The 115,343-nt window shown below is 50.1% G+C and carries 106 protein-coding genes, 1 tRNA gene and 1 pseudogene; 55 read left to right on the top strand and 53 right to left on the bottom strand.

Going from position 1 to position 115,343, the window contains the following annotated elements:
* Positions 1-35 precede the first annotated feature (35 nt).
* Positions 36-1,442: a M20/M25/M40 family metallo-hydrolase gene (locus BUB30_RS27015; RefSeq protein WP_084138428.1), complete on the top strand. Its 1,407-nt coding sequence runs from the start codon at positions 36-38 to the stop codon at positions 1,440-1,442.
* A gap of 210 nt (positions 1,443-1,652) precedes the next feature.
* Positions 1,653-2,072 carry a VOC family protein gene (locus tag BUB30_RS27010; RefSeq protein WP_073140822.1) on the top strand — a complete coding sequence of 140 codons (420 nt, stop codon included), beginning with the start codon at positions 1,653-1,655 and terminating at the stop codon, positions 2,070-2,072.
* A 6-nt stretch (positions 2,073-2,078) separates the two neighbouring features.
* Here the strand turns inward: BUB30_RS27010 and BUB30_RS27005 are convergent, their stop codons facing one another.
* Positions 2,079-2,933: a helix-turn-helix domain-containing protein gene (locus tag BUB30_RS27005; protein WP_073140820.1), complete on the bottom strand. Its 855-nt coding sequence runs from the start codon at positions 2,931-2,933 to the stop codon at positions 2,079-2,081.
* A 277-nt stretch (positions 2,934-3,210) separates the two neighbouring features.
* Here BUB30_RS27005 and BUB30_RS27000 point away from each other — a divergent pair, with 277 nt between their 5' ends.
* A complete protein-coding gene (locus BUB30_RS27000) occupies positions 3,211-5,748 on the top strand; it encodes a family 20 glycosylhydrolase (protein WP_073140819.1) in 2,538 nt (845 codons plus the stop codon).
* Between the two features lie 2 nt (positions 5,749-5,750).
* Here BUB30_RS27000 and BUB30_RS26995 read toward each other — a convergent pair whose 3' ends face one another.
* Together BUB30_RS26995 and BUB30_RS26990 are read right to left on the bottom strand one after the other, a co-directional pair.
* Positions 5,751-6,065 carry a hypothetical protein gene (locus BUB30_RS26995; protein WP_073140817.1) on the bottom strand — a complete coding sequence of 105 codons (315 nt, stop codon included), beginning with the start codon at positions 6,063-6,065 and terminating at the stop codon, positions 5,751-5,753.
* A complete protein-coding gene (locus BUB30_RS26990; RefSeq protein ID WP_073140815.1) occupies positions 6,047-6,277 on the bottom strand; it encodes a hypothetical protein in 231 nt (76 codons plus the stop codon). The genes BUB30_RS26995 and BUB30_RS26990 overlap by 19 nt, the downstream gene beginning before the upstream one ends.
* A 347-nt stretch (positions 6,278-6,624) precedes the next feature.
* On the opposite strand from BUB30_RS26990, the gene BUB30_RS26985 reads away from it, so the two are divergent.
* The gene (locus BUB30_RS26985; RefSeq protein WP_073140813.1) at positions 6,625-7,842 is read left to right on the top strand and encodes a hypothetical protein; all 1,218 of its coding nucleotides are present in this window, start codon (positions 6,625-6,627) and stop codon (positions 7,840-7,842) included.
* Between the two features lie 124 nt (positions 7,843-7,966).
* Here BUB30_RS26985 and BUB30_RS26980 read toward each other — a convergent pair whose 3' ends face one another.
* Complete coding sequence (locus BUB30_RS26980) at positions 7,967-8,875, bottom strand: PAS domain-containing protein (RefSeq protein WP_073140811.1); 909 nt, start codon at positions 8,873-8,875, stop codon at positions 7,967-7,969.
* Positions 8,876-9,359: 484 nt separating this feature from the next.
* On the opposite strand from BUB30_RS26980, the gene BUB30_RS26975 reads away from it, so the two are divergent.
* From BUB30_RS26975 to BUB30_RS26965, 3 genes are all read left to right on the top strand, one after another.
* Positions 9,360-10,163, top strand: a complete 804-nt coding sequence (locus BUB30_RS26975; RefSeq protein WP_073140809.1) for a DUF1223 domain-containing protein — start codon at positions 9,360-9,362, stop codon at positions 10,161-10,163.
* 175 nt (positions 10,164-10,338) lie between these two features.
* Complete coding sequence (locus BUB30_RS26970) at positions 10,339-11,358, top strand: sensor histidine kinase (RefSeq protein WP_073140808.1); 1,020 nt, start codon at positions 10,339-10,341, stop codon at positions 11,356-11,358.
* Positions 11,339-12,100, top strand: a complete 762-nt coding sequence (locus tag BUB30_RS26965; RefSeq protein WP_073140806.1) for a LytR/AlgR family response regulator transcription factor — start codon at positions 11,339-11,341, stop codon at positions 12,098-12,100. The genes BUB30_RS26970 and BUB30_RS26965 overlap by 20 nt, the downstream gene beginning before the upstream one ends.
* 198 nt (positions 12,101-12,298) lie before the next feature.
* On the opposite strand, the gene BUB30_RS26960 is transcribed toward BUB30_RS26965, so the two are convergent.
* Positions 12,299-12,748, bottom strand: coding sequence for an organic hydroperoxide resistance protein (locus BUB30_RS26960; protein WP_245804183.1), 450 nt, complete (start codon positions 12,746-12,748; stop codon positions 12,299-12,301).
* A gap of 216 nt (positions 12,749-12,964) precedes the next feature.
* Between BUB30_RS26960 and BUB30_RS26955 the strand changes: the two genes are divergently transcribed.
* Entirely contained in the window at positions 12,965-13,948 is a 984-nt protein-coding gene (locus BUB30_RS26955) for a Gfo/Idh/MocA family protein (protein WP_073140804.1), read from the top strand.
* Positions 13,949-13,963: 15 nt separating this feature from the next.
* Here the strand turns inward: BUB30_RS26955 and BUB30_RS26950 are convergent, their stop codons facing one another.
* On the bottom strand, positions 13,964-16,348 hold the full coding sequence (locus BUB30_RS26950; protein WP_073140802.1) for an ABC transporter permease: 2,385 nt from the start codon (positions 16,346-16,348) through the stop codon (positions 13,964-13,966).
* 330 nt (positions 16,349-16,678) lie between these two features.
* The gene (locus tag BUB30_RS35515) at positions 16,679-17,326 is read right to left on the bottom strand and encodes a nickel-binding protein (protein ID WP_221408810.1); all 648 of its coding nucleotides are present in this window, start codon (positions 17,324-17,326) and stop codon (positions 16,679-16,681) included.
* Between the two features lie 377 nt (positions 17,327-17,703).
* Between BUB30_RS35515 and BUB30_RS26935 the strand changes: the two genes are divergently transcribed.
* From BUB30_RS26935 to BUB30_RS26925, 3 genes are all read left to right on the top strand, one after another.
* Positions 17,704-20,490 (top strand): tetratricopeptide repeat protein, encoded by a 2,787-nt coding sequence (locus BUB30_RS26935; protein WP_073140800.1) that lies wholly within the window; start codon positions 17,704-17,706, stop codon positions 20,488-20,490.
* 192 nt (positions 20,491-20,682) lie between these two features.
* Entirely contained in the window at positions 20,683-22,254 is a 1,572-nt protein-coding gene (locus tag BUB30_RS26930; protein WP_073140798.1) for a hypothetical protein, read from the top strand.
* Complete coding sequence (locus tag BUB30_RS26925) at positions 22,247-23,527, top strand: acetyltransferase domain-containing protein (RefSeq protein WP_084138426.1); 1,281 nt, start codon at positions 22,247-22,249, stop codon at positions 23,525-23,527. The genes BUB30_RS26930 and BUB30_RS26925 overlap by 8 nt, the downstream gene beginning before the upstream one ends.
* Positions 23,528-23,539: 12 nt before the next feature.
* On the opposite strand, the gene BUB30_RS26920 is transcribed toward BUB30_RS26925, so the two are convergent.
* The 6 genes from BUB30_RS26920 to BUB30_RS26895 all read right to left on the bottom strand — a co-directional run bounded on the left by BUB30_RS26920 (position 23,540) and on the right by BUB30_RS26895 (position 31,867).
* Positions 23,540-25,945 carry a TonB-dependent receptor gene (locus BUB30_RS26920; protein ID WP_073140796.1) on the bottom strand — a complete coding sequence of 802 codons (2,406 nt, stop codon included), beginning with the start codon at positions 25,943-25,945 and terminating at the stop codon, positions 23,540-23,542.
* Positions 25,946-25,992: 47 nt separating this feature from the next.
* Positions 25,993-26,646, bottom strand: a complete 654-nt coding sequence (locus BUB30_RS26915) for a hypothetical protein (protein ID WP_143165099.1) — start codon at positions 26,644-26,646, stop codon at positions 25,993-25,995.
* Between the two features lie 1,153 nt (positions 26,647-27,799).
* Positions 27,800-29,359, bottom strand: coding sequence for a GMC oxidoreductase (locus tag BUB30_RS26910; RefSeq protein ID WP_073140792.1), 1,560 nt, complete (start codon positions 29,357-29,359; stop codon positions 27,800-27,802).
* 7 nt (positions 29,360-29,366) lie between these two features.
* Complete coding sequence (locus BUB30_RS34940) at positions 29,367-29,750, bottom strand: hypothetical protein (RefSeq protein WP_143165098.1); 384 nt, start codon at positions 29,748-29,750, stop codon at positions 29,367-29,369.
* A gap of 696 nt (positions 29,751-30,446) precedes the next feature.
* A tRNA-Ser gene (locus tag BUB30_RS26900) sits at positions 30,447-30,536 on the bottom strand.
* A gap of 95 nt (positions 30,537-30,631) precedes the next feature.
* The gene (locus BUB30_RS26895; protein ID WP_073140787.1) at positions 30,632-31,867 is read right to left on the bottom strand and encodes an ABC transporter permease; all 1,236 of its coding nucleotides are present in this window, start codon (positions 31,865-31,867) and stop codon (positions 30,632-30,634) included.
* 161 nt (positions 31,868-32,028) lie between these two features.
* Here BUB30_RS26895 and BUB30_RS26890 point away from each other — a divergent pair, with 161 nt between their 5' ends.
* Positions 32,029-33,288 carry an asparagine synthetase B gene (locus tag BUB30_RS26890; RefSeq protein ID WP_073140785.1) on the top strand — a complete coding sequence of 420 codons (1,260 nt, stop codon included), beginning with the start codon at positions 32,029-32,031 and terminating at the stop codon, positions 33,286-33,288.
* Positions 33,289-33,648: 360 nt separating this feature from the next.
* Here the strand turns inward: BUB30_RS26890 and miaE are convergent, their stop codons facing one another.
* The 3 genes from miaE to lpxK form a co-directional block, all read right to left on the bottom strand.
* Positions 33,649-34,251 carry a MiaE family protein gene (gene miaE / locus BUB30_RS26885; protein ID WP_178377211.1) on the bottom strand — a complete coding sequence of 201 codons (603 nt, stop codon included), beginning with the start codon at positions 34,249-34,251 and terminating at the stop codon, positions 33,649-33,651.
* A 159-nt stretch (positions 34,252-34,410) separates the two neighbouring features.
* Complete coding sequence (locus BUB30_RS26880; RefSeq protein ID WP_073140784.1) at positions 34,411-36,381, bottom strand: putative porin; 1,971 nt, start codon at positions 36,379-36,381, stop codon at positions 34,411-34,413.
* Positions 36,374-37,408 carry a tetraacyldisaccharide 4'-kinase gene (lpxK, locus tag BUB30_RS26875; protein WP_073140782.1) on the bottom strand — a complete coding sequence of 345 codons (1,035 nt, stop codon included), beginning with the start codon at positions 37,406-37,408 and terminating at the stop codon, positions 36,374-36,376. The genes BUB30_RS26880 and lpxK overlap by 8 nt, the downstream gene beginning before the upstream one ends.
* 99 nt (positions 37,409-37,507) lie before the next feature.
* On the opposite strand from lpxK, the gene BUB30_RS26870 reads away from it, so the two are divergent.
* From BUB30_RS26870 to BUB30_RS26860, 3 genes are read left to right on the top strand one after another with little or no spacing between them, the layout of a single operon-like run.
* Positions 37,508-38,614, top strand: a complete 1,107-nt coding sequence (locus BUB30_RS26870) for a Nif3-like dinuclear metal center hexameric protein (RefSeq protein WP_073141215.1) — start codon at positions 37,508-37,510, stop codon at positions 38,612-38,614.
* Positions 38,615-38,617: 3 nt separating this feature from the next.
* Positions 38,618-39,421 carry a zinc ribbon domain-containing protein gene (locus BUB30_RS26865; protein ID WP_073140780.1) on the top strand — a complete coding sequence of 268 codons (804 nt, stop codon included), beginning with the start codon at positions 38,618-38,620 and terminating at the stop codon, positions 39,419-39,421.
* 4 nt (positions 39,422-39,425) lie between these two features.
* Positions 39,426-40,928 carry a tetratricopeptide repeat protein gene (locus BUB30_RS26860; protein ID WP_143165097.1) on the top strand — a complete coding sequence of 501 codons (1,503 nt, stop codon included), beginning with the start codon at positions 39,426-39,428 and terminating at the stop codon, positions 40,926-40,928.
* Here BUB30_RS26860 and BUB30_RS26855 read toward each other — a convergent pair.
* Positions 40,916-41,530 (bottom strand): histidine phosphatase family protein, encoded by a 615-nt coding sequence (locus BUB30_RS26855; RefSeq protein ID WP_073141212.1) that lies wholly within the window; start codon positions 41,528-41,530, stop codon positions 40,916-40,918. The two genes, BUB30_RS26860 and BUB30_RS26855, sit on opposite strands and share 13 nt — an antisense overlap.
* Positions 41,531-41,588: 58 nt before the next feature.
* Here BUB30_RS26855 and BUB30_RS26850 point away from each other — a divergent pair, with 58 nt between their 5' ends.
* The 13 genes from BUB30_RS26850 (at position 41,589) to BUB30_RS26790 (ending at position 54,132) form a co-directional block, all read left to right on the top strand.
* Entirely contained in the window at positions 41,589-42,017 is a 429-nt protein-coding gene (locus BUB30_RS26850; RefSeq protein WP_073140776.1) for a hotdog fold thioesterase, read from the top strand.
* A gap of 17 nt (positions 42,018-42,034) precedes the next feature.
* Positions 42,035-43,243: a chorismate-binding protein gene (locus BUB30_RS26845; protein WP_073140775.1), complete on the top strand. Its 1,209-nt coding sequence runs from the start codon at positions 42,035-42,037 to the stop codon at positions 43,241-43,243.
* Positions 43,240-44,976 (top strand): 2-succinyl-5-enolpyruvyl-6-hydroxy-3-cyclohexene-1-carboxylic-acid synthase, encoded by a 1,737-nt coding sequence (menD, locus tag BUB30_RS26840; RefSeq protein ID WP_073140773.1) that lies wholly within the window; start codon positions 43,240-43,242, stop codon positions 44,974-44,976. The genes BUB30_RS26845 and menD overlap by 4 nt, the downstream gene beginning before the upstream one ends.
* A complete protein-coding gene (menB, locus tag BUB30_RS26835) occupies positions 44,966-45,790 on the top strand; it encodes a 1,4-dihydroxy-2-naphthoyl-CoA synthase (protein WP_073140771.1) in 825 nt (274 codons plus the stop codon). The genes menD and menB overlap by 11 nt, the downstream gene beginning before the upstream one ends.
* A 35-nt stretch (positions 45,791-45,825) precedes the next feature.
* Positions 45,826-46,194: a TerB family tellurite resistance protein gene (locus BUB30_RS26830; RefSeq protein WP_073140770.1), complete on the top strand. Its 369-nt coding sequence runs from the start codon at positions 45,826-45,828 to the stop codon at positions 46,192-46,194.
* Positions 46,195-46,214: 20 nt separating this feature from the next.
* Positions 46,215-47,306 (top strand): AMP-binding protein, encoded by a 1,092-nt coding sequence (locus BUB30_RS26825; protein ID WP_084138423.1) that lies wholly within the window; start codon positions 46,215-46,217, stop codon positions 47,304-47,306.
* Between the two features lie 45 nt (positions 47,307-47,351).
* Positions 47,352-47,861, top strand: a complete 510-nt coding sequence (locus tag BUB30_RS26820; protein WP_245804182.1) for a GNAT family N-acetyltransferase — start codon at positions 47,352-47,354, stop codon at positions 47,859-47,861.
* Positions 47,862-47,961: 100 nt separating this feature from the next.
* On the top strand, positions 47,962-48,933 hold the full coding sequence (locus tag BUB30_RS26815) for a vWA domain-containing protein (protein ID WP_073140768.1): 972 nt from the start codon (positions 47,962-47,964) through the stop codon (positions 48,931-48,933).
* Positions 48,930-49,580, top strand: coding sequence for a tetratricopeptide repeat protein (locus BUB30_RS26810; RefSeq protein WP_073140766.1), 651 nt, complete (start codon positions 48,930-48,932; stop codon positions 49,578-49,580). The genes BUB30_RS26815 and BUB30_RS26810 overlap by 4 nt, the downstream gene beginning before the upstream one ends.
* Positions 49,577-50,212 (top strand): hypothetical protein, encoded by a 636-nt coding sequence (locus tag BUB30_RS26805; RefSeq protein WP_073140764.1) that lies wholly within the window; start codon positions 49,577-49,579, stop codon positions 50,210-50,212. Before BUB30_RS26810 ends, BUB30_RS26805 begins: the two co-directional genes overlap by 4 nt.
* A 77-nt stretch (positions 50,213-50,289) precedes the next feature.
* Positions 50,290-51,468, top strand: coding sequence for an acetyl-CoA C-acyltransferase (locus tag BUB30_RS26800; RefSeq protein ID WP_073140762.1), 1,179 nt, complete (start codon positions 50,290-50,292; stop codon positions 51,466-51,468).
* Positions 51,469-51,531: 63 nt separating this feature from the next.
* A complete protein-coding gene (locus BUB30_RS26795) occupies positions 51,532-52,845 on the top strand; it encodes a toxin-antitoxin system YwqK family antitoxin (RefSeq protein ID WP_073140761.1) in 1,314 nt (437 codons plus the stop codon).
* Between the two features lie 228 nt (positions 52,846-53,073).
* Positions 53,074-54,132: a hypothetical protein gene (locus BUB30_RS26790; RefSeq protein ID WP_073140759.1), complete on the top strand. Its 1,059-nt coding sequence runs from the start codon at positions 53,074-53,076 to the stop codon at positions 54,130-54,132.
* 800 nt (positions 54,133-54,932) lie between these two features.
* Here BUB30_RS26790 and BUB30_RS26780 read toward each other — a convergent pair.
* From BUB30_RS26780 to BUB30_RS26750, 7 genes and pseudogenes are all read right to left on the bottom strand, one after another.
* Entirely contained in the window at positions 54,933-55,112 is a 180-nt protein-coding gene (locus BUB30_RS26780; protein WP_073140756.1) for a hypothetical protein, read from the bottom strand.
* A gap of 29 nt (positions 55,113-55,141) precedes the next feature.
* Positions 55,142-55,590, bottom strand: a pseudogene (locus tag BUB30_RS36015) (DUF6934 family protein).
* A gap of 106 nt (positions 55,591-55,696) precedes the next feature.
* Positions 55,697-58,207, bottom strand: a complete 2,511-nt coding sequence (gene priA, locus BUB30_RS26770) for a replication restart helicase PriA (protein ID WP_073140752.1) — start codon at positions 58,205-58,207, stop codon at positions 55,697-55,699.
* 144 nt (positions 58,208-58,351) lie between these two features.
* Positions 58,352-59,131, bottom strand: coding sequence for a queuosine precursor transporter (locus BUB30_RS26765; RefSeq protein ID WP_073140751.1), 780 nt, complete (start codon positions 59,129-59,131; stop codon positions 58,352-58,354).
* Between the two features lie 18 nt (positions 59,132-59,149).
* A complete protein-coding gene (locus tag BUB30_RS26760) occupies positions 59,150-60,067 on the bottom strand; it encodes a ribonuclease Z (protein ID WP_073140748.1) in 918 nt (305 codons plus the stop codon).
* Positions 60,068-60,146: 79 nt separating this feature from the next.
* Positions 60,147-60,527, bottom strand: coding sequence for an STAS domain-containing protein (locus BUB30_RS26755; protein ID WP_073140746.1), 381 nt, complete (start codon positions 60,525-60,527; stop codon positions 60,147-60,149).
* A gap of 3 nt (positions 60,528-60,530) precedes the next feature.
* Positions 60,531-61,493, bottom strand: a complete 963-nt coding sequence (locus BUB30_RS26750) for a phosphoribosylaminoimidazolesuccinocarboxamide synthase (protein WP_073140744.1) — start codon at positions 61,491-61,493, stop codon at positions 60,531-60,533.
* A 563-nt stretch (positions 61,494-62,056) separates the two neighbouring features.
* On the opposite strand from BUB30_RS26750, the gene BUB30_RS26740 reads away from it, so the two are divergent.
* Both BUB30_RS26740 and BUB30_RS26735 read left to right on the top strand, forming a co-directional pair.
* Positions 62,057-63,874, top strand: a complete 1,818-nt coding sequence (locus BUB30_RS26740) for an AIPR family protein (RefSeq protein ID WP_073140740.1) — start codon at positions 62,057-62,059, stop codon at positions 63,872-63,874.
* A 35-nt stretch (positions 63,875-63,909) separates the two neighbouring features.
* The gene (locus BUB30_RS26735; protein ID WP_143165096.1) at positions 63,910-64,704 is read left to right on the top strand and encodes a hypothetical protein; all 795 of its coding nucleotides are present in this window, start codon (positions 63,910-63,912) and stop codon (positions 64,702-64,704) included.
* Positions 64,705-64,776: 72 nt separating this feature from the next.
* On the opposite strand, the gene BUB30_RS26730 is transcribed toward BUB30_RS26735, so the two are convergent.
* From BUB30_RS26730 to BUB30_RS35505, 4 genes are all read right to left on the bottom strand, one after another.
* A complete protein-coding gene (locus tag BUB30_RS26730) occupies positions 64,777-65,163 on the bottom strand; it encodes a hypothetical protein (protein ID WP_073140735.1) in 387 nt (128 codons plus the stop codon).
* 190 nt (positions 65,164-65,353) lie between these two features.
* Positions 65,354-65,689 carry a DUF1493 family protein gene (locus tag BUB30_RS26725; RefSeq protein WP_073140732.1) on the bottom strand — a complete coding sequence of 112 codons (336 nt, stop codon included), beginning with the start codon at positions 65,687-65,689 and terminating at the stop codon, positions 65,354-65,356.
* Positions 65,689-65,943 (bottom strand): hypothetical protein, encoded by a 255-nt coding sequence (locus BUB30_RS35510; RefSeq protein WP_221408809.1) that lies wholly within the window; start codon positions 65,941-65,943, stop codon positions 65,689-65,691. Before BUB30_RS35510 ends, BUB30_RS26725 begins: the two co-directional genes overlap by 1 nt.
* Before the next feature lie 16 nt (positions 65,944-65,959).
* A complete protein-coding gene (locus BUB30_RS35505) occupies positions 65,960-66,115 on the bottom strand; it encodes a helix-turn-helix domain-containing protein (protein ID WP_221408808.1) in 156 nt (51 codons plus the stop codon).
* 140 nt (positions 66,116-66,255) lie between these two features.
* Here BUB30_RS35505 and BUB30_RS34935 point away from each other — a divergent pair, with 140 nt between their 5' ends.
* Positions 66,256-66,576, top strand: a complete 321-nt coding sequence (locus tag BUB30_RS34935) for a hypothetical protein (protein ID WP_073140729.1) — start codon at positions 66,256-66,258, stop codon at positions 66,574-66,576.
* A gap of 107 nt (positions 66,577-66,683) precedes the next feature.
* The gene (locus BUB30_RS26710; RefSeq protein WP_073140727.1) at positions 66,684-66,962 is read left to right on the top strand and encodes a hypothetical protein; all 279 of its coding nucleotides are present in this window, start codon (positions 66,684-66,686) and stop codon (positions 66,960-66,962) included.
* Positions 66,963-66,967: 5 nt separating this feature from the next.
* Here the strand turns inward: BUB30_RS26710 and BUB30_RS26705 are convergent, their stop codons facing one another.
* Genes BUB30_RS26705 through BUB30_RS26695 form a run of 3 tightly spaced genes read right to left on the bottom strand, consistent with a single transcriptional unit; the run spans position 66,968 to position 68,616 of the window.
* A complete protein-coding gene (locus tag BUB30_RS26705; protein ID WP_073140724.1) occupies positions 66,968-67,246 on the bottom strand; it encodes a hypothetical protein in 279 nt (92 codons plus the stop codon).
* Between the two features lie 5 nt (positions 67,247-67,251).
* Positions 67,252-68,178: a zeta toxin family protein gene (locus tag BUB30_RS26700; RefSeq protein WP_073140721.1), complete on the bottom strand. Its 927-nt coding sequence runs from the start codon at positions 68,176-68,178 to the stop codon at positions 67,252-67,254.
* A gap of 51 nt (positions 68,179-68,229) precedes the next feature.
* On the bottom strand, positions 68,230-68,616 hold the full coding sequence (locus BUB30_RS26695) for a hypothetical protein (protein WP_073140718.1): 387 nt from the start codon (positions 68,614-68,616) through the stop codon (positions 68,230-68,232).
* Between the two features lie 264 nt (positions 68,617-68,880).
* Between BUB30_RS26695 and BUB30_RS26685 the strand changes: the two genes are divergently transcribed.
* The 4 genes from BUB30_RS26685 (at position 68,881) to BUB30_RS26670 (ending at position 73,728) form a co-directional block, all read left to right on the top strand.
* A complete protein-coding gene (locus BUB30_RS26685; protein ID WP_073140712.1) occupies positions 68,881-69,576 on the top strand; it encodes a DNA-binding domain-containing protein in 696 nt (231 codons plus the stop codon).
* Positions 69,577-69,932: 356 nt separating this feature from the next.
* Entirely contained in the window at positions 69,933-70,430 is a 498-nt protein-coding gene (locus BUB30_RS26680; RefSeq protein ID WP_073140709.1) for a hypothetical protein, read from the top strand.
* A gap of 26 nt (positions 70,431-70,456) precedes the next feature.
* Positions 70,457-71,143 (top strand): tetratricopeptide repeat protein, encoded by a 687-nt coding sequence (locus tag BUB30_RS26675; protein WP_143165095.1) that lies wholly within the window; start codon positions 70,457-70,459, stop codon positions 71,141-71,143.
* 185 nt (positions 71,144-71,328) lie between these two features.
* Entirely contained in the window at positions 71,329-73,728 is a 2,400-nt protein-coding gene (locus BUB30_RS26670) for an ABC transporter permease (protein WP_073140704.1), read from the top strand.
* Positions 73,729-74,170: 442 nt separating this feature from the next.
* Here BUB30_RS26670 and BUB30_RS26665 read toward each other — a convergent pair whose 3' ends face one another.
* Together BUB30_RS26665 and BUB30_RS26660 are read right to left on the bottom strand one after the other, a co-directional pair.
* Positions 74,171-74,557 (bottom strand): hypothetical protein, encoded by a 387-nt coding sequence (locus BUB30_RS26665; RefSeq protein WP_073140701.1) that lies wholly within the window; start codon positions 74,555-74,557, stop codon positions 74,171-74,173.
* Positions 74,558-74,911: 354 nt separating this feature from the next.
* Positions 74,912-75,700 carry an alpha/beta hydrolase gene (locus tag BUB30_RS26660; protein ID WP_073140698.1) on the bottom strand — a complete coding sequence of 263 codons (789 nt, stop codon included), beginning with the start codon at positions 75,698-75,700 and terminating at the stop codon, positions 74,912-74,914.
* A 331-nt stretch (positions 75,701-76,031) separates the two neighbouring features.
* Here BUB30_RS26660 and BUB30_RS35325 point away from each other — a divergent pair, with 331 nt between their 5' ends.
* The 5 genes from BUB30_RS35325 (at position 76,032) to BUB30_RS26635 (ending at position 79,203) form a co-directional block, all read left to right on the top strand.
* A complete protein-coding gene (locus BUB30_RS35325) occupies positions 76,032-76,427 on the top strand; it encodes a DUF5763 domain-containing protein (protein ID WP_178377210.1) in 396 nt (131 codons plus the stop codon).
* Between the two features lie 109 nt (positions 76,428-76,536).
* Positions 76,537-77,118 carry a Crp/Fnr family transcriptional regulator gene (locus BUB30_RS26650; protein WP_073140694.1) on the top strand — a complete coding sequence of 194 codons (582 nt, stop codon included), beginning with the start codon at positions 76,537-76,539 and terminating at the stop codon, positions 77,116-77,118.
* A gap of 81 nt (positions 77,119-77,199) precedes the next feature.
* Complete coding sequence (locus tag BUB30_RS26645; RefSeq protein ID WP_073140692.1) at positions 77,200-77,574, top strand: DoxX family protein; 375 nt, start codon at positions 77,200-77,202, stop codon at positions 77,572-77,574.
* A gap of 13 nt (positions 77,575-77,587) precedes the next feature.
* Entirely contained in the window at positions 77,588-78,382 is a 795-nt protein-coding gene (locus BUB30_RS26640; RefSeq protein WP_221408807.1) for a class I SAM-dependent methyltransferase, read from the top strand.
* Positions 78,379-79,203, top strand: a complete 825-nt coding sequence (locus BUB30_RS26635; RefSeq protein ID WP_073140690.1) for an aspartate/glutamate racemase family protein — start codon at positions 78,379-78,381, stop codon at positions 79,201-79,203. Before BUB30_RS26640 ends, BUB30_RS26635 begins: the two co-directional genes overlap by 4 nt.
* Before the next feature lie 85 nt (positions 79,204-79,288).
* Here BUB30_RS26635 and BUB30_RS26630 read toward each other — a convergent pair whose 3' ends face one another.
* Both BUB30_RS26630 and BUB30_RS26625 read right to left on the bottom strand, forming a co-directional pair.
* Positions 79,289-80,890, bottom strand: a complete 1,602-nt coding sequence (locus BUB30_RS26630; protein ID WP_073140688.1) for a SusD/RagB family nutrient-binding outer membrane lipoprotein — start codon at positions 80,888-80,890, stop codon at positions 79,289-79,291.
* A 28-nt stretch (positions 80,891-80,918) separates the two neighbouring features.
* Positions 80,919-84,236, bottom strand: coding sequence for a SusC/RagA family TonB-linked outer membrane protein (locus BUB30_RS26625; RefSeq protein WP_073140685.1), 3,318 nt, complete (start codon positions 84,234-84,236; stop codon positions 80,919-80,921).
* A 234-nt stretch (positions 84,237-84,470) separates the two neighbouring features.
* Between BUB30_RS26625 and BUB30_RS26620 the strand changes: the two genes are divergently transcribed.
* Both BUB30_RS26620 and BUB30_RS26615 read left to right on the top strand, forming a co-directional pair.
* Complete coding sequence (locus BUB30_RS26620) at positions 84,471-85,535, top strand: substrate-binding domain-containing protein (RefSeq protein WP_073140682.1); 1,065 nt, start codon at positions 84,471-84,473, stop codon at positions 85,533-85,535.
* Positions 85,536-85,614: 79 nt separating this feature from the next.
* Entirely contained in the window at positions 85,615-85,956 is a 342-nt protein-coding gene (locus BUB30_RS26615) for a DUF488 domain-containing protein (RefSeq protein ID WP_221408806.1), read from the top strand.
* Positions 85,957-86,012: 56 nt separating this feature from the next.
* Here the strand turns inward: BUB30_RS26615 and BUB30_RS26610 are convergent, their stop codons facing one another.
* Entirely contained in the window at positions 86,013-86,423 is a 411-nt protein-coding gene (locus BUB30_RS26610; protein ID WP_073140679.1) for an SMI1/KNR4 family protein, read from the bottom strand.
* Positions 86,424-86,604: 181 nt separating this feature from the next.
* Between BUB30_RS26610 and BUB30_RS26605 the strand changes: the two genes are divergently transcribed.
* Positions 86,605-87,009, top strand: a complete 405-nt coding sequence (locus BUB30_RS26605) for a helix-turn-helix domain-containing protein (protein WP_073140676.1) — start codon at positions 86,605-86,607, stop codon at positions 87,007-87,009.
* A 376-nt stretch (positions 87,010-87,385) separates the two neighbouring features.
* A complete protein-coding gene (locus tag BUB30_RS26600) occupies positions 87,386-88,174 on the top strand; it encodes a cyclase family protein (RefSeq protein WP_084138419.1) in 789 nt (262 codons plus the stop codon).
* Positions 88,175-88,217: 43 nt separating this feature from the next.
* Here BUB30_RS26600 and BUB30_RS26595 read toward each other — a convergent pair whose 3' ends face one another.
* From BUB30_RS26595 to BUB30_RS34925, 5 genes are all read right to left on the bottom strand, one after another.
* Positions 88,218-89,321, bottom strand: coding sequence for a sialidase family protein (locus tag BUB30_RS26595; RefSeq protein ID WP_221408805.1), 1,104 nt, complete (start codon positions 89,319-89,321; stop codon positions 88,218-88,220).
* 86 nt (positions 89,322-89,407) lie between these two features.
* Positions 89,408-89,992, bottom strand: a complete 585-nt coding sequence (locus BUB30_RS26590; RefSeq protein WP_084138418.1) for a TlpA family protein disulfide reductase — start codon at positions 89,990-89,992, stop codon at positions 89,408-89,410.
* 91 nt (positions 89,993-90,083) lie between these two features.
* Positions 90,084-90,374 (bottom strand): heavy metal-binding domain-containing protein, encoded by a 291-nt coding sequence (locus BUB30_RS35320; protein WP_073140665.1) that lies wholly within the window; start codon positions 90,372-90,374, stop codon positions 90,084-90,086.
* 38 nt (positions 90,375-90,412) lie between these two features.
* Entirely contained in the window at positions 90,413-91,057 is a 645-nt protein-coding gene (locus BUB30_RS26580; protein ID WP_073140662.1) for a DUF2231 domain-containing protein, read from the bottom strand.
* A gap of 142 nt (positions 91,058-91,199) precedes the next feature.
* On the bottom strand, positions 91,200-91,610 hold the full coding sequence (locus BUB30_RS34925) for a hypothetical protein (protein WP_143165094.1): 411 nt from the start codon (positions 91,608-91,610) through the stop codon (positions 91,200-91,202).
* 165 nt (positions 91,611-91,775) lie between these two features.
* On the opposite strand from BUB30_RS34925, the gene BUB30_RS26575 reads away from it, so the two are divergent.
* Genes BUB30_RS26575 through BUB30_RS26565 form a run of 3 tightly spaced genes read left to right on the top strand, consistent with a single transcriptional unit; the run spans position 91,776 to position 93,416 of the window.
* Positions 91,776-92,117, top strand: a complete 342-nt coding sequence (locus tag BUB30_RS26575) for an ArsR/SmtB family transcription factor (RefSeq protein ID WP_073140660.1) — start codon at positions 91,776-91,778, stop codon at positions 92,115-92,117.
* Complete coding sequence (locus BUB30_RS26570; RefSeq protein WP_073140657.1) at positions 92,098-92,571, top strand: SRPBCC family protein; 474 nt, start codon at positions 92,098-92,100, stop codon at positions 92,569-92,571. Before BUB30_RS26575 ends, BUB30_RS26570 begins: the two co-directional genes overlap by 20 nt.
* A gap of 5 nt (positions 92,572-92,576) precedes the next feature.
* Positions 92,577-93,416, top strand: a complete 840-nt coding sequence (locus BUB30_RS26565; RefSeq protein ID WP_073140654.1) for an alpha/beta fold hydrolase — start codon at positions 92,577-92,579, stop codon at positions 93,414-93,416.
* Between the two features lie 97 nt (positions 93,417-93,513).
* On the opposite strand, the gene BUB30_RS26560 is transcribed toward BUB30_RS26565, so the two are convergent.
* The gene (locus BUB30_RS26560) at positions 93,514-93,729 is read right to left on the bottom strand and encodes a hypothetical protein (RefSeq protein ID WP_073140651.1); all 216 of its coding nucleotides are present in this window, start codon (positions 93,727-93,729) and stop codon (positions 93,514-93,516) included.
* A 664-nt stretch (positions 93,730-94,393) separates the two neighbouring features.
* Here BUB30_RS26560 and BUB30_RS35315 point away from each other — a divergent pair.
* From BUB30_RS35315 to BUB30_RS26550, 3 genes are read left to right on the top strand one after another with little or no spacing between them, the layout of a single operon-like run.
* Entirely contained in the window at positions 94,394-94,570 is a 177-nt protein-coding gene (locus BUB30_RS35315) for a hypothetical protein (RefSeq protein WP_178377209.1), read from the top strand.
* Between the two features lie 58 nt (positions 94,571-94,628).
* Positions 94,629-97,958: a SusC/RagA family TonB-linked outer membrane protein gene (locus BUB30_RS26555; RefSeq protein ID WP_084138417.1), complete on the top strand. Its 3,330-nt coding sequence runs from the start codon at positions 94,629-94,631 to the stop codon at positions 97,956-97,958.
* 39 nt (positions 97,959-97,997) lie between these two features.
* On the top strand, positions 97,998-99,725 hold the full coding sequence (locus tag BUB30_RS26550) for a RagB/SusD family nutrient uptake outer membrane protein (protein WP_073140649.1): 1,728 nt from the start codon (positions 97,998-98,000) through the stop codon (positions 99,723-99,725).
* An 81-nt stretch (positions 99,726-99,806) separates the two neighbouring features.
* Here the strand turns inward: BUB30_RS26550 and BUB30_RS35700 are convergent, their stop codons facing one another.
* The 6 genes from BUB30_RS35700 to BUB30_RS26525 all read right to left on the bottom strand — a co-directional run bounded on the left by BUB30_RS35700 (position 99,807) and on the right by BUB30_RS26525 (position 104,677).
* Entirely contained in the window at positions 99,807-101,084 is a 1,278-nt protein-coding gene (locus BUB30_RS35700; RefSeq protein WP_245804181.1) for a xanthine dehydrogenase family protein molybdopterin-binding subunit, read from the bottom strand.
* Positions 101,020-101,985 carry a molybdopterin cofactor-binding domain-containing protein gene (locus tag BUB30_RS35695; protein WP_245804180.1) on the bottom strand — a complete coding sequence of 322 codons (966 nt, stop codon included), beginning with the start codon at positions 101,983-101,985 and terminating at the stop codon, positions 101,020-101,022. Before BUB30_RS35695 ends, BUB30_RS35700 begins: the two co-directional genes overlap by 65 nt.
* A 14-nt stretch (positions 101,986-101,999) precedes the next feature.
* The gene (locus BUB30_RS26540) at positions 102,000-102,464 is read right to left on the bottom strand and encodes a (2Fe-2S)-binding protein (RefSeq protein WP_073140646.1); all 465 of its coding nucleotides are present in this window, start codon (positions 102,462-102,464) and stop codon (positions 102,000-102,002) included.
* Between the two features lie 125 nt (positions 102,465-102,589).
* Positions 102,590-103,621: a helix-turn-helix domain-containing protein gene (locus tag BUB30_RS26535; RefSeq protein WP_084138416.1), complete on the bottom strand. Its 1,032-nt coding sequence runs from the start codon at positions 103,619-103,621 to the stop codon at positions 102,590-102,592.
* Positions 103,622-103,769: 148 nt separating this feature from the next.
* Positions 103,770-104,093, bottom strand: coding sequence for a hypothetical protein (locus tag BUB30_RS26530; protein WP_073140640.1), 324 nt, complete (start codon positions 104,091-104,093; stop codon positions 103,770-103,772).
* A complete protein-coding gene (locus BUB30_RS26525) occupies positions 104,090-104,677 on the bottom strand; it encodes an RNA polymerase sigma factor (protein WP_073140637.1) in 588 nt (195 codons plus the stop codon). Before BUB30_RS26525 ends, BUB30_RS26530 begins: the two co-directional genes overlap by 4 nt.
* Before the next feature lie 107 nt (positions 104,678-104,784).
* Between BUB30_RS26525 and BUB30_RS26520 the strand changes: the two genes are divergently transcribed.
* Positions 104,785-105,132, top strand: coding sequence for a DUF6249 domain-containing protein (locus tag BUB30_RS26520; RefSeq protein ID WP_073140634.1), 348 nt, complete (start codon positions 104,785-104,787; stop codon positions 105,130-105,132).
* 80 nt (positions 105,133-105,212) lie between these two features.
* Positions 105,213-106,856, top strand: a complete 1,644-nt coding sequence (locus BUB30_RS26515) for a serine hydrolase (protein ID WP_073140632.1) — start codon at positions 105,213-105,215, stop codon at positions 106,854-106,856.
* A 51-nt stretch (positions 106,857-106,907) separates the two neighbouring features.
* Here BUB30_RS26515 and BUB30_RS26510 read toward each other — a convergent pair whose 3' ends face one another.
* From BUB30_RS26510 to BUB30_RS26495, 4 genes are all read right to left on the bottom strand, one after another.
* Entirely contained in the window at positions 106,908-108,194 is a 1,287-nt protein-coding gene (locus BUB30_RS26510) for a sensor histidine kinase (protein WP_073141202.1), read from the bottom strand.
* A gap of 13 nt (positions 108,195-108,207) precedes the next feature.
* A complete protein-coding gene (locus tag BUB30_RS26505) occupies positions 108,208-108,537 on the bottom strand; it encodes a circadian clock KaiB family protein (protein ID WP_073140629.1) in 330 nt (109 codons plus the stop codon).
* A 92-nt stretch (positions 108,538-108,629) separates the two neighbouring features.
* Positions 108,630-110,135, bottom strand: coding sequence for a circadian clock protein KaiC (kaiC, locus tag BUB30_RS26500; protein WP_073140626.1), 1,506 nt, complete (start codon positions 110,133-110,135; stop codon positions 108,630-108,632).
* A gap of 33 nt (positions 110,136-110,168) precedes the next feature.
* Positions 110,169-110,642, bottom strand: a complete 474-nt coding sequence (locus tag BUB30_RS26495) for a response regulator (protein WP_073140624.1) — start codon at positions 110,640-110,642, stop codon at positions 110,169-110,171.
* Between the two features lie 392 nt (positions 110,643-111,034).
* Between BUB30_RS26495 and BUB30_RS26490 the strand changes: the two genes are divergently transcribed.
* Positions 111,035-111,655, top strand: coding sequence for a DUF4136 domain-containing protein (locus BUB30_RS26490; RefSeq protein ID WP_073140621.1), 621 nt, complete (start codon positions 111,035-111,037; stop codon positions 111,653-111,655).
* Positions 111,656-111,823: 168 nt separating this feature from the next.
* On the opposite strand, the gene BUB30_RS26485 is transcribed toward BUB30_RS26490, so the two are convergent.
* The gene (locus BUB30_RS26485; RefSeq protein ID WP_073140618.1) at positions 111,824-112,084 is read right to left on the bottom strand and encodes a helix-turn-helix domain-containing protein; all 261 of its coding nucleotides are present in this window, start codon (positions 112,082-112,084) and stop codon (positions 111,824-111,826) included.
* A 715-nt stretch (positions 112,085-112,799) separates the two neighbouring features.
* On the opposite strand from BUB30_RS26485, the gene BUB30_RS26480 reads away from it, so the two are divergent.
* Entirely contained in the window at positions 112,800-115,310 is a 2,511-nt protein-coding gene (locus BUB30_RS26480; RefSeq protein WP_073140615.1) for a TonB-dependent receptor plug domain-containing protein, read from the top strand.
* Positions 115,311-115,343 lie beyond the last annotated feature (33 nt).

The raw sequence follows: 115,343 nt of genomic DNA, 5'->3' as shown, positions 1-115,343 counted from the left end.
ACTATTTTAGGGGAGTTAACCATTAACCTAAATCTATGCGGCATCTAACCCTCTGCACAGGCCTATGCGTATGCCTGATGCTCCTCGCCACCGGCGCCTCAGCCCAACCCGACCAGAAGCTCACACACGACATCTTCAAAGAGCTGATCGAGATCAACACCACCCACTCCGTGGGCAACACCACCCAAGCGGCCGAAGCCATGGCAGCGCGTCTGAGAGCGGCAGGCTTCACCGACAAAGACATTTTTATCGGCGGGCCCACCGACCGCAAAGGCAACCTGGTCGCCACCCTGCGGGGAAGCGGAAAACGCAAGCCCCTGTTGCTCCTCGCCCACCTCGACGTGGTCGAAGCCTTGCGCGAGGACTGGACCACCGACCCGTTCAAATTTGAAGAGATCGACGGGTTCTATTATGCCCGCGGCGCCAGCGACGACAAAGCCATGGCCGCCATCTTTGTGGCCAACCTGGTGCGCATGAAGAAAGAACACTTCACACCCGACCGCGACATCATCGTAGCCCTTACAGCCGATGAAGAAGGCGGGGAGAACAATGGCGTGAAATGGCTCCTTGAAAATCACAAAGCCCTCATCGACGCCGAGTATGCCCTCAACGAAGGAGGCCGCGGTCAGGAGAAAGACGGCAAGAAAATTCTGAACCAGGTGCAACTCAGCGAAAAAGTATTTCAAAGCTTTGTGCTGGAAGCACACAACCGCGGCGGCCACAGCTCGCAGCCGCGCAAAGACAACGCCATCTACCAACTGGCGCACGCACTCGACAACCTGGCCAAATTCGATTTCCCCATGAACCTGAACGAAGGCACGCGCGTATACTTCGAACGTTCCTCGAAAATAGAGACCGGCCCCCTGGCCGACGACATGAAAGGCATCCTGAAAACACCCTTCGATCCGGAAGCGCTGAAACGCCTCTCGGCATTCCCCAACTACAACGCCCTGCTGCGCACCACGTGTGTGGCTACCCGCATCCAGGGCGGCCATGCCGACAACGCCCTGCCTCAAACCGCCACGGCCACCGTGAACTGCCGCATGCTGCCGGGTGAAGATCCCGAGAAAGTAAAAGCCACCCTGGTCAGCGTTTTCGATGACAACGAGATCACCGTCACGGCCAAGAACGCGGCCAACATGAGTCCACCGTCGCCGTTGAACCCCGAGCTGTTCGGGCCCATCGAGCGCGTCACACAAAAGATGTGGCCGGGTGTGCCCGTGGTACCGACCATGTCGACCGGGGCCACCGATGGTGCGTATCTGCGAAATGGCGGCATTCCAACCTATGGTGTCTGCGGCATCTTTGCCGACATCAATGATGTGCGCGCGCATGGGAAAGACGAACGCGTTGGAGTGAAGGCTTTTTATGAAGGGCAGGAGTTTTTGTACCAGGTGGTGAAGGAACTGGCGAGTAAAACGAGTGTGAAGCGGGTGAATTGAATTCGGGAGTCAGGAGCCAGGAGTCAGTAGTAAGTAGTAAGTAGTCGGAAGCTGGGAGCCAGTAGCCAGGGGGCGTAGGCATTCATTGGTTATGTAGTGAGTCGTTGAATGTTCAGCTGACGGTAGCGTTTTCATTCCGGTAGCACAACGCGATGGGCACGCGATCGAAAGGCCTGTCTGTCGCGTTGTGAAAATCGTTATTTTCAGGGGATGAATCAGAAAAGCATTATCCTTCAAGGGATGGCGCCCTTGTTCCAGGTTTTCGACATGGCCACTTCTGTGAAATTCTATACGGAAGTCATCGGCTTTGAGGTGATCAGCACGTCTGCACCACAGGGTGAGCATTTTGATTGGGTCTTGCTGCGACGCAACGGGATTGAACTGATGCTGAACACGGCATATGAACAAGATCAACGACCGCCTTCTCCGGATCCCGTGCGCATCGCGGCGCATGAAGATATTTCCTTGTATTTCGGTTGCCCGGATGTAGATGCCCTGTATGCTTTTCTACTGACAAAAAACATCGCAGCACAAAAGCCTTTCATTACCGGCTACGGTTGGAAAGCGCTCCACTTGAAAGATCCGGATGGATACCTCCTCTGTTTTCATTGGCCGGTGAAAGAAGAATAGACACGATCAAGCCAATCCCCGATAGGTCTTGCGGAATTCACCAGGCGAGCAGTGTTTGTATTTTTTAAACTGCCGGTGAAAAAACGGCAGGCTCTCGAACCCCGTGGCAAACGCCACCTGCACTACCGGCAAGTCGGAGCCAATGAGCAATTGACACGCCATGCGGATGCGATACTCATTGAGAAAATAGAAGAACGGTTTGCCCATGATCTTGCTGAAGAAACGCGAGAACGACTCCTCCGTCATGTGCACGCGGGTGGCCATTTCCTTGAGGGTGATCTTTTCCGCGTAGTGCTTCCCCACATGGTCCTGCACGGTGTTGAGACGGTCGTGATCGATGGTCTTGATGTCGTAGCTGAATCCGTCGGCGCTCAGCACATGATACTTTGTCGTGACGGCCATCTCTTCCAATGTTGTGAGCAAAGCCAACAGCCTTTGCAGCGGCGAGCGCTGCAGGGCGTGGAGTAGCTTTTCTTTGAAGGGCTGCGCAAAGCTCCGCTGAAAACACAAACCGTTTTCCGCCAGGCGCAACAACTTGTGGATGGACTTGAACTCCTGCTTCTCCATCCAGCGATCGCCCAGCAGGTCGTTGCCCCAATGGAACACGATGGCCCCTGCGCAGGGCTGCGGTCCGTTGTTCTTCCAGCAATGGGGAAGGTTGGGTCCGAGCAACACCAGGTCGTCTTCTTCAAAATTTTCAAAGCTGTTGCCTACATAACGAACGCCCCGACTCGCGGTGATATAGGTGAGCTCATACTCGGGATGATAATGCCAGGGCGTGTCGAAGGCGTCTTTTTCATAGGCATAGGCCTTGAAGGAGCTGGTCTCTGGGGGAATGATTTTTTCGTAGAGGGCTTTCATGGGTAACCTATTTTGTGTGATCAATTTACAGAAAAGCAATAATGCTTTATAATGATGACAAATTAGGGTATAAAGTAGTCAAAATAGGGAAAGTATGGGGGAAGAGGATTGGGTTATTTGGTAGTGAGAATTCAGGAGCCGGGGAGTCAGAAGCCAGGAACCAGAATCCAGGAGCCAGAATCCGGTGGTGCGAGTGAGGGGGAAAGGTTCGTGTGAAGGGGAGTTGGGTTAGGTGTGAATTTGTTTCAGGTCGTTTGAATAAACAAAATCATGTCATATGAATAAGAAAATGTTTTTAGTAACGGTATGGCTCGCGGTGTTTGGCGGGAGTGTTTGGCGTGTGAGCGCGCAGGCGGAGCAGGTTGGCGCTCCCGTGCAGGTCGTGTGGGAGTTGGTGAAGAATACTTCGGCAGATGCGCCTCGCTTTCAGGCCAGGCTGGTCGTTAAGAATACGTCGGAGAACGTGTTGCCGGGTTCGGGGTGGCGTTTGTATTTTAATCTGCGGTATCATGGGCACGATCTGAGATCGTTGAGTCCGGGTGCTGAGATCCGGCAGGTGAGTGGAGAGTTTTTCTATGTGGCGCCTTCATCCTCGTTTAAGCCGGTCGCGCGAGGGGAATCGTTCACGGTGGACTTTTCCGGGAAAGCGCCCGTCGCCAATTATCAGGATGTGCCGTCCGGTTTCTTTTTGACCTGGGATGCCGATTCGGCGCGGGCCATCGTCGTGCCTAACCCCACCGTGGGCCGCCGCGACAATTTGCCGGCTGCCGACTATCGCACTGCCTATGATCAAAATAAAATGGTTCGCGATATTCCCCTGGCCGAACTCCCCGCCATCTTCCCCACACCGGCCGCCTATGTGGCAAAGGGCGGAACGCTTACGTTGACGCACGACGTGCACATCACGGCCGATCCAGTCTTCCAATCCGAAGCTGATTTTCTCCAGGAAGAAATGAGGGCGTTGTTCAACACGCCCTCCCCTTCCCAGGCATCGGCCCAGACGAAAACCATCTCGTTCAAAAAAGAAGCGCTTCCCGCCGAAGCCTACCGCCTCAGCATTACGCCGCAAGGCATCACCATCGCCGCAAGCGACGGAGCCGGGGCATTCTATGGCATGCGCTCATTGCAATCACTGTTTCCAACGGACATCGCCCCTGCCAACGCTAAGAGCCTGACACTGCCTTGTGCTGAGATAAAAGATCAACCGCGTTTTCCAATTCGCGCGTTTATGCTGGACGTGGCGCGCAACTTCCAATCGAAAGAGCAAGTGCTGCGCATACTGGACGTGATGTCGTTGTATAAACTGAACGTGTTTCATTTTCACTTCAGCGATGATGAAGGCTGGCGCCTCGAAATTCCGGGGTTGCCCGAGCTCACGGAAACCGGTTCCGTGCGCGGCTATCCGTTTCAGAACAATCAGCGACTGCATCCCTCCTATGGCTCAGGGTCCACACCCGGCACACCGCAAGGCAGTGGACATTATTCGCGCAAAGATTTCCTGGAGATCTTGCAGTACGCCACCCTCCGGCATATCCAGGTGATCCCCGAGATCGAATCTCCCGGCCACGCGCGCGCAGCCATTCACTCTATGGACGCGCGTTATCAGAAATACATGCAGGAGAACAATCGCGCCGAGGCCGAGCGTTATTTGCTTCGCGACGTCAACGACAGGTCGGTTTACCGCAGCAATCAATATTTCAACGACAACGTGATGAACGTAGCCCTGCCCTCGACCTATGCGTTCATCGACAAAGTGGTGACCGAAATACAGCGCATGTATGAGGAGGTCAATGCACCCTTGACCATGATCCACATGGCCGGCGACGAAGTGCCCGCCGGTTCATGGGAGAAGTCGCCCGCCGTGGCGGCCTACATGAAACAAAATCCTTCCCTGAAAACTTCCACCGACTTGTGGCGCCACTATTTTGTGCGCATGAAAGAAATATTGACCGCCCACCACCTCATGCTCTACGGATGGGAGGAACTGGTGACGGGCGTACAAAAAAGGGATGACTCGCGCGAAGTGCTGGACATACCCGACTTCAAAAATGGTAACGTGCTGATCGACGCCTGGTGGAATGCCGGTGGCCACGAAGCCATGCCCTACCAGATCGCCAACAAAGGCTATGACGTCGTGCTCGCCTGTGTGGACCACTTCTACTTCGACATGGCACATGCCCCTTCCTTCGAAGAGCCCGGCGATGCCTGGGTGGGATTTATCGACCTGCAAAAAACCTATTCGTTCATCCCGTTCGATTATTACCGGAACACCGCCACCAGTCTCGCCGGGGCGCCATTGCCAAAAGATTATTTCAATGGAAAAGAAAAACTGAACGCTGCGGGGAAACAACACATCAAAGGTCTGCAAGGCGCGCTGTGGGCAGAGAACCTGGCCCGGCAAGAACTGGTCGAATACATGCTCCTCCCCCGCCTGCTGGCGCTCGCCGAACGCGCCTGGGCTCCCGAGGCCGATTGGGAACGTGAACCGGACCCTGCAAAATCGCTGGCGCTATACAAAACTCAATGGTCGGTGTTCATGAATGTGCTGGGCAAAAAAGAACTACCCAAGCTCGATGTTTACCAAGGCGGCTATGCCTATCACATTCCGTACCCCGGCGCAACCGTTGAAAAGGGAAGTATCGCCCTGAACCTGGAAGTACCGGGCTTTGACATTCGCTACACGACCGATGGATCGGAGCCCACGATGAACAGCCTTCGCTATGAAACGCCCATCAAAACAAAAGGCGCAGTCAAAGCAAAGGCCTTCAATCAAAAAGGGCGCAGCAGTGTTACCGTAGTGATCGCGAATCCGTAAGCTTATTCCGCTACCGCATTTTGCCGGGCCCTGATCATGTACTCGGCGATGAGCTGGTTGTAGGCGCGCTTGCCGGGCTCCAGTGTTTTTTTGTATTGGGCAGCCCGCGCCACATCCGACAGAAATTCTTTGGCGTAGGCCTGTGCCGCGGCAAAAAGTGAGCGTTGCTTTTTTTGCTTTGGGGTCCACTCCACGTTGCTCATGTCGGGGAACTTGCGGATGAAAACGTCATCGCCCTGGATGCGGATGATAAATGATTTTCCAGGGGTGCCCTGGGATTGCAGATCTTTTAACAACTCTAAAGATAAGCGTGGCATAAGGTATTGAGATTAAGTGAAACATAGTTTCGGAAGGAAGCATTTTCCAGCGCCATGAAGGCGATGCGAAAAGCAGTGGGCAGCATGTTGAAGTATGCTGCATAGTCGATACGCGGCACGTCGCAGGCCATGGCCTCCAGCGAGACGAGGGCCAGGAAAAGGCCCAGACGGTACGTAGCGTTTGAGTTTTGAAAGATGGATAAGAGGGTCATGCCAGGGCCCTTTACAACTCGCATGCCGGACGAAAAAGCCGAATGGAGCTTGCCTGAGAGGTTTTATTTTAGACCACCGACGATATTTCGTTGCCTACGACGAAATATCGTCGGCTCAGCTATATTTCTGGCTCAGAAAGCCCGGCCGCGGCCCGATCGTTTCATGGCCGGTTGGTGTCCCTGGATTTCATCAGATTTCCCGGGTGATGGGTATTGAGAATGGCATCAAGGTTGAAAATTTTAATTAACTTCCTGGCAGGATGCTTCCACCATGTTTTCTAAATCAAAAAAATTAGCGGGAGCATCTTAGTCCCCTCGGGCAACTATCCACAACCCTCGTTATATCTATGTTCACCCGGAAACTCATCCTCGTCGCCACACTGTGTTCAATTGTTTTTGCCTGTTCTAAAAAAGACGATCCTGCCCCGGAGCCAGCGGCCGAAGTCATTCTTTCCATCGAAGTGGGCACGCAATGGGCAAACTTGTATTGGGTCTATGCCACCGACGACCATGGAGAGGTGCTTGACATCAAACGCTGTGCCCAGGGGTTGACGGAGCTCAAGGCAACCACGGCATTAAGCAAAATAAACGTGACGCTTTGCCTCAAAGGAGATTCGGACACACAATTTACATTCACCACGTATATGGGCGTTCCGGTAAAAACGAAAATAGCATTACAGGATGACCTCATCCCCACGCCGGGCAATGACTTGGGGGCTGCCACCTTTTCGATTGGCAACTACACCGAATCAGGCGATCCCCTCATTAATCTCTCGTTCTCCACACCGAAGCGAAGTATCTCCGTGGACAAGCCTATCGAGGAGTCGTTCGAAAACAATTCGCTTGTGGTGGATTATACCCTGCGGGAAAATCCTGCAAAGATGCTAATCACCGGAAAGCGGGCAGGGACACCGGTCTACTTTTTAAAGACCGGCATTAAACCGCACGATAAACTGGATCTTGACTACGAGACCGATTTCAAACCCATGGATAAAATTGTTACGATGGATTACTTCGGCTACAACGATGCTGAAGTCCTGGGCTTTATAAACGGCGAGAACTACTCCTATTTTCTAAGCTCCGCCCACACCGATTCTCCAAGTTTTGGATATGTGGACGGGTTTGACCGATACCAGACCACCGTTTCCAACTACAACACGGCGAACAACAACATCACGGCATATCTTAAAGTAGGAACTCCAGCATCCGCCATTACTTTCCCTACCCACAATCTTAAAGTCACCAATCCAGGAAGAGCCACTTTTGATTTCACGCTACTGCCCTCCTACACCTATGCCCGGGCCGAGTGGATATATTCCGTGGGTTCCGATCTCATTATCATGACCACCTACGGAGATGCGTCCACAAAACTGAGATGCTTTGATTTTCCAGCCAAGCTCACGGAGATGTATCAATTTCTTGACAAGCTCGACAGATCAAAAATACTGTACCGTAATATGGGGGTCTACCAGCACCTCGATGGCTTTACCTACCTGGATTTCCTGGGAGAGAAGTTACGCGGCGAAAAACCGGCCACAACCGAGTTATTTACTTTTGTCCAATGAACAATCTTTGCCAGGCTTGCACCAAGTACCTGGTCCCTACGGAGATTACGACACCTGAAAGGGATGTCCCTTGGGATTTTTCCATCACAGCTTATACGCGCACTTAACAAGTACTTGCGCAACGTCAATAGTTCAGCGCTGGTTTGTGTTCCTCGAGTTCATCAAATTCCTTGGCGATGGCATTCAGAATGGCGTCAACGCTGTGTACTTCATTTTCCATCTTCTCAAAGAACCAGGGGTAGCTGATGTCGGTTTCCATTTTGGAAAGCTGGATGAGTCCCAGCAACCGGGCAACGGGTCCGCGAACCTGGTGCGCGTTTGAGAAGGCATACCTGAGGAGCCTTTCGTTGTACTTTATCAAAGCGATCTCCAGGTTTTTCTTTTCGGTGATGTTGATGTGCGTTCCCAGCGTCATCGCGCTGAGGCTGCCGTCGGGATTGCGCAGCGTCTGTCCACGAGAGAGAACCCATATCCAGGTGCCGTTTTTATGTCGAAGCCGGAACGTGCTTTCGTACATGCTGCCGGAGCCGCCGGCGATGTAGTCGAAAAAGGATTGGAGGGCGCGCTCCCGGTCGTCCGGATGGAGGTGGTCCACCCAAATGTCGCGGATGTCCAACCGGTCCTTTTTCAAAATGGATTCCTCGTCATATCCCAGCATGGTAAAGTACTCGGGGCTGCACCATTGGTATTTTGTGTCGGCGTGATATTCCCAGGCACCGGCATTGGATGATGCAATGATCGAGCGGTAGCGTTCCTCGCTGTCACTTACAATCTTCTCGGTCCGGTCGCGTTGTTTTTTGACTTGCAGGGTGATCAAGATCAGTGCCCCGCATCCCAGGCAACCCGCGGAAAACGCTATGACCGAGACATACCGTGGAAATATTGCGGCAGCCGATGCGCTACCGCCAGAGCCCTGGCCCCCCACAAACAACAGGCACAAGGCCGCGAGGATCAACGCGATGCAAAAAAAGAAGAGCATCCTTGACTTCCGGCGGGTGTCCTTCTTGGGTAGGGTATATTCTTTAGGCAACATACAAGCATGAATAGGTTCGGTGTGCGAAGATAAGGGTTGCTTTTGAGCAGTCCTTTAAAAAAAATATTTCATCCCGGGCGAGGATCGGAATTTTAGTCCCGCGAGATACAACTTTGCCATTGTCAAGCGGTTGCATTTTTGCTCGTGCATCACCCGCAAACCACTCCTTTCAAACATTTATTTGAATGAACGCTATGGCGTGCCAAGCGGCCTTTATAATCCCGGCAATGGCTCCGTATTTCCACGGACGCATGGCGTTTCGCCCCGTTTGAAAAGAGCATAGATGAAATTTCTCTATGCCACAAGTCGCGTTGGCTGCGGCCACCCCACGGTCCCTTTTGGCAACTTCACGGACGAGTTTGGACAGCCGGAGATTTTGTTGACGAAAGTAAACTTCGCGCGGAAGTACTTTTGACCCAGCATTGACCGTGAGTTTTATTTCATTGGTCAGGCAACAGCTATAGAAATTTAAAATTTACGAGGTATGAACACAATCAAAGTAGTGGCACTCACCATCGGTTTGTTGGGTGTGTTGGCCGCCGTAGCAGCGGCAGTGAAAAGTTCGCAGGTTGAAAACAGCAAGAAAAAATTACAGGCCGGTGAAAACCCTGGCGGCTTTGCGGTAGTTGAGCTCTTTACCTCCGAAGGTTGCTCCAGTTGCCCGCCGGCAGATGAACTGGTCGAACGCATTCGAAAAAGTAACCCGGATGGCGTTTACATTTTGGCTTTCCATGTTGACTATTGGGACCACCAAGGCTGGAAAGACTCGTTCGGTGATCCGGAGTTCACCGCACGGCAACGGCAATACGCCGAATGGCTGGGCCTCCAGGGTTTGTATACGCCACAAGTTGTAGTCAATGGCGCGACCGAATACGTTGGCTCTCACAGCGGCCCCATCCTGGGAGCCATTGCGGAAGGGTTGGAACAAGCATCCACAAAAACACTGGCCCTGGAAGGCACGGTAGAAGGCGATAAAGTCAACATCCGCTATCAAGGCGATGGCGACGAAAAAAATTCAGAGCTGGTGCTGACCCTCGTGGAGCAATCGGCACAAAGCCATGTCAGGGCCGGTGAGAATTCGGGCAGACGTTTATCGCACGTGCAGATCGTGCGCCGGATGCTTCACGTTCCCCTGGGTGGGGATCGTAAAAAAGAGATCGCCATGAACCTTCCCGGTGACTTTACGGAAAAGGGTTGGGAGGTCATCGGCTTTGTCCAACGCAAAACGGATGGACGCATTACGGCGGTGGACCGGTTTGATTTTCAATCGGCGCTTCCCGGAAAATAAGGTAAATGCCAAAGGCAATGAAGACCGGGATTGCCTATTCCGGGATCGATATGGTCCACTTCGCGGATTACCGGTGTAGGATCATCACCCGTCCATCCTAGTTTAGCGCGGGAGGGGCGGGTGATGTCGTGCTGTGGAAGGAACTAAAAGATCATTTAAAGCCTATATTTGGAGCATGCGTAAAAAAACTTTTGAGATTTCTGGCAAGACCATTTGGCTCAGCTCTCTTTTCCTGGGCGTACTGATCTCGGTTCCAAAAATTGCCGAACATCACTTCAATCCCTACGAAGCGCTGGTCAACTCCCTGCTCACATTTTTGTTTTCACTCTTCGTCTGGTATTATAACATCATGACGCTCCCCGCCTATTCTTCGCGGGATGTTGCGAGTGGCTTTTCGTTTGTCCGTCTCTTCAAGAGCCTGGCGCTGGGAATTGCCGTGATGCTGTTTCTGGCCTGGTTTCAACAATTGCTTTTATCGCACCTGGATTTTGGGCCCACGATGTTGATGGTCGAGATCCGGGGCATCCTGATCAATCTCACGTTCTATATGTTTCTCCACCTGCTGTACCAGAGCTATCACAACCAGCAGGTCAGCATCGAACTGGAGCGTACGAAAACAGATAACCTTGGCGCGCAATACGAGTTGCTCAAACAACAAGTCAATCCGCACTTCCTGTTCAACAGTTTGAATACCTTGAAATACATGGTCGAGAGTCATGACGAGCATGCGGTCGATTTCATTCTAAAGCTTTCGGACTTTTACCGGTTCACCTTGGAAAACCGGAAACAGGATCTGATCAGGCTTTCGGAGGAACTGGAAATTTTGAATGCCTACGTGTTCCTGCTGAAGGCGCGTTTTGAGGATGGCATCGATCTTTCGATCCGTGTTGAGCCGGAACAATATCCAACGCTCATCCCACCCTTCACCCTCCAACTCCTGGTCGAGAATTGCATCAAGCACAACACCGTGTCGTTGGATCGTCCCTTGCAGATCAGCTTGTCGTCGGAGGGGGATTTTATTGTCGTCGAAAATGGTCTTCAACCCAAGCGGACACCGGAACCGTCTATGGGATTGGGCCTTGAAAATATCAACCAACGCTATGTCCATCTTCTGAATAAAGAAATTGAGATCCATCGCAACGAACATTCTTTCCAAGTAAAACTGCCCCTCATCCATGAATATCCTCATCATTGAAGACGAGCTCAAGGCCTCAAAGTCGTTGGCAGACCTGATCACCACCTTGAGACCTGCCTATAAGATCATTGCCCAATTGCAAAGCATCGAGCGCGCGGTAGCCTATTTCTCCGAAAACAAAGAGCCAGACCTGGTATTCCTGGATATTGAATTGGCCGATGGATTGTCGTTCGAGATTTTTAAGACGGTCAAGCTTCATTGTCCCATTATCTTTTGTACGGCCTACGGGCAATATGCGATGGACGCCATCAAGGCTAACGGGATCGACTATGTGCTCAAACCTTTTTCGAGACAGGATATTCAGACGGCGTTGGAGAAGGTGGAGAGTTTTAAAAACTTTTTCCAGCAGGAGGCTGTGCCGGATTGGAATGCACTGATGAGCAAGATTGGGGTGGACGACGGGAAGAAAAGTTTCCTGGTCTTCCGGAACAATAAGTACACCAGCGTTCAAACGGATGCGATCGCGTTTTTTTATATTAAGGAAGATGCGACGACGATCATGACGTTTCAGCAGCAGGAATATTCCATAGCGCAGTCGTTGGATCAGTTGGCGGCGGTATTGTCGGCGAAACAGTTTTTTAGGGTGAACCGGCAGTATTTGATCAACTTCGCGGCGGTGAAGGAGGTGGAGCATTATTTTGCGCGGAAGTTGTTTGTGCGGCTGGTCATACCCACTCCGGAGAAGTTGTTGATTGGGAAGGAGAAGACGAGTGCGTTCTTGGGGTGGTTGGAGGATCGGTAGTGTGAAGGTATGTGGGCGCGGGTGTGGTTTGAACCGCCTCACCTTCGCTAAAGCTTCGACCAGCAAAGAAAGTCGCCAAGGGCGCCCTCCCTCGCTGAAGCTTCAGTGGGTGGGCTACGTCAGCGCAAAGTTTGTTCTAAAAAAACAATAGCCTACTCGATTGCTGCGGGTAGGCTATTGTTTTGTTCGTGGTTTATATTAGATCAAGGTGATGACCACGTCGATGTTGCCGCGGGTGGCTTTGGAGTAGGGGCAAGTTTGGTGGGCGGCGTCTACCAGGGCTTGCGCGGTTTCTTTGTCCAGGCCGGGGAGGCTCACATTGAGGCGGGCTTGGAGGAAGTAGGCGCCGTCGGTTTGGCAGAGGTCTATTTCGGCATCGATGGCGGTGTCGGCGGGGAGGGCGATCTTCATCTTGCGGGCGGCGATGCCCATGGCGCCTTCGAAGCAGGCGGACCAGCCAGCGGCAAAGAGTTGTTCGGGGTTGGTGCCGGTGCCGGCCGTGCCGGGGGTGGAAAGTTTAATATCGAGGTGGCCATCCGAGCTGCGGGACACGCCCTTTTCTCTTCCGCCGGTGGTGTGGGTCTTGCCCGTGTACAATACTTTTTCGACTTGTTTCATGTTGCTTTGAGATTTGATTGTCTGTTCCATAACCTTATTTTTTGACGTTTTCTGAATTGTTTCTCAAAGAAACGGCCCGCGCCACCCAGGGTATACTCTTTATCCGCCAAGTGGACAAAGTCGATCGTGAACCCGGCACTCCAGGAGTTTGAAAATTCTTCGCCACCTATCCCCGTATAATAATCCCCGACATTTTCTACCGGTTTATTAGCGCCGGATTATTACCTTGAATGAAAACTTAATGGTATGGCAAATAACCAAATCGCCTGGGGCATTATCGGTTGTGGCGACGTGTGTGAGATCAAAAGCGGACCGGCCTTTAACAAAGTCGATCGCTCAACACTGGTAGCCGTGATGCGTCGGGATGTAGCCAAAGCAGAAGACTTTGCGCGCCGTCATCATGTTCCCAGATTTTACGGAGATGCCGGCGAACTGATCAACGACAAAGCCGTGAACGCCATTTATGTGGCCACCCCTCCTTCTACACATGAGTACTACACTGAAGAAGCGCTTAAAGCCGGCAAGCCCGTCTACGTAGAAAAACCGGTAACAGTCAACGCTGCCACATGCGAACGAATGATCGCCCTGGCAAAGAAATACAACAACAAAGTTTCCGTCGCGCACTACCGTCGTGAGCTTCCGCTTTTTAAGACCGTGAAATCACTGTTGGAAAAAGGAACCATCGGAAACATCCGTCTGGTCAGGATCAGCGTGCTCCAGCAACCCAATCACAAATACACCAACGCCGAACACGCCTGGCGCCTCGATCCGGACCTGGCAGGCGGCGGCTTGTTTCATGATCTCTCCCCGCATCAGCTCGACATCCTGTGCTGGCTTTTTGGAGAACCAAAATTTTCCACCGGCCGGTCCCTCAATCAATCCCGGTCCTATAATGCTCCCGACATCACGTCCGTTGAGTTGGGCTTTGAAAAAAATATTCTGATGCAGGGTGTATGGGCTTTCAACGTTGCCGAAAACTCCAGGGAGGACGTGTGCGAGATCATCGGCGACCAGGGCAAGCTTCGATTTTCGTTTTTTATGAATTCTGATCTCCAGGTAATCACTGCCGCGGGCACGCAGGTTATGCCGATGGAATTTCCGGTGAACATCCAGTTGCCTATGATTGAAGCGGTCACTAAATATTTCAGAGGTGACGGACCCAATCCCTGCTCGCTGGAGGATGCGCTGGTTTCCATGCGCATCATGGACAAGACACTTCAGACCTCGTAGCGTTTCGTCCCCGGGTCATTCCGTCCTCAAAGATTCTACGGGATTCTTTGTGGCCACTTTCATGGCGTGATAACTTATGGTTAAGAAAGCCATCAATAGTGACGCGATTCCAGCGATCGTAAATACCCCCCAGCCAATTTGAATGTGATAGGCAAAGCCCTCCAGCCATTCGCTCATGAGGTAATACGCCAGTGGGAATGCGACAACCATCGAAAGCATGATCATGCCGATGGACTCACCCGACATAAGCTTCAGAATACTCATCACGGATGCACCCATGATTTTTCTGATGCCGATCTCCTTGGTCCTGGATTCTGCAAAGAAAATGGTGAGTCCGAAAAGTCCCAGACAAGCAATGCCAATCGCCAACACGGTGAAAATCGAGAACAGACTTCGAAAACGCTCATCGTTCATATGAAGTCTTGCGACATACTCATCCTGAAAATTATAAAGGAAAGGCTTCCCGGGGTTAAAGCGGTTCCAAACCTTCTCAATTTCTTTTATCGTGGTATGGAGACTAGCGGCATTGACCCTGATAAAAAAATTGCTTCCGTTCCCTGCTTCCAGGATAAATCCGAAGGGAGCGATGGCTTGGTGGAGATCGGTGAAGTGAAAATCTTTTGCGATCCCAACCACGGTGACGTCATGCGTTTTTCCGGCTTCATCGTCCCACGCGAGCTTCTGTCCAATCCAGGGCGTTGGCAACCCCAGTTGTCGCGCGGCCTCTTCATTGATGATGATGGCGGTGGTGTCGGAAATAAAATCGCGCGAGAAATTCCGGCCGTCTTTAAGCGCAATGTTCATGGTCGGGATAAAATCATGATCGATGCGAATGAAATTCAATGAGATCTGCGCTTTGGTGGGAGCATATCCCAGACCATTGGTGGCATTGGTGGACCCGAGGAGACCATCGGCGCGGGCAATGCGATTGACACCTGCAATCTGACGGACGGCATCGTCCCATGAACCCGTCTCGGTACTGGGGCCGCCGATGCCGGCGCGGACATTGGGCACAATCACGATGTTTTCCCTGTCAAATCCCATGTCCTTCTGTTTCATGAAGTCGAGCTGGCCGGTGACGATCAACGTCCCGACAATGAGCACCGACGATATGGAGAATTGAAAAACGACAAGGCCCTTCCGCAGCGTCCGGCCTTTGTGCCCATCGCTGAAATTGCTCCTGAGAATTCTTAACGGCTGAAATCCCGAAAGATAAATGGCCGGATAAAAGCCGGCACTAAACGCCAACAGCAAACCAAAGGGGAGACACCAGCGGATCATTTGACTGCGGAGCAAAAGGCCCGAGAGATCGACTCCGATCACCGAAGTCAACGACGGAAGGATCACCGAGGTGATGGCAAAGCAAACCACGAGCGCGATCGAAACCGTGAGCAATGATTCCGCCAGGAATTGGCGGATCAGTTGAATCCGCACGGCACCAATCGACTTCCGTATGCCCACTTCCTTCGCACGTTTGGATGCCTGCGCCGTCGTCAGGTTGATGTAGTTTATGCAGGCGATCATCAATATGAACACGGCGATGAGCACCAATATCCGGAGATAGGCTATATTTCCATTGGGCAACAATTCCCATTTCAGATTTGATCTCAGGTGAATATCCGCGAGCGGCTGAACATGATACTGATCGAGCGTATTGGGCAAATGTGTTTTCACGATTTCGTTCACTTCGCGGGGAAGCGATAAAGGATCCGCCCCCGGTCTTAGCCTGACATACGTGTAAAAATCCGACCGTTGCCAATCGGCGTCGGGGTTGCGCCTGCTTTCAAACGGAATGAGCAGATCGAACGTGAAGTGCGAATTGTTGGGGATGTCTTTGAGCACACCGGAAACTTCGTAGTCGGTGCCGCCATTCATATTCATCCGGATCGTCTTTCCAATCGGGTCTGCGTTCCCGAAATATTTCTTTGCGGCCGACTCCGTCATAACGATCGAGTGAATCTGCTTCAGGGCATTCTCCCGGCTTCCGGAAACAAACGGAAAATCAAAGACATTGAAAAATTCCGGGTCAACCCTGATCAACTTTGTCTCATAAAATTTCGTCTCTTCGTATTGAAGCAAATACAATCGCCCCCAGGAAGGCGCGATCCGCGTGGCGGTCTCAACATCGGCAAGATCTGTCCGCAAGGCCTTGCTCAAGGCCGGCGGAGTGGTTGCATCCGGGACGCTGGCCCCATCGGCGTTGACAAAATCTTTCACCACACGATAGGTATCAGCGTATCGCACATGAAACTTGTCGAAACTGAGTTCATGCTCCACGAAGAGCATGATGCAGACAAAACCAGTGAGACCGATGGTGAGGCCAATGACATTTATAAAGGACGAACTCCTGTTTTTTATAAACTGCCTTGCAGCGATAGTGATTCCATGGCGTAAGATCATAAGGCAAAGGGTTGGGTTGGTTACAACTTTGCAAATAATGAGCCATTACAGAGACGCTCCGAAAAAGGGATAAAAACGAAAGTGCTTATCCGTCTGTGGGATAATGCGTTCGGCTGCGGACGGAAATCAGGAGCCAGGAGCCGGGACCAGAATTTGGAAATCGATAGTCAGTGTCAGTAGTCCATCGCAATTATTCAGAGGCATTCGAAAATTCACGACACGAAGCGCCTCGCTACCAACTACTGGCTTCTCAATCCCCTACAACTTAAAAAAGAAGAGCCCCTTATTTCTAAGAGGCCTCCTTAACCAACCTACCCAAAAAGACTTTTGTCAATTGCCTTGTTTTACCGGACGCACCTCGCTGGGGATGAGTCCGTGTGCTTCTTTGTGGGTGTTGATTACGGACTGTTCGTCTTTCGCTTCCGACAAGCACATCACCGTGCCCGTCTGTTCGTCGACCCAATAGTTTATGAAGTTGACATCGTATTTGCCTTGCGTTGCCAGATCTTTGGCGTGGGCTGCGGCCACGGCTTCAGCTGTGACGTTGCCGGCGCCGAGTTTATGGATATCCAAAAACAATGTGTGATTGAGCGTGATGGTGGACTCCGGCCCATCGCTGACGGGACGCACTAACTGCGGCACCAGCCCATGGGCTTCCTGGTGCGTCTTGTAGACGGATGCGGAATCGGGGGATTCGACGAGGCAATAGACTTTGCCCGCGGCTTCGTCGACCCAGTATTTAATAAAGCTCACGTCATACTTTCCTTGCGTGGCGAGATCTTTCTGGTGTGCTCCGGCAACCGCTTCGAAGGTCACCTTCCCTGGTTCCAGGTTATGTACGTCCAAATAAAGTTTCTTCGAACTCACAGATTTTACATCTTTCACAGGCACGGCCGTCGTGGAGGATTTGTCAATTTTAGAACTGCATGAAAAATAAAAGACCGTTGAAGCAACGAGAATGGAGAGTGCGTTTTTCATAATGATAAATGTTTTGTTTTGTGAAAAGGATCATGCGAAGTATTCTTTCATTGTCTTCGCGTCACAAAAGTCAGCACCTCGCCTCGCGCAGGCTCGTAATCTGGTTGCGAAGGGCGATACTCTTGTTGCAGGTTGAATTTTGTCACGAATGAATCATGCCTATTTACTTTTGAAAACGTGCTGAAGCATCTCTCTTATAATAGAGTAGTGACAATATCCGAATTATACAATGCCACAACATTTTCCGTAACCTATTACGCGACGTTGCAGATATATGTGTTTCGCGTCCACATTTTTTCCCTGACAGAAACCCAAAACGTTACAGTTGCGTTTATGAAGTTTTTGGTTACCCCATATTTTTTTCTAAAAGACCCTCTATGAAAAAACTTGCGTGGTTGTATTTGTCTTTGCTGGCCAGTTTACCGGCCTGGGGCCAAAACAAAAAATTGGACAGCCTCTACCATCAGCTCAATCAACATCCGAAAGAAGACACGGTACGCGTGCAACTGCTCGTGGGAATCTGCTATTATGAATACACCTCCGACAACGAGCGCAATAAACTTCACGCCACCGAGGCCCTGCGCATTTCCAGAAAGCTTCACTACACCTTCGGCACCGGCACTGCGCTCAAATACATGGCACTCTATTATTGGGTGATCGGCGACTACGACCCCGCGACCCAATATGCCATTCAAATGCTGCAGACGTTCGAAACTTCTACCAACGTACTGGGATTGAGTCAAGCCTATAATTTGTTGGGCCTTATTCATGAACGAAGCCAGGACTTTGAAAAAGCAAAATATTATTACACCAAGGCGCTCGAGATCCGTCAAAAGGCAGGGCTCAAACGGGATGTAGCCTATAGCTTCAACAGCCTGGGATCACTCTATTATAACCTTTCCAAATTTGACGAGGCCCGGGACTACTTCCAGAAGTCGCTCAAGATCCGGGAAGAACTCAAGGATGAAGACGGCCTGAGTCAAACGTATGGGAACCTGGCCGTGATCTTTATGAAAAAGAAGGAATACACTGCTGCCGTGGAATATTATCAAAAGGCCCTGGCTATACTGGAAAGAATCGGCAACAAATACAGGACGATGGTGAACTACACCAATCTGGGTGAAGTCTATATCTACTTAAAAAAATACGACGAAGCGGGTCGCTATTTGCAGGCCGCCCTCGCGATGGCCACCACCTTGCACCACAAAGAAGTGCTGGCCGAAGTCTACGACAAACTAACTCTCCTGGAGTCGGCAACAGGCCGGCACAAACAGGCGCTGGCGTATCTTGAATTAAAGCACAACTATTTGGATAGCATTTATACGGAGAAGAAGGCAAAACAAATTGCCGAAGTGGAAGCGCGCTATCAAACGGAAAAAAAGGATCAGACCATCCTCGCCCTGCAACAACAAAAAGAAATTCAAAACCTAAAACAACTGTACCTCGTCCTCGGGCTGCTGGCCATGAGCATGATCGCGGCGGCCATCTACTTTTTGCAGCGGTCGCACAACCGGAAAGTGAGCGGTCTGCTGGAAAACCAAAAATCTTTAAACCTGCGGTTGCAGGAAGCCGACCAGCTAAAGTCCAATTTATTTGCAAACATCTCGCACGAATTCCGCACACCACTAACGCTCATCCTCACCCCCATCGAAGACAAGCTGGCCTCTCCTTCCCTGGCGCCCGAAGAAAAAGAATCGTTCCAGTTGGTGGCACGCAATGCCAACCGCTTGCTTTCCCTGGTAAACCAGGTGCTGGACCTCACCAAGCTGGAAGCCAAAAAGATGGAGCTCGTCGTGCAACAAGGCGATTTGAAAAAGTTTTTAACCGTGGTGTCGGCCTCGTTCGATTCGCTGGCGGAAAATAAAAAGATCCGCTTCGAAAAAAGCATCGCCCTGGAAACGGCCGGCTCCTGGTTTGACGCCGACAAGCTCGAAAAGATCATCAACAACGTTTTGTTCAACGCCTTCAAATTCACACCCGAAGGTGGGCAAGTCACGTTTGCCATTACACAGTCTCCCCAAACGAACGACCTGGAAATCGCGATCAGCGATACCGGGAAAGGAATTCCGGAAGACGAACAACAGCATATCTTCTCGCCATTTTATCAATCCCGTCAGGCAGCCGACGATGCACGGTTTGGAACGGGCCTGGGTTTGTCGTTGGTGAAGGAATTGGTAAATCTCTACCAGGGCACCATCGAACTCACCAGCGTTTTACATCAGGGCACTACCCTTCGCATCACGCTGCCCCAGACAAAGGAGAGACTTCCCGCATTTGCTGTGCTCAAGGAAGAGGTTCCCCAAATGAATCAACTGGCCGCGAAACCTGCAGAACCCGTTCAGTCCAACGCTGAAGATATCAACGACGAGGCCGCGTGGGCCAGCGAGCCCGCACAAGAAGACACCGTCCTGATCGTCGAAGACAATGACGACCTCCGGAATTATATCGCGTCGACATTAAAAGGTCAGTTCATCACGCTAACGGCCAAAGACGGAGCCGAAGGATACGCACTGGCCATCGAGCGCATCCCCGACCTGGTCATCTCCGATGTGATGATGCCAAACCTCGACGGCATGGGTCTGACGGAAAAGTTAAAGGCCGATGAGCGTACTTCTCACATACCCGTGGTATTGCTCACCGCGAAGGCAGACCGGGGATCAAAAATCGAAGGCCTGCAGACGGGTGCCGACGACTATCTTTCCAAACCATTCTCCTCCGAAGAACTCAAAGTAAGGGCAGTCAATCTCATCGAGCAGCGAAAGAAACTGGCCACTATATATAGAGCGGGCTATTCCGTCGCAGCGCCCCCGCCAAAGGAGCCCTCGCTGGATGACAAATTCCTTCTGAAAGCCAAACAGCTTGTGGAAGACAACATCGCCGATCCCGGGTTTGGGGTGGAGAAGATGGCCGACAACATGCACTTGAGCCGGGCCCAACTGTTTCGAAAGCTGAAGGCGATCGCCGGATTGTCGCCCAATGAATTTATCAATGAGATCCGTTTGCAGAAAGCAGCCCAGCTCATTCTTTCAAAGGCCGACACACTCACGCAAATCAGTTATGCCGTGGGCTTTAACGAACAGTCGTACTTCGCCAAACGCTTCCGCAAGAAATTTGGAGTCGCACCCAGCGAGTACAGTAAAAAGAACGCTCCCCAAAAGGCTTGAACTTTCGGGTTGCCTGATCTATTTCTTTTTTCCTTCTCCACTCACCCCAGAAGAAATGATTTGACCCCTTTTTCAAGCTGATTTGGGCAGGATGCAACAAGAGTATCCCTTTTTGACACAAAAGTCACCAACCCTAACCTGCATTTTCTGCGTCTCTGGCTGGGAAAATAATTTTGAAAATCCTCCGAAGCCATGAAAAAATTACTGACCCCATTTTTTTTCCTGTTTGCCATCTTGTATGCGCTCCTGACGATGCTCACCTCCTGCACGACGGAGGATCGGTTGGAGCCCGCGAACGCCAAGGAAACTTTTTCATTTTCCCAGGTTCAACGAGATGCTGGCACGACCGACGGAACCTCCACGCCCGCCTTTGTGCTGCTGAACCTGAAAGACGGCCAAGGCAACCTACAGGAAAACATAACGCTCGCCCTGTCCCCACGCGACCAGGGCTATAGCAGCGAAGGTCTGGACCTGCAACCGGGAAACTACGAGCTTCTTGAATTTGCCATTTTAGATGGAGCCCATAAAACCCTCTACGCGACGCCCAAGGAAGGATCGGCATTGGCGCCCAACATCGCTAATCCCCTTCCTCTGGGTTTCGTCGTTTCTCAAAATGGCGGCGGCAAGGTTGTTCCACCGGTGCTGGCGGTGACACCGGACGATACTCCCGGAGCATTCGGCTACACCAGCTTCGGAATTGACACCACGAACCCGAACGAGGTGATGCTCATCAAATCAAATGTTAAAGTTAAGATCGGCGGCGTGCTCTACGAAAATGTGGATGCGCACCTCAGGGTCAGTGGTTTTGACGCCAACAATGTACTGCAATGGGAGAAGGACTTCAACTTCGTCGGCCCCGTCGACAACCTGCTGGAAGTTAAAAACGGGTTTCATCATTACAGCATCGCCCTGGTGGACAAGTGGGGAACGAACGACATTCAATCGGACATCCCCGGCAAAGCATTTTGGGAAGGAAGGTCTGACGGCCCGCTTCCCGTGACCTATGTTTTGGTAGGATCGAAAGACGCCAAAAAACTATCGAGCTATATCCTCTCCAACGAAGTCAGTGTTGCCGGTGGCGGCACAAGATACCAACCCAACATCAAAGTGGAGTACACCTACACGGCCGCGGGTCACATCGATCACATCCATCATAAAACCTACAACCCCGAAACCGCACAGTTCGAAGAAACCACAACCGACACGTTCGTGTACGAAGGTGATGTGGTCTCCGAAATATCGACGGTCATGAATGGAGAACCCTATGCGGAATATCGATACAGCTATGGCATAGAAAATAAGATAGTCGCGACCTTGCACTATGCCAATGAACTCGTGGGCACACAAACCGCTCGGCCAGAGGCCGGAAACAATCGCGTCAATGTGAGCTACAGCTATTCCAATGGCAGGGCATTCGTGTATGCGTTTGATGTTCGTTATAAAAATATCGCCAGCGATCAGACCACCCAAGGCCAGGTTTGCAACACCGGCAGTTATGCCTACGATAAAAATATCAACCCCTTTCTGCACCTCGGCTACATGGACTTCGACTTTGAAAATTGGCCGGCTAACAATAAAGTAGCCGAAGATGTCCACTACATCGCTTGTGGATTCCCTTCTATCATTCCGGTGGCACACGCCTATACGTACGATCCCGATGGATACCCGATCACAAAAATTACGACCTACAAAAAAGGAAGCCAGGATGATCAAAACGATTCGGACCTTTCTTTTCACACCAAGGTAGAGTACTCCTATGAATAGCTCACGTCCCGTCCCCACCCAGGCGCTCGCTTCTTCGCAGATTGAGGCGGCGCCTCAACACATTCGTTTCATGAAGGAACTGGAAAATTCCAGTCAGGTCAGTAGGATCGAATCGATCGATCTGCTGCGGGGAATTGTCATGATCATCATGGCCATTGATCACGTGCGTGACCTGTTCCACTTCGATGCTTTTCTCTATAGTCCGGAGGACCTCGCACACACTTCTCCCGGTCTGTTCTTCACGCGGTGGATCACGCACCTCTGCGCACCAACCTTCATCTTTCTGGCCGGCACATCATCGTATTTTGTGGCGCGAAGAAAAACCAAAAAAGAAACATCCTTCTTCCTGCTCACGCGTGGTCTTTGGCTCATTGCTCTTCAACTGACCCTGGTACGGTTTGGGTGGCACTTCGACCCGCTTCTTCATTACAATGGAAGCTCCATCATTTCCATTATCGGTGTTTGCATGATTGTGTTGGCAGGCCTTATTCATCTGCCCACTTCAGCCATTCTTTTTTTTGGGCTTGCCCTCGTATTGGGCCACAACCGGCTGGACAACATTGCCTTTGAAAAAGGAACGGCTGCCGATGTTGTCTGGTCATTCCTGCACGTGGCAAAGATATTCGATCTGGGGCATGGTTATAAATTCTCTTTTCTTTATCCGCTCATTCCCTGGGCCGGCGTGATGGCACTGGGCTATTGTCTCGGACGACTCTATGAAATCGATTTTACTTCTAAAAAGAGACGAAAAGTGCTCTTGCTTTTGGGCGTGTCGAGCCTCGTCATATTTGTCGGGCTGCGGTTTATCAATCGCTATGGCGATCCCCTCCCCTGGAGCGTACAATCCGAATGGTCTCTTACGGTTATTTCTTTTTTCAACCTGCAAAAATACCCACCATCGTTACTCTACGTATCCGCGACCCTGGGCATTTCATTAACATTACTTGGCCTGCTGGAAGGAAAAAATGTAACCGCATGGAAACCCGTTTCACTTTTTGGAAAAGTGGCGTTGTTCTATTATGTGGCGCACATCTACCTGATCCATCTCCTGGCCATGGCCGCCGCCGTGCTCACCGGATTCTCCTGGCGATCCATGATCTTTTCCGGAGCCGTCGCCAAAAGCTCGCCGGAGCTCGTCGGTCACTTCGGGTTCAACCTTCCTCAAGTGTACATCGTCTGGGTATCGGTGGTGCTATTGCTCTATCCGCTTTGTGTGTTATGGAATACCTTCAAGACGCGGAACAAGGAAAAATGGTGGGTGAGCTATGTCTGAGGTCTTTGAAACTCAGTTGACCCTTCGCCGTTCTTCATCTGATCCGGATTTCAATTTAGCCGCCGCAATCTTCCGGCTGCCCAGGTTTCGTTTGTAGGTGAGCCTGACATACTGATTGTGAAAGTCGTATTTAAAATAATCGTTCACGTAGTTCTCCGGCGAGTTAGTTTTGATCCTCCACATGTTGGTGTACAGAATGTCGTCCATCGCTAAGGTTAACGTCCCGTTCTCACCCAGTTTCTTTTGAACACCTGCATTGAGAGACCCTTGTGGCAAGTACACCGCGATGCCCGACAGCGTGGTGGATTGATAGCTCCCCGAGATCTCAATCGCAAAATCGTTTGGCAACTTCACAATGCTGACTACGTTCAGGTTCACACCAAACAAGTCCTTCCTGACATGGTGTTGCACCGGCCCCGCCTCGGCAACCTGATATTGCACCGTCACGCTGCCCTGTGCTTCCCACCATGGTGTGATGCTTAGCGAATAGGAATTGGTGAGACCAAGAGTATTTAAATAGTCCAGGTTCTGAGCCCGGTAGGTAAGCGTGTTGGACACCGTATCTACTTCCGCTTGATACGAATTGATCTCTCTGCGCGAATGTGTGTACTGCAGGGAAACAACCCACTGCTTTACATGAAAGCCTACCTTTACCGCATCGGCCACCGCAGGCAGCAACGACGTGTTTCCCCCGGAGAACGTGTTCGGTCCCCAGAGAAATACATAGGGCGCCATGTCGTTGAACGTCGGCCGGTTGATCCTCCTGGAATAGGAAAACTGGATATCCTTTTCGACGTCGAGGTCTTTCTTTATGAAGAGGGTTGGAAAGAAATAGCCATACTTCCGGTCGATCACATCCTGCTCGGCCGGTGTGCTGATGTGGGTGTGCGTGTATTCATACCGGAGACCGCCGGTGAGCAACCATCGTTTTTCGGGTTGCCACGTGGTAGAGACATAGGCGGCACTCACGTTTTCGGAAAGGGTGGCATGCGACGAAAAAAATGGATCCACAATCCATTCATCCCCTCCCAGCCATCGCCGCACGACAACGTCATTGTCGAGACCCGATTTCACACCCTTGATGCCTGCGTCTATGGTCAGGGCTGCAGAAGGTGAATAGCGGTAGTCGGCTTTGCCGATCAGAAAATGAATGGGCGTAACTTTGCTCAGCGCTATTCGCGACGTTTCAGAGATGTTGCCGTGTTCATCGACGACGCCATTGTCGTAGACTGACGGATTGTCGTTGTTATAATACAGATAATCGACGGAAACATTGAGATCACTTTTCGGGTTGATCCTGGTTTGGTAGGTCAGTCCCACCGTTGCGCTTTGCCAGATGTTCGTCTCCTGGATGTTTGTTTTTGTATGGCGCATGGAGTCTGCCGCCAAGTGCTGCTCGTCGTAGGCCAGGGCCGTTAGCTCCCAGTCTCTCCGGTAGGCCGTGATGCCCAGACTAAGCACCGAATTCGTGGTGGGCTTCCATTCAAAGCCGGCATTCAGATTTTGTTGCGTCGTCCAATTCTCGCGATCGCTCCGGTCGTTGACCGTCGCTGGAAATCTGCTTCCGACCGACGTCCGCGCCATCGCCATGGTATGCCAGTTGTGATCTCGCAGCCAGGAATAGTCCAGAAACCAGGCCGTCTTTTTTGCGCGGTGATTGATTGCAAAATTTGCCCCCAACGTCTCTGCACCACGGTATCCCAAGGTCAACCCGAACGAGCCGTTTGTGCCCAGGTCTTCATTGTTTTTCATGACGATGTGAATGATCCCGCCATTGCCCTCGGCATCGTACTTTGCCGGGGGCGTAGTGATGAGCTCAATTTTTTCAACGTTCGAAGCGCTCATGCCATCCAACATCTGCACGACCGCGTCCAGCGGCATTTGGACAACTTTGTCGTTGATCATGATGCGCACCCCCGTCTTTCCATTGATCGCGATGCTATTGCTCTGCCGGTTCACCACCACACCGGGCGATTTCTGCAGAACCTCCAGGAGCGTGTTGCCCGACGACGTAATGCTGCTGGCCACGTTCACCACGAGCCGGTCGGTTTGTTGTTCGAAAAGCGGTTTGTCTGCTATGACCGAAACTTCATCCAGGGCCGTGGCCGACTCCTCCAGGGTGACGTCAGGCATGATCAGATCCTTGTCTACCGTCATCAAGGCCGAATGAAATTTCACATAGCCCACCATAGAGGCAGATAAAAAATATTGCCCCGGCTGAATATGCTCAAAAAGAAACGCTCCTGTATTTTCAGTCATCACCCCTTTCACCACTGCAGAGTCCGGTCCCAGCAAGAGCACGGTTGCGAAAGGCAAGGGCTGCTGACGGTCGAAAATTTTTCCTTTGATGGTCAATTGCCCCAGACAACTCATCGCCGGGCATAGCAAAGCCAACACGAACAACTTGATTTTAAACATAAAAATGATTTTTAATTTTTAAGATTTTGTGAAGCGCCGGCAGGAGGTTATTCGGTGGCATCCATTCCATTTCTGATCAGGAAAGCCTCGTATGCCACGCGATACTCCGCCGCGTCGGGAGCCAACGCGATGGCATGCTCATAGGCCGTGAGCGCGTCGATCAACAGATGGTGTTCTTCATAGAATAAAGCACGCAACAATTTGCTGTGCGCGTCTTCCGCTTTTATGGCAAGGACCTCGGCAGACAGAAGCTTGTCGATAACCGCCCGCGCTTTTGTCGAAAGTTTTTTTACCAGGTTGGGTGGAGATTTGCTGCCATTGTTCCCTTTGATCTGCACCTCTACCAGGAGCGCGTCCGTGTCGGCGATTTTTAGATTCCGCCAGTCCACATCGACACGGTTCCCGGTGGTCTCTATTTTCAACAACTCCTCTTCAAAGAGGTCCTTGAGCGTGACTTTGTAGGATGTCCCGTGATCTGCCGATTTCCAGCGAATGACAAATGTTGGGTTATACACTTCGGCATGATCCTTACCCGGCAACAGAACCTTTACGGGTTCCGGGTAGGATTGCGCACAAACGCTGCGCAAACAAAACGCAAAGAAAAGGATAGGCATTTGCCGGGATAACACGACGTTGGCGGTCATGATCATCACGCGAAGGCGACCGCCAACAGCGCGATGGGGATGAGAGAGGGTTGTCATTTTTTGAAGCCTTAAGCGGATTAGCGCTTTTGATAAGGCTCAAAATTACGGGTCGCATCAGCGCGGCGCTGATACTCTGGTTGCGAATGGAGGTATTCTGGTTGCTGCACCGGAAAAATCTGCGGTTACGGCTGTTTACGTTTGAGCCGTTCAGCGTTCATGCAGCATCGATAGATAGCATCGGCTCAAACGGCCGTCGTCGAGGCTGCTGGATTTACAGCGGGCAACCGGAAAGCTGAAAGAAAATGTAATGCAGGGGAACTGAAAGATGTCGTTGCCACTAGAATTTAAAAATCCTCCTGACCAACTTGACCAATGCGTAGGTCCCAACCATCAACCACGCCGCGATGAGAATGATTTTGATGATATCTTCCATCACTTAAAATCACTTCGTCTAATTTCAAATCGATCGCCCGGCCTTTTCGCGATAACACACACCCATCCCATAGCTGCAATCCCGATAACGGTTGGTGGTATTTTGTGATCTGTAGCTTTGGTGAAATCCATTTTGTAACTGCTGTTCATTCAACGATTCTTGCAAAAGGCGACAGTGAGCTGACGAACCCTCCCTCCGTACGTCAGAATACTCGTTGCCATCCTATCCGGCAACCAGCAACCTACTCACAAATGCCCCAAACCCATAGCACGTCTTGACTTTCCCTTTGGTCAAATCACCTTTTTCCAAAAAAAGAAAGTAGCAATAGCAATCCCCATGATCAGGGTGCCAAATACTGCCAATACAATAAGGTTCAAAACATTTTTCATAAACGGGGATTTAGAAAACGATTATATAAAAGGGCCTTTCGTCCCACCGGAATTACGTCGCCATGAAGTCAACTTTCCCGTCAGGCAGATTCAAATCCAGCCGTGACAAGAAATTCAAGATACAAAAAAACCAGCTATTAAACCTCCTTTAATTTTTCGGACCTGTTTGCGAAAAATTTAGAACAACGGGCTCTCGCATCTGCTACGAGGTGTTAAAACCCCTGTAAACCATTGATCTACAAGGATATGATGGGCGATCCGTTGGTAAGGAGAGGGATTCGAGCTATGAAATACATCACCGGCAAAGCGCCCTAACGTTCCCGGCAAAAGATACCGTACGTGGATGCGTTTCAACTTACTCATCGAGGAATGCCAGCCCGCGACGGATTCAGGCGGAGGCCAATTTGTCTTTTACATAATCCGCCAAACGCAAGGAAAGCGCGACAAGGGTCAGCGTAGGATTCGGCGCAGCCGAAGTAGTGTAACAACCGGCGCCAGCCACATATAAATTACTTATGCCATGGACCTGGCAATTGCTGTCCACTACGCTTTTAGTAGGATCGGTACCCATTCGAGTCGTACCCATGTGGTGCCAGCCTCCGTTGGTTCCAACAGGCCAGCTCATGTCATGTTCGTCGCGCAAAAATTCCTTTAACCGCACACGCCCCAAGCCCGCCCGGCCGATTTCCTGACCAATCAATTGATTAACGCTCCGAATACTTCTTTTATCAAGTTCGGTTAACGCCCAATGGAGATTGGCTCTCGGTACGCCGAGCTCGTCTTTTTCTGCACCGATCGTTACACGCGAGTCAGGGTTTGGTGCCTGCTCAATCCGGGTTTGAAATTCATATGCCCGCTCGATCGCGTGGCCTTTTTCACGCTCCGCAGCACGGCCTGCGTTGCCCCAGCTCTTGAGTAAATTATCGATCGCCTTACGGGGATCTTCATTTTGCCATACGTCCATGCGGGCTTGCTGGTGTTTTGCTATGGCGAGCGGACTTAATCCAGCCGTCCCGTTGAGTATCTTGTTTTTAATCTGAACATCTTTTGCAATCGCCAGTTCACACCACAATCTTTTCTCTTCCCCGTCGAACGTAAACAAGTCTGTTGGGAAGGGTTTAAACAACCACAATTCGGCAGTCTGAATCTCGAGATGCTCCATGAAGTAGCGGCCCACTACGTCATGATCGTTTCCCAGCCCCTGCTTCGCCTGTGTGTTCGATGCCAACAGGATCCGGGCATTTTGAATCGCCCCGCCGGCAAGAATAAAATGCTTCGCCTTGATCGTATGCGTTTTTCCTTGCAGGTTCTTGACCTGAATTTCGCGAACGCTGGAAACATTTTCATTGGCCACAACATTGACCACCGTGGCGTAGGTAAAGAGATGGACATTCTTTGCTTTGATGATGTCGTCTTTATAGGCTTCTCCAAGACCTCCGTTAGGTCCCCAGACTGGACTGAGCTGCCACATTTTGTGCCACACTGTTTTTGCATCAAGCGGAAACGGTTTAAGACTTGGCCATTGTTTTTGCCAGTACTCCAGGTCGTAGCGATAAGGACCGAGTTTCAATTTTTCGTTGGCCCTCGCATAAAACGGGTCCAGGTCTTTTCGTGTGATCGGCCATCCGCTGTCCGGCACCCATTCCCGTTTTATAAAATCAATTTCATCAAACGGCGAACACATACCCGCCCAATGCCCTGTGGTACCACCAAAGAGGGATAGACGGCTTGACCGCAAGGGATAATATCGCTGTCCGGTTCCTCTCCCGATATATAAATCCTGCACGTTGTCGTCATACTCGAACCCACCACTTTCCAGGAGAATTACTTTATGCGACGTTTTCGTCCAATCAAGTGCCATACTGATCCCGGCGGCACCGGCGCCTACAATGCACACATCACCCTCGATAACGGTGTTGTTTGGGATAATTCTTGCGTCTGCGTGCATAGTGGTTTTAATCAGGTTGTAGCGTCGAGGCAAGTGCGCACTGGCGAGCTTCTGTAACGGAAAGGATCCATCCATCAACCAACACCGTGTTTCCGGTTTCAAAATCATGCGTGATGCTTTCGTTCAGTCTGGAAACTATCGACGCTCCGGCGTTGAAAGATTCCGCACGCAATAAATTGCTCAGCGCATGTGCGCTATTTTCTACAGGCACGATCAGGCGATACTGGTTTCCGATGTGACGGATGGCTTTGGTGTCCCAAATAAGGGAAAGGGATTGAGGCTGGGTCAAAGCGTCGTCATCCCCGGCATCGCTCATGTAGTAGTAGGCTGCCGAAATCGAAATGAAACCAATGCCGCCCACTGCGGAAAGCACAAAATCTCTTCGTTTCACAATGGAATTAAGTTGAGTGCGCTATATTTAATTGTACCGATTCAAATCGACCAGGAATTCGTTTAAACGTTCGTCTGGAATCAAGACGAGAAATTGGCTCAATACCGGCAAGCAATTGAGTTGAAAATTGATCACCCGGCCAACGTTCGGAGAAAAGCACATCAGCACGTCTTTTGCTCCTGCTATCGAATATAATAAAAAAGAATTTACTTTAGTAAGTTCTTGGCAGACCGCTTAGCCTGCTCCGGAGATTACGCTACATCTCAAATGATTATCACGCTAACCGTAAATCCAATCTTATCGGATATTTTCTCCAGTGGGGGCACCCTGCTTTTACAATAACAGGTCTTTTATTCAGAAAAATTTGCTGCATTACTTATGATCCCTGAAATCAGGTTCCTTTCCATTGCAGTCCCATAAAAAAAATCGTCGTTCACCATGATGTCATCAGCCGGTTGTGCGATCTCTGGAAATAAAGTTTTTTAGAATAGATTTCTCTTCAAATAAAGATAGCGTTCATCAGGAGGTCTTCGGGAAACCTGATTGTTGTTCAAAAATTTCAAGCTGGATGGAGTTCCCGGCTTCTCTTTTTTAGTCACCGGTTCTATGTAAAAACGATGACTAAATAGTAGCATAAAATATCACCTTGGAGTGGCCAAAAACAAATAAGCCCTTGGATTACAAGGGCTTATTTGATGGCAGAGAGAGAGGGATTCGAACCCTCGATGCGGTTGCCCGCATAACGGTTTTCGAGACCGTCTCATTCGACCACTCTGACATCTCTCTGTGTGGTCTGAATCCGCCAGCCGGCGGATGCGGGTGCAAAAATAAAAACTCCCGCAGGCTTTGCGAGAGTTTTCTAAAAAACCTTCGTTTATTTTTTACTCGAAGCGGAGCGACTCGATGGGGTCCAGGCGCGAGGCCCGTTTTGCAGGGTAGTAGCCCGAGATGACGCCTACAAAGATGCAGACGGCAAGGCCCCACAACATGGTCACCCACGGCATCACAAACGCGTTGATGCCCATGAGCTTTGCCAGGCCATTGCCGATGAGGATCCCGAGAATAACCCCCGAAATACCGCCCAGCAAACACACCACGATACCCTCGATGAGGAACTGCTGCCGTATGCGCAAAGGCGTGGCGCCCAGGGCTTTACGAACACCAACCTCACGGGTGCGCTCGGTCACCGACACGAGCATGATGTTCATCAGGGCAATACAGGCGCCCAGCAGTGTGATAAAACTGATACCAAAGCCGCCCATGCGCAGGCCGCCGATGATGCTTTCCATTTCCTGGGCCAGGGTCTCGCTTTTCTCCAGTTCGAACGAGTTGGGCTGTCCCACCTGGTCGCGGCGGATGGCGCGCATGATGCCAGTGGCCTCACCCATGGCATATTCCATTTGGGAGGGGTCGGAAATGCCGATGGTCATGTCATACCACAGGCCTCGGCCTTTGGCCATCTGGTTGCCCTTGATGATGGGCATAAGCACCATATTGTCGTAGTTGTTGTCGGAGAACTCGCCCTTTTCCTTCATCACCCCGATGACACGGAACTGGAAGCCGGAAATGTTGATCTCGGACCCAATGGGCTCCTCCGTCTTTCCATAGAGGGAAGTGAACACTTTATGGCCGATGATGGCGACTTGGGTGCCATATTCCATTTCAAGCTTTGAGAAATTGCGGCCAGTCTCCACCTCCAGCCCCTTTATGGGCAGGAAATCGGCGTTGACGCCCTGCACCTGGACGTTGGGGTTGGTCTTTTTCGAAAGGTGCTTCACTTCGGCGATCTCGGTGACAAAAGCCGACAGGCTGATGGTGGAGGGCACTTTATATTGGTCGATGAAGCGGAAGGCTTCAGTCATGCGGATCTGGGGATATGTTTTTTCCTTGATCCCAAGGCGATTGGAGCCCCGGTTGGTCTTGGAGCGGATGTCGAACGTGTTCACACCCAGGGAGGCCAGGCTCTCGTTGACGGAATATTCGATCCCATCGATGGCCGTAAGGATGCCTACCAGCGACATGATGCCGATGGCCACAATGAGGGCTGTAAGGATCGAGCGCAACAAGTTGGCTTGTATGGAGCGGAGGCCCTCTTTTATATTTTCAATCAGGTTCATGAAACTGTCTACAATTGCGTTGTGTTACAATACGTTGATAAAGTACCCCCCAATGTTACAGCCGGCAGCCGATTTTTTAGGGTGAGGCCCTAATTTTGTGCTATTCCATCAAAAATGTCGCAGCAGCGAAGTAAATTTAAGTTCTATAACGGGGTTTGAGTATGAAGCGTAGCGTGTTTTTCCTGTTTTTTTTGACGGCCTACATCACGGCCCACAGCAATTCCATTTTCATCCCCATGGATGAAAAACAGTCCAACCACCTGAAGGCCTATGGCATTGCCTACTGGATCTTGCGCAGCGACATGCAGGTGGACTGGTTGCTGAACTACCGCGGCGGCAGTTTCATGTGCGACTATCATCCCGCAATCCAAAACGAGTTGATGGTGCGGGGCGTAAGCTTCGAGATCATCTCCGACGCCCAGACCAACCAGATCATCTCCGAGATCGCCAGCCCGGCCATGAACTATGACCTGATGAAGCTGGAGAAATACCCCAAGATCGCCGTCTACTCCCCCAAGACCAAACAACCCTGGGACGACGCCGTGACCCTGGTGCTGACCTACGCCGAAATTCCCTACGATATTGTCTTTGACGACGAGGTGATGAATGGTATGCTCACCAAATACGACTGGCTGCACTTGCACCACGAAGATTTCACCGGGCAGTACGGCAAGTTCTATGTGCAGTACAGCAACATGCCCTGGTATATCGAGCAGCAAAAAGAAGCCGAAGACCTCGCCCGAAAATTTGGCTTCCACAAAGTGTCGCAGCTGAAGCTGGCCGTGGTGAAGAAGATCAAAGAGTTTGTTACTTCGGGGGGATTCTTGTTCGCCATGTGCTCCGCCACCGACACCTACGACATTGCATTGGCCGCCGAAGGCCTTGACATCTGCGACCGGATGTACGATGGCGATCCTGCCGACCCCACCGCGCAAGACAAATTGAAATACGAAAACACCTTTGCCTTCACCAATTTTCGTTTAGAACGCAATCCCCTCCAATACGAATTTTCGGACATCGACAATCAACCCAACGAGCGGGGCCTGCGCCAGGACAACGACTATTTTTCATTGTTCGAATTCTCGGCCAAATGGGACCCGATCCCCACCATGCTCACCCAAAACCATACCCGCGTCATCAACGGTTTCTTCGGACAAAGCACAGGGTTCAAAGAGAACCTGATCAAGCCCGACGTGGTGATCATGGGCGAAAACAAATCGATCAAAGAAGCCAAATATATTCACGGCGTCCTGGGCAAAGGATTCTGGACGTTCTATGGAGGGCACGATCCTGAAGACTATCAACACCAGGTGGGTGAAGAACCCACGGACTTGAATCAGCATCCGAATTCACCGGGGTACAGGTTGATTCTGAACAATGTGTTGTTCCCGGCGGCGAAGAAGAAGAAGCAGAAAACGTGATTCGCGGCGGAGGTATTCAGGAGCCTGGAGCCAGAATCTGATGCTCGGTATTCAGTAGCCAGTAGTTAGTAGTAAGTAGCCAGGCGTGCGGAGCCTCAACGTCATGTCGCAGGCACAAGTTTTTTAAAAACCTACGGCAGAAGTTCAAGACATCCCGAATTTCGAGAGCAGAGGAACTGGATATACTTCGTACGGAATAAAACGAAACCCGGCAAACACCGAAAGCGGCCCCACTCTCCAAATGCATCACCACACGGATCGAGTGTGCAGTCCACGGGATTCCTTGAAAACGTGCGAAGCCAGAGGAAGTTTGTGCCTGCGGAATGACGTGCTTTTCTGCACGTGCGAAGCACTTAACGTTCAGTGAATCCTATCCCCCCTCACTCCTAAGCCTCGCATAATCTCCGCCTCCGCCTCCAACCACTCGCGCCAGCGGTGCATGACCGCATCTTCCGGAAGATATTCTTTCGCCAGGTGCAAAAAGGTCTTATAATGCCCCGCCTCCGAAATCATAAGCTCATGATAAAATTCTGAGAGCTCAGGATCCGGAATATGTTTCCAAAGCACTTTAAACCGCTCGCAACTGCGGGCTTCAATGAGGGCGTTGAGGAGAAGTTTTTCGACCAACTGTTGTTCGCGGCTGCCTCCTTTTTTAACCAGCTTGAAGAGCGCCTCCACATATTCGTCTTTACGCGACGGGCCAAGCGTGTAGCCACGCTTCTTCAACTCGGCCAATACCCGCTCAAAGTGGCTCCACTCCTCGGCAACAATGGGTGCCAGCACCTCCACCAGTTTCTCGCGATCGGGATGCAGGATAATGAGCGAGATGCACGAAGACGCTGCCTTCTGCTCACAGTAAGCATGATCCACCAGGATGTCGCGGATATGTTCCTGCGCGATGTCGATCCACCGCGGGTCGGTGGGCAGTTCAAGTCCCAGCGTAAATTTGTCTTTGCTCTCCACGATTTTTAACGTGATGTTTATGATTTCTCCTCACGGTAAGACGCCGCAGCCTTTAGATTGACTTTGCTCGCTGCCGGACGAGGCGATTACGTCTCCCCTGCTAATGTTCTTTTTAATTTACAACTTTCCCGTGATAAAGATGTTTCAAATCCACCGGTTCTAATCATAGAAAGACCAATCGAATCCAAAATCAAGGATCGGACGTTGACCTGGGTATTGTGGCGTGGCCATATAGCCTTCCTTGGTGAACGCCTGGATCAGGTTGTTATACTTCAGAAAAACGCGACCGCGTTTGATGCGCGCACTAAAGAACAAGTCGATCAGCGGAAAGCTGGGAGATGTGAACGACCGCTGCGTGTAAAACTGCTGGGTAGGCACCCAATAGCTATTGGCCAGGTAATCGGACTGAAAATGGAAATCCACCCCGCCATGCATGTCGAGGTTGCCATTGAAGAAAATGTTTTCGTACGACAGTTGAGAGTTCACAAACACAGCCGGCAATTGTATCGCGTCATCCGCATTCTTGAGGACGCGGGTGTACATGAACTGTGCATCGAAATGAATGTGACGGGCCAGCACCAACGAAACCTTTACTTCGGGCGACACGATAACCTGTCCGTCGGAGGTTTGATAGGGCATGACCTTCTGCACAGTATCACTGGCTTCTGGCACTTCCTTGAAATAGACATAGTTGTTCAGTGTGGTGAATGTTAGCCCGGGTGAGACGGTGAATGTCGGTGTCTTGTAGTGGATATAGCCGTTCACCTGCGTCATGTTCGTACTGTTGAAATTGTTGGTCCAGACGTTGTACATGCCCACATAGGATTGTGTGAGATACGACGGCGAATACTGCATTTGCTTTAACGAAGCCTCAAACCACTTGCTTTTAAGTGTGCCCTCAACGCGGTAGTTGCCATTCTGCTGCACTTCCACCCAGCCTCCCAGTTCACCGATGGAATCCAGCGCCAACGACATCCTTCCGCCAATGTAGCTCTCCGACGCCTTATAATCGTTTTGAATAAATTCGCCCCCCCGGTTTGTGTATGACACGTTCCGCAAGGCGTAATATCCATTGTAGAAAAGCTTTAGCAGGTTGCCCTTGATACCCACCTCATTTCGAAGGGCCTTGAACTTCGCATAGTCGTTGGTAGAGTCGGCGACGATGTTTACAAAACTTCCGTAATAGCCGTCCGGCTCGGAGGCCACAACATCCACAAAATTATTTCCTTGCCGATAGCGGTCGAAGATGTGATACAGTTGCAGGGCCGATCCCACTTTGTATTGATGGTACAAATGGATGTTCATGCGCAGGTCTTCGCTGATGGCCTCGTGCAGGTTGGGCTGCGCGTCGGTGGAGAAGTAGTCGCCGTATTTAAAATTGACACCCGGGGGTTGCAGAACACCGCCGTATTCGTCGGCGTCGTGCTTGGCCCGCTGGAAGTTGAGGAACAGCCGATAGCTGCTGTCCGGTGTTTCATAGGTCGTATAGAGATCGTAGTAGGTGGCCTTGACGTTGCGATCGCCTTTGCTGGCGCGTTGAATCTGTTTGTCGATGAGCAACGCCCGGAAATTGAACCCGATATTCCAATTGGGTTTGATGTTGCGGCTAAAGGTGATCTTCGTCGTGGAGCGCCCCTTGCCACCCAGGTTCACCCGCATGTTGGAGTAAGGCGACTTGGTGTCGAAGTAGCGGATTTTTTCAGCATCCCAATACACATCGTACGAGGTGAACCCCGACGTGGCCCCGATCAGGGTGGGGGGCTTGAAAAAGATCGACTTCATGGACGTGCCGATGTTGCCGAGGTCCTGGTAGAAATAGTGGTTCTGTTGCACATAGGTCCACCGGTGAAAATTACGGATAGCCGTGTCGATGGTGGAAAACACCGTGCGGTTATAGAAGAAGTCCTGCTCGTAGTAATAGCGCGAGGTCTTGGGCCCATAGACCTGCTTGGTCGTGTCGTCGATGATGCGCGACCCCTTGCGACGCGTGGGCTGGTCTTGGGCGGCCGTTTGAAAGACGATGGCGGCCAGAAAAAGCAGGGTGAGTATCGGGCGAAAAAAATGCACGGGCAAAAATAACCGTTGCGATGTGTGGATAGCGGGATTCAGGAATTTTTTTATCTCAGGCACGCTTCAAATGATTTAGCACGATCTCATCAAAATCCTGTCCATTTTTGATGAATTCCACTTCGATGGGCAAATAAAACAACGGAATTTTTTCGATCGCCTCCCGGAAGGCCGGTGATACCAGCTTGACTTTATCCTTTTCGGTCGTCAGAAAACTTGCCTTGGGATGGGCTTTTAATGCACTGGTGAAGTCCTCCAGGTCGGAAGCCCGGTAGGTATGATGGTCTGTGAAATCGAAATGCCTGACCAGGTTAAAGGTTTGTTTTAAATAATGTACGAGGGGTTTTGCATTGGCAATGCCCGTGATGAGAACCACTTCATCGCCAAGTTTCTGAGCCCGCGCCGTGACCGGCATGGGGTTGCCGTAGCGCACATGCGTGAAGAAAACAGGCTTCCCCACATACCGGCGCACGTGCTGGTCGATCTCCATCATCTCATCGTCGGTGATCTCGGGGGGACATTTGGTGACCACCACCACGTCGGCCCGCGCCGCGCCCTGACGTGACTCACGGAGTCGGCCGGCCGGTAACAGCAGGTCGTCATAAAAGGGCCGGTTGTAGTCCGACAGGAGAATGTTCAGCGAGGGCCTCACCTTCCGGTGCTGGTAGGCATCGTCGAGCAGGATGATCTCCGTGTCGGGGTGGTCCTGAAGAATGTTGGGGATGGCCAGTGCACGCTCTTCGCCAACGGCAACCGTGACGCGGTCGCCATATTTTTGATAGAACTGTGTGGGTTCATCACCCAGGGTCCCGGCGTTGTCGGTCGGGCTGGCAATGCGAAAGCCCGTAGTGTTTCGCCCATAGCCACGACTGAGCGTGGCCACCTTATGGTTAGGGGCCAGGAGCCGGATGAGGTACTCGATCAACGGCGTTTTGCCCGTGCCGCCAACGGTGAGGTTGCCCACATTGATGACGGGCAGCTCGAAGGTGACGGAAGGCTTTAGGCCACGGTCATAAAGCCGGTTGCGCAGACCGGTAATAAAGTTGTAGGCCATGGCCATGGGATAAAGCAAAATGCGGAGAAGGATCATGGCACGTCAAACCGATTTTTAGAATTCATCACTGCTTACATATTGACCGGAAGAAGCTATTTTTAACCCCTAACCCATGCCGTCCGAGTGTCGAAATTCATGAACGCAAGTATAAAAATAAAAGATGTAACCATAACGCTCGAAGCCCTGGCACCCCGCGGATACCAGGAAAACTATGACAACGCGGGCCTCCTCACCGGCGATGCTAACGCCGATTGCACCGGCATCCTGGTCACGCTCGACTGCACCGAAGCCGTAGTACACGAAGCCATCCAGCAAGGATGCAACCTCATCGTGGCCCACCACCCCATCGTTTTCAAAGGATTGAAAAAGCTCACCGGCAGCCACTATGTGGAACGGGTGATCATTGCCGCCATCAAGAACGACATCGCCATCTACGCCATCCACACCAACCTCGACAACGTCTTCGACGGGGTGAACCGGAAGATCTGCGAGCGCATTGGCCTGAAAAACCTAAAAATACTGGCCCCCAAGACCGATACCCTGAAAAAGCTGGTCACGTTCATTCCCAAAGAACATGCCGGGACCGTGCTCTCGGCCCTTTATCAGGCCGGCGCCGGCCAGATCGGCAACTACCAGAATTGCAGCTTCCAGGTGCCGGGAACAGGCACTTTTATGCCCGGCGAATCGGCCACACCGCACATCGGGAAGCCGCAGGTGCAGGAAACGGTGGAGGAAATACGGGCGGAGGTGATCTTTCCCGTGCCGCTGGAGGGGGCGGTGATGGCGGCCCTGCGGAAAAACCATCCGTATGAAGAAGTGGCTTATTATTTGAGCGCGCTAACCAATGAGAATCAAGAAGTTGGCTCCGGGATGACCGGGGAGCTGGAAACGCCCATGGAACCTTTGGAATTCCTGAAAGGTTTAAAAGTACGTATGGAAACCCAAGTGATCCGCTACACCGCACTCTCTCGCCCTCTGATAAAAAAAGTGGCCGTTTGCGGGGGATCAGGCAGCTTTCTGCTTTCGAAAGCCATTCAGGCCGGGGCGGACATTTTCATCACTGCCGACTTTAAATACCACGAATTCTTTGATGCCGACGGGAAAATTATCATCGCCGACATCGGGCATTACGAGAGCGAAGCTTTCACCAAAGAACTTTTGCAGGAGGTTTTACGGAAAAAATTTCCTACTTTTGCGATCAATTTTTCAAAGACTGTCACGAATCCAATAAGCTACCTATAAAGAATGGAAAATCAATCAGTTGCACAGAAGCTCGAAGCGCTTGTTAAACTCCAATTCATTGACACAAAGCTAGACGAACTTAAAAAGCTCCGGGGCGACCTTCCCGACGAAGTCCAGGATTTGGAGGACGAAATTGAGGGGTACAAGACGCGCCAAACGCGATACGAAACTGATCAGAAGGACATTGAAGAAGGTATCAAAAAATACAAAGAAGGCATCAAGGAAGCGGAAAAGCTGATCAAAAAATACACCGAACAACAGAAAAACGTTAGAAACAACCGCGAATTCGACGCCATCACCAAAGAAATTGAGCTGCAAGAGCTGGAAATCCAGATCTGCGAGAAAAAGATAAAAGAAGGCAAAGACCAGATCGTCGACAAGAAGGAAGAGATCGAAAAGATCAACAACCAGATCAAAGAGCGCGGCGAACACCTCGACAACAAGAAAAAAGAACTGGATGGCATCCTGGCCGAAAGCCACGAAGAAGAGAAAAGACTGTTAGCAGAACGCGAAAAGGCCACCAAGAAAATCGAAGACAAACTCCTCAAATATTACGAACGCCTCCGTACCAGCCTCACCAACGGCCTTGCCGTCGTGCGCGTGGTGCGCGGTGCCGCCGAAGGATGTAACATCGTGATCCCTCCTCAAAAGATCGCCGAGATCCGCGAGAAAAAGAAAATTGTGATCGATGAGCATTCCGGTCGTATCTTAGCGGACGTTGATATGGACTCTCTCGATGAAGGTGACAAGCCCAAAACCGCTAAAGTGGCTACTCCAGCCCCTACCCGTAGAAAAAAAGTTGAATAACCTTTTGATACCTTATTATAGAAAGGCAGGCGCTATCGCTTGCCTTTTTTTGTGCTACGCCACCGCCCTGGCGGCCCCTCCCGAAGAATGGAAGTTCGACGCCATCTCGCAGAAGGCCTACGACCTGGTGCTGAACCTTCAAACGGTGGAGGCCTATGCCATGCTGCCCAACCCCAAGACCCCCCAGGAACACTATGTGCTCGCCCTGGGTGAAGCGCTGGAGTTGCTCATCACCGAAGACGGTGAAAAATACACCGAATACGAAGACCACTTCGAACAACGACTGGAGCGCAAGATCAAACTGAACTCCCCCGACGAGCTGTTGTTGCTGGCCGAGATCCGCATGCAATGGGCCTTTGTCTATTTGAAATACGGTCACGAATTCGATGCCGGCCTCAACCTGCGCCAGGCTTTCCTCACGGCGAAGGAGTTAAAAAAACGCTTCCCCGAATACCAGGCCATCAAGAAGACGGCGGGCATGCTCGAGGTGATCATCGGGTCGGTACCCGAACAATACAACTGGGTGCTGAGTCTGCTCAGCATGGACGGTTCTATTGGCGACGGCATGGCCGAGTTGGAGTCCTTCACCAAGGCGGGTCATCCGCTGAGCTTTGAGGCCGGCATGATCTCGGCACTCGCGAAGGGCTTGTTGTTGCAGCAAACCGACAGTGCCGTAACCGAGGCACGCCAGTTATTGGCCGATCATCCGGGCAACCGGCTAGCGCTGTTCCTGGGTGGAGCCTTGGCAATAAAAAATTCACAAAGCGAAGAGGCCTTGTTCCTGCTGAACACACTGAGCACGAAACACTCGGGGTTGCCTATCTATTACGCTGAATATCTGAAAGGTGAGATCTACCTGCATAAGGCAGAATACATGGAGGCCATGGCTTCTTATCGCTGGTTTATCAACCACTACAAGGGGCAGAACTTTATCAAGGACGCTTATTATAAAGTGGGGTTATGCTACTATCTGAACGGCAGCAACAACGACGCCCTGGAGGTCTTCAAGCAAGCCCGGACGCTGGGCAAAGAAGCCAGTGAAGCGGACAAATACGCCGCCCGCAGCCTGGCCGACGATGAGCTTCCCCACATGCAACTCACCAAAGCCCGCTACGCCACCGACGGCGGCTACTACGACAACGCCCGCAAGATCCTGGAAGCCATCACACCGGCTCAGGTTCCCAGCAAACGCGACCAGGTAGAGTTGATCTATCGCAAAGCGCGCTTGGAGCACAAGACCAACCATCTTCCTCAAGCCAGGGAATTGTACAAAGAGACCATCAAACAAAACGGCCAGGAGCCCTGGTACTATGCACCCAACGCCTGCCTACAATTGGGCTATCTCGCTTGGGCCGACAAGGACCTGGAAAGCGCAAAGACCTTTTTTACACTCGCGCTCTCGTACAAGAAGCACGAATACAAAAACAGTATCGACAGCAAAGCAAAGTCTGCTCTCGCGCAATTAAAACGCGGCAGTGGGATTGGGTTGGTTGATCAACGCAGGTGAGCCGTATCGTTGTACAACTCGACCGTAAAGAACGAACCACTGTAATGCAATAGGTAGAGCCCGAGGTTCTCGTGCTCAAACATATCCATCGATTTCAGGGGATAGTTCAGGATGATGCACATCAGGATGCGGATGGCCCGGCCGTGCATGCAGATGAGCACCGTCTTTTCGTCGGTTTGGCGCATGATGTGATCCAGTACGGGCTTCATGCGCCTGACCACTTCGTCGGGACTCTCACCGCCTTCAATGCGCAGCGTGGTATCGCCCAGTTGCCATTGTTTGAGCATGTAGTGATAATATTGGTCTTCTTCGGGGGTGATGGGAAAGCCCTCCTTAGTGCCCCAACTGATCTCGTTCAGACCCGCAAACGACTCTACGGGTAAACCCAGATCGATGAAGGATTGCACCGACTCGCGGGTGCGTTTCAGGGCAGACGTATAGACCTTGTCGAAGGGGATATCCTTGTATTTTTGGAAGAAAGCATGCGCCTGGGCGCGGCCGCGGTCGTTTAAGCTGCTGTCTACCCCGCTGCCCTGGACGATGTTCTGGAGGTTGAAATCCGTCTGGCCGTGGCGGACGAGGTAAATTTTTTTGCTGCTCAATTTTGCGTTATTTTGGGCGCAAAAATAAAGAAATAGTCCACCTTCGGACCCTTCGTTCATGGGAATTTTCAAAACTACCACCACCGTCGATGCCTTGAACAAATGGTCGGCCAACACCCTGGCCGAGCAACTGGGCATTTCCTTCACCGTGATTGGCGAAGACTACCTGGAGGCCACCATGCCCGTAGACCGCCGTACGCACCAGCCGTTGGGTTTGTTGCACGGGGGTGCCTCCGTGGCCCTGGCGGAAACCATGGGCAGCGTGGCCGCAACTTTGTGCGTGGATGGAACAAAACAGTACTGCGTGGGGTTAGAAATCAATGCCAACCACATCAAGAGCGCGCGCGAAGGTTTTGTGACCGGGGTGGTGAAGCCCGTTCACGTCGGGCGAAAAACTCAGGTTTGGGAAATCCGTATTAGTAACCAGATCGGTGAACTGGTGTGCATCAGCCGGATCACCATGGCGGTGTTGGACAGACAAAATTGAGGCGAACCGGACTTCGTATGGATACTACCACATCAGTTTCATCACCCAGGATTGTTGAAACTGACTATCTTTCTTTTCTCATCAACTATGCCGTCGACCAGAATTTTTCCGTAGCCGTCTGGCGGCTTCCCAACGACAACACCAAACACCTCATCCTCTCGCGCGAACACGAGCTCCTCAAGCCCGACGCCGCCCTGGAAGAGCTCCCGACGGGGTTTATCTTTGCCCCCTTCGACACGGCTGGCGACCGGATCTTTCTGAAAGCTGATTTTTCATTTTCTTTCACAGACGATACGCTGAAGCCCCCCACCACAACACTGGAAACCGCTTCAGCCACCTGGCTTCAATCGAAGCTCGGGGGAATCAAAAGAGCAAAAGCAAGACACTATGCTCAGGAACATACCGCGGGCAATCCTGAAAAGGATGCCTACATCGCGCTAGTAGCAAAAGGCATTGCCGAGATCGAGCAAGGTGTTTTCGAAAAAGTGGTTCCCTCCCGTAGCAAGTCCGTTGATCTTCCTTTGGATTTTGATGTAGTGACCTCGTTCCTGAAATTGTGCCACGCCAACCCGAACGCGCTCATCTCGTTTGTGAGCTCACCCGAAACGGGAAGCTGGTTGGGAGCAACACCCGAATTGCTAGTGAACGTGGAGGATGGGACCACCTTCAAAACCATTGCCCTGGCCGGCACACAGCCCTATCGTGAGGGCATGAACCTGAAGGCGGTAGCCTGGACCCAGAAAGACATCGAGGAGCAGGCTCTGGTTGAGCGTTATATCATCAGCTGCTTCAAGCGCATCCGCTTGCGCGAATATGACGAGCACGGACCGAAGACGGTGGTGGCCGGCAATGTACTCCACCTCAAGTCAGAGTTCACGGTCGACATGCAGGCTACGGATTTTCTGCAATTGGGCACTATCATGCTGCAGTTGCTCCACCCCACGTCGGCTGTTTGCGGCATGCCGTTGAATCCGGCGGTGGATTTTCTTCGGAAATATGAGGGCTATGACCGGCAATTTTATGCCGGCTTCCTGGGACCGGTAAATTTTAAGAACAACATTCATATTTTTGTCAACCTCCGTTGCGCGCAACTGATGGAAACAAAAGCCATCCTGTATGCCGGTGCCGGGGTCACCATCGATTCTGTGCCGGAGCAGGAATGGGAAGAAACAGAAATAAAAATGAACACGCTCTTAAACGTTATCAGCCCCACGAAGAACGCATGACCCAGCCCCGCCAGCAGCCCCTCTACGACATTGCCGAGCTTTGCGCGAAAAAGCGTTTGACGCAGGCGATCCTGTGCCCGGGTTCCCGCTGTGCACCACTCACCCTGTCGTTTGCACGGCATAAGAAAATTCAGACGCGGACGATCAGCGATGAACGCAGTGCAGGCTTTATTGCGTTGGGCATTGCACAGCATACCAAACTTCCTACCGTGTTGGTTTGCACGTCGGGAACGGCGGCTTACAATTTTGCTCCCGCTGTCGCGGAAGCTTATTTCAGCGAAACCCCACTCCTGATCTTTACAGCCGATCGTCCCGCAGAATGGATCGCGCAACAAGATGGGCAGACCATTCATCAACCTGGTATTTATGGGCAGCATGTGAAGAAAACCTTTCAGCTTCCCCAGGAATACGAGCACGCCGATAGCCAGTGGGCCATCAACCGGATCGTGAACGAAGCCATCAATCTTTCTTTGCAGGAGCCACAAGGTCCGGTGCACATCAACGCGCCGTTTCGCGAGCCCCTGTATCCTCAAAAAGATGAAGTCATAGGGTTTAGCGAGAACGTGCGGGTGATCGAGGATTTCGCACCTGCCTTTGGCTTGACGGAAGAACAAAAAAGAACTTTATCAGCCGCATGGCCCACCTTCAATAACGTATTGATCGTGGCCGGGCAACAACACGACGATACCAATGGCGTGAGTTCACTGGCGAATTTCTTTCACACGCATAACATCCCCATCGTGGGCGATATCATCTCCAATGTTCACGCGATCGAAAAGGTGGTGCGGCATGCCGATGTGTTTCTTGGACAGGCCTCGGCCGCGGTGAAGAAAACGTTGCAGCCCGATTTGCTGATCACCTTCGGGCAATCGGTGATCTCGAAGAACCTGAAACTCTTTCTTCGCGACTTTGCACCAAAAGCGCACTGGCACATCCAGCCGGCGGGGATCGTGGCCGATTCGTTCAAGAGCATTACGCAAGTATTTCATACCACACCCCCCTCCTTCTTCAATTTCCTCAGCACGCTGCAGTCGACTGATTCTTTCAAACAACAGAAGCAAGAGAACTTCAACAAGTTCTGGGAAGTGGAAGAGCGACGCGCCGTCCGGACGCTGGACGAATTCTTTCCGCAGCAAGAACTGGCCGAACTGGAAGTAGTCCGCGAGGTCATCCACCAACTCCCGCCCGACGCTAACCTGCACCTGGCCAACAGCATGAGCGTGCGTTATGCCAATTTCATTGGCTTGACGGCCGCACAAAAAGACATCCATGTGTTTGCGAACCGTGGCACGAGCGGCATCGACGGATGCACCAGCACGGCCGTGGGCCATGCCCTGGTGAGCGCGCGGCCCAATGTGCTCATCACGGGTGACCTGGCATTCTTTTATGACCGCAATGCCTTCTGGCATAATTATCCATTACCTAACTTGCGCGTCGTGCTGTTGAACAACCACGGCGGCGTGATCTTCAAGATGATCGACGGACCGGGTACGATGCCGGAGTCGGACGAATATTTTATCACGCAACAAAAACTCAATGCCCGCAAACTCTGCGAAGAGTTTGGGTTCGAGCATCTGAAGTTGGACAACAAGCGCAAGGTCAAAAACCTGCTGAAGGATTTCTTTGAACCCGATGGCAAAACCAAAGTGCTGGAACTGGAAAGTGACGGCGTTTTGAACAAGGCCATCTTCGACCATTTGAAACAGAAAATACACAAGAGCTATGAGCTATAAATTTCCCTGGAAGCCCGTTAAGGAATACAAGGATATCCTGTTCCACAAATACGACGGCATCGCCCGCATCAGCATCAACCGCCCGCAGGTTCACAATGCCTTCACACCGCTGACGGTACAAGAAATGATCGACGCCATGCACCTCTGTCGCGAAGACAACGACGTGCGCGTGATCATTCTCACCGGCGAAGGCGGCAAAGCCTTTTGCAGCGGGGGCGATCAGAGCGTGCGCGGCCATGGCGGCTACGTAGGCGAAGACACCACACCCCGCCTCAATGTGCTCGACCTGCAAAAAATGATCCGCTCCATCCCCAAGCCCGTGATCGCTGCTGTGGCCGGATGGGCCATTGGTGGGGGGCACGTGTTGCACGTCGTGTGTGACCTGACCATCGCCGCCGAGAATGCGCGCTTCGGCCAAACCGGCCCCAAAGTGGGCAGCTTCGACGGAGGCTTTGGCGCATCCTACCTGGCCCGCATCGTGGGACAAAAGAAGGCCCGGGAGATCTGGTTTTTGTGCGATCAATACGACGCCCAGGAAGCCATCGACATGGGTCTGGTGAACAAGGTCGTGCCCCTGGAGAAACTGGAAGAAACCTATGTGGAATGGGCCCGCAAGATCATCGCCAAGAGCCCGTTGGCCATCCGCATGCTGAAGAGCTCATTCAATGCCGAACTGGATGGACAGGCCGGGATACAGGAACTGGCCGGCAACGCCACCTTGCTGTATTACCTCAGCGACGAAGCCAAAGAAGGCAAGAACGCCTTCCTGGAAAAACGCGATCCGGATTGGTCGAAATACCCTAAGTTCCCGTAAACAAAATCCGACACGTCGCGGTATTATTTTTCTATATGGACATCGAGAAAAGAGAAATCTACAGATCCATCGCCGAGCTGGCGTATGTCATCGCCATGGCCGACAAAGGGTTGAGCGCAGAAGAACGTTTTGCGTTTACCAAGATCGCCGAAGAAGAGCTTGACTTTGAATCGTGGGCAGCCCAAAGGCGCTTCGAGTTGCTGGATGAGGTGATCCAGCCTTCGATCGAGAAAGCTTACAAAGACGCGCTCCATGATCTGAGAAAACACAAAGATCATTTCACTCCGGAGATGAAAGAAACCGCCATCCGCGTGATGCACAAAGTGGCCAAGGCCTGTAGCGGCTTTAGTCCCAAGGAGGCGACCATCATCGACCGGTTCAAGAAAGACCTGGAAACGCTATAAGCACCTAAGCGGAAGTCATCATGAGCCCCTACCCCTTCGATACATTACTGGTGAATGCGAGGGTGGTGAGCCTGAACGATGTGTTGCAGCAGCACGCGGCATTCCGCGACGCCTTTGAAGAATCGTTGTTCTCATTTATCCGTGAATGGCATTCTGGAGCGGAACAATTTTCACAACACACCAGCGGTTCTACCGGAATGCCAAAAAACATTTCCGTGACCCGCGCACAAATGACTACCAGCGCGCGCCTCACGGCCGAAGCGCTGGGCTTAAAGACTGGCGACACGGCGCTGCTCTGTTTGAGTCCTGACTTTATAGCAGGCAAAATGATGGTGGTGCGTTGTTTGGTTACTGGCATGAAAATGATTGCCATCACCCCGTCGGCAAACCCGCTTGAACAGCTTGGTCCTGAAACGATCGACTTCACGGCCATGGTCCCCTACCAGGTCCACGATATTTTACGTTCATCCCATCCAGAAAAACTCCAACAATTAGGCTCGCTCCTCATCGGCGGCGCAGCCCTGGACGACGAAAGCCTGGCCATGCTCCAGCCGTTTCGTTGCCGGTGCTATGCCACCTATGGCATGACGGAAACCGTGTCGCACATTGCCCTCAAAAAATTGAACGGCCCCGACGCCACCGACGATTACAAGACCCTGCCCGGCATTGTCATCTCGCAGGACGAGCGGGAATGCCTGGTCATCGGGGCGCCCCATTTCGACGGCAAGATCGTGACCAACGACGTGGTGCAGATCAAGGATGCGCATACCTTTACCTGGCTCGGCCGCTGGGACAACATCATCAACACGGGGGGCATGAAAGTGATGCCGGAGGACCTCGAGACGGAGATCGGGAAGGTGTTCCGGGCCCAAAAAATTAACAATCGCTTCTTCGTTGGCAGCCTTCCGGATAGTAAATTGGGGAGCCGGGTCATCCTGATCGTGGAAGGCCATGTGCCGGCGCCATTACGCGAGACGCTCATGGCCCGTTTGCGGGGGCAACTGCCAGGCTATAAAACGCCGAAAGAGATCTTTGTGGTGCCGCGTTTTCAATATACCGGGAGCGATAAGATCAATCGAAAAGAAACCCTGAAAGGGATCGCCGGATTGTAACGATCGCGGTGCTATCTTAGCAATCAACCCAAACCAACCAAAACCGTGTCCGAAATCATCAACTCCGAAATCATCAATGCCTCCGCCGCCGACATTGTCACTATTCAGGACATTGCCGAAAAGACATGGTGGCCTACTTACTCCCCCATCCTCACGGATGTGCAGATCCGCTACATGCTCGATGCCATCTATTCCACCGAGACCCTGCTGAATGTGATCCAGGGGGGTTCGCAGCATTTCATCTTGATTAAGGATGAGGCTGGCGTGCAGGGGTTTGCCTCCTATGGCCCCCGCCCCGACGAGCGCAACGTCTACAAACTCCACAAGATCTATGTGCTGCCCGACAACCATGGAAAGGGCTATGGCGCCCAATTGGTCGCGGAGGTCAAAAGAAGACTCAAGATGCAGGGGATCCACACCCTGGACCTGAACGTGAACCGCCACAACAAAGCCCGGGAGTTTTATGAAAAGATGGGCTTTACGGTGATCCAGGAAGAAGACGTTCCCATTGGCCCCTATTGGATGAACGACTACGTGATGCGCCTCACTTTTTAGTGACCGGGCCAACAATATGAGCAACCGCCGGTTTGTACAGAATAGGTATTGCAGAAACCCTTTGTGAAGTGTTAATTGCCATTTATAAACTGACGGAATAGTGCTTTGGTATCGTGAATTTGGAGTTACGGAATTGATCTTCATCACGGCGTTTGCCGTGTTGTACATTCTGTATTTTATCCGCATCATCCGCATCGCCACCCGGTTGAAGAGCTCCTACAGCCATGTATTCATCAAACTGTTTTTCAGGACGCTTTACTTCGCCCTGTTCATCGTGGCTTTGCTGGGACCTTCATTTGGCGGATCAAAGAAAGAAGTGAAGTCGGTCGGCAAGGACATCATGATCTGCGTGGACCTGTCGAAGTCCATGGACGCGTTCGACATCCAGCCCACGCGGTTGGAGAAAGTGAAGTATGAGATGAAGAAACTCGTGGCCGCCTTCAACTCGGACCGCATCGGGGTCATTATTTTTTCTTCGGAGGCTTTTATGCAGTGTCCCCTCACCTACGATCAGAACGCGCTCAACCTTTTTATCGAGACCATGAACAGCGGGCTCGTCCCCGGCTCGGGCACCGACTTCGGCCCGCCCCTTCGGCTGGCCCTGAAAAAGCTGGAAGAGAACGACACCGCACCCAATGAACAGGCGAAGTCCAAGGTGATCATCCTCATCAGCGACGGCGAGGATTTTGGAGAAGACACCGATGACGTGGTGAACGAAATTGAAAAGCGCGACATCAAGCTTTTCACGCTCGGTGTGGGCACGGAAAAAGGTGGGAATATTTATGCCGGCAACACGTTAAAAACAAACCGCAACGGCCTGATCGTCGTGACCAAACTAAACCCAAAAGAACTGGTGAACCTGGCCGATAAGACCGGGGGACAATATTTCGAGATCAACGACTCGAAGAACGACGTCACCCGCCTCATCAACACCATCGGCAAGATCGAAGGCGAACTCCGCGATGCGCGCTTTATTGACGTGACGGCCAACAAGTATTTTTACTTCCTGGCGTTTGCGGCCTTGCTCTTTTTACTGGATGTTCTCATTAACGTACCGACCGTGAAAATATGAAGTACCTGCTGGCTGCCCTTCTTGCTGCATGGCTCATCGATCCGGGAAAGATCGCACGCGAAAATCGTGCGAAGTCGGAAGCGCGCGAGGCCTACACGTCGGGCGATTATAAAAAGGCCCTGGAAAAATACAGGTACCTGGCCGATTCCCTGGGCGTGCGCGAAGACGAAGTGTTGTTGAACCTGGGCCACACCTATTTCCAAATCAACGACACCACCAATGCCTTGTCCACCTACCAATCGCTGATAGGCAGCATGAACGTGACGGTGCGCTCCAAGGCCAACCAACAACTGGGGATCCTACACCACCGCCAGGGCAAATTTGAAGTCGCGCTGGCCGATTTCAAGGCCGCCGTGAAAGCCGACGCCGCCAACATCGACGCCCGCTACAACTACGAGATGCTGAAGCGCAAACTGGACGAAAAGAAGAAGGAAGACGAGAAAAAGAACCCCAAAAACAAGCCCCCGGAACCTTCTGCCTATGCAAAGAAGTTAAAAGCACAGGCGGATGCCCTCGTGGCCCAATTCCGCTTTGGGGAGGCCAATATGCTCATGACCGAAGGGGCCAAAAAAGACCCTACCGTCATGCATTACCAGGATTTTATGACACGCCTGCAAGACGTGACCACCATAAACAAACCGAAATGAAAACAACGCTCTGTACGCTATTTTTCCTCGTTTGCGTGGCCATAACCGGCTTTTCGCAGGGCGCCCAGACGTATTTCAACACCTCGGCCAACCTCTATGTGAACGGAAAGAACCCGGAAGCCCTGGCCTCCGTGACCGCCGGCCTGAAAAAATATCCCTCCGACGAGAAGCTGAAGGCCCTCTACGACAAGCTGAACCAGGAAAAGAAAGACCAGGAGAAAAAGGATCAGCAACAGAAAAAAGACCAGCAGAACAAAGACAAGCAGGACCAGGAGAAAAAGGATAAGGAAAAGCAGGAACAGGACCAGCAGAAAAAAGATCAAAAGGACCAGAAAGACCAGGACCAAAAAGACCAGGAGCAGAAGGATAAAGAGCAGAAAGAAAAAGAACAAAAAGAAAAGGAAGGCAAAGAAAAGAAGGATCAACAGGACGAGCAGCAACAAAACGAAGACAAGAACAAAACCAAACCTGAAAAGTCACCCCAACTTGACGAGAAACTTCGCGACATGAAGATCAGCGAAGAAAAAGCCAAGATGATCCTCGAAGCCATGAAGAACCAGGAGGTCCAATACCTCCAACAAAACAAACGCAAAGCCACCAAGCCCAAAGACAAAAGCAAACCCGACTGGTAAGGCCTTTGCACTTCTCTGCTTGCCCGCCGAAGCTTCAGCGAAGGCGGGCGGTTTAAACTTTTGAAAAACTACGCCCCATGAAAGAAGTATACATCGTCTCCGCCGTACGCACCCCCATCGGAAGCTTCGGTGGCAGCCTCAGCTCCCTCACCGCGGTTCAACTTGGCGCCATCGCCTTCAAAGCCGCGGTAGCAAAAGCAGGCATCGACCCCAAACTGGTTCAGGAAGTTTTTGTAGGCAACGTCATCGCCTCAGGCCTCGGCCAGGCACCCGCTACGCAAGTGGCCGCCGGCGCCGGACTGGGTTTCGAGATTCCCTGCACCCTGGTGAACAAAGTCTGCGCATCAGGAATGAAGGCCGTTATGCTGGGCGCACAATCCATCATGCTGGGGCAACAAGACGTGGTACTCACAGGCGGCATGGAAAGCATGAGCAACATCCCCTACTACCTCGCCAAGGCACGCACCGGCTACAAATTCGGAAACGGCGAACTGCTGGACGGCCTCACTTACGACGGCCTCACCGACATCTACAACCAGGTGGCCATGGGCGTTTGCGCCGACAATACGGCGAAGGAAATGAACATCTCGCGCCAAGACCAGGATAACTATGCGATCAACTCCTACAAACGTTCCGCTGCTGCGTGGAGTACGGGCAAGTTCAAAGACGAAGTCGTGCCCGTAGAGATCGTTGATCGCAAAGGAAACAAGACGATCTTTGCCGAAGACGAAGAATACAAGAATGTGAACTTCGACAAGATTCCCAGCCTGAAACCCGCCTTCACCAAAGACGGCACAGTGACCGCCGCCAACGCCTCCACGCTGAACGACGGCGCATCGTCCCTCCTGCTGGTGAGCAAAGAGAAAGCGGAGGCCCTGGGCCTGAAACCCATCGCCAAGATCCTGGGCTTTGCCGACGCTGCGCAAGACCCCATGTGGTTCACCACAACACCGACGATTGCCATCCCCAAAGCAATGAAGAACGCCGGTGTGGACAAAAAGGACGTAGGCTACTACGAGATCAACGAAGCCTTCTCGGCCGTGGCTCTTGCCAACAGCCAGAACCTGGGCCTCGACATCGGCAAAGTGAACGTGAACGGCGGCGGCGTCGCGCTGGGACACCCGCTGGGATCGTCAGGGTCGCGCATACTGACCACGCTCATCAACGTGCTGAAGCAAAACAACGCGGGCATCGGCGTTGCCGGCATCTGCAACGGTGGTGGCGGCGCTTCGGCGATTGTGATCGAAAATGTTTGAGTCGTTCCTGAACAACATCGAAAATAGCCTTGCGTTATCTGCAAGGCTATTTATTTTTATAACGTGAAGCATCTGATCGCTATTTTATTCCTTCTCGCTGCCTGCGTCACTGCGCGTGCACAAAAAGAAGTGCGCACCTACTACGACGCCCCCAAACAACACGTGCAGGAGGTTTACTTCGTATCGAAAGACGACCCCGAAAAATACGTCGGCCACTATCAACGCTACTACGAGAACGGCAACATCATGGTGGACGGCACCTTCAACGACGACGGGGACAAAGACGGACTCTTCACCGAATACCACGACAATGGCAAGGTTGCCCGCAAGATCACCTTCGTGAACGGGCTGCGTCACGGCGTGGTACAGATCTATGATGAGGATGGCAAACCGTTCCAAAAAGCCTACTACCAAAACGATATCCTCACCGACAGCATCCAACTCTATTTCGACAACGGCACGGTGAAGCGCGAGACCTTCTTCGTAAAAGGCAAACCCGAGGGAATGGTGCGCGAATATTATCCGAACCACAAAGTAAAAAAGGAGCAGCAATACGAAAAAGGCAAACCCAACGGCATTGCCCGCTCCTTCTATCCCGACGGCAAGATTGAAACCGAAGCCAACTACAAAGACGGTATCCTTACGGGCTTCTATAAAACCTATTACACTAACGGTCAACTGCAAACCGTCTCCACCATGGCGAACGGCACCAAGAATGGCCAATTCAAAAGCTACGACGACCAAGGGCATCTCTTGCTGGACGGCAATTTCCTCAACGCCAAACTTCACGGCAATAACATCGGCTACTTCGCCGACGGCACGGTGCAACACAAATACCAATACAAGGACGGCAAGAAGGTGGGCACCAATTATGACTACTACCCTTCCGGAAAGATCAAGATCAAGGAGCAGGCATCTTCCAGCGGTGTGGATGCTTCCGTTGAAGAGTATGATGAAAATGGAGCTATCCTGTCGGAGAAGAAATTAAAAAATGGCGTGCTAGCAGGGACTAGTGTTTACTACTATCCCGGTGGCAAGCCTGTGAAGTTGAAAGAGACGTTTGAGGCGGGGAAGCTTAGCGGGATCCGATACAGTTATTATCCTTCCGGAAAAATTCAGAAAGAGGAGACTTTCAAAGTGAACTTGCTGGCGGGGCCGGTGAAGACGTATTATGAAACGGGTACGGTAGAATCCACTACGGAGTATAAGAACAACCGGCGTCATGGACCCTTTGTGGCTTATCACAGCAATGGGAAGGTGAAGGAGCAGGGGGAATATATTTCGGATAAGAAGTATAAGGAGTGGAAGACGTTTGATGAAAACGGTGGTCTGTTAAGCAGCGTTGTCTATAAAGCCGGGATACCGGTAAAGAATTAGTACCCCGACCGTTGTATTTGTCCCGGTCTTTTTCGATTATTGTCCTAAGAAATTGTCGTTGATGGTCATTCAAAATATTGTGCGCAATTTTTGAGATATTCTTTAAACAAAGATGAAGACATTGCTGTCTTTTCGTTAGCTGAAATTTATAATCAAACACTGCTCATGTTCGGCATGTTTCTATATCCGGATTCCCCCCCAGACCACGTTAAACCAATAAAGTCACATATGCATAACACTAAAACAATTTTGATCATCGCCATTCTATGTTCCGTTGTCGCGGTAAATTCATTCGCGCAGAGTTGGGTAAACGACAATTTGTTGTTCAATACCGCCGATAGAGGCATTCAATTTTATGGTGGTGGTGAAAAGATCATCGGCACGGCCGCCTGGGGTATTCAATTTCAAACATCGAACTCCACGCCCCGCATGACGTTGTTGAACAACGGTTATTTGGGAATAGGGACCGTAACGCCCGCAGAGAAACTCACGCTTAGCGGCGGGAAATTCCGGATCGAAGATCCCGGCAATGCGTATAGCAACTACCTGTACTCCTTTGCCGCGATCTCGAACTATCGAAGCGGCCTGGTGATGGAATCGAATGCATCGGTTAATTTCGGATTGACAGGTCCCGACAATGTCGCCTCCGTGTTCCGTTGGCTCTCCATCAATAATGCGACCATTGACTACTCGACCAACAACAACGAACTCATGCGCCTGCAGAAGGATGGGAAGCTGGGTTTAGGTGTTGCCCCCACGGCAACGCTGCACGTATTCGTTCCCGGATCGTCGAGTGTAGTAAACGGAATGAACCTTGACGTACAGAGTTTTGGAAACACTGCCAACGCATTCGCCAGCCACTATTTCAGAATACGCGACATCGGCGGAAATTCCACTGCATTCATTGTGAAAGGTTCCGGCTACGTGGGCATCAACACTGCCAATCCCGATGCGTACCTCACCGTAAAAGGTGACATTCATGCCAAAGAGGTAAGAGTGGACATGTCCGTTCCTGGTCCCGACTATGTTTTCGAGAAGGACTACAAACTCTTGCCGCTTTCCGAGCTGAGCCTTTTTTTAGCAAAGAACAAGCATTTACCTGAAGTTCCGTCCGCAACGGAAATGGAAAAAGATGGCATCAATGTCGGCGACATGAATATGACCTTGTTGAAGAAAGTCGAAGAACTTACGCTATACGTCATCCAACAGCAAGAGGAAATGAAAAAGATGATGACGGAGATGGAATTGCAGAAGCAAGAAATTCAAAAACTTAAATCAAATCGCTAACAACCGTTTCTAAAAGGAAGACGGGAGGTTACGCGCTCAATCGTGCAAGGGTTCGATTCGGTGGAATTCGTGGTATGAACACATCAAATTCCACCGAATCGTTGGCCTTGAGCATTCGTTTCAACATGAGGCTTGGATTCACCCGATTTACATCAATTGAGCGCGATTTACTGGAATCTCCCCCGTCTGCCAGGCGAGCTAAATTCGGCATGTTGCTTTATCGGCTACACAGAATTGTATTCAGATCGTCGTTGCAATTTCCCTGTTCAGGGAGCAGTGTATGTTGATCTATCTTACCATCGATCGCGGCATAGCCATACTGAAGCAATCTCAAATCGGCACCACTAAAATCAGATTTTCTAATAAAATTGAAATACAACTCGGCGCTATCAAACCTGGCCCCGCGAAAATTGAAGTCATACAAAGAATCATAACCCAGACTCTGCTCTGACCTACCCTTCAGCAACGTTATCAGCACTTTCTTGCTCAGATCCATACATTCTGCGTTCCGGGTTTGCTGGACACGATCGAGATCAAATACATTATAACCAACTTTTCCGTCACAACTCTGGCACTTGCCCGTGGTCGAGTTATAATTGAATTGATCCTGCGCACCGTCAGAGCAGGAGTGGTCATCGTTGCAGGACAAACAGACGACAAGAAGTCCCAGGTATAAAAAAACTGATTCAAGATTCCTCATAGTCCTTTGTGCGTTGATAGCCATTAATCTCCTTAACAAAAATCATTTAAGCCTAAGATACTGATGTGTTGTCTGAAAAAGGATTTCAGCACGCGTGGGATCAATGCTTGCCACGATCCGTGCTATCATCTTTTGGAAGCCCAAAAGTATCCAGATGCTTTTGGGCTATTTTAGCCTTTTCGATGGCATGAGGGTCGTTTTCAATATTCCAAACCCAGTCAGGAACGATCTCATTCTTGATGCTTCTTTCCCGATTCTTTCCTGATTTGACGGTGCCCATATCTAACGAATCTACTAAATAAAGTTAAATCATTTTCTGGAATGCAACAAAAAGCCCTCGTATCTCTGGTTCTCACGAAACACCTCCCACTCTATTCCCACTAATCCATAAACATCATATTGCAACCGAATTTGCTCTTGATATTTCGAAATAGCAATCTGATACAATCTATTCGTGATTGGGAGTTCCCACGAATTTGAATATAGGCGCCTGGATATTCTTCACAAACCAAGGCTGTGGTTTTGACAACAGTTTTAAAAATTCTGTCCTTGTCGGCATTCCCAGATGCCTTATCTTCTCTGATTTGCCTTGTTTCCGAATCAACGTCGCCTAATGACAGATTAAATACAACATGACGATCTGTCTCCAGACGCGTGTATCGGATAACTTTATGGATCACACCGCGTGGACCCAGGCTATAAAATGAGTAGGCCAAGTGATTGTCGCTTACCACGAATGAATAATGTGGCAAATCCATGGGCTATAAATTTAAACCAACGGCATCCTTATGGGCTGGGTAAATCCCACCTATCACAAGAATAACATAGACCACTGAAAAAATTTTGCAGTCAGGAAATAACCTCTCACACCGGATCCACATCCACAATCACCCTCGTATTCCGATGCTCTTTCTCCTTCAACAACTGCTGTATACATTGCATCAACGCCTGCTTCAACGCCCCCAACTCACTGCTGCCCCGCGGGATCTTCACCAAAATACTCATCAAAAACTGATTCCTTATTTTCGAAACCATCGGCTCACCCGGCCCCAACAACTTCGTTCCCGGCATAGCACTCCGAAACAACTTAAACAACGCATCCGCTCCCTCCCGGCATACTTTCTTATCCACGTGCTTGATCGTAACATCAATCAACCGGCTAAACGGCGGATAGCTGTGCTGGCGACGATCTTCCAACTGGTCGCCATAAAACTTCTCCATGCTATGATTCAAGATCGTCACCAACAACGGGTGATCGGGACTACTGGTCTGTATCACCACCGTACCTGGCACCTCCCGCCTGCCTGCACGGCCACTCACCTGCGTGATGAGTTGATAGGCGCGTTCATAACTTCTAAAGTCAGGAAAGTGGATCATGCGATCCGCGTTGAAGATCCCCACCAAACTCACGTGATCAAAGTCGAGTCCCTTCGTCACCATTTGGGTGCCGACGAGGATATCGGTTTCTCCTCTTTCAAAATGATCGAGAATGGATTCGTAGCCTGATTTAGATCGGGTAGTATCCAGGTCCATACGCTGAATGCGGGCGTCAGGGAAATGAAGCATGAGCTCCTCCTCTAATTTCTCCGTACCATACCCCACCGTCTTCAATCGAGTCGACGAACACGTGGGACAGTTCTGCGGCAAGGCTTCGCGATAGCCACAATAATGACACACCAACGCGTGACGATATTGATGATAGGTAAGACTCACCGCGCAATTCACGCACTTGGGTACCCAACCACAGTCCTCACAATTCACCATCGGCGAATAGCCTCGGCGATTTTGAAACACGATGACCTGTTCCTTTTTCGAGAGCGCGTCACCGATGCTCTTCAACAACAATCCGGAGAACTCCCCCTTTACAGTTTTCTGTTTCCGCTCGCGGCCCATGTCGGCCAACACGAGTGTGGGCAGGCGGGCTTCTCCAAAGCGTTTGTCCAGTTTCACAAAACCATATTTGCCTTGCAGCGCCTGGTAATACGTTTCCACGGCCGGGGTAGCCGACCCCAGCAGCACTTTGGCGTGGTGCAGCTGCGCCATCACCACCGCCACATCACGGGCGTGGTAGCGCGGGGCGGGTTCCTGTTGTTTGTAGGAAGCGTCGTGTTCTTCGTCCACAATGATCAGGCCCAGGTTGTCGAACGGAAGGAAGATGGCGGAGCGAACACCCACCACAAATTTGAAACGCCCGTTGAGGATGCCGTTCCAGACTTCCACGCGCTCGTTGTCGCTGAACTTGGAGTGGTACACGCCCATGGTCGTGCCAAAGATCTTTCGCAGCCGCTGCACGATCTGCGTGGTCAACGCAATTTCCGGGAGCAAATAAAGAACCTGCGAGCCGCCTTCGATGGCCTGCTTGATCAGGTTGATATAGATCTCCGTCTTGCCGCTGCCCGTCACACCCTGCAGCAAGGTGGCGCTATGCTCTTTGAAACTGGCCAGGATCGCCTGTTGTGCCTGGTGCTGTTCTTCGCTCAGCTGGATGATGTGCTGGTCCGGCAGCGGCTCCTCTTCAAAGCGCGACACCACTACCTCAAACTCTTCGAACACGCCGTTCTTGATCAGCGTGCGCAACGAAGACTCCGACAACGTATCGTCGCTCATCAACTGCTTATGCGCCAGGCCATGTTTATTTGCTTCGGCATGACTCAGCACCGGCACATCCTGCAGATATTTCAGCACAATGGCTTCCTGCTTTGGCTTCGTACCGATCGTTTCGAACAAACCCTCCAACGCCGACGCTACCGCATAGACATCCGTTAACCGGATGCGCCGCTCCGTCCGGGGTTTATATTTTTCCTTTACTTCTTCATACAAAATAATGGCACCCTTTCCCACTAACGACTTCAGCAAACTGTAGACCGTCTTCACGCCAAGGAACTTGCTGATGGCCGAATACTCCATCGACTCTCCCACCAACCGCTTCAACAACATCCGCTCCTTCTCCGAAAAATCAAAATCCGACTCCTCCAGGTTGAAAGCCGGATTCAGTTGCACCATCGACTCGCTGGAGAGCTTCAGCCCACTGGGAAGCGCCGCGTTCATCACCTCGCCGGTCGTGCAGAGATAGTAGTCGGCCATCCACTGAAAGAGCTTGAACTGCAACTCGGTGACGGACGGGAAGTCGTCGAGCAGTTCAAGAATGTATTTCGCTTCGTATTGTTTCGGTGGCTGATCGGTGACCGACACCACCACACCGGTGAGTATCTTGCGATCACCAAAAGGAACAATCGCGCGTTGCCCCACCATGATCTTGTCATTCAGGGGAAGGGGCACGCGGTAAGTGAACAGCTTAGGCACAGGAATAGGCAACATCAACTCCGCGAAGAGCGTGATGCGTGATTCCGTGCCGGGTTGTTCAAAGAGTTCCACCTATTTATGAGTATTGATCGTGTGAAAAATATTTAACCGTCCGCTAAAGCTTCGGAAGGGCAGGCAAGTCGGACCAAAGGCTTTCGGGCTTGCCCGCCGAAGCTTTAGCGAAGGCGGGCGGTTTAAACCTTTGAAGGGATCACCTTAAAAGAACCCCTTACTCCCATGCGAAGCCTCCTCCGAAATCCGCGCAGCATACTCCTTCCCCAAATACCGGTCGATGAGCCCATGCCCAAAGTAAATCAAAGGCGTCAGCGCAATGGCCACGATGAACTTATAGATATAATTAGTGATCCCAATAGCAACGATCTGATCATTGGTAAACGTTCCCGCGAAAGCGATATAAAGCACCACAAAGCTATCCACAAACTGCGACACCAACGTAGACCCTGTAGCCCGCAGCCACAACATCTTGCTCCCCGTCACTTTCCGCAGTTGCTGAAACACAAACACATCCACCAACTGCCCGATGATAAAGGCTGTGAGCGACCCCAGGATGATCCGCTGTCCCTGGCCAAAGATCTTATTGAAGGCGTGGTGCATGTTCACCGCGTTGCCTTCCGAGTCCGTGCCATTCACCCAAAAGTCGGCGGGCGCAAGGCGGATGGAGATGAAGATCACCACAAACGCATAGGTCACCAGCATCGCTGTGAAGTAGCTGATGCGCTTCACGCCGGGTTTGCCAAAGTATTCATTTATCAAGTCGGTGGTGATGAACACCACCGGCCAGATCACGACACCCGCCGTGAGGTTGAAGTCCATCGTGAAGCCGAGGATGTTCAGGTGGGCGGGCTGTAGTCCCAGCGTCCCTTCGGCGCTGAAGATCTTCACCCCGATCATCTCGGCCAACACGGTGTTGGTGATGAAGATGCCGGCCAGAATGATAAACAAACGGTGGCGTTTGTCGGGTTGCGTATTTTCCATGGCGATAAAAATAAAGGATTAATCCGAAAGCGTGAACACATCTCCCTCCACCGCCAAATGCGCGTTCTCGAAGGTGGCGTGCGCCTCTTTCAGGATCGGCGTCAGGTCCTTGTAGCGTGCGCTGAAGTGGCCCAGCAACAACCCCTTGGCGTTGGCCTTCAGGGCAATGGTGGCCGCCTGGCGGGCCGTGCTGTGAAACGTTTCGGCGGCTTTCTGCGCTTCCTCCTCCTCGAAGGTGGCCTCGTGGTAGAGCATGTCCACATCGCGGATCTGGTCGATCATGCTTTCGTTGTAGGCCGTGTCGGAGCAGTAGGCATAGCTGCGCGACGGGCGCGGGTCGAAGGTGAGGTCGGCGTTTTTGTAGAGGATGTTGCCTTCCGCGTCGGTGATGTCGTCACCTTTTTTGAGGTTGGCCACCTGCAGCAGGGGCAGTCCTTCGGGCAGCCTGGTCTTGTCGATGCGCCGGGGCTTGATCTTCTCTTTGAACAGGAAGCCCGAGCAGCGGATGCGGTGTTTCAGGGGGATGGTCTCCACCGTGAGCACCTCGTCTTCGAAGATGACCTCGCGCGCGTCCTTTTCCAGGCGATGGAACACGATGTTGAAGTTGGGCACCGACCGCGTGTAGCGAAAGGTGGTGGTGATGATCTCGTCCAGCCCCCGATGGCTGTAGATATGCAGTTCGTTCGTCCGCTTCTGCAGGTGCATGGTGAAGATGAGGCCCATCAGCCCCAGGAAATGGTCGCCGTGCAGGTGGCTGATAAAGATGTGGTCGATGCGGTGGAAGTTGGCCTGCAGCTTCATGAGCTGCATCTGGGCGCCCTCGCCACAGTCAACCAGGAAGTGGCGGTTCTGGATCTCCACCAACTGGGACGACGTGTAGCGGCCATAGGCGGGCACCGCGCCACTGGAGCCGAGAATGGTGATCTTAAAACTCAACGTTTACAGGGGTTTGACATATTAAAAATAAAAAAAACCAAAGCTGGAGGGCTTTGGTTTCCGGTTATGTAACCTTCGTTTAATTTCCGTCAGAATCTTTCAGGTCCTTTTCGATTTCGTGCATGAACACGGCGTCGATGGCCTCTTCCACCTTGGGAAGGATGTTGAGCACGCTGTCCAGCTGAGAGATCTTGATGAGCTTCAGCGTGTGGTCCGACAGTGTGGTCAGGATGAAAATGCCGCCGTCCTCCTGAACAATGCGGTTGCCTACCAGCAGGGCGCTGAGGCCGGAGCTGTCGGTGTATTTCACTTCGCCCAGGTCCAGCACAATGTTGCGCACACCCTCGGCATGGAGGGTGATCAACTCGGACTTCAGGCCAGGAGCCACGCTGGAATCCAGCTTCTCTTCGTGCAAACGCAACAAACTGTATTTCTCCTGCTTGTCAATCGTATACTTCATAGGTCAGTTTTTCTTGGCTTGTAAGTTAGCGGAATTTATCGAATTCAGGATGCTTTGCTCGATTCTTTGGGATAGCCGGCCATAGTCCACCGCCCCCAGCGCCTCCCCCCTCACATGCTCATAAAGCTCCTTATAACGGGCCGAAATCTCGCCCACCTTGCTCTCGGTCATTTCGGGCACTTTCTGCCCGTCCTTGCCCTGGAAGCCGTTCTCGATCAACCACTGGCGCACAAACTCCTTCGAAAGCTGCTTCTGCGTCTCCCCTGCCTTCTGCCGCGCCTCGTAGCCCTCGGCATAGAAGTACCGCGACGAATCCGGCGTATGCACCTCGTCGATCAAATAGATCACACCGTTGTGCTTCCCAAACTCATACTTGGTGTCAACGAGAATCAACCCCCGCTCGGCGGCCAATTCGGTGCCTTTTTTATAGAGCTTCAGGGTGTATTCTTCCAATGTCTTATAGTCAGCCTCCGAAACAATGCCCCGCTTCAGGATCTCCTCCCGACTAATGTCCTCGTCGTGGCCCACGGCCGCCTTTGTTGTAGGGGTAATGATCGGGTTGGGAAGCTTGTCGTTCTCTTTCAGTCCCTCGGGCAGCGCCACACCACAAAGGGTGCGCTTGCCGGCCTTGTATTCACGGGCCGCATGCCCGGCCAGGTAGCCGCGCACGACCATTTCCACGGCAAAGGGCTCGCATTTGAAGCCGATGGTCACGTTCTGATCCGGGGTAGACAGCACCCAGTTGGGCACCAGATCCCGGGTAGCCTGCAGGTTAAAGGCCGCGATCTGGTTCAGCACCCGCCCCTTGTCGGGGATGGCCTTGGGCAGGATCACATCAAAGGCCGAGATGCGGTCGGTGGCCACCATGGCCATGAGGTCGCCGAAGTAATATACGTCCCGCACCTTGCCGCGGTAGAACCCGGTTTGGCCGGGGAAGTTGAAGTGGGTTTCTTTGATGGCCTGCATGAAATGGGTTTGAAGGTGCAAGGTAAGGGATGGGAGGGTTTTGGCAAAGGGTGTTTGGGGGCAAAGTTATCTGAATGGGAACACTTGGCGGCCACCCTCGGAGGCCGAGGGTCGGGCTATCCATTCCAAGTCCGGCAGCGCGCGAGGCCGGCGCACTTCGGGCTTTCCATTGCTATCCCTGGCCGAATCCATAAAGCGTTCAACAAACAACTCATTAATCCTAACGGTGGCATTCGGGATTTACAGTCCACAATTATCAATTCGCACAAACTACTTCTGGATCTTCTCGAAATAATCGACCGATACCAAACACTTTTAAAATTTTGTCATGGGAGGAGATTCTCAATATCATATTGCGATCCTCAAAAAAATCATTATTTTAGTCAAAGATTCCTTGCCCCACCTGATCCAATCTGATCGACAAGCCCACCTGGAATCCTCAAATAGCACGCGCGGCCACATCAAACTAAATAAGCCGCAAAGAACTCACTTGGACTGCTGAAACAAACTCGCGTTACCTGTCAGGATCGTGGCGGGTATGCATTGGATCAAACCACAACACTATGGACAATAAGATACTTCAAGGATACTTGAGCAATTTTAGAATAGACTTTGACTTTGACAAAGGGATTAAAGAAGATCAGTTATTTGAACATTTCTGCAATTACTGTATTCTTTCGAAAATTCATCCAGAGGCTTTTTACAATGACAACTTTAAGATCGAAGAATTAAATGTCGGTGGTGGAAACGACACTGGCATAGATGGCGTAGCCATCGTTGTGAACGAACATATCGTATCATCAAACGAAGAAATTGACGCACTAAAGAATCAACTTCAGAGGCTCGACGTCAAATTTATCTTTATTCAAAGCAAAACATCCAGTGAATTCAAGGCGAGTGACCTCGCAACTTTCATATTTGGAGTTAAAGATTTCTTTAAAGACACACCCAGTCTTAAAATTAATGATGACATCAAAAGTTTGCGAGAGCTAAAAGAATATATCTACACCCAAAGCATTTTGATGGAGGACAGTCCAATCTGTGAGCTTTACTATGTAACAACCGGGCGATGGACAAATGACCAAAATGTAGCTGGTCGCGCTTCCTCCGAAATCAAGGAGCTTGAGTCCAGAAATCTATTTAGCAACATTAAGTTTATTCCGGTTGACGCCGAAGGCATTGAAAAAATATATAAGGAGATAAAAAACAAAGTAACCAAAGAGATCAATTTTGACAAAAATACTCCATTACCACGAATTGAGGGTGTTAAGGAATCATACATTGGCATATTACCAGCGACGGAGTATTTCAAACTGATAGAAGACTCTGATCATAAAATTCAAAAAACACTTTTTTATGACAACGTTAGAGATTTTTTAGGGGTTAATTCAGTAAACAAGGAAATTGAACTCACGCTAAAGGACAAGCTAAAACAGTTAAAGTTTCCTATATTCAACAACGGTATAACAATAGTCTCGAAAAGTCTTAATAAAGTCGGCACTTACTTTAAAGTCAAGGACTTTCAAATTGTTAATGGGTGTCAAACCAGTCACATCTTATTTAATAACAAGAAAAGCATTGATCTTGATAATACCTTTATACCAATTAAACTAATTGTAACCGATGATCAAGATGTAATTAATGACATCATTAAGGCCACAAACAGGCAAACAGAAGTAAAAATTGAAGCATTCGAGTCCCTCAAAGACTATCACAAAAAACTCCAACGATTTTACGATAGCTTTCCCAAAGATGATAAACTCTACTACGAGAGACGCCCCAGAGAATACGATACGGTTTTCCCCGAGATTCCAAGAAATAAGATAATTTCACTCGCAGCGCAAATAAACGCAGTAATTTCCATGTTCTGGAATGAGCCACATAGCACGCATAGATATTACGGCGAATTACTAAAGTCTTACTCTGGAAAGATCTTTCTAGAAGATCATAATCCTTACTTCTATTATGTGAGCGCCCTTTGTCTGCACAAAGTTGATACACTAATTAAGCATGGCTTTATTCGCGCACATTATAGAAGGTACAAATACCACTTTTTAACGCTCATTAGAGTTCTAGTTTGCGGATTTAATTATCCCAAATTCATAAGTAATGACATAACCCAATATTGCGAAAGCCTACACGCAATTTTGCTTAAGGATAAAGAAACCAAAGAAATAATTACAAAAGCCACAAATTGCATCGACAAAGCAATTGAGATATTCAACAATAAGCACGAGAACAGAAATCAAAATGATTATAGGCGATTAAAAGATTTCACTTTTGAAGTGATAGAACAAGCTAAAAAAATTCCGCCTGTTTTCAACCTAAATATCAAAAAGAAAACTAAACATAAACGGTATCTGGAAAGAAGGAAAAATTAGAGTTTGACCAAGTCAACACTTAACCCTCAATGTGTATGAGAACTGAAAATTTAAAAACCATTTATGACAATTACGAAATCATCATAAAGAACTATGAATTATTAGACAACGAAGTCTTTGTGATTAGAGCAACATCCGTTTACTTCTTTCAACTGAAAATGGGTAACAATTCGACGATCATTCTGGACGATTCTATAACTCATTGCAAATTGAGAATAGACAATTTCTCAGTCGGCCTTAATGCACAAATTAGCAGTGATGGAAGGAATGGATCCTCGGCACCATTACAAAATCCCGCTGATCCATGGAGGACAGGGTGGTCGCAAGCACCAACAGGCATCAACGGCTCACAAGGAGTTAACGGACTAAATGGTCAACGTGGAGAAAATGCGCGGATTATTGAAGTCAAATTGGGGTTGATTGCAATAGGAAGCTTGAATATTCACTCTAATGGTGGCAACGGAGGCAATGGAGGCAATGGGGGCAAGGGTGAAATTGGGGGGAACAGAAATTCCCCATTTCGTTCGTGTGGTAACGGAGGCCAGGGTGGCAACGGAGGATACGCAGGGCATGGAGGTAGCGGCGCAAAATTGATCGTTGATATTTGGCCGGGTGACACCGTTATTGATTTAGGGGTAGCTATGCAGTTTATAACACTGCTAGCTAGCAAAGGACACGATGGCCATCCTGGACAACCCGGCCCTGGCGCTCCAGGAGGAAACGATTGCGCAGCAGGAGGCCCAGGGGCGCCGGGAGGGTTCGCTGGACCAATTGGAACAGATGCTGAAACTGAACTCAATATTGTTGCTCCTCCTTGGCTTCACCAATAAAACAAATTGTTGCTTGTTGAAATGTAAACCAACCAATCTTATACTTCATAACAAACAACGTTGTGATGTTGGCTAAATAGATTCTAGTAAGGCTGGGGCTTCGGCTGGGCTTGTGAGCATTGCCCGTTTTAGGACTGTCACATCTCTCATAACAGTAAAGTACATCAAGCCATCAGGATCAAAGCGATAGTTCGCTTTTGTGCCCTTTACTTTATACTCCAAACCAACACCACCACTTCGTGTGGGGACAATAAAGAAAGGCAGTAGTTTCGCCGTCGCGTAAATGGCTTCCAACGCGGAAACGGCGCGCTGGATCTCCCGTTGTGCTACCGGCAGAAAGTCTTCATCTTCCTCCAGCGAACTGTAAGATTGGATTGTTTTAATGTTTTCAGCCAGCGAATCGCTCGGCACAAACGGTATGTCGTTTGGAGATAGCATCTCTCTGTTATTATGTTTCATAACCCTTTGGTTTAAGTGTCCAATTAAAACAACGCCAAAACTTATCTTAAACGTGGAAGGGTCAATCCTAATACAGCCTAAGAGGCCGTTGTAACTAATCTAAAGTCGCTTAATAACGGTTCACCATCAAGTCCTTTTAACTTCTTTTTATACAATAATGTATTCCGTCTGCCTTACGATCTCTTTCATCTTAATCAGGGTCAAACCAATGTCTCTTTTCAATTACATGATAGAGATGCAAAACTTTAAAACTTCGCCGCTTCAAGGCCTTCCTGCGAAAAAGAGCCCGATAGAAAGTTAAAAAAATATTACCCAACTCATATTCAGACAACACGTTCTTACTTAAATCTAAATCCGACAAGTCTACCTTAAACTCTTCAGCAAACTGTTCCATGAACGAATAAGTATCCAATCCATTTATACTCAAATCATCGAAAACAATTGAGTCCTCATTAACCTCAACGCTGGTAGTGGACTCGACAAAGTCCACTAGCTTTTGCCAGACTTCATCTGCCGGCTTAGTCATTATTTCTTTTCAGCTAGCAACCGCTCCAAAAGCTCAATCCTCGCCTGCTTCTCTTTCAACAACTCTTTGTAGAGCCCTTCAATTTTCTCCACCATCTCCTCATATTTATCTGTGGGAGCTGAATTGTTGTATTGAAATGCAGAGGGCCCACTGTTGTCATGAAAGCTGTTGAAATACGTATTCGCACCCTCTTCCGTAAAATTCTCAATCGCCTCCACCGGAACTTTCAACGCTTCTGCAATCTGCTGAAGCAACTTAGATTCAACCAACTCACTCGCCTCCAACTGCGAAACCTTTCTGCGTCCAATCCGGTCCCAACCTGGCGGCTAGGCCATCTTGCTTCAGGCCGAACATTTCGCGGAAGCGTTTGATATTCCGGCCGTGGTGGACGGGTTTGGTTTCTTTGGAGGAATCGTGGGTTGTCATGGTAGCAAATATAAAAAAATCCTGTGCCCAGGCGCTAAACTATCCGATTGAAAACGGCTGTGGGCATGGAATATTCCGCTGGGCATGGATTATGCCCTGGCGTTGGCCCTCCTTGTGCGCACAACCAAACCACCACGGTCATGACCAAGCCCATCAAACCCCACAAACCCGCCAAACCCAGCCAATGGCTCCTGCCCCACCCACACCACGACGCCGGCGACTACACCGCCCTCGACCACCTCCGCCTCCTCCTCAACGTGGCCCGCCCCGCCGACTACCGCGAAGCCCTCCTGGAACTCTACCACAGCTACGTAGAACACCACCACGACGCCCTCCCCCTCGACTTTGGCGAGATGGCGCACCGGGTGAATGTGTTGTGTGAGTTCTTTAAGGCGCTGAGCGAGTGCGATTTGGGGCTGATCTACGACAAACCGTCGTCAAAACGCAACAAAAAATTATAGCGCCGACTTTGGCTTTTGTGCGCACGACGCGTGCGCTTCAAAAATGGAATAGGAAGTTTTCCTTTGGTAAAGCGTATGCAGTAAATACCTTTGGCCTAATCTGAGTTATGCTAGAAGTATTAGCGATTGCGTCGTTTTGGCTCTTCTATATGAAGCGCTATCAAGTCTTTAAATTCAACTGCCTGGAAAAAGACAAAGAAACACCCGTACCTCCATTTTATTCCTACCATGGCAAATTTGACAAGCTCAGCAATAGAGACTTTGGTTTTCTGCTCAGGAAAGCAACTTCGCCGAAAAGTCGTAGATCAAAGAGGCTAGCCAATTTGCTGCTCCTGCTTTTTTACGCCACGCTCACGGCAATGATGACGCTTGGCAAATATCTGTGATGCAGCTATGAGGTGCCATTCTCAGCATCCTTAGCCCGCTCCGCCAAAACCCTTTCAACCACGCCTTTAATATTTTCAAGCTCCTCTTCCTCAATCTCATCCATGATCTTGCCGGCTAACGCGTGCCTGCGTACATACTCGGCATAACTTAACCGGATCTTCGGATAATTCTCATAGTCGAACTTTTTCAAGGAAATCTTTTTCTTCTTCGTTGTTTTCAAAACGCCTTTCTTCTTTACTGTTGTTTTTGTGGGTAATGAACTCTTCCTAATTGTTTTTTTCATGATTTCTAAATTATCAGATCTAAATCAATTTCATATTTTTTCGCTGGGCTATCCCCTAGAAAATCCGAACATTTCGGTTGTTCGCCAACAGGAACATCTGTGTTGATGACGCCGAAAGAATCGAATCTATCGCCCTTCTTGTTCTTCAAAAAAAAGTATGTCAGGCAGGGATTTTGAGAATAGACGTCAAAAATGCGCGCGAGTGGAACATATCGGTCCGTATTTTTATAACGCGTCAGTGCTCTTAAAGTTGCTTTTTCCCTGCTCAGATAGACCAACGTGAGATGCACTTCATATTTCATTTCTTTCAACAAATTACAAATCCATAGAACCTTAACATGACTGGCACCAATCTTTGGGATCACCAGATTATAATTCGCTCGCGTTGCCTTATAGAATAGTGACTCAAAACCAGTCTTGTCCCTGCTGAAAATCATTTCCGATGCCTCCTTGTGAACAATAGAAGCTCCCCATGGATATTTGGCAAACTCCGGAAGTTTCCTCTTGGAGAAGTCAGCGTCTAGTATCATCGCCCCAAATTCATTGGCAAATCGAAAAGCGACAGCCGATTTCCCGGAAGCTGGCAGTCCAATTATTATAAAGGCCTTTCTCTCCGACTTAACTTCTATCGGCCTGGCGCCACCCTTTCCAAGTCTTAATTTATCATCCCTATCAAGCAACGGCATTTCGAAGAGTTCCTTAACGATCCTCTCCCGCAAAGCGAGTCTTTCCTTGTCATTCTGATATCTCGGATCCCGGAACTTCGCAGATCTTGACGTTGGATTTTCCAGACCATCAATAATTCCCGTCTCGCAAGTAATAATGCGATAAGCTATATCTTTAAACTCTTTTGGATCGATTTTCAACACGCTGTTAAGAAAATGCCCTACCTGATGCTGATCCCTTAATAGTCTTGCAAACTCATTGTTCATAAATGCTGCTAACAGATTCTACATAACACCTTTGGCGGAGATCCAATCGATCTAAATGCCATCCAATAATTTGGGTGCCTCGTCAAGATTCGTAAAAAATATGTGCTTCAACAGTTCAACGCCCTTGATCGCTGAGAAGTCCATATCGCCGAAGGGATCAAAGTGATAATATGCCTCGGTCCCTCCTATCCTATATTCTACACCAACACCGCCACTTCGCGTGGCAACAACGAAGAATGGTACCAGTCTCAACTTTGCATAAACGGCCTCGACAATAGTAATAGCACGCTCTATTTCTCTCTGCGCCACAGGCATTGAATCCTCGTCTTCTTCAAGCAACGCAAAAGACCGTATCAGTTCGATGCTTTCCGATAGCGGATCGGTCTTCACTGGATTGCCTTCGCTTTGAGAAGGCATTTCTGTTTCATTATAATTCATAACCCTTTGGTTTAAGTGTTCTCATCCAACAACATTACTTCGATCTTAAACTTCGAGGGCCAAAGACAAACCAAGCTGTCTTTAAGTAATACGATTAAAGGTCCGAAATATTTCCTCCACAAGAAAGCCATCAATAGACAAGGCGCCTCGCCAACGATATTTCGTCGGTCCGACGATATTTCGTCGGCTGCTAGGATGTGAGGCTCCGTTTCCGGCCTGAAAACGCATTTCAGTTTTGGTACGTAAATAGTAAATGGGGTAGCCATGATTAAATACTCCTTGTTTGAAAACCGTTTAACACCTGATCCGGATGATCAGATGGCGGTAGTGCAGCCCATCAGCACCAAATCGATGGAAGAGGTGGTTGACCTCATGATCAGCCGGGGTTCTACGGTGACGAAGGCGGAAGCGCTTTCGGTTATGGAGGAACTGGCCCTGGCCATGGCTCAATTGCTCAAAGATGGTCACAACATTGTAACGCCCCTTTTCAACATTTCCATGTCCATCATGGGAAAGTTTAACAACGCCGGCGATTCCTATGATGCCTCGCGGCATGAGGTCAGAGTGCGCATGAAAGCAGGCAAACGCCTGAAGCAAATTGTGGGGCAGGTGAAGGTAGAGAAAGTGCAGGCCATCATTCCCCTGCCCCTGCTCCAATCGTTTAAGGACCTCACCTCGAAAACGGAGAGCGACATCGCCACACCCGGCGGCATCGGCCACATCGTGGGCAGCGCCCTCAAGTTCGACGCCGGCGACGCCGCACAAGGCGTATTCTTCACCTCCCTCAACGGCACCGTGACCAAAGCAGAAACGGTGGCCGATGCCACACCCTCAAAAATCATCTTCATCATCCCGGCTACCCTGGTAGCGGGCGAGTATTCCCTGTCGTTGCGCACGATCATGCTCGGCAACAAGGAAATTCGCGAAGGATTTCTTTTAGATGATCTAACGGTGAAGTAGCCTCGCTCCTCCGTATACCCTCTCGATATAGCCAGTCTGCTGCAGCGGGCTGGCTTTTTTACTTTCCAGCCGGTGAGAAAGAAAAATTCCGGGCGAAAAACAACGCGTTTTTCCCAGGCGGAAAAATAAAATTGTCCGACTTTGTTTAAGATGAAATAACCACTGATCTTAACATTATCAGTCGGATCTTAAGTTAAAATAAGTCGAATTTCAAGATAAGATCAGTCGGATTTCGATTCAAGCTACGGGAGGGAACCGTCAATGAAATAAGTGCGAACAAAGGCGGTTCTTTTCTTTCAAGCCCGTCTTAGCTTGTGTCGTTAGGTGCGAAGTACTATTTTAAGCTTTTCCGATCGATGGCCAAAAAAGTATTTCTTACACTCTTCCCTCTCCCCTACTGGATTCTCATTGTAGCAGGAACTGTCCTAGGATTTCTCGGCGACGATTTTTCATCCCTATCCAATGCCTTTATCAATTGCGGAATATTTCTAGTGGCCGCTAAATTGGCCACCATCTTTCACGAGATAGGCCACATATTGGCAGCGAAGCTCGTTGGCGGAACCCCGCGAAGAATGATATTGGGCAGAGGGCATGAGCTTTATAGAGCACAGATCTATGGCGTACGTGTTGTCGTCAACTCCTCCTTCCGCGGAGCGCGTGTCACTGCGACATTTAACCACCCCAGTTTCCTGAGACTTCGATACGCCTTTTATATGATGGGAGGAGTGTTGTGCAATGGCCTGATCGCATTTGTATTCTTCAGTCTGTTTGGCTTTAACTTCTTTGGGGCGAACGATCAAGTCACTTTTGCTCCCGCCTCGGCTTTATACTGGCCAATGCATTGGGATTGCTAAATCTCCTTCCGTTTCATTCCCTGGTCATGGGAATTCGTATTCCAACAGACGGTCTGGCCTTGTTGAAACTCCCCTTTCTTAAAAGACAGGAAGTAGAAAAATGGTTGAAAGTAGACGCTCTCTGGGATGCTCAGGAACATATGGAAAGAAAAGAATTCGGCGAAGCGCTTGCCATTTATCAACAGTACGAAAGCCAATACCCCAAAAACAAAACCATTCGCCTCACCATCGCCACGGTTCTTCTGAAAACGGGCGAACCCCAAAAAGGACTCGACATCCTCTTGCCCCTCGAAAGCAGTCTGCATGAAAAGGAACTCAAACGTCTTGCAGGCCATTTCTACAACACCGCTGCCTGGCTCTACCTGATCTTGAACAAGATCGATTTGGCCAATCACTATTCGGCCATGGCGCTTAAAGAAGTTCCGGGAGAAAACATGTTTCGCGGCACGCGTGGTTCTGTTCTCATCGAGCGAGGGAACATCACCGAAGGCTTTTTGTTGCTGTCGCATTCCATGGATTTCAAGTTCGTGAACAATACCACACTGGCCGCGGCCATCTATCTCATGCTGGCACAACACCTCAAAGGCAATACTTCCGAGCGGGACAAGTATTTGAGTTTTGTCAATCAGAATATCGATAAACTTGATGTGGACGAACGGTTGCTTTTTGAAAGAAATCTTGAAAAGATGAAGCTTGAAGTAATTTCTCAGTAATCAGCTTCAGGTGCCCTTGAGGCACGCCAAGTTCCATGCAGATTCAAGGAAATGGGTATTTTTTGGGCCTAAATAACTGGCCGACCCACAGCACCCATGCACATCCTAACCAAGGAAATTTAAATCATCCTCCAGTGTAACCATTTTCACAATCGCAAGTTTTGCTTAAACTAACCCCTTCGGCAATGTTGCGACACAGCTTAATCCTGATCTGCAGAAGTTTCAAGAAATACTACGGCACATTCTGCATCAATCTGATCGGCCTCTCCACCGGCCTCACCGCCGCGCTATTCATCTATCTCTGGGTGAACGACGAGCTTACGGTCGACAAGTTCCATGAAAAAGACCGGCATCTTTTCCAGGTAATGAAAAACACACCCACCTCGTCTGGGGTTTTTACGATGGAGGGTACGCCTGCACGGTTGGCAGAGGCCTTAGCGAAGGAAATGCCGGACGTGGAGTATGCCGCCTCGGTCACAAACTCGGACTGGTCCTCGGGGAAAGGGCTGATCTCCTATAACGGCACGCGGATCAAGACGGAAGGTCAATTTGTGAGCAAGGATTATTTCAATGTATTTTCCTATAGTTTTATTCAAGGTGATCAGAAAACAGCCTTTTCGGATAAATATAATATTCTCCTCTCGGAAGACTTGGCCATGAAGCTCTTCAATACAACGGAGGACGTGGTCGGCAAGATCGTTGAATGGAAGCATGAAGGACTCGATGGCCTCTTTACCGTTTCCGGAATTTATAAGCAGCTTCCACCGAACGCTTCTTTGAAGTCTGATATTCTACTCAACTATGAATTGTTTCTTGAGCGAAATCCGAAGCTGGAAAACTGGCTCAATAGCGACCCCAGCACCTACATGGTGTTGAGAAAGGACACCGATGTTGATCAGTTCAATACGAAGATCTCCGGGTTCATAAAAAGCAAGAATAAAGACGCAGAGGCCACGCTGTTTCTTCAACGCTATTCCGAAAAATACCTCCACAACCGATATGAGAATGGAAAACCCGTCGGCGGGCGAATGGCCTATGTAACGTTATTTATCATTGTTGCCCTGTTCATCCTGCTCAATGCTTGCATCAATTTCATGAACCTGTCTACGGCAAAAGCCATGCGCCGATTTAAAGAAGTCGGCGTAAGAAAAGTCATGGGAGCAAAACGCAGGACGTTGGTCTTTCAATTTCTCCTGGAATCGATGTTGATGACTTCGTTGTCTCTCGGCGTCGCCATTGTTCTGATCCGATTATTTCTTCCCTGGTTTAATGAAGTTACAGGAAAACAACTTTCCCTTGGCTTTGATCCGAGGCTTATTCTTGGGGCCCTTGGGATAACCATTCTTACAGGAATTGTTTCGGGTAGTTATCCGTCCCTTTATCTCTCGAATTTCAATCTGGTCGCCGCGCTAAAGGGTAAACTGAACACTTACATCGGCGAGCTTTGGACAAGAAAGGGATTGGTGCTTTTTCAATCCATGATATCCGTCGTTTTGATCATCTCCACCTGGATCGTGTACAAGCAAATTGAATTGGTGCAGACCAAGAACCTCGGCTACGTTCGCGACAATATTGTCCATTTTGAAATGGGCGCCGACGATGCCATCAAAGACAAGCAGGCATTTGAGGCTGATCTTGAGCTACGCCTGCAGGAAATAAAGAAGATCCCTGGCGTGATTAACGCTACCAACTTCAGGCATAGCATCACCAACCGTCAGGGTGGAACCACCGACATCGCCTGGGAAGGCAAGGATGCAGACCATGCAATCGAATTTACGGACTTGGCGGGTGGCTATGATTTTATTGAAACGCTTGACATCGAAATGAAAGAGGGTCGCTCCTATTCGAGAAATTTCGCTTCCGAAGAATCGAAAGTGGTTTTGAATGAGAAAGCTGTGGAAGTGATGGGTCTTAAGGATCCGGTTGGCAAAGTGATCCGGATCTGGAACGAGGACCAGGAAATTATAGGCGTGACAAAAAATTTTCATTTCCAATCCCTTTATGAAGAGATCAAGCCCCTCTTTTTCGATTTGAGTCTGAACAAAAGGGTTTCTAAAATTATGGTCAAGATCAAGGCGGGAAGTGAACAGGAAACGCTTGAACAGCTTGGTAGACTCTACGCCGTACACAATCCGGGGGTGGCCTTTGAATATTCATTCCTGGACAGCGACTACCAGGCGCTCTATGAATCCGAAAACAGGGTGGCCATTCTTTCTAAATATTTTGCAGCGATCTCCATCGTCATCTCCTGTCTTGGCTTGTTTGGGTTGGCTGTGTTTACGGCGGAGCGAAAGAAAAAGGAAATTGGGATCAGGAAGGTGTTGGGATCGACTGTGTGGAGAGTCGTTTATCTTTTGACGGGCGAGTTTTTTAAAACGGTCTTCATCGCCATCCTGATTGCCTTCCCCGTTAGTTATATCATTGCCCGGAAATGGCTCGACAGTTTTGCTTATAAGATAGAATTGACGTGGTGGCATTTCGCAGGCACCGGAATCTTGGTTCTTTTGGTGACGGGGTTAACTGTAGGTGCGCAAGCCGTTAAAGCTGCTTTGGCAAATCCGACAAAGTCATTAAAAGATGAATGAAACTTAAAAGTCGACATTCGACGATTCTGGGTAAACGGATTATGGATCAATATTGCACTTGCCGCTATTCTGGCAAGGGTATCCGGATCGTCATCCAAAGCAACCATATCCCCGGCTATGATACAGTGAGATGGCGATCGTCCATCGTATAGGATAACGTAAGGCGGGCATGCATTTATGACATCCGAAAGAAATTCCGCCGTGGCCATTTTCCTTTTGTTGCTCCAATAGTCATGACCAATGGGTTCGGTTAAACATGACTTAATATCCACAGAAACGCCATCTTCAAATTGGCCGTTGCGATCCTTCCGTGGGCGAAAAGCTTCGCGGGAAATGGTTCGATTCTCTTTGATCCACTCCCTTTTGATTCGCCGAACCATAGCTTCGCCGTTCGGTACTCTATCTCCAGTTTTATACTTCATGCCAACAACGTTCAATATGGCTAAAGATGGGCTATCAAGGTTGAAGCTTCGGCTGGATTTGTAAACCTTGTCTTGTTTAGCAGTTTTCCATCACCGATAGCAGAAAATTGAATCGAACCGTCAATATCAAAATGAAAGTATGCCTCGATACCGACTACCTGGTATTCTAGACCTACCCCTCCACTTCGTGTGGGCGCGACAAAATAGGGTAGCCGTTTTGTTTTTTCGTAGATGGCCGTCAACGCGGCGATGGCACAGGCAATCTCTCGTTGCGCCACCGGCATTAAGTCTTCGTCTTCCTCCAAATCACTGAAAGATTGTATCTTCTTGATGTGCTTGCCCAGCGGATCGTCCTGCAAAAAATCGCTTTCACCTGATGGTAGCATCTTTGTACTGTTATGTTTCATAGCCCTTCAGTTTTAAGTATCCAATTAAAAAACAACGCCAGTACTTGTCTTAAACGTGGAAGGGTCTGTCTTGCCTTGCGGGCAAGGATCAACTCAATATTTGGGACGGGGAATCTCGTACTGACATTTGCAAAATCCTTCACAAAGAACCAATCATCGGATTCCCTCCCAATTTCTTCAATTAATTCGTAAAATTCAATCTCTATTTCAGATTGCCTTTGGCCAATGGAAATTACAGACTACGTATAGGATCAGGGTTGTCTCATGCTTGATCCAGGTAGGGAAAGAGCAAGAAACTTATTTTATACATTGATGTTGCCTCAATTGCCCGGATGATTCCCATTCCAGACCAGTTCAAAGGCCGTTCTTATTGAGCCAAGCCAGGCAATATTCCGCCACATCCTTCCACCCATGATCCACAATCAGCGAATGCCCTCGCCCCTCGAACAGTTTAAACTCGGTCTTGACAGTGGCGGGATATTTCTTTAGAGATGCCTGGCCGAGTATAGGCGGTGCGATATGATCCTTCTCGCCACCGGTGATCAGCAACGGACCGCGTGAAGTATTCGTGGTGTCTACTTTCGTTTCGTTGCCGGCAAAGCTTGCCGTAGCGGCCTGGAAGAGCGGACGGCACGGAGCGGGAATGGTCCAGTGGTCGTAAAGTTCTTTGGCTTCATTTTCGGGGACGGCGTTGGCGAAGCCGTAGGTGAACTGGCCAAACGTGAGCGACTTTGCTTTCTTAAAGTTGAAGGGATTGCCCAACACCGGGAGCGATGCTCTCAGCGCCGAGAAAGGTAATTGCCACACGCCTTTCATCGGTGCAGGATCTATCGCGATGCCTGCCGCCGCGAGACCGCGACCCAGGATCACCTGCGCTAGCAGTCCCCCGAAAGAATGGCCGATGACGATGGGGGGCTCGGGAAGTTTGGCGATCACTTTCGCGTAGCTGTCGGCAATGCCGGTGACGCCGTGGTTGGCGATCATCTGTGGGTTGGCGCGACAGGCTTTCACGGTGTCGGAGTCACCCGGCCAGCCGGGGTTCTGGGAAGTGTAGCCGTGTTGTTTGAAGAGGTCCATCCAGGGTTGCCACGAGCTGGCGTGAATCCAAAGCCCGTGGATGAAAACGACCGGTCTTTTTGCCATATGCGGGTTGGTTTGGGATGATTAAGGAATACAACAAGATAATCAATAGTTGTGATTTTCGCTCTAAAACCGGGGCAGCTCATAGGGGTTGTCGTTTCGCTTGCAGCATAGATACCCCGCTCGTTGACGGAACGAAACCGGATGACGCAGCAAAGCATCCCTCCTATTTTAAAATACTTTACACACGACTTGCCGCGTACAGCCTTGGGGAATTCTACGAAAAGGAAGACCAAGCTGACGGATGTACCTGTCGGATGCAGAAGCTTTTGAAAGGTTGCGGACTCGCCGGATTTATGATTATCTTAGAATGCTTAAGTTTTATCCGCAGATTATGCATCACACCGTTGTACAAATATCCGGAAAGCATTTTGTCCGCATCACGCTTTGGTTCTTATTCCTGACCGCTGGCACAAGTTCCAACGCGCAGTCGGTTTTCATCACGCGAACGGGCGAGAAATATCACGAAGGGTCGTGCGTGCACCTGCATTCCAGCAAGATCCCCATCACCCTCAGTGAAGCACTGAAACGAGGCTATACTCCTTGCCACGTTTGCCGTCCCGACAGACAGGTATCGCCCGCCGCGGATATTCCAGACCATTCCGACACAAAAACGGATTCTACCGCAACCGAGGAAACGACAGCAACACAATGCACCGCCATGACCAAAGCCGGCACACGCTGCAAACGCGCCGCCACGTCGAATGGCCGCTGCTGGCAGCATCAGTAACGCTTTCATCAAGGACATGATTTTACTGTAAACAAAATGTTGACATGCTTTTGGCTTCCCTGCACGCCCCTGACCAACCACAACCTTATATTCTGCGTTAGCCATCACTATGTACGAACCCCTATTCGCCTACCTGGAACAACGTTTTCCCTTATCGGATGACGACAAAGCCGAGATCGCTGCGGTGGTCACGCACAGAACCTTGAAGAAGGGAGAGTTTTTGTTGCGGGAGGGCGATGCGGCACGTGTGGGTGCTTTTGTGGCAAAAGGATTTTTAAGGAGTTATGTCATCGACAACAAAGGCAAGGAACACATCATCCAGTTTGCTCCCGAGAATTGGTGGGTCAGCGACAAGTCGGGGATGAACCCGGATACCACCGCCAGTTTTTTTATCGATGCCATCGAAGACTCCGAAGTGTTGCTCATGGACCTCACTGGTCATCTCACGCTGATGGACAAGGTTCCCGGCTACGCCAAGTCCTTCCAGGCCGGCATCCAAAAGCGCGCCACGGCCAAAGACACCCGCATCATCAATTCCCTCACCGCCACGGCCGAAGAGCGTTACGACGATTTTATAAAGACCTATCCCTCCATTACCGCGCGCGTGCCACAACACATGCTGGCCAGCTACCTGGGCATTACACCGGAAACCCTCAGCCGCATCCGCAAGCTTCAGTCGCGCAAGCGCTAATCCTTCGCTCCTTTCGATCTTGATATAGATCAATGCCGGCGCTGTGATGCGCCGATACTTTTGTTCAAAAAATAAAACAGTATGAACAAAAGAAAAAAAATCCTCTCCTGGATCCCTTCCATTCTGATGACCGTGATCATTGGCGGTGGGGCGATCATGAAACTATCTGCTGCTCCACCTTTAGTGGACCTCTTTACACAAATCGGACTTCTCCTCTACCTGCCCTGGCTTGGCGTGGCGGAGTTGTTGTTCGTGGCATTCTTTCTTTATAACCGCTCTATGAATATCGGCCTCCTTCTGCTGACCGGATATTTTGGTGGTGCCATGGCGGTTGAGTTGTCGCATGGAACGGTGCCGTTGCTCCCGGTATTATTCTCAGCGGCGTGTGGATCGCCGCGTACGTGCGAAACGCATCCATTTTCAGGTCCCGTGTTAGCGATGATGTTAAATCTTTAACCAACGCTGCGCAATGAAGATCAACCTGGGATATATGAAAAACCTGGCACACCAGGTCGACGCTGCGCCGGCAGGCTGGTTCAAAAAGTGGTTCGACTCTTCGTTCTACCACCAACTCTACGCCCACCGCAGCCAAAAGGAAGCCGCAGACTTTATAGACGAATTGCTGGACAAACTCCAGCCCGAACCGGCTGCGCGTATGCTCGACCTGGGTTGTGGTGCGGGACGTCATGCAAAGTTTCTGGCGTCGAAAGGATTCAATGTTACCGGTCTTGACCTGGCGGGGTCCAGCATCCAGGCGGCGCGACAATTTGAGACCACCAATCTCCAATTCTACCGCCACGACATGCGCGTGCCCTTTGGCATGAACTACTTCGACTACGTCTTCAACTTCTTCACCAGCTTTGGCTACTTCGACACCGACGCAGAGAACCACGACGTGATCCGCAACATCGCCAACACCCTGAAGCCCGGCGGCATATTGGTGATGGACTACCTGAACGTGGCCTACTCCGAGGCGCACCTCGTGCCCCGCGAAGAAAAAGAAATTGATGGCATCGCTTATCACATCACCCGGCATGCCGACAAGAAGCATTTTTATAAAAAGATCGTGATCGACAACCTGCAAGCAGACGGACCTTTCGAATACACCGAACGGGTGGCCAAACTTGCATTGAAAGATTTTCAAGGTTTGTTCGAAGCGCACGGCTTGACGCTGCTCACCGTGTTCGGCGACTATCAATTGAATGATTACGACGTCGCCACCTCACCCCGGTTGATCCTTCACGCTCAAAAGAAAACAAAATGAACACTACAGAAAAACAAAACACCATAAGCCGTCGCAAGCTCATCGGCACACTGGGCATGGCCTGTCTCGCCGTGCCGACCGCCTATTCATTCACCCATCAACCTGAACCACATGACACCACCCGCGCGAGCAGCATGAAGACCATTGGCATATTGGGTGGCCTGGGGCCGCAAGCCACACTCGACCTGGAGGTGCAGATCCACCTTGCCTCACAAAGATTGATCCCACCCCAGATCAACAGCGGCTACCCTCCCCTGGTGGTGGCCTATCACCGGCGCCCGCCATTCGTGGTGAAGGGGGATGCCCTCGTGTTCCCGCTCCAACCCGATCCGGAGTTGCTGGAGCTTGCCAAGCGGCTTGGCGCGATGGTGGACTTTATTATTATCGCATCCAACGGCGCGCACCTTGTGCAGAAGGAGATAGAACAAGCTTCGGGGAGAAAAGTATTGAGTATGATCGACATTACCCTTGAAGAAGTATCGCGACGGAAATGGCACACGGTAGGCGTAGCGGGATTTAAGAATGCCATGGTATATATCCAAAAGTTTAGTGCCCTGGGATTGGTCCCCGCGACGATCGATGAAGCCCTGCAACTTAAACTCGATGCCTCCATCATGCGGGTCATGGAAGGGCGCGACACTGCGGAAGATCATGCCATCGCCCTCGAGGTGGTATCTCAGCTGTGCAAACAAAATGTGGATGGCATTATCCCCGGCTGCACAGAGATCCCGCTCTTGCTAAAAGAAAATCTTGACGACGTGGGTTTTGTTCATCCCATTCAATTGCTGGCCGAAGCCGCGGTGAAACAGGCGATGACATAGTGTGGCAGATTTGTCTGTAAAAAAAGAGGCTGCGTTTCCGCAACCTCCTCGGGAAATAATCCCACCCAAACAATATGAAAAAAAACTAATGTACGTCCCAGAATATTTTGGTATCGCGGGTGTCTTTGGCTTGCACCGCCTCGTAGTTTGTGGCGTTGTACACTTTCTCAGCATCGGGATAAACCAGGCGTGAAGGAGGATTTACCGAACCGGGTGTGCCGGTGTCGGGCACAAACGTGAGCTGGGGATACTTTGTCCTTCTCACTTCCGACCAGCCCTGAATGGACTGCATGAAGCCGAAGTGCACCCATTTTTGGGTCCAGATCTTGGCCAGTTTCTCGTCGCTCGTTCCGGCGTAGGCCACGGTGGCGCTGGCCAGCAGGTCGGAGACCTCAGTGGGTGTCAGTGCGTCTTCTGCAGGCACGCCTCTGAAGGTTGCCCCAACCGTGTTGAGGTAGAAAACAAAGTCGACGGCTTGCTTCACAGCCTTTTCGTAGGCCTCCTGTGCTTGCGCGCTGCTTCCCCAGCGTTCGAAGGCTTCTGCCCTGATGAAGTTCACTTCGGCGGCGGTCATCACAATGCCGGGGAATTTGGTGTTGAACATGAACGTGGTGGAATCGAGAACGGCATACTTACCCGCCGCGATATTGGTTTCCTGGTCCGTGGAAGGAATGTTCGCGGGCATGCTATAGTAGTCTGCGTTTGGCACTTTGGTTTTCGTGTCAACATTCTTATCAAACAACACACGGATGCGGGGATCATTGGCCGGCCGGAGAACATTTTCCATCAGATATTCCGGGGCGAGGTGCGTCTCCAGTTCAGTGACGGCGTTGCGCATATAATCGGTATAAGTCGTCAACGGTGACAGCAAGATGTTGTTGGTGGTTTCGTCTATCAACGGATAGTCACCCGGTGCGTTCAGCATCTCCAGGATATCGGTCTTGGCTTTTTGTTCATTCTGGAAAGAAATGCGCATCAGCAGACGGAGACGGACCGAGTTGGCATAGCGCTCCCATTTATCCAGATTTCCCTGCAACAACATATCCTGTTTTCCGAAAGAGGAAGCCACCAGCGGGTCGAGGCTGGCCGTTGCAAAGTAGGCAGCGGATTCCTTCAAGCCTGCGAGGAGTGCATTGTAGATCTCCTCTGCACTATCAAACTTTGGCGCCTTGGTTTCGCCCGTAAGGTTCAGCATACCGGCTTCTGAATAGGGAATGTCGCCAAACAAATCCACCACTTGCGAGGTCTGATCGTAATACACAATATGAGCCGCATTCAGGAACACATCGGCCTTGACCTTGTCTTCCGCCGACAGTGTAGCGTATTGTTTCTCGATCTCACGCATGTGGGGCACGATGCCTGCCACGCCGTCGCCATTCGGCGTAAAATAATCCTTCCAGTAGTCGTTGAGGTAGCTCAACTGCTCCTGGTAACGCTTCGGTGAGTTGGGATAGCTCACGATGTTGGTGTAGACGGCGGGGTGCATGACCAGAAGGGTACGAATGTTCCAATAGTCAGCGCGCACACGGCGGTTGTCGAGCATCTTGGTGAAAAACTTGTCGATGGAGGCATTGGTCGTTTTCTCCGGGTTTTGGTATTGCTCTTCGAGCCGGTCCTGGCACGAGGTTGCGCACACCGCGACAAAAGCGGCTGCGATAATTCCCGTTATATATTTTTGTAGGTTCATATGCTAATGATTTCGTTGGTTGGATGGATTAGAAGCTGCCATTGAGGGAGAAGCCAAGACTGCGCGTTGCCGCCAGCGAGCCTTCGTCGATGCCTTGCCGTTGCCAGCTGGATCCGATGGCCACTTCCGGATCGAGGTCCTTCATGGTCCGGTACAGGTAGAACAGGTTGCGGCCAATGACCGACACCTTCAGGTTTTGGAAGCGCAACTTTTGCGCGATACTTCTCGGTAGGTTATAGCTCAACGACACTTCACGCATCTTGATGTAGTCGTTCTTCAGCACACCTTGCTTCTCATACAAGCCCGAAGCCCAGTAGTACGAGTTGATGTAATAGTTAGCAGCATCCAGGATCTTGGTGTTCTTCTCGCCGGTGGTTGTCACACCATCGAGGATAAGGCCGTCGTGGTATTGGCCGTTGGCGGCCTGCACTTTGTTGCCCGAACCATCGATGTTGTACGATAATCCGCCGTGTTCGGCATCGCGGTATTGCATGGTGCTTTCATACATGCCGGCACCATAAGCATACAAGTGCGGAGCCGAAACCAGTTGTCCACCGTAGCGGTAGTCGATCAGGAAATTGAGCGAGAGACCTTTATAGGTCACCGTGTTCGACCATCCGCCTACGCCTTTGGGCAACACGTTGCCTACTTTTTCATAGTCGTTGCCGGTCGTCATCTGGTAATATCCATCGCTGTTAATGATGTAGTTGCCGTTACTGTCTTTCTCGCGGGTGTGGGTATAGATGTCGCCCAGCACATCACCTGCCTTCGCTTTGATGAGCACCGCGCCAGCATCGGCGTTGTAGAACGTCATTTCATCCATGCCGGGAGCAAGCTTCATGACGCGGGTTACGCTTTTCGCAAAGCTAAGTCGCGTATCCCAACGGAAATTGCCGCTGTTGTAGGGCGTGGCCGACAACCCGATTTCTATGCCTTTGGACGACAACTCACCCAGGTTGGCCAACACCGACGAAGCACCGTTGCTAGGCGCAAGACTTTGATCGATGATCTGGTCTTTAATGGTGTTCTTATACACCGTGGCATCGAGGCCGAGTTTGTTTTGGAAGAAAGCCATTTCTAAACCTAACTCCGTTTCCGTCTTGCGCTCCGGCGCAATGTTGCTGTTACCATAGTTGTTGGCGGCCTGCAGTTGGGTGACCGTACCTTGGGTGGTGGCTAGCGTCTGCTGCGAATACACAACGTTGGCCGCATACGGCGACGAGCCGTTGGCAATGCGCGCCTGCGAAACGCGGATCTTTCCCAAACTTATGAAAGATGGCAGCTGGAATGCATCGGAGAATACAAAGCCCAGGTTGGCGCTGGGGTAGAAATAGCCGTTGTGACCCGGGGGCAATGTGGAGGTATACTCCTGGCGCGCCGTGGCTTCCAAATACAGGTATTCTTTAAAGCTTAAGTTCACCATACCGAGGTAAGCATACATAGTGGCCTTCGTGCGGGCCGAAGAAGTAGACTTCACGCCATAGGAGTTGTTGAGGCTAAACCAGTTTTCCTGCACCAAGCCGCCTTCCGTGCTCGACTTCTGATCGATGTAGTTTTGCGACCTCGATTGGAAGCCGCCCATTACTGAAAATGCGAAGTCTTTGTTGAGGTCCTTCGAGTAGGTCAAGAGTGCATCGGTATAGAAAATAGAATAGCGGCCGGTCGACAAGGAATAGCTTCCGGTTGACTGCGATGTATTGAAGGAAGTTGGATATTCATTGTGACGTTCGATCTCGTTGCGCACGCTGGTGAAATCGTTACCCACGCGGCCTCTCACTTTCAGTCCTTTTGCGATCTCATAGTTCAGTGTGGTGCTCGAAATGATGCGGTCCTGGTATTCGTCGTCGTTGTCACGCACGTTTCTCCAGAGGTACTCCAGCAAATCGACGGCGCGGATGTTGTACTTGATCGCCTCCGCGGGATTTTTTTGCGGCTGATCGTAAGTGACATATTTATAGCCTTGCGAAGTCTGGTATTTGTTCAGGTAAACATCCATGTAATCGGCCCGGCTGAAGAAGCCGCCGTAGTTGGCTGCAAGCCGGTTGATCTGTTCGGGGCGATTGTGAATTTTATTGTTGATATAGTTCACCACGATATCGGCCGATACTTTATTGCTCAGCTTCACGGTGCTGTTCAAATTAAACGTGTTCCGTCCCAGGTCCGAACCGCGCGAGATCCCTTTATAGTCCAGGCGGGTATACGAGAGGCGGAAAGAACCGCGATCGGTGCTGTTGGATACGGCAATGTTGAAGTTGGAGCTTGATCCTGTGCGATACAGATCTTTGTAGTTGTCAGGCTGTGCGGAATATGCTCTTGTGCTGCCATCCCACCACGCTACCTGGCGGCCATCCATGCGGGGACCGAATTGAGCCCATGCGCGGTAGATGGGGCGAACGGCGTCATTCACGCCATCGCCATTGGTGTCGACCGGAATAAAGCCTTCTTCATTGGCGCCGAAGTTGCCTATGTTGGTCTCGCGATCGTAGCCCGGTCCATAGGTATTCTGGTATTTGGGAGTGAATGCCACCTTTTCTACGGTAAAATTATAATTGAAATCTACCCCAAGACCGTTGCGCTTGGTGCCCTTTTTCGTTGTGATCACGATCACGCCGTTGGAAGCTTCCGACCCGTAAAGGGCGGCGGCACTGGCACCTTTCAGGATGTTGAGCGACTCGATGTCGGCCGGGTTAATGTCGAGGATACCGTTACCGCGGATCTTCTGATCATCCCAATATCCGCCGTTGTTGGTGCCGGTGGGTGACTGCTCCATGTTGCGGATCATCACGCCATCGACTACATAGAGGGGTTGGTTGCCTTTCGCATTGATGGAGTTGATACCCCGGATCTGCACGTTCACCGCACTGGTAGCACCGCCGGGCGCAGTGGTGATTCTAACCCCTGGCGCCTTTCCATATAAAGCAGAGGCAAAGTTGGTATTACCCGCGGCCGTGATCTGGTCGGAACTGATGGTGCTGGTGGCATAGCCCAGCGCCTTCTTTTCGCGCGAGATACCCAGGGCGGTCACTACGACTTCGCCCAGTTGGGTCATGTCGGTTTCCAGGGGCACATCGATGGTAGTTTTTCCTGCTACCAGGATCTCTTGTGTGGCAAATCCGATGAAGGAAAAGACGAGGGTTGCATTCTTATCGTCTTCGGGAACCTGGATGGCAAAGTGTCCATCCGAGTCGGTGGTAGTCCCTGTGGTGGAACCCTTTAGCAGTACGGATACTCCCGGCAGGGCACTTGCGTCCGAAGACGAAGTAACCGTTCCGGTGACCGTTTGGCCATAGGCGGTGAAACCGATCATCACAAAAATGACCGACAAATACAGTAGTCGTTTTTTCATAGGTCTAGGTTTAGGTTTTAAATAAAACACCCCGATTTGAGGTGCCAGCCTAATGCTAAGGTAGATGGCGGAAATGTAAAGCGCAAGAAAAAAAGCATTTCGTTTCCGCACACGGTGGCTCCGTGTACGGAAACGGAAAATATTCGGGTATACCCCTTCTGGGGCGAAAAATCTTGGTTAACTTACTTTTAGAACCCCCTTGTAACTCTATAGTATATTAGTAGGAATCGATCCATGAAGGGCACCATTAGAATCAAAGACATTGCAAAAATGGCCAATGTCTCCATCGGAACAGTAGACCGCGTTATCCACAAGAGAGGTGAAGTTTCAACCGAATCATACCAGAAGGTGATGGCCATCCTGGAGAAAACCGGCTACAAACCCAACCTCATCGCCCGCACCTTGGGCAATCACAAAACATTCAAAGTGGTGGCCCTGCTGCCCGATGCAGCGCAGGACGAATACTGGAAAATGGCACACGAAGGTGTGATGAAGGCGGAGAAGGATTGGGCGCAATACGGCGTTGCCATCAAGGTCACGCCCTTCGACCTTTATGATAAGAAGTCGTTCAAGAAAAACTTCGCCTCCGCCATCAAGCTGGCCCCCGACGGCATCCTCACGGCGCCTATCTTCTACCAGGAGGCGATCGACTATTTCGAACAGTGCAAGACCCAGAAGATCCCTTTCGCCGTCTTCAACAACAACATTCCGAAGACCGGCTCCCTCACCTTCATCGGCCAGGACCTCTATGAGAGCGGCATGGTGGGCGCGGAACTGTTGCACATCAACCAGCAGCAACCCGGCACCTATGCGATGTTGCACGTGTACGACGACATCCACAGCTCCGTTCACTTGTCGGAAAAAGAAAAAGGGTTCAAACACTATTTCCATGGCGTAAAGACTCACAAGTGCACTGTGCTGAGCGTCGACCTCAACGTGAGCCACGAACCTACGCTCGAGAAAGAAATCAACCAGCTTCTGAATACACCCGACCTGAAAGGCATTATGGTGACCACCTCCAAAGGCGCCTCGATTGTTTCAAGGTTGTTGGAAAAACATGGCAAGAACGGAATCCGGTTGGTTGCCTACGATCTGCTGGAACAGAACATCTATTATCTAAAAAAGGGGATCATCGATTTCCTGATCAATCAAAATTCAAAACGGCAGGCGTTTACCGGGATCAACCAGCTGGCAGGCCACCTGGTTTTCAAAAAGGACGTGTTGGCTAACTATTATTTCCCGTTGGAGATCATTACGAAGAGCAATTTGAATTCACACCTGCAGGGAGCTGATCATTAAGTCCGGAAACCTTAGCCGGTAGAAATTGTTTCCTTGAGGTGAGCGTTCTTACGTGGACATTCCATAATTATCTACTCCGATGTCAATCGCGATAAAACGGGTTTATGAGCCATTCTCAAAGGCTGACGGCTACCGCATATTGGTCGACCGTCTATGGCCGCGCGGCATAAAAAAAGAAGCTGCGCATGTGGACCTATGGCTGAAAGAGGTAGCGCCTTCGACGGCGTTGCGGAAATGGTTTAATCACGAGCCGGAGAAGTGGAAATCGTTCTTAACAAAATATAATGCTGAATTGAAAGGATCTGCTGCGCTGGAAGAATTGCAGGCGTTGCGGAAACAACATAAAACGGTCACGCTGCTGTATGGTGCAAAAGACGAACAGCACAATCAAGCCGTTGCACTAAAACAATTTTCAGAGTGAAGGGCTTAAAAGCAGCAAATTTATCAAAGCTGCATGCTCATCCCTTCCCTTCTATCTTAATAAATAATGGCTGCGTCGGAATTTATAAGTTGTATGGCTTCAATAAATGAATTTGCGATCAGAATATACTCTCCCCTTCCATAATTCTTAAAAATTCCGGCTCTACCTTTCAGAAATCCAATGCTGTGACTATGGATAAGGTAGTCTGAGAACCCTACGTACTCTTTGTCATCATCGCGTTCATACTCGTCCACAATCACTCCCAGCGGCCAAATGCTAAACATGTTCTCTCTCATGTCGAAATCTGCAAATCCATCCACCTGGGTATAGAGTTCTTTAAACTCCACAGGAAATATGAATCCTATCATTTTCTCCACCCCTTGTATCGATGGAAGCAAAACACCCGGGTGCAGTTTAACTTCTTCGCTTCTCCACTGTTGTACGATTTCAAAAATAGCATTCTCCATTTGTGAAAAACTTCTAAGCTCAAACCCACGAATTTATTTTTCCCTTTACGCCAACGTTTCCTATCTTTGACGTATTAAGTTATAACTTAAACTTGGCGGACACCCTTACCGTTACCAAAAATATTGAAAATTTTAATATCCGGAAGGGTGCAAAGGATATCAACTATAAAAGGTTAAAAAAATGATCTCAAAACACAAGCTTTTCAAACATCCCGACTATCTGTTGTCGAAATATCAGGCTGAAGTATACCGCCAGTTGCAGCAATACATGGACGACCACGGCTTCACGCAAAAAGAAGTAGCCAAACATTTGGGAGTAAGTGGTTCCTATGTCAATCAGATACTAAATGGCAATTTCAATTTCACACTCAAGAAATTGATCGAGCTCTCTCTTATGATGGGCAAAGTCCCCACGCTTGAATTTGTGGACATCAACGATTATTTGGCCCGCGAGGGGAGCCAGAATTCAAAGAATGCTTTGGGTAAAGCCACCACAGAGAAGCGTATCGCCGTTACCATCAAAAGTAAAAGTCCCGGGAAGTCTACCGGAAAAGTCAAAGCGGTTAAGTCGGTGACAAGGACTTGATCTCTGCAAATCTTCCGGCTTGAGGCCGTTTTGTAGATTTGAAAGTCCTCTCCCCCACTTTCATCGACATCCTGTTACGTCACGCAAATAGTCATTATGACCTTCGGATGTATCGCGACGTTGAGGTCACATTACTCGCTGCTTTATGGTGTAAGTCCAAAGTCTTACAATATTCCTGACACCAGATGGTATCGATGAGAGACGTATCAACAAATATCAAGGTGTTTGTTTGCCGGCTCTCTCTTCATTTCCGGGATTGGATTTTGTTCAATCGGGAGATTATAAATTTGACTAGTGTTTTAAAACTTAGCAATATTGTAAGCCTAGGGCTTCAGTTGTCAGGAGAGTAAAGTCGGGCCACATAACTCAAGCGAAAATGAAAACAACATCAGTCGGGATACCACTTATTGTAATTGCCTTATTAACCGGTTGCAACAGCGAACAGCCGAAAGATGCGGGCACTGTTATTCACATCGACAACATGGTTGATCTGACCCATACGTTAACGCCGGACTTCCCCTTCATACCCGTAAAAAAATTAACCTATCCTTTCGAGCTCATTCCCATGGCAACGCTAAAGGACAATGGCGTCGAAGCAAATTCCTGGAAGATACACGAACACTTGGGCACACATACGGACGCGCCCAATCATTTCATTGCGAATCAAAAATCGCTTGATCAATTGGAATTGAAAAATCTGATCGTTCCGGTCGTCGTCATTGATATTGAAGAAAAAGCGTCAAAAGACAGAGATGCAACCTTGACCCGGGATGACATTGTTAAATTTGAGACGGAGTTTGGAAAGATACCTGACCACGCTTGTGTGATGATGTATTCCGGTTGGGAAAAACATTTAATGGATTCGTTGTTTGTCGGATTGGATGATCACCAAATCAAACACTATCCAGGGTTTTCAAATGACGCCATAAAATTTTTAGTGGAAGAAAGAAATATCGCAGGGATCGGCGTGGATGTGCTATCCTTTGACCCTGGGATCGATGAAAATTATACAGGACACAAAACCCTTTTTGAAGCTGGTAAATGGGGCGTCGAGTGTGTGGCTAACTTAAATAAAATTCCCAAAACAGGTGCGACGGTGATCGTTGCCGCACCTAAAGTGGGAAAAGCTACCGGCGGGTTTTCAAGGATCATTGCCGTTTGGTAAGCCGCGGCAGGAATTCATTGACCCTGGGTAACCCATGCGGTTGCTAGAAAGTTAACCTGGCGATCTTCACCATCTTATCCTTGTCGTCCGTCCAGGCAAAAAAGATTTCGTTGCCCGACTTTGTCATTTGGGGGAAACCGCTCGACCTTGCCTCCGACGACGACGCAATGATGAGTGATGAGTCCTTTGTTCCATCGGCATGTACTTTTGCCGCCTTGATCGTAGGGCCCTCCATCCAACTGACCATGACCGATTTGCCTTCCAGTATCACGAGATCCACCCTGCCCACGGCCCTGCCTTCATCCACCTGAACAGGCTTGCCAAACGACTCTCCGCCATCCTCTGAAAAAATCACGTTTACTTTCGACTTGCCGCCGGAAACGGTATACCAGGCAATGGCCAGGAAGTTTCCGTTGGCCACCACACGCGGTCCGTTAACGGGGCATCCTGCGATCTTCCATTGGTCGTGATGAATCGCTTCCGGCTTGGTCCAACCGTTGTTCACGAAACGCACGATAGACATATCGCGGATCTCATCTTCCGAACGATCGCGGTAGACGACAACAGGGCCACTCTCGGTTATGGCCGCGCTGGTCTGACAACAATCACAAGTCCGGTCATCCAATTCCCATTCACTTATTTTATTCCCTTCCTTGTCGACAATCGCCGCGCGCAAACTCATTGGCCCCTGGTGTCGATCGTGGTTTTCTGTTCCTTCGACTACCGTATTTCTACCATCCAGCCAGGCAAAGAAAAAATTCTCCCGGTAGGGAAGCATGGACACAAAGCCGTGTTCGGCTTCTTTGCCGTCGTCATGCAACGTTATGGGATCCTTCCATGTTTTGCCTTGGTCGGGGGAGGATGTTACCTTAACATTATAGGAGTACACTCCTTCTCCATTTTTTTCGAGGTAATGCGCAACCAAATCCTGACCAGACGATGCGATCATCGGGTAGTCCGCCCAGTTCACAAACCAATTCTTTCCCGAATCGATTAAGATGGGTTCAGACCACTTCCCCGCCGTCAGGCTCGAGTATTTAAAGGCATGATGACCCTTCATCTTTTCCAACCACGACAAGTAAACTTTGCCCTTTTCATCGGCAAACAGATAAGGCTCACCGCTGCCCTCCTTGGCGGGCGAATCCATGGCGATGATTGTTGCGCTTTCATTTGTCTTCTGAACATTACACCCGGCAACGAATAACCATAACAGGGCGAGAAACGGGGATCTATTCATTGGTTGTCAATGATTTTGGTTAGTAGTTCGATGTTGGCGGCTTCGTCCCATTCGCGATAGCCTGTCTCCAAAAAGACCAGTTCGCCTGCGGGATTGATGATGTAGGTAGTGGGCAGTGCCTGGATGTTGAGTTCTTCAAGGTTTTGCAGCTGCACATACTGAAGATCGAGATTTCGTTTTGTTGCAAAACCTTGAATTTCCTCGATCGACTCATTGGAGGCAACCAGAAAGGCGATGTTTCGGTCCTTTAAAATATTTTTTGCCCTTTCGATGGAAGGCATCTCTTTAATGCAAGGCCCGCACCAGGTTGCCCAAATATTTATAAAAACCGTTTTCCCATGATACTGACTTAACGCAATGGCTTCATTGTTCAGGTTGTTGATCTTGATTTTAGTGGTGATGCTCTCCTCTTCTGGTGCGGCTGCTTGTTCTGAAGGTTTACTTTTGCATCCCAGCATACCCCATACAAACACTACACACGCAAAAGATGTAAGCCCTGCGCGGTAGCCCATGATTAGGGTGGATGTGTATTTAATTAACAAGTGTCTCATGTTGTCCTGACTACGTTTTAGATTATCCATACAATTTTTCTTACTCCACAAAAAAGTATGGATGGCGCCAACCTAGACACCATCCGGTCCATTTTATGCTGACCCGTAAGGGTTTTATTTCTTAGTGCTCATGCTCACCGTGCACCTTTGTGCTGTCGGCGTTCACGGCTACCAGTTTCATTCCGCACTTGGAGCAGGCATCCCCGGCCTTACCCGTTACTTCGGGATGCATGGGGCAGGCGTATGCCATTTGTGTTGAGTCCATTTCATCATGATGCGCGGTGGTATCGCCTGCCTCGTGATGATGTTCTTCGGTACTTTGTTCCTTTTTGCCACCGCAGCTGGAAATCAATACCGCGGAAGCAAATAGGCCGGCGATGACGATGGTCGCTGTTAAGATTGTCTTTTTCATAGTTGTTGGTTTTGCGTTTAGCATGAGTTAAATATTAATTAATGATGATGTCCCTTTTCCAGGTATTTGCCCTGAGGGCCGATGCCTTCGAGATGCACTAGCTGCGCACCGTAGTGTCCCGCCAGGGCCACACTGCATCCTGAGACGGTAAGGACCAAGGCGATGATCGCCATGGCCCACCGTTTTGTTTTGAAGAAAAATAAATTCAGGGCTTGCAACAGCAGACTGAATAGGCCGGTGTTAATGGTCCAGTCCGCCCACATATCGTGTTGTTTCAATACACTTTTGGCGTGATCGCTGATCCCATGAGTGTGCGGATGAAAATTCCTTCCCGCCATCCATGCCGCCAGTACCCCGACCAGAAGAATGCCGGTGATGATCCAGGCAACCTCCTTCTTGATCAGGATTAGATTCAGCAGTTGGAGAACGGCGGCCACCATGATCAATACAATAGCAAAATGGACGATGAGCGGGTGAAGCGTGGGGAAGTCGCCGAGGTCTGCTGTGACCTTGGATGGACCATTTGTCGCGGCCTCATCCTGGTGATGAACAGTATCGACCTGAACGTGTCCGGCGTGCGTTGCTGTGCTGTCTTGCGCGTTCTTTTTATGTCCTTGATGAGCATCTACAGACAGAGAGATAGAAAGCATCAGCGCCATCCCTAGCACCAGTTTTATTTTCATGTAAAATTCTTTTATTAACCAAGCATCAGAGGCTGGAAAATGCCTTCCATTGTCTGGCTTGCGTTACACATTTAGTGAAGTCAATAGGTTTTTTACCAGGCGAAGACCATAGGATTCCATGACGGAATCGCTTCCTGGATTTTTAAGAAAGGAAATTAGGAGGGCCGCGTAATGATCGAAGCGTGAGAAAGATCCTGTTTGGCAAGTCGCGTGCGTGGGGCACGGGTGACGCCAGGTAGGTCACGAGCGGCAAAGCCACCGAAATGACAACGGATTGCTCGCATGCCAGTTCAGGGCGTTGCTGTTTTTCCTGGTATGAATATTTTACAGAACCAATAAAATCCGCGTTGGAAAAATGCGCAAAGACCGGCAAAGCGGGCTTTGATTTTTCACCATGCGAATGTGAATGCTGGTGACCATGATGGTGGTGAGAAGCCGTCGCTTTGCCCTGCTTTCCCTTTTCCTTGGAATGGGCGTGGGGAAGCACACTATGCGCCAATGACATCGCAAACGCGATGCTGAACAGATAGGCTACCCATTGGCTTCTTATCATTTCTATACCCCCTTTTGAGTAGGGGTCTTTTGTGCTTTTTTCAAAAATACCTAAAAATGTCGCAAAAAGCCCAACAGACGAGGTCGGGGGGACAATAAATTAAATCCATAAAATATTGCGCAAGCATTTACTTGCATTATATTTGCAAGCACTTACTTGCATATTATGAAAGCCAGACGGGACGTCTACCAAGCCATTGCCGACCCCACGCGGAGGGCCATCATCAACTTGATTTCTGCGGAACCGCACAATGTGAACGCCATTGCCGAAAAATTCGACGTCAGCCGGCAGGCGATATCCCTGCATGTCAAAATCCTCATCGACTGTGGCCTCATCACCATTACACAACGTGGTCGCGACCGGTTTTGCGAGGCGCAGTTGGATCAGCTCAGTGAAGTGTCGGCGTGGGTGGATCAGTACCGGAAGCATTGGGAGAGCAAGCTCGACACCCTGGAATCTTATTTGGAAAAACTCAAAAAACAACGCTATGGAAAACAAAAAAAGTAACACGGCCGACCGTGAACTTCGCTTCTCGAGAAAGCTGAACGCGCCCATCGACCTTGTGTGGGAAGTTTGGACCACACCCGAACACATTGCCAATTGGTGGGGCCCAAACGGGTTCACCAACACCATCCACAAGATGGATCTCAAACCCGGTGGCGAGTGGGATTTGGTCATGCACGGTCCCGACGGAACGAACTATAAAAACAAGAGCATCTTCAAAGAAATCATTCTTCATAAAAAGCTGGTCTACGAACACGTTACAGGACCCAAGTTTGTGGCCACGATAGAGTTTCAGGAGCAGGGCGATCAAACCTTCATCACCTGGCACATGCTTTTTGAAAGTGTGGAAGAATTTATCCAGACCGTGAAAACATTCAAAGCCGACGAAGGCCTGAGACAAAATATCGAGAAACTCGATGTATACCTGTCAGGATTGAAAACAAAAACACAACCCTGAATGATATGAAAAAAATTATCACGTTACTTATTTCGACCATCGCACTTATAAATGTGGCGGTCGCACAAAACGGAAAATACGCCGACGTCAATGGCCTGCACATGTACTACGAGATCCATGGCACTGGCAAACCCTTGGTCCTCCTTCACGGCGGGGGATCCACCATACAATCCACCTTTGGCCGGCTCATTCCGGCGTTGTCCAAAACGCATATGATCATTGCCGTGGAGTTGCAGGCTCACGGTCATAGCAACAACCGTGACGGCCGGCAAATCACTTTCGAGCAGGACGCCGATGATGTGATTGCCCTGCTGCAGCAGCTAAAAATTGACAAGGCCGATATTTTTGGTTTTAGCAACGGCGGCACCACGGCATTGCAAATTGCCATTCGCCGGCCGGCCCTGGTGGATAAACTCATCATTGCCTCTTCGATGTACAAACGCGCCGGTGTGGCACCTGGGTTTTGGGAGGCCATGAAGGCTGCAAAGTTTTCTGACATGCCTGACGTTTATAAGAAAGAATTTCTGTCGGCCAATCCCAGCGAGCAAGCGTTGCACATCATGTTCGAGCAGTGCGCACACCGGATGCAGCAATTCAAAGACATACCCGACGAGACCATCAGTGCCATTCAGCAACCCGCGTTGATCCTTGCCGGCGACAAAGACGTGCCTTTGCCGGAACATGCCGTTGAAATGTATCGCCGGATGCCTCATGCCAGTCTTGCACTATTTCCCGGTGGTCATGGAACGTTTATGGGAGAGCTCGCGATGTTGAAAGCGGCGCATACTCCGCCAGTAGCCCTGCCGGTGATCGAGGACTTTCTGAACGCCGCTAGCCCGAAATAATATCACACGCTTGGTGTTATTATCTTCCAGATTAGGGTGGTCTCGTATCGCTGGAGTTCTATGTACGTCCATAGACGCCGGCGATAGAGACCTACCCTTACATCGTCGTGTAAAAAATTCCCCAATCCTTCTCTTCGCAAAAACGCCACGACAGCAATTCAAAACACGCGAGCGCTTCTACAAAGTCCTTTAGACTATAAGTCCCCCAAGCGGAGTGCCTTGTAGCCAACCGCGCCAAGCTAACCCAAGCAAAATCCATCTTGTATTTTGCCGCGGGAACGATACCGCCAGCACTGTCCGCGATCTTTTTCATACGTCATTTCCGGACACCTGTCTATACATTTAATCGGGGAACAAATTTTGTGACGTGATTTGTCTAAAAATTATCATCTCGAAATCGCAAACGATTGACTTTGCCTCGATAGTTTCTTATCATTGACATAAATCAACATCAACGGGGAAACACTGCGCTCGAGATGGCCGAACGATGTGTGGACTTTGTTCATGTGTAAAACAAAACGATAACAAATCGATAAAAAATCATTCATCAAAATTCTCAACGGCGCGCAAAGAAATGAGTGCAGTTGAACTTTGAAGTTGACCATCCAACCGGTTGTGCAGGATACATGCGCTGAGCTTTTGTGAAAATGAAATTCCTGTACCACGCCATTCTTTAATAGAGAGTTTGATTTAGCGGGCTTTATTCGAGCGCCACAAGGTTCACAAGCCTCTTCATTTTTTGAAAAGGCTTTTGTAACCACCAACCCTAGCGTTGGTATTCCTTTTTCATTTGGTATTTCTTTTTTGTTGAATCGAACGTCATCGTATCCTCGTGCGCATGCACGGCACGGTGTCGTCTAACACCAGGGTTGACCGTTTCCGATTGCCGTACAGCGACAACGTTGTGCGCGTAGCGTGCAGCCTTTTTTTAAAGATTGTTCACATAAAATCTGTCTATGTAAAAAACAATACCCCCCATGAAAAACATTCTCCCCCCCCACCCGTTGCTGACCAACAGCAACACATCAGGCCGCCTGCCTGCGCAGGAAAAATACTGGCCTATCGGCGACTTCTTTGACCGACACGCGTGTCCCATCCTTCACGACACGCGATCTCATCACCACCCAAAACACGGTTTGCCGGATTTCCTGTAAGGGAATCGCACGTCGCCTTATTTTCTTATTTGTATTCGTCAACTTAACCCCAATACCTATGAGTATTCAATTACGCAATGCATTATGCTGTATTGCCTTGTCAGCAACGCTATGCTTCCTACCTGAAGCAGCGTTTTCAAAAACCCGGACGCCCGACAGTCCGGCAGCTCCCGAAATAACAATCACAGGAAAAGTAACAGAGGAAACCGGCGAATCCTTGCCGGGTGTAAACGTCCTGGTGAAGGGTACCACATCCGGAACCACAACAGATTCGGATGGTAACTATACGCTCGTGGTGCCCGACAACAGCACTGCGCTGATCTTTTCATTCATCGGCTATGTGACACAAGAAGTGAGCATCGACAACAGAACGTCGATCAACGTGACGTTGGCCGTCGACATTGTGTCGCTGTCTGAAGTGGTGGTCACGGGTTATGGATCGCAATCCAAACGCGACATCACGGGTGCTGTGTCCACGATCGCGTCCGACCGTTTGCTCTCCACGCCCTCGACCAACCTGGGTCAAGCTATGCAGGGCAAGGTGGCCGGTGTGACCGTGGGGAATGAGAACAGTCCCGGCGGTGGTGTCATGGTCCGTATCCGCGGCTTTGGTACCGTCGGCGATAACTCTCCGCTCTACGTTATTGACGGCGTGCCCACCAAGGGCAATTTGAACACCATCAACCAAAACGACATCGAGTCGATCCAAGTGTTGAAGGATGCATCGTCTGCTTCGATCTATGGTTCGCGCGCCGGGAATGGCGTGGTGATCATCACCACCAAAAAAGGTAAAGCCGGCAAGCCCGTTTTCACCTATGACATGTACTATGGCACGCAACGACCCGGCAAGCTGTTGAGCATGCTGAACACCCAGCAGTATGCCGACCTGACCTGGGAGGCGCGTAAAAATGCGGGCGCTGTGGGTGCGAATGGCAATCCCGCGCACGCCCAATTCGGAAATGGCGCTACACCTGTCATACCGGACTACATCTTTCCGGCCGGTGCCATGGAAGGCGATCCTCGTGTTGCCCAGGATGCCAATGGAAAATACATCAACTACAGCAACAACATCGATGCCCCCGATTTCAACAAGACCAAATGGCTCATCACCAAAGCCAACAAGACCGGCACCAACTGGCTGGACGAGATCTTCAATCCGGCACCCATTCAGAATCACCAGATCGGTGTTTCCGGTGGCAATGAAAGCGGGCGTTATGCCATGTCGCTAAATTACTTCGATCAAAAGGGTATCATGATCTACACGAATTTCAAACGCTATTCGATACGGGCGAACACGGAGTTCAACATCAATAAAAAATTCCGCGTAGGCGAAAACCTCCAGGTCGCTACTACTCAACGGGTGAACCAGCCCAATGGAAACAGCCAGGAGAGCAACCCCACATCCTTTGCGTTCCGCATCCAACCGATCGTGCCCGTCTATGATGTTTCCGGAACAACGTTCGCCGGCACCCGGGGCACTGACCTCGACAACTCGCGCAACCCCGTGGCCGACCTGTGGCGCAACAAAGACAACATCCAGAAAGAAGTCCGCTTGTTTGGAAATGCCTATGCCGAGTACGACATCCTCGAAAATCTTACGGCCAAAACCAGCTTCGGCATAGACTACAACATCTTCAATTTCCGGGACTATACCATACGCGACATCGAATCGGCTGAAGCCCGCGGATCGAATTCGTTAAAAACAACCAACAACTACGAATGGACCTGGACGTGGTTCAACACGCTTACCTACAACGCCACCATTGCCGACATTCACAAATTGAATTTCATCCTCGGTGTCGAGTCCATCAAAGATTACTATGAAACCTTCGACGCCAGCCGTACCAATTTTGCCTCCGACGATATCGAGAACCGCTATCTGAGTGGCGGTACGGGCGTTCAAACCAACAACGGCGGGGCGAACAACTGGAGCCTCGCATCTGAATTCGCCAAGGTGAACTACAACCTGAAGGACAAATATTTGTTGGAAGGAACTGTGCGCCGCGACCGTTCCTCGCGGTTCTCTGCCGCAAACCTGGTGGCCTATTTCCCGGCCGTGAGTGCCGGTTGGGTGATCTCGGAAGAGTCGTTCGCCCAAGGCATGAACACCTGGCTCGACCGCGCCAAGCTTCGGGTAGGTTGGGGACAAACCGGGAACCAGGAGATCCCTTATTATAATCCCCTCACCATCTACTCCACCAACCCTGCCACCTCCTTCTACGATTTGGGCGGCACCCGCACCACGGCCATTCCCGGATATGAGTTAACGCAATTCGGAAACCCGAATGCAAAATGGGAAACGACCACCACCACCAACATCGGCCTTGATGTCACTTTGATGAACGGCAAATTCGATATGAACCTGGATTGGTATACACGCCTCACATCCGACATGCTCTTCCCCGTAGCTGCACCGTTGACAGCCGGTGTGGCCAACGTGCCTTCTCAGAACATCGGAACCATGCGGAATCGTGGAATCGATCTCGCGTTGGCCTACCATGGTCAGGCGATGGGCAACGAGCTCAGCTACAACATCGAGGGTAATTTCAGCATGTATCGCAACGTGGTTACCAAAACCAATGGCGATGCCAACACACAATTGTTCGGCCTCAACGACGAGCGTATTCAAAACTTCATCGTCACGCAGCAGAACTATCCCATCTCCTCCTTCTTCGGCTACACCATCGACGGTATTTTTCAAACCGACGACGAGGCCGCGGCAGCCCCTGTGAACAACCTGGGCACCAATCAGAACAGAGCCGGAAGGTTTAAATTCAGGGATGTGAACAACGACGGCGTGATCAACACCAAGGACCTTTCCATCATTGGCAATCCGCACCCCGATTTCACCTATGGCTTAAACATCAATGTCAACTATAAAAACTTCGGGCTGACCCTTTTTGGTCAAGGTGTTTATGGCAACCAGATCTTCAACTACGTGAAATACTGGACCGACTTCCCCACCTTTGCCGGAAACCGGAGCACGCGCATGCTCAACGATTCGTGGAGACCGGGCAAAACAGACGCCATTCTTCCGCAGTTAACCTCCAGCGACCAGGTGAGCATTCTGCCTTCTACCTACTACCTGGAGTCGGGCTCTTATTTCCGTTTCAAGAACATTCAAGTGACCTACACACTGCCCAAAGGGTTGGTATCTAAAATCGGTATGTCTTCCGTTCGCGTCTATGTTCAAGGACAGAACCTGTGGACCATCACCAACTATTCGGGCATGGACCCCGAGATCAACCTGCGTACCTACACGGCGGGTAACGACCGCGTAGCCGGAAGCTATGGTTACACCACCGGAAGCGATCGCCAACTCGGTGTGGACGGTGGAGCCTACCCTGCAGCAAAGCAATACCTGGTGGGTCTGAATTTAACCTTCTAACGAATTCTGTTTATGAAAAATCGATCAAACATTATACACATGAAAAAGATCACGATCCTATGTGGCGTCATCCTCCTCACGCTGTGGAGCGCCTGTTCCGATTCTTTTCTCGACGTGAAGCCCAAAGCGGCACTCAGCAGCACCACGTTACAAAATACAAAAGGTGTCAACTCGCTTCTCGTGGCAGCCTACTCCATGCTTGATGGCTGGGCCACCGCAGAAGGTGCCTACCGCTCCTACCAGGTCGGCGCCGACAACTGGGTCTATGGCAGTGTGGCCTCCGACGACGCCTACAAGGGAACCATCGCGGGTGACCAGCCCCCTATCTCCCTGATCGAGCAAGCCAACATCGCTTCTGACAACATCTATTTCAGAGGCAAGTGGCGCGGCATGTACGACGGCATTGCCCGTTGCAACGACGCTTTACAACTTCTGGCAAAGGTGACCGACATCTCCGACGCGGAACGCGCAGAGATCACCGCCGAAGCCCGCTTTCTGCGTGGACATTTTCATTTCGAACTGAAGAAAATGTATAACATGGTGCCCTACATCGACGAGGTGGTCTACGATCCCAACAACCTGGAAAGCACCAAAGTACCCAACACCGCCGACATCTGGCCAAAGATCGAAGCCGATCTGCAAGCCGCCTATGGCGTTCTCCCCACAACGCAAGCCCAGAAGGGCCGTGCCTCCAAATGGGCTGCTGCCGCCACGCTGGCAAAAGCCTATTTGTTCCAGGAAAAATGGAGCGATGCCAAAACATTGCTCGAGGAGATTGTGGCCAGCAACCAGTTTGCACTCATGGATAAATACCACGACAATTTCCGCCAGGTCACCAACAACAATAAGGAATCCATCTTCGAAGTACAGTATTCCGTGAACGACGGTGCACCGGGCGGCGAAAACGGCAATATCGGTTCAACGCTTAACTATCCTTATGGCGGTGGCGGCGTGACTACGTGCTGCGGATTTTTCCAACCGTCACAGAACCTTGTCAATGCCTTCAAGACCGATGCTAACGGATTGCCTCTGCTCGACACGTTCAACGACGCCGACGTCACTAATGACCAGGGTATCGAAGCGACAGCGCCATTCACACCGTATACCGGTACCGTTGATCCGCGTCTCGACTGGACCGTTGGACGCCGCGGCATTCCCTATCTAGACTGGGGTGTGCATCCCGGCAAGACCTATGTGCGCGACCAAGCCTACGGCGGTCCTTACTCTCCCAAGAAACACGTGATGTACCGGTCCGATGTCGGCTCCGCCACGTTCGCCGGCAACCCACGCCTCAATGCCAACAACTACCGCATGATCCGCTATTCGCATGTGATCCTGTGGCTTGCTGAGATTGCCGTGAAACAAGGTGATCTTGAAACTGCCCGTGGCTATGTGAACCAGATCCGCGCCAGAGCAGCCCATCCCGATGGCTTTGTGAAGAATGCCGACGGCACACCGGCCGCCAACTATCTCATCGGCGAATACACCACCACGTGGACAGACGCCGCCATGGCCCTCAAGGCCGTTCAGTTTGAACAACGCCTGGAGTTTGCCATGGAAGGTCACCGTCGCTTCGACCTCGTGCGCTGGAAAATTGCTGCGGAAACTCTGAACGCCTATTACCTGGTGGAAGGCACAAAACGTTCGTACCTGAAGAACGTCCAGTTTGTGTCCAACAAACACGAATATTTCCCCATCCCCATCCAGGAGATCCTCAACACCCAGGTCGCCGGCCAACCGACGCTTACACAGAACCAGGGATATTGACGAAGTAGTTTAAAGTAAAAAAAGAAGCCGTCTCGATGTTCGAGACGGCTTCTTCGTTTATGACGACGGATCAACATCTGCTCACGCCTTTTTCAACGTAGAGATGTCAATCGGAAGATTCCTAACCCGAACCCTACAAGCAGCAAAGATCGCATTCCCCAACGCAGGCGCCACCGGCGGCAAGCCCGCTTCGCCAACGCCTCCGGGGGCCTCACCGTTTTCGATGATGAAAACCTCCACCGCCGGCATTTCATTCATGCGAAGCACATGATAGTTATTGTAGTTGGACTGCTGGCAAACACCACGTTTAAAAATGATGCCACCCTTTATGGCGGCCGACAATCCCATCACGATGTTCCCTTCCGTTTGTGCCCGCACTGTATCGGCGCTGACATACATTCCGCAATCGATCACAGAAACAACCTTATCGATTTTTACTCCGCTATGGTTTGTGGACACTAACACACAACAGGCACAGATGGTCCCGAAAGCTTTGAATAGCGCGACGCCCTTTCCCGTTCCCGGCGCAGTCTTCGCATAGTAGTCCGATTTTTCTGCGAGGGTTTGGAGGACCTTCCTAAATCTTTCATCCTCCAGCAACTCCAGTCGTGCTGCGAGCGGGTCCTTACCGGCCAGGTGGGCAAGCTCATCGATGAAGCATTCCTGGCCCCAGGCTAAATTCGATGCGTTGACAGACCGCCACCACATGATGGGTATTTCTGTTTTCACGTTTGTCCAACTTACTTTCCTCGAGGTTTTAAATTCATATCGGGTGTTGTCCCTCAGTTCCTCGCCCATCCAGGGATCGGCTTCATCGTCGGGCAGTCCTTTGAAGACCTGGCGCAAGATGGATTCGCCGATAATATGGTGATGAAAACCTGTGATCTTGCCATCCTCTATAAATCCTTGCATGTGGCTTAGCAGCCCAGGTCGGTATGGGCCTTGCGTGATATCATCCTCACGTGTCCAGATCACTTTTACGGGAACCTTCAATTTGTTGGAAAGAAAACAAGCCTCCTTTACGAAGTCGATGTAGGCTTTCCGTCCAAAAGATCCTCCCATCAAAATGGCGTGGATCTTGATTTTTTCTGCGGGGAGGCCAAGATAGTTCGCTACATCAGGCAAGGTTTCTCCCGGCCCCTGGATCGGGGCCCAAATCTCCACGGAGCCGTCTTCTTTTACGTGCGCCGTTGTGTTTTCGGGCTCGATCGGCGCGTGCGACAGAAACGGGGTCTCATAGGTACATTCCAGTCTGGATGCGACTGTATTGAATTTTCTATTGAAGTCACCCAGCTCATGGTGGTTGATGCCTTCCTCCTTCGCCTTTGCATAACTTTTTGAAATAATCTTCTGTGTCAAGGGTCTCTGTTAAGTTGGAATTATCCCATTGCACCTTGAGTGCATTTCTCCCTTTGAGGGCGGCCCACCAGTCCGTGGCGATGACAGCAACAGACTCTGCATCGCGATGGATCATTTTTCGCTCGCACTTTATCACCCGCAATACGCCGGGAATTTTCAGCGTGTCACTATCCTCAATGGTCACTATTTTTCCAAAGATCATGGGGCTGTGGAGTATGGAGGCGTAAACCATGCCGGGCACCTCGATGTCGATTCCGTAGACCGCCTTGCCGTTTGTTCGTGCTGGGATTTCAGCGCGCTTGATATCTTTCCCGATGATGCTGAAATCAGCGGGATGCTTTAGGACGGGGTCGGCCGGCACTTCGAGTTTAGAGGCTGCTCCTGCAAGCTCGCCGTAGGTCAGGCTCGTGTCGCTGCCCTTTCTAAAAACCCTCGCTTCCCTTGCATAGCACTCGCTTTCCAAAACGCCCCATTGGCGCGCCGCCGCTTTGATCAACATTTCCTTTGTCGCCGCACCGGCTTTTCGCAGGGGCAACCATAGCCTTCTTATCGAACTGCTGTTTCCCGACGTTTGCGCACCGTACTTACTTTGTCCATCGCTTTGTATGATCTTGATCTGCGCCAGCGAAACTTCCAATTCCTCGGCAATCATTGCAGGAACCGAGTGAAGGGTGCCTTGCCCCATGTCATTTCGCGGGTTGACGATCGTGATCGTATTGTCAAGGCCGATCAGGATGAAGGGGTTGATCTCGAAATTATCAACCGTTCCATTGTGTGGCGTGATGTTATGAATCTTTGAAAAGGAATCTATGCCAATCGCCAGTCCAAGGGTTGCGAGGCTTGCCCGCTTTATGAAATCGCGGCGTCCGGTTCTTAGAAAATTGTCGTCATTCAAACTCATACAAATCTTCGTTACTATTTTGGGTTTCCGGCTGCCAAATGAATAGCCTTTCTTATTCTATCGTAGGTGCCGCACCGGCACAGATTTCCCGCCAGCGCGGCGTCAATGTCCTTATCGGAGGGCATAGGCTTCCTGGCCAACAGGGCAACGGCCGACATGATTTGCCCAGACTGGCAGTAGCCACATTGCGGCACCTGGAGCTCAACCCAGGCCTCCTGAACAGGATGCGGTGCATCGGCGCCAATGCCTTCTATGGTTGTGATCTGTGCGCCGGCTGGGATAGTTGAAATGCGCAGTTGGCATGATCTGACCGGGTTGTTGTTCAGATGAATCGTGCACGCACCGCATGCAGCGATCCCGCAACCAAATTTGGTCCCTTTCAGCCCAAGGTAATCCCTGAGAATCCACAAAAGGGGCACGTCGGGCTCGGCCTCCACGTCATAGGGTTTGTGGTTTACCTTAATGGTGTACTTTTTCATTTTTGCAGTATGGTTGTGAAGCGGGTCATGACCCGGAACACTGCAATTACGGAGGCAAGCCGCCGCCGGGCTATAAATCGGGCGTTTTTGGCTACCGGATTTATAAAACAGGAATAAAAAAGTCGTTATGCTCTGGAGGGACCGTTGCGATAGGCCGATGGCGTTGTGTTCGCATGCTTTTTGAAGGCGGCATTGAACACCGAGATGCTTTTAAACCCGGTTTCATGCGCTATCGTCGCGATCTTTTCGTGGTCGTTGGCCGGGTCTTTCAAACGTTCCTGGGCATCTTTGATCCGGAAGCTGTTGATGTAGTCCGGGAAGGACTGTTGCGTGCGTCGGTTGATGGTCTCCGACAGCAGGTTCATGGGGACCTTCAATTGGTCGGCCATTTTTGGCAGGGTGATGGACGCGTCTCTATAGGGGTGTTGCCTGTTCATCCAGGCTTGCAAATCTTCAAAGCACCGGCCAATTTGGTGTTCGCTATAAGCAGAACGCTCATACTTTTCCCGTTGTCTGAAGATCTCTCCTTTCTTCAGTCCCAGATAACTCAGGAAATAGATCAGAAAAGAAAATACAACCGGTGCGACAATGTAGGGAACCATGCCAAAAATAAAATTTGCCATGTATCCAGCCCAGACCAATACGACCCCGATCATAACACTGAGTGCCCAAACCCTTTGCGTAGCGTTTATTTTTTGGAAGTTTCTTACGACTACCCGAATGCAAAACGGCAGATACAGGGCGGCAGACCAAAGGGAGACCGCATACCCATGTTGTTTCATCCAAAAATAGGGAGTAAGCACCGGGCTCAGAAGCATGACCATTAACGCAGGCGCCAGGTGGGGCGCGTGTCGCAGCCAATCAAATCGATAGTCCTTTTGATGGAATGAATTCAGATAGAGCAACAGCAGGGGAAAAATGGCCAGGTTGGCACCAAAACCTAAATTCATCACCACCGTAGAAACCTGGTGCCCGAGGGAAAAGTAATAGACGACGGACTTTACGATTCGGATCGCAAAAGCCAGAAGAAGCAACGCGAGTAGGACATTAGCAAGACTTCTTTCTTTGCGGATCGAAAAAAGATAAGCGCTAAAAAACGCACTTTGCAAAGCGCCTGCTCCGCTTGTCAGTAATAATATTTCAAACGGGATTCCCATGCATTACTCGTTACGGCGCGACGGCGTGATTTGTTTCCGTTAAACTCGATCAAAGCTAAAGATCACGCAAAACATTCTTGATTGCCTGCACTTTGTCGTTAATCTGAAAAATAATTGAAATGCACCTGATTCGCAAATTGACCGCGATCTAGGGAATAAAGGACTGCAGCTTTCGCGCCAAAACAACGAGCACCCACAGGCCAACAACAAATGCAGCCACCGAAATAAAAAGTCCGGGTTGAATGGCGAAGGGATTTAGATAGTAAAGGAATAGCAAGTTAAAGAAGACCAACACCGAAAGAATAAATTTCCCAAGCCATTTCTCTGCTTTGGTCTCTGTTGCCAATTGTCTCCGATGATGGTGAACGACCAAATAGGTCAGCCGTTCAGAAAACAATTCGCTGGGTTTTTCCAGGCCACTTTCCTTTAGAAGGGCAATGAGTTCCTTCTCTTTGCTGTCATGCTCTTTCATAATAGATCTTTTACTTCGTCCTTTAACAACAATTTCAATTCAACTTCTAGCTGATCTCTGCCGCGCAACAGGCGCATTTTGATCGCCGACTTTTTCATGTTCACAATTTCGCAGATCTCCAAAATGCTCAGTTCGCCGATGTAATGCAATGTGATGATCAGCCGTTCTTCTTCCGAAAGCCTGCTAAGGGCTATTTCGACATATTTTTTTCGCTCGGTGTTTCGCGTCAAATCCCATTGCTGGTTTTCGACGCTGATGTATTGTTCATTCACGAAGCGGCCGTTCAAATCCACGGCCGAAATTCGCTTGCTTGCTTTGCTTGTCAGCGCAGTGTTGTAGACAATCCGGTAGAGCCAGGTTGAAAATTTGGAAGCTTTTTTAAACTTGCTCAGCGACGCAAAGGCCTTCATGAAGGCGTCCTGCACAACTTCTTCCGCGTCCTCCCGGTTCAAAACAATCCTGATGGCAATCGTATAGGCTAAATTTTTATAAGCGCTCACTAAATATTCCAAGCCGGCTTTGTCGCCCCGAATGGCCTTTTCCAGAAACGTGTCTTCCGTATGGGGATCTCTTTTTATTGCCATTTTGAGCCTTTAGACTGCTTCCGAAAGAAAACGGTCACATTTTGTGACCACTTTCTTCAAAAGGCAGTCTTATGTGAAAATGATCAAAAAACCCTAGAAATACACTCATGGAAATAACGTCTGCCGCACTATTTATCTCGGTATCCCTGGTGGTGTTTGGAATAAGCTACTATTATTTCACCACACGCTACAAAGAGCGCATGGCCATCCTGGAGAAAGGGCTGCCCCCTGATTTTTTCAAAGGCGGTACGCACTACTTGCCCCTTATCCTCACCCTTGGCATTGTCAGCATTGGCATTTCGCTCGGTATTCTGGTCGGTGCCTTTCTGAATTCGCTTGAAATAGAAGGAGCCCAGTACCTGATGCTTCCCTTTGCCATCTTTTTGTTTCTGGGAATCAGTTTGCTGGTCTCCTACTACATTTTAAAAGCCACGCAAAAAAACAACAACACGTAGCCGGTCACTCCTCCACTGCACGAAGCAGAGCGGCTAAAATTTCCCGTTAAAAAACAGTCTTACCAAAAAACTCACGCAAAATGAAAACCTCATTGATACTATTGCTATGCCTGTCCATGACCGTCCTCATGCCGGTGAATGGCTTTAGCCAGGAATATGACGAATCTTTTGATCGTCTATTGAAAGAACAACTATCCATTGAAAGCCCAGGTGGCACTGTCGTGGTGGCAAAAGAGGGGGCGATACTTTATAAAAAAGCCTTTGGCAAAGCGAATCTGGAATTGGATGTCGACATGAAGCCGGACAACCTCTTTCGAATCGGGTCGATCACCAAACAATTCACCGCCTCCGCCATCCTGAGGTTGGCCGAAGAGGGTAAGTTGTCCCTATCGGATACCATCACCCGGTTTATTAAGGACTATCCGCTGCACGGATATGCGATCACCATCGAACATTTGCTCACTCATACTTCAGGCATAAAGAACTACACGGGATTGGGCAAATTTGACACGCCCGCCAAGCGAAGGGACATCACACCAAAAGAACTGGTTGACTTTTTTAAGAATGAACCTATGGACTTTCCGCCCGGCACCGACTACCGGTATTCCAATTCCGGTTACATTCTGCTCGGCTATATCGTCGAGCTGGTTTCGGGAAAAACTTATGCTGAATATATTCGCGAGACTTTTTTAAAGCCGTTGGGCATGAAGCATTCGTTCTATGACAATGCTTCGCCTGTTATTCCGGGGCGGGTTTCCGGCTATCAAAAAAGGAATGGTCACTTTGAGAATTCGGACTATCTCAGCATGACCTTACCCTATGCTGCCGGCTCCATACTCTCCACTGTGGATGACCTGTTGACGTGGCACGTTGCTTTGATGAACAATAAAGTTCTCACTGCTGAGAGCTTAACGAAAGCGCACACTTCCTACAAGCTTGCCGATGGAAGGTTGACGGGCTATGGTTATGGTTGGGAATTAGGCAATATCCAAGGGAGTCCGACCGTCAAGCATTCCGGCCGGATAAATGGATTCGTAACCTTTGCCGTCTATCTGCCGGGTGAAAAGATATTTGTCGCCATCTTTTCAAATTGCGATTGCACGGATGATCTCGAAAAAACAGCGTCAAAAATGGCGGCGATCGTTCTGAAAAAGCCTTATCAATGGAACAGCATCGAAACGTCATCCAAAGCGCTTGAAGCCTACCCCGCGGCCTATGCATCGGCGCACGAAGAAAAATTTATCGCACACGAAGATGGGCAGCTCTTGTACTTTAGCAAAGGAGGATCCAAATCAGTACTCGTACCGTTTGCAAAGGACAAGTTCTTTATAGAAAACAGTTTGGTCAGTTTGGAATTCGAAAGGGACATAAAGGGTCATGTCGCTTCGTTCTATGAGAAAGGAACGGGACTGTCCGTCAAATGGAGCCGCGCGTCCGGAGCAGTCGAAACGTTGAAGGCTATAAAAGTTGACATGAAGGCTCTTGAGAAATATGTTGGAGACTATCAATTTTCGCCTGGTCCTGTCTTCTCCATCGTCAAAGAAGGCGAAAAATTATACGGTCAGGTTGGGCAAGATAAAAAAGAGATCCTGCCGTATGCGCCAAATAAGTTTTTCGCCAAAGAGATTGACGCAAAGATCATATTCAACCTGGATAAAAATGGCGATGTGATCAGCCTGACAAAGATTCAAACGGGCGAGATGAACGCCGTCAAAATCAAATAAAAAAAAATAAACCGCCAACCATCATTCTGCGCTCAACCCGGCTTTAGCGATTTAAGCCTGGATATAAATATCAAATCGCGCTCCAACGTTCAGTTGGCCTGAAGCAAAAATTATCCCATGATGATTTTCAACAATTCTTTTGCAGATCGCCAGGCCGATCCCCGTTCCTTTATATTCGTGCTGACTGTGAAGGCGCTGAAACACTTCGAAAATCCGGTCTTTATAGAGCGGGTCAAAGCCAATACCGGTGTCCGTATAGGTGATATGACAGTAGTCCTTATGCGGTTCGAGTTTCAAGCCGTTGGGCTTACTCCATCGTATCACTTCACTCGCTATTTTAATGTGGGGCGCCGTGGAAGGCTTCACGAATTTGATCGAGTTGCTAATAAGGTTCTGAAAAAGCAGACGAAACTGCGATCGGATAATATTCGCATCACACATAGGGCTGGTTTCTATCGTTGCATTCTTTTCCTGAATAACATCCTCAAGCTCTTTTTTAACGTCATCCACAATGGTTTCCAGGTCTGTAAGCTCAAACTTTCGCTCGCTATTCTTTGTCTCCGCATAAAGTAGCAAATCCTGAATGAGGGTGCGCATGTGCAGGGCGGATTGGCTAATCTTATCAAAATACCGCTTCCCGCTTTCCGATAGATTATTTTCATCGTCCCGGAGTATGCAGCTTACAAAATTTTGGATTTTACGGAGCGGTTCCTGTAAGTCATGGCTTGATACATAGGTAAAAGCCGTTAAATCCAAATTGGCGTCCTCGAGTTCTACATTTTTTTGTTCCAGTTGCTCCGTTCTGTTTTTCAGTTCTGCCTGGTTTTTGTTATGAATCGTGAGGTCGGTGACGATGACGCTTAAAACATGTTGGTCATCGATGGATAACGCATTCATGGACAGTAAAACGGGCGTGGTCTTGCCCTCATGGGCGAGTAGAAGCAATTCTTCGTTCATTACCCTTTTCTTGCTTTGCTTAACCAAAGCATCCCACTTCTTTCTTGAAAAACCGATCAAGGTTCTGAACTTTGTCCCCACCAATTTTTCCAAAGGAATATTCACCATGTTGGCAAAAGCGGAATTGCCATATAGCACTGCGCCATCACCCATAAGCGTGACGGCCCCCTCATACATTCTTTCCACTAAAATGCGGTAGATCTTGTCGGATGTCTTTTCCGTGTAAACTTTAAACTTCTCCGTGTTGCCAATTACCAGGGCGTCAATATCTCCGGCCCGAATGGCATCACTCGACTGCCTGGCCAGTCGCAACTGCTCTCGGAGGCTTTCCACCTCTTTTTTCAGCGCTGCGACCTCTTGATCCGTTGTCTTTACTAACATGGCATTGAATTCATTACACAAGATGCAGTCCATTCAAAACTTTATCAGTATCCGACAAATCTCCAATCACCCTTTCCTCGGGCAACGGGAATTTCTTTATCAAAACAGGCACTGCCACGATACCTTCCTGAAGCGCAAAAAAGGGCTGTTTATAAATATCGATGATCTCCAGATCATATCTTCCTTTCAGGTACTTCTCACAAATCTTGTTCACATTTATAATAGCCTGCGTTGAGTTTGGTAAAATGCCGGTAACAAATAGCCGGAGAACATATTTATTGCCCGGGGCGTCTGCCTTCGCCTTAACGTTTTCCTTTTTGGGCTTCCTTTTTGAAATTGTCATCCGTTTTGTTTTTCAAATAAAGTGTTCATCAAATTTCTGTTTGATCGACAAGCCATTCCAATGCTACGCCCCCTTACTATCCATCCGTTCGATTATTTCGATGTGGATATATTCCCATGCTCACGCGCCGTTCTTTTCGCTTCCGACAGAAGGTCTTTTTTACTCCTAACAATCGGCGCTAAACTGATTCCCTTTCCTGAAATGACAAATCTCCTCACCTCATTGGAATGGTGCATGCCCCTCGATTTCATGACGCACAAGCTCCGTGTCCGCTCGGCATCCACCTCAATATCCTGAACCATTATCCAGGTGTCTACCATCGACGAGATGCCTTCATCGCTGGGGTTTCGCTCTATCGACCCCACGGTGATGGCCGCAGTAAACATGACGGTTATGCGTTGCGTTTTCAAAAAATCAACAAAACGGGTTAGCATGGACCTGATATCGCTGTTGGGCCCCTCGGTCATTAAATTGGTAATGGGATCAAGAATAACCACCACGGGCTTCAGGTCGGTGATAATCTTCTTGATCGCGATAAAATGCAATTCAAGATTTTGTAGCGAGGGCCGGGAGTAATAGAACGTCAGCATTCCAGACTCGATAAAGGGCCCCAAGCGAAATCCGATAGATTCCATGTTCCGGATCACCTGGTTGGGCGCTTCTTCGAATGCACAGAAGAGACAACGACTTTTGTCACGAACAACGCTATAAGCAAACGAGGCCGCCAAGCTTGTTTTTCCCGTGCCGGCCGTACCCGATATCAAAACGCTGCTCCCCTCGTAAAATCCATTTTTCCCCAACATGTCATCCAAATCGGCAAGGCCGGATGAAATCCGCTTTGTACTTGATTTCTGTTGGAACGCCTCGCTGATGATGGGAAAAACAGTGATTCCCTTTTCATCGACGATAAACGGGTACTCATTATTGCCATGAACAGAGCCGCGATATTTCACGATACGCAGCCGCCGCGTGGCGATTTGGTTAGTCACCCGGTTGTCTAAAACAACAACGCAATCGGCTACATATTCCTCCAGACCGTGGCGGGTGAGGTAGCCATCGCCGAGTTCCGCCGTAATGATGGCGGTTACCTTTCGTTGCTTTAACCAAGAAAAAAGTCTTTTCAATTCCGAGCGAAGTGTATGATAATCGAGTCCATAAAACAACGTATCCAACGAATCCAGCACAACGCGCCTGGCGTTCACTTTGTCGATGGCCCGACCCATCCTCACAAACAAACCTTCAATACTATAATTGCCCGTTTCCGAGATTTCATCACGATTAACGCGTACATGCTCCAGGTATACTTTGTTTTCCGAAAGATGCTTGCTTAAGTTGTAGCCCACCGACTCCACGTTTACGACGAGTTCGTCCGTGTCTTCTTCAAAGGCCATAAACACGCCGGGTTCGTTAAACATCACGATGCCATTCACAATAAATTCCATCGCCATGATCGTTTTCCCACAGCCTGTGTTACCCAACAACAGCGTGGGGCGATTTTTTGGAAAACCACCCTGGGTAATGTCATCCAGGCCCTGTATGCCTGTTAATGACTTTGGGAACTTACTATTTGGTTTTTTTGACGTTTTCACTTTTCGCATAGGGTCATATTGTCGTGGATAGAGGGTGACAGCTTATACAAACTTTTGAATAACAAACTCCTCTCGTTTTGGGCGATCGAGTTTATGCTCCGATAAACTTAAAAGAAGATGATGCAATACCTTTCTGAGTTCGGCCGTGTCCGTTTTATGAATGTAAAAATAGGCGCCATGGTCGTAGAGAAAGTCAGCTACACTCTTGCTCAGGGAAGTGGAATAGATCACAATTGGCAAACGCTTGAACTTGGGGTCATTCTTGATCTCCACCAGGCATTCGGAGCCATTTTTCTTGGGCATATTGAGATCCAGAAAAAGGATATCCGTCGGATTTTTCGGCTTCGCTTTCAGGTAGAGAAGCAATTCTTCGCCGTTTGCAACGGTTGCGAGTTTCACAGCGATAGACATTTCGTCTATAACTTTTTTAAAAAAGTAGCGATCATCGCTATCATCGTCCGCGAGCAAAACATGCAGTGAATCCGGCGACGGGGTTATTTTGTCTTTATTTGTCATACAACTCAATGGCTATCAATCGTACCGTGCAACGACCTTTAAGATGGTCCAAGCTGGAGATGAATATGCTACACCTATTTGTCGCCCCACAGCTACCGCAATTTCAAGGAATCGGGGGCCATTCGCATTATATAAGAATCGATAAAAGTTGCATTTTTAACAGATTGCCACCATGATCTGCCCTTAAGGATAACAGGCTGAACAGCCGGCAGTGCCTTATGTTTAGATCCCAATCAGAAGAGCCGGGATTACCATCCTGTCGGAGCGTGACACGCCCGTCGACGCTTCAGACAATATTAGAAGGGATGTTACGTTGAGCGTGATCATCAAAAAAACGGAACAAATTGACAGCGACTATGTGTTATGTAGTAAGATAAAAATCAAATAAGAAAATGAAACAGCTATCAAATAAGTTCATACTGGCAACCGCACTGGTCTTCGGACTTGCGGCGTGCGCGGTGACGGATTTTGATCGCGACATCGACTTCGGCCATTATCGCACTTTTGCCTGGGGGCCTTCCGAAATAAAGGTAGACAATCCCGAATACCGGGGCGGCCTGATCGACAAGCGCATCAAAACCACCGTGAAGGAAGAATTCGCCAAGCGTGGGATCTATTTCGACGCCAAACATCCCGACTTTCTCGTGAGCTACAAAACTTATACGGAAAAACGGAGGGATTCCTATTCCACCGCGCCCTACGGTCCATTTATGTATGGACCCTACATCATGCCCTATCGATTCGGTTACATGTACATGCCCTACGGCTATGGCATGATGCCTTACGGTTATTACGGAGGACGAAGCTATGACTACACACGGGGAACCCTGATCATCGACATCACTGACAAGGCGTCGAACGATTTGATCTGGCGTGGAACGGTGAAAGGAAATGTGGAGTACACCAGCAGTCTGTCGAAGCAGATCCATAAAGGCATCAAAGCCATCCTGAAAAAATATCCCGTTCACCCGGGCGAGATGCTGACACCAGGATCGAAGCACACGATCAGCTAACCGAAAAAGCACACCTTATCAAAAGAAGAAAGCCCGGCGGGGCTTTTCTTTTATAATAAAAAAACCTTGGAGATAGGCTTCCAAGGTTTCACAGGTTAAAACAGATTAAAGCACATGGATTATTTCAATTTAACAAAACGCCAGACCTACACAGTCTCTTTTCAGGCGTCACGTTAGTGCGAAATTCTGACTGGCCATTATACAAAAGAAATCCTGGACCGAGATTTTATGAATGTCCAATATCCTTGCCAATGACTTTAAGGTAAGGTTTGCCTTTCCGCGTTCAATTCTCCAGTATTGGATCGCCGGCAATTTATACCGGTTGGCAAATTGCTTCACGGTTGTATAGCCTTTCATTTGGCGCAGACCCGACAGGTTCGCACCAATGTGGATCAAGAAATCTCTAAATTGTTTTGTTGTCTTTCTCATGGTGAAAAATTAATCACCAGATAAAAATCAAATTGCATGCCCGTTCCCTTTGGCACATCCTGCCAACCCGAATTGCCCATGGGATGCACTTTTAATGCGTATTTTTTCTACGCACCGAGGACTTTTGTTCACATACCCGCCTATTTCCAGGTCGATTATCTTAAAAGGTAAAATGTTTAACCCCTGCTGTTGGGGTTTTTACTTGGGAATTGTTTTTAGGACGCTCCATTCATCCGACTCAGGGATTTGTTAAATGATTTTTTGCTAATTTTCTTTCTATACTTTAAAAACAAATTAGGTTTAGCGGGGTAAAGGTCAGACGGGCCTTCACCCCGTTTTCATTTATGGCCATCCTATTTTTTGCTGCATCCGCAATCAACAAATCGGATTCTTTCCGATTCATTTCACATCGCCCGCTACGAAAGGGGTCTGTCGTTCTGCCGGGGGTTGAGTCACCCTAGCCGTTGGCGGGACGATCGAAGCCCGAGTCATCGGCCCATCCAGCGTCAATGGATTGGCGTATAGCTGTGACGCCGTTCCGTTGGGCAGGAACAACCGGTCATTAGCAGAAAACGGGTGAACCCTGCTCCTCCGCCCGAGAGCCCCGTACAAATGATTACTGCATTTTCTTAACTTCGTTGGCCATCGATATGTATACTTATACATACCGATTGAAAAAATATTTACATTTGAGCAACCTAATCCTTAAAACCCTGTGAAGCTAGTTATCACGGCAGCGCTTGCACTTTTGTCCGTTCAAGCCTTTTCGCAAGAACAGAAAGACTCTTTAACCACACGTCAATTGGATGAAGTGGTGGTTACCGGCTCCCGGTCGCTCGAGGATATCTACAAGTCGCCGGTGACGGTCGAAAAGACCACGCGCAAGGCCTTTCAGCAGTCTCCGGCCCCTTCTTTTTTTGATGGGCTGGATTTCATCAAGGGGGTCCAACTGATCACGCCAAGCCTGGGGTTCAAGGTGATCAACACGCGGGGTTTTGCCAATACGACCAACGTGCGCTTCGTTCAGTTGGTGGATGGGACCGATGTCCAGGCCCCGCACATCGGGGCGCCTATCGCCAACATGATGGGGCCAAGCGATCTGGATCTCGAGAGCACCGAAATTGTTCCCGGGGTGGCCTCGGCGCTTTACGGAATGAACGCCATCAACGGCCTGGCCAACTTCACATCGCTCGATCCTTTTCAAAACACGGGACTGAGCATTCAGCAAAAGATGGGCGTCAACAACGCATCGCCGTCCGATGGAAATAAACTTTTCTCCGAAATCGCGCTTCGCTGGGCACAAAAGGCATCGGATCGCTTTGCTTACAAAATCAATGGAACCTATATGCGGGGCTATGATTTTGTCGCTAACAATCTCACCGACATCAACCCCAACGCAAATGCCACCACAGGACTGTTGGGTGCCGACAACCCGGCCCTCGACCCTGTCAATTCCTATGGCAACGAATCGTCCGACAGGCGGACCATCAACCTCAATGGGAAAAATTATGTTGTGGCGCGAACGGGTTATCTTGAAAAAGAGGTCGTGGACTACACCTTGAAAAACATAAAGGCGGATGCCACATTGGTTTATAAGATCCGTCCCCAGTCAAGACTGTCGTATACGTACCGCTTTGCAGACATCAACAACGTGTACCAGCGGGCGAATCGCTTCCGGCTCGAAGATTACATTCTCCAGCAACATGCGCTTACCTACCAGGACGCCAACCTCCTGGCCCATGCCTATGTGAACATCGAGAACACCGGGAAGTCTTACAACGCCCGGTCGATGGCGGAAAATATCGATCGCACATTCAAGCCCGACAATCAATGGTACACCGACTATTCCAACCGTTTCACGTCGGCCGTCAATGCAGGCTCCACCGTAGCCGAAGCCCATCACCTCGCCCGTGCCACGGCCGATCAGGGCAGGCCGGTGCCCGGAACGGAAGAGTTTTCCAATATGATCAGCCAGCTCCGCAACATCAACAACTGGGACTATGGTGCGGCACTCCGCGTAAAATCACAAATGTATCATGGCGACATCCAGTATGATCTATCGGGTGTGGTCAGGAATTATATTCATTTGTTGACGGGTGGCGACTATCGTTCATACGTGATCGTGCCCGACGGCAATTATTTTATTAACCCGGAAGAGCCGGGCAAGAACCTGGTGTATTATAAATATGGTGCGTTTGTGGAAGCCACGAAAACGATATGGAACGACAAACTAAAAATAGGCGCGACCCTGCGTGCAGATAAAAATCAATACTATGACGTGAAATGGAATCCGCGCTTTACGGTCGTGTATTCGCCCGGGCCCAATCAAAGTTTCCGGTTTTCTTTTCAGAGCGGGTTTCGCTTTCCGAGTGTGTTTGAAGCTTTTTCCAACATCAACAGCGGTGGTGTGAAAAGAGTGGGTGGCCTGCCGGTGATGTCGCACGGCATTTTCGAGAACTCCTATCTGCGGGCGTCGGTCGATGCCTTTCAGGCGGCCGTTACCAAGGATGTGAACACCAATGGCATTTCTGTGAACCAGGCCATCGTTAACAACCAGGGGCTGCTGAAAAAGAATGGTTATACCTACCTTCAACCGGAACACATTCAATCGTTCGAAGCGGGCTACCGGGGAGTCTTATTCAAAAATCTGAAAGTGGATATCGATGTGTATTTCAATCAATACAATGACTTTATCGCGCAGGTGGAAGTGAATGTTCCCAAAACCACGATAGCCGACTCCATCCCCTACTACATGAACAAAAAAACGGGCCAGGACAAATACCGCATGTGGACCAACTCGATGACCGTGGCCTACAACTATGGATCAAGCGTTGGATTGTCGTATAAATTTTACAAAGACTTTGTGGCCAGCGGAAACGCGACCTATGCCGTATTGCAACACCGAACCAGCGGCGATGGATTGGAAGATGGATTCAATACACCAAAATGGATGTACAATGTATCGATCGGCAACAGCCAATTGTTCAATCGCGTGGGTGTGATGCTCAACTACCGCTGGCAAACCGCCTATTACTGGCAATCCTTCCTGGTGAACGGAACCGTGCCTTCTTTTGGAACCCTCAACGCCCAAGTGAACTGGAAGATGGTGGGCGTGACCTGGAAATGTGGTGCAACCAACCTCACCAATACGCATTACTATTCCTACTTAGGAGGGCCTTCTATCGGAGGGATGTATTATGTCAGCCTGACGTATGGTCTTAAATGAGAGAACGGTTTCCAAAGGTGTGATCGCCACTTC

Source organism: Chryseolinea serpens, from assembly GCF_900129725.1.
GTDB classification, from domain to species: domain Bacteria; phylum Bacteroidota; class Bacteroidia; order Cytophagales; family Cyclobacteriaceae; genus Chryseolinea; species Chryseolinea serpens.
The sequence above is the reverse complement of the archived record's forward strand: the minus strand, read 5'-3'. Positions and strand labels throughout refer to the sequence as shown.

What these genes read in the sequence shown, in the direction of transcription:
- BUB30_RS27015 (WP_084138428.1), top strand. Translation starts at nt 36, where the DNA reads ATGCGGCATCTAACCCTCTGCACAGGCCTATGCGTATGCCTGATGCTC.
- BUB30_RS27010 (WP_073140822.1), top strand. Translation starts at nt 1,653, where the DNA reads ATGAATCAGAAAAGCATTATCCTTCAAGGGATGGCGCCCTTGTTCCAG.
- BUB30_RS27005 (WP_073140820.1), bottom strand. Translation starts at nt 2,933, where the DNA reads ATGAAAGCCCTCTACGAAAAAATCATTCCCCCAGAGACCAGCTCCTTC.
- BUB30_RS27000 (WP_073140819.1), top strand. Translation starts at nt 3,211, where the DNA reads ATGAATAAGAAAATGTTTTTAGTAACGGTATGGCTCGCGGTGTTTGGC.
- BUB30_RS26995 (WP_073140817.1), bottom strand. Translation starts at nt 6,065, where the DNA reads ATGCCACGCTTATCTTTAGAGTTGTTAAAAGATCTGCAATCCCAGGGC.
- BUB30_RS26990 (WP_073140815.1), bottom strand. Translation starts at nt 6,277, where the DNA reads ATGACCCTCTTATCCATCTTTCAAAACTCAAACGCTACGTACCGTCTG.
- BUB30_RS26985 (WP_073140813.1), top strand. Translation starts at nt 6,625, where the DNA reads ATGTTCACCCGGAAACTCATCCTCGTCGCCACACTGTGTTCAATTGTT.
- BUB30_RS26980 (WP_073140811.1), bottom strand. Translation starts at nt 8,875, where the DNA reads ATGTTGCCTAAAGAATATACCCTACCCAAGAAGGACACCCGCCGGAAG.
- BUB30_RS26975 (WP_073140809.1), top strand. Translation starts at nt 9,360, where the DNA reads ATGAACACAATCAAAGTAGTGGCACTCACCATCGGTTTGTTGGGTGTG.
- BUB30_RS26970 (WP_073140808.1), top strand. Translation starts at nt 10,339, where the DNA reads ATGCGTAAAAAAACTTTTGAGATTTCTGGCAAGACCATTTGGCTCAGC.
- BUB30_RS26965 (WP_073140806.1), top strand. Translation starts at nt 11,339, where the DNA reads ATGAATATCCTCATCATTGAAGACGAGCTCAAGGCCTCAAAGTCGTTG.
- BUB30_RS26960 (WP_245804183.1), bottom strand. Translation starts at nt 12,748, where the DNA reads ATGGAACAGACAATCAAATCTCAAAGCAACATGAAACAAGTCGAAAAA.
- BUB30_RS26955 (WP_073140804.1), top strand. Translation starts at nt 12,965, where the DNA reads ATGGCAAATAACCAAATCGCCTGGGGCATTATCGGTTGTGGCGACGTG.
- BUB30_RS26950 (WP_073140802.1), bottom strand. Translation starts at nt 16,348, where the DNA reads ATGATCTTACGCCATGGAATCACTATCGCTGCAAGGCAGTTTATAAAA.
- BUB30_RS35515 (WP_221408810.1), bottom strand. Translation starts at nt 17,326, where the DNA reads ATGAAAAACGCACTCTCCATTCTCGTTGCTTCAACGGTCTTTTATTTT.
- BUB30_RS26935 (WP_073140800.1), top strand. Translation starts at nt 17,704, where the DNA reads ATGAAAAAACTTGCGTGGTTGTATTTGTCTTTGCTGGCCAGTTTACCG.
- BUB30_RS26930 (WP_073140798.1), top strand. Translation starts at nt 20,683, where the DNA reads ATGAAAAAATTACTGACCCCATTTTTTTTCCTGTTTGCCATCTTGTAT.
- BUB30_RS26925 (WP_084138426.1), top strand. Translation starts at nt 22,247, where the DNA reads ATGAATAGCTCACGTCCCGTCCCCACCCAGGCGCTCGCTTCTTCGCAG.
- BUB30_RS26920 (WP_073140796.1), bottom strand. Translation starts at nt 25,945, where the DNA reads ATGTTTAAAATCAAGTTGTTCGTGTTGGCTTTGCTATGCCCGGCGATG.
- BUB30_RS26915 (WP_143165099.1), bottom strand. Translation starts at nt 26,646, where the DNA reads ATGACAACCCTCTCTCATCCCCATCGCGCTGTTGGCGGTCGCCTTCGC.
- BUB30_RS26910 (WP_073140792.1), bottom strand. Translation starts at nt 29,359, where the DNA reads ATGCACGCAGACGCAAGAATTATCCCAAACAACACCGTTATCGAGGGT.
- BUB30_RS26895 (WP_073140787.1), bottom strand. Translation starts at nt 31,867, where the DNA reads ATGAACCTGATTGAAAATATAAAAGAGGGCCTCCGCTCCATACAAGCC.
- BUB30_RS26890 (WP_073140785.1), top strand. Translation starts at nt 32,029, where the DNA reads ATGAAGCGTAGCGTGTTTTTCCTGTTTTTTTTGACGGCCTACATCACG.
- lpxK (WP_073140782.1), bottom strand. Translation starts at nt 37,408, where the DNA reads ATGATCCTTCTCCGCATTTTGCTTTATCCCATGGCCATGGCCTACAAC.
- BUB30_RS26870 (WP_073141215.1), top strand. Translation starts at nt 37,508, where the DNA reads ATGAACGCAAGTATAAAAATAAAAGATGTAACCATAACGCTCGAAGCC.
- BUB30_RS26865 (WP_073140780.1), top strand. Translation starts at nt 38,618, where the DNA reads ATGGAAAATCAATCAGTTGCACAGAAGCTCGAAGCGCTTGTTAAACTC.
- BUB30_RS26850 (WP_073140776.1), top strand. Translation starts at nt 41,589, where the DNA reads ATGGGAATTTTCAAAACTACCACCACCGTCGATGCCTTGAACAAATGG.
- BUB30_RS26845 (WP_073140775.1), top strand. Translation starts at nt 42,035, where the DNA reads ATGGATACTACCACATCAGTTTCATCACCCAGGATTGTTGAAACTGAC.
- menD (WP_073140773.1), top strand. Translation starts at nt 43,240, where the DNA reads ATGACCCAGCCCCGCCAGCAGCCCCTCTACGACATTGCCGAGCTTTGC.
- menB (WP_073140771.1), top strand. Translation starts at nt 44,966, where the DNA reads ATGAGCTATAAATTTCCCTGGAAGCCCGTTAAGGAATACAAGGATATC.
- BUB30_RS26830 (WP_073140770.1), top strand. Translation starts at nt 45,826, where the DNA reads ATGGACATCGAGAAAAGAGAAATCTACAGATCCATCGCCGAGCTGGCG.
- BUB30_RS26825 (WP_084138423.1), top strand. Translation starts at nt 46,215, where the DNA reads ATGAGCCCCTACCCCTTCGATACATTACTGGTGAATGCGAGGGTGGTG.
- BUB30_RS26810 (WP_073140766.1), top strand. Translation starts at nt 48,930, where the DNA reads ATGAAGTACCTGCTGGCTGCCCTTCTTGCTGCATGGCTCATCGATCCG.
- BUB30_RS26805 (WP_073140764.1), top strand. Translation starts at nt 49,577, where the DNA reads ATGAAAACAACGCTCTGTACGCTATTTTTCCTCGTTTGCGTGGCCATA.
- BUB30_RS26800 (WP_073140762.1), top strand. Translation starts at nt 50,290, where the DNA reads ATGAAAGAAGTATACATCGTCTCCGCCGTACGCACCCCCATCGGAAGC.
- BUB30_RS26790 (WP_073140759.1), top strand. Translation starts at nt 53,074, where the DNA reads ATGCATAACACTAAAACAATTTTGATCATCGCCATTCTATGTTCCGTT.
- BUB30_RS26780 (WP_073140756.1), bottom strand. Translation starts at nt 55,112, where the DNA reads ATGGGCACCGTCAAATCAGGAAAGAATCGGGAAAGAAGCATCAAGAAT.
- BUB30_RS26765 (WP_073140751.1), bottom strand. Translation starts at nt 59,131, where the DNA reads ATGGAAAATACGCAACCCGACAAACGCCACCGTTTGTTTATCATTCTG.
- BUB30_RS26755 (WP_073140746.1), bottom strand. Translation starts at nt 60,527, where the DNA reads ATGAAGTATACGATTGACAAGCAGGAGAAATACAGTTTGTTGCGTTTG.
- BUB30_RS26750 (WP_073140744.1), bottom strand. Translation starts at nt 61,493, where the DNA reads ATGCAGGCCATCAAAGAAACCCACTTCAACTTCCCCGGCCAAACCGGG.
- BUB30_RS26740 (WP_073140740.1), top strand. Translation starts at nt 62,057, where the DNA reads ATGGACAATAAGATACTTCAAGGATACTTGAGCAATTTTAGAATAGAC.
- BUB30_RS26735 (WP_143165096.1), top strand. Translation starts at nt 63,910, where the DNA reads ATGAGAACTGAAAATTTAAAAACCATTTATGACAATTACGAAATCATC.
- BUB30_RS26730 (WP_073140735.1), bottom strand. Translation starts at nt 65,163, where the DNA reads ATGAAACATAATAACAGAGAGATGCTATCTCCAAACGACATACCGTTT.
- BUB30_RS26725 (WP_073140732.1), bottom strand. Translation starts at nt 65,689, where the DNA reads ATGACTAAGCCGGCAGATGAAGTCTGGCAAAAGCTAGTGGACTTTGTC.
- BUB30_RS35505 (WP_221408808.1), bottom strand. Translation starts at nt 66,115, where the DNA reads ATGACAACCCACGATTCCTCCAAAGAAACCAAACCCGTCCACCACGGC.
- BUB30_RS34935 (WP_073140729.1), top strand. Translation starts at nt 66,256, where the DNA reads ATGACCAAGCCCATCAAACCCCACAAACCCGCCAAACCCAGCCAATGG.
- BUB30_RS26710 (WP_073140727.1), top strand. Translation starts at nt 66,684, where the DNA reads ATGCTAGAAGTATTAGCGATTGCGTCGTTTTGGCTCTTCTATATGAAG.
- BUB30_RS26705 (WP_073140724.1), bottom strand. Translation starts at nt 67,246, where the DNA reads ATGAAAAAAACAATTAGGAAGAGTTCATTACCCACAAAAACAACAGTA.
- BUB30_RS26700 (WP_073140721.1), bottom strand. Translation starts at nt 68,178, where the DNA reads ATGAACAATGAGTTTGCAAGACTATTAAGGGATCAGCATCAGGTAGGG.
- BUB30_RS26695 (WP_073140718.1), bottom strand. Translation starts at nt 68,616, where the DNA reads ATGAATTATAATGAAACAGAAATGCCTTCTCAAAGCGAAGGCAATCCA.
- BUB30_RS26685 (WP_073140712.1), top strand. Translation starts at nt 68,881, where the DNA reads ATGATTAAATACTCCTTGTTTGAAAACCGTTTAACACCTGATCCGGAT.
- BUB30_RS26680 (WP_073140709.1), top strand. Translation starts at nt 69,933, where the DNA reads ATGGCCAAAAAAGTATTTCTTACACTCTTCCCTCTCCCCTACTGGATT.
- BUB30_RS26675 (WP_143165095.1), top strand. Translation starts at nt 70,457, where the DNA reads ATGGGAATTCGTATTCCAACAGACGGTCTGGCCTTGTTGAAACTCCCC.
- BUB30_RS26670 (WP_073140704.1), top strand. Translation starts at nt 71,329, where the DNA reads ATGTTGCGACACAGCTTAATCCTGATCTGCAGAAGTTTCAAGAAATAC.
- BUB30_RS26665 (WP_073140701.1), bottom strand. Translation starts at nt 74,557, where the DNA reads ATGAAACATAACAGTACAAAGATGCTACCATCAGGTGAAAGCGATTTT.
- BUB30_RS26660 (WP_073140698.1), bottom strand. Translation starts at nt 75,700, where the DNA reads ATGGCAAAAAGACCGGTCGTTTTCATCCACGGGCTTTGGATTCACGCC.
- BUB30_RS35325 (WP_178377210.1), top strand. Translation starts at nt 76,032, where the DNA reads ATGCATCACACCGTTGTACAAATATCCGGAAAGCATTTTGTCCGCATC.
- BUB30_RS26650 (WP_073140694.1), top strand. Translation starts at nt 76,537, where the DNA reads ATGTACGAACCCCTATTCGCCTACCTGGAACAACGTTTTCCCTTATCG.
- BUB30_RS26645 (WP_073140692.1), top strand. Translation starts at nt 77,200, where the DNA reads ATGAACAAAAGAAAAAAAATCCTCTCCTGGATCCCTTCCATTCTGATG.
- BUB30_RS26640 (WP_221408807.1), top strand. Translation starts at nt 77,588, where the DNA reads ATGAAGATCAACCTGGGATATATGAAAAACCTGGCACACCAGGTCGAC.
- BUB30_RS26635 (WP_073140690.1), top strand. Translation starts at nt 78,379, where the DNA reads ATGAACACTACAGAAAAACAAAACACCATAAGCCGTCGCAAGCTCATC.
- BUB30_RS26630 (WP_073140688.1), bottom strand. Translation starts at nt 80,890, where the DNA reads ATGAACCTACAAAAATATATAACGGGAATTATCGCAGCCGCTTTTGTC.
- BUB30_RS26625 (WP_073140685.1), bottom strand. Translation starts at nt 84,236, where the DNA reads ATGAAAAAACGACTACTGTATTTGTCGGTCATTTTTGTGATGATCGGT.
- BUB30_RS26620 (WP_073140682.1), top strand. Translation starts at nt 84,471, where the DNA reads ATGAAGGGCACCATTAGAATCAAAGACATTGCAAAAATGGCCAATGTC.
- BUB30_RS26615 (WP_221408806.1), top strand. Translation starts at nt 85,615, where the DNA reads ATGTCAATCGCGATAAAACGGGTTTATGAGCCATTCTCAAAGGCTGAC.
- BUB30_RS26610 (WP_073140679.1), bottom strand. Translation starts at nt 86,423, where the DNA reads ATGGAGAATGCTATTTTTGAAATCGTACAACAGTGGAGAAGCGAAGAA.
- BUB30_RS26605 (WP_073140676.1), top strand. Translation starts at nt 86,605, where the DNA reads ATGATCTCAAAACACAAGCTTTTCAAACATCCCGACTATCTGTTGTCG.
- BUB30_RS26600 (WP_084138419.1), top strand. Translation starts at nt 87,386, where the DNA reads ATGAAAACAACATCAGTCGGGATACCACTTATTGTAATTGCCTTATTA.
- BUB30_RS26595 (WP_221408805.1), bottom strand. Translation starts at nt 89,321, where the DNA reads ATGGATTCGCCCGCCAAGGAGGGCAGCGGTGAGCCTTATCTGTTTGCC.
- BUB30_RS26590 (WP_084138418.1), bottom strand. Translation starts at nt 89,992, where the DNA reads ATGGATAATCTAAAACGTAGTCAGGACAACATGAGACACTTGTTAATT.
- BUB30_RS35320 (WP_073140665.1), bottom strand. Translation starts at nt 90,374, where the DNA reads ATGAAAAAGACAATCTTAACAGCGACCATCGTCATCGCCGGCCTATTT.
- BUB30_RS26580 (WP_073140662.1), bottom strand. Translation starts at nt 91,057, where the DNA reads ATGAAAATAAAACTGGTGCTAGGGATGGCGCTGATGCTTTCTATCTCT.
- BUB30_RS34925 (WP_143165094.1), bottom strand. Translation starts at nt 91,610, where the DNA reads ATGATAAGAAGCCAATGGGTAGCCTATCTGTTCAGCATCGCGTTTGCG.
- BUB30_RS26575 (WP_073140660.1), top strand. Translation starts at nt 91,776, where the DNA reads ATGAAAGCCAGACGGGACGTCTACCAAGCCATTGCCGACCCCACGCGG.
- BUB30_RS26570 (WP_073140657.1), top strand. Translation starts at nt 92,098, where the DNA reads ATGGAAAACAAAAAAAGTAACACGGCCGACCGTGAACTTCGCTTCTCG.
- BUB30_RS26565 (WP_073140654.1), top strand. Translation starts at nt 92,577, where the DNA reads ATGAAAAAAATTATCACGTTACTTATTTCGACCATCGCACTTATAAAT.
- BUB30_RS26560 (WP_073140651.1), bottom strand. Translation starts at nt 93,729, where the DNA reads ATGAAAAAGATCGCGGACAGTGCTGGCGGTATCGTTCCCGCGGCAAAA.
- BUB30_RS35315 (WP_178377209.1), top strand. Translation starts at nt 94,394, where the DNA reads ATGAAAAACATTCTCCCCCCCCACCCGTTGCTGACCAACAGCAACACA.
- BUB30_RS26555 (WP_084138417.1), top strand. Translation starts at nt 94,629, where the DNA reads ATGAGTATTCAATTACGCAATGCATTATGCTGTATTGCCTTGTCAGCA.
- BUB30_RS26550 (WP_073140649.1), top strand. Translation starts at nt 97,998, where the DNA reads ATGAAAAAGATCACGATCCTATGTGGCGTCATCCTCCTCACGCTGTGG.
- BUB30_RS35695 (WP_245804180.1), bottom strand. Translation starts at nt 101,985, where the DNA reads ATGAGTTTGAATGACGACAATTTTCTAAGAACCGGACGCCGCGATTTC.
- BUB30_RS26540 (WP_073140646.1), bottom strand. Translation starts at nt 102,464, where the DNA reads ATGAAAAAGTACACCATTAAGGTAAACCACAAACCCTATGACGTGGAG.
- BUB30_RS26535 (WP_084138416.1), bottom strand. Translation starts at nt 103,621, where the DNA reads ATGGGAATCCCGTTTGAAATATTATTACTGACAAGCGGAGCAGGCGCT.
- BUB30_RS26530 (WP_073140640.1), bottom strand. Translation starts at nt 104,093, where the DNA reads ATGAAAGAGCATGACAGCAAAGAGAAGGAACTCATTGCCCTTCTAAAG.
- BUB30_RS26525 (WP_073140637.1), bottom strand. Translation starts at nt 104,677, where the DNA reads ATGGCAATAAAAAGAGATCCCCATACGGAAGACACGTTTCTGGAAAAG.
- BUB30_RS26520 (WP_073140634.1), top strand. Translation starts at nt 104,785, where the DNA reads ATGGAAATAACGTCTGCCGCACTATTTATCTCGGTATCCCTGGTGGTG.
- BUB30_RS26515 (WP_073140632.1), top strand. Translation starts at nt 105,213, where the DNA reads ATGAAAACCTCATTGATACTATTGCTATGCCTGTCCATGACCGTCCTC.
- BUB30_RS26510 (WP_073141202.1), bottom strand. Translation starts at nt 108,194, where the DNA reads ATGTTAGTAAAGACAACGGATCAAGAGGTCGCAGCGCTGAAAAAAGAG.
- BUB30_RS26505 (WP_073140629.1), bottom strand. Translation starts at nt 108,537, where the DNA reads ATGACAATTTCAAAAAGGAAGCCCAAAAAGGAAAACGTTAAGGCGAAG.
- kaiC (WP_073140626.1), bottom strand. Translation starts at nt 110,135, where the DNA reads ATGCGAAAAGTGAAAACGTCAAAAAAACCAAATAGTAAGTTCCCAAAG.
- BUB30_RS26495 (WP_073140624.1), bottom strand. Translation starts at nt 110,642, where the DNA reads ATGACAAATAAAGACAAAATAACCCCGTCGCCGGATTCACTGCATGTT.
- BUB30_RS26490 (WP_073140621.1), top strand. Translation starts at nt 111,035, where the DNA reads ATGAAACAGCTATCAAATAAGTTCATACTGGCAACCGCACTGGTCTTC.
- BUB30_RS26485 (WP_073140618.1), bottom strand. Translation starts at nt 112,084, where the DNA reads ATGAGAAAGACAACAAAACAATTTAGAGATTTCTTGATCCACATTGGT.